The sequence below is a fragment of the Elioraea tepida genome, from assembly GCF_019203965.1.
In the GTDB taxonomy this organism is placed as follows: domain Bacteria; phylum Pseudomonadota; class Alphaproteobacteria; order Acetobacterales; family Acetobacteraceae; genus Elioraea_A; species Elioraea_A tepida.
The window spans coordinates 1,170,700-1,281,556 of record NZ_CP076448.1; the positions used below are offsets into that span (position 1 = coordinate 1,170,700).

General features: G+C 71.3%; 111 protein-coding genes, 1 tRNA gene and 1 pseudogene (2 of these 113 running past the window's edge). 55 read left to right on the forward strand and 58 right to left on the reverse strand.

Features of this window, described 5'->3' with window-relative positions:
* The 6 genes and pseudogenes from KO353_RS05590 to KO353_RS05615 form a co-directional block, all read left to right on the forward strand.
* Positions 1-277, forward strand: the 3' end of a protein-coding gene (locus KO353_RS05590; protein WP_218286736.1) for an ABC transporter permease. It extends 662 nt beyond the left edge of the window; only the last 277 of its 939 coding nucleotides appear in the window; its start codon lies beyond the left edge, outside the window; the stop codon is at positions 275-277.
* A complete protein-coding gene (locus KO353_RS05595) occupies positions 211-1,158 on the forward strand; it encodes an ABC transporter permease (protein WP_218286737.1) in 948 nt (315 codons plus the stop codon). The genes KO353_RS05590 and KO353_RS05595 overlap by 67 nt, the downstream gene beginning before the upstream one ends.
* A 6-nt stretch (positions 1,159-1,164) precedes the next feature.
* Positions 1,165-1,956: an SDR family NAD(P)-dependent oxidoreductase gene (locus tag KO353_RS05600; protein WP_218286738.1), complete on the forward strand. Its 792-nt coding sequence runs from the start codon at positions 1,165-1,167 to the stop codon at positions 1,954-1,956.
* 19 nt (positions 1,957-1,975) lie between these two features.
* The gene (locus KO353_RS05605; RefSeq protein ID WP_235692036.1) at positions 1,976-2,998 is read left to right on the forward strand and encodes a malate/lactate/ureidoglycolate dehydrogenase; all 1,023 of its coding nucleotides are present in this window, start codon (positions 1,976-1,978) and stop codon (positions 2,996-2,998) included.
* A gap of 238 nt (positions 2,999-3,236) precedes the next feature.
* Positions 3,237-4,147 (forward strand): annotated as a pseudogene (locus tag KO353_RS05610) (threonine dehydratase).
* Between the two features lie 138 nt (positions 4,148-4,285).
* A tRNA-Ser gene (locus KO353_RS05615) sits at positions 4,286-4,375 on the forward strand.
* Positions 4,376-4,691: 316 nt separating this feature from the next.
* Here KO353_RS05615 and KO353_RS05620 read toward each other — a convergent pair.
* The 10 genes from KO353_RS05620 to KO353_RS05665 form a co-directional block, all read right to left on the reverse strand.
* Positions 4,692-5,000, reverse strand: a complete 309-nt coding sequence (locus tag KO353_RS05620; protein ID WP_218286740.1) for a hypothetical protein — start codon at positions 4,998-5,000, stop codon at positions 4,692-4,694.
* 446 nt (positions 5,001-5,446) lie between these two features.
* A complete protein-coding gene (locus KO353_RS05625; protein WP_218286741.1) occupies positions 5,447-5,896 on the reverse strand; it encodes a hypothetical protein in 450 nt (149 codons plus the stop codon).
* Between the two features lie 641 nt (positions 5,897-6,537).
* Entirely contained in the window at positions 6,538-6,873 is a 336-nt protein-coding gene (locus tag KO353_RS05630; RefSeq protein WP_218286742.1) for a hypothetical protein, read from the reverse strand.
* A gap of 123 nt (positions 6,874-6,996) precedes the next feature.
* The gene (locus KO353_RS05635; RefSeq protein ID WP_218285390.1) at positions 6,997-7,467 is read right to left on the reverse strand and encodes a hypothetical protein; all 471 of its coding nucleotides are present in this window, start codon (positions 7,465-7,467) and stop codon (positions 6,997-6,999) included.
* Positions 7,468-7,776: 309 nt separating this feature from the next.
* Positions 7,777-8,208, reverse strand: a complete 432-nt coding sequence (locus KO353_RS05640; RefSeq protein WP_218285391.1) for a hypothetical protein — start codon at positions 8,206-8,208, stop codon at positions 7,777-7,779.
* A 370-nt stretch (positions 8,209-8,578) separates the two neighbouring features.
* Positions 8,579-9,550, reverse strand: coding sequence for an AAA family ATPase (locus KO353_RS05645; protein WP_218285392.1), 972 nt, complete (start codon positions 9,548-9,550; stop codon positions 8,579-8,581).
* On the reverse strand, positions 9,550-10,497 hold the full coding sequence (locus KO353_RS05650) for a toprim domain-containing protein (protein WP_218285393.1): 948 nt from the start codon (positions 10,495-10,497) through the stop codon (positions 9,550-9,552). Before KO353_RS05650 ends, KO353_RS05645 begins: the two co-directional genes overlap by 1 nt.
* 128 nt (positions 10,498-10,625) lie before the next feature.
* Positions 10,626-10,934, reverse strand: a complete 309-nt coding sequence (locus KO353_RS05655) for a helix-turn-helix transcriptional regulator (protein WP_218286743.1) — start codon at positions 10,932-10,934, stop codon at positions 10,626-10,628.
* A 120-nt stretch (positions 10,935-11,054) separates the two neighbouring features.
* Positions 11,055-11,954 carry a hypothetical protein gene (locus tag KO353_RS05660; protein WP_218286744.1) on the reverse strand — a complete coding sequence of 300 codons (900 nt, stop codon included), beginning with the start codon at positions 11,952-11,954 and terminating at the stop codon, positions 11,055-11,057.
* A complete protein-coding gene (locus KO353_RS05665; RefSeq protein ID WP_235692037.1) occupies positions 11,951-13,240 on the reverse strand; it encodes a tyrosine-type recombinase/integrase in 1,290 nt (429 codons plus the stop codon). The genes KO353_RS05660 and KO353_RS05665 overlap by 4 nt, the downstream gene beginning before the upstream one ends.
* A 1,325-nt stretch (positions 13,241-14,565) precedes the next feature.
* Here KO353_RS05665 and KO353_RS05670 point away from each other — a divergent pair.
* Entirely contained in the window at positions 14,566-15,792 is a 1,227-nt protein-coding gene (locus tag KO353_RS05670) for a hypothetical protein (RefSeq protein WP_218286745.1), read from the forward strand.
* Positions 15,793-16,184: 392 nt separating this feature from the next.
* Here the strand turns inward: KO353_RS05670 and KO353_RS05675 are convergent, their stop codons facing one another.
* Both KO353_RS05675 and KO353_RS05680 read right to left on the reverse strand, forming a co-directional pair.
* Entirely contained in the window at positions 16,185-17,024 is an 840-nt protein-coding gene (locus KO353_RS05675; protein WP_218286746.1) for a VOC family protein, read from the reverse strand.
* Between the two features lie 2 nt (positions 17,025-17,026).
* Positions 17,027-17,704, reverse strand: a complete 678-nt coding sequence (locus tag KO353_RS05680; RefSeq protein ID WP_218286747.1) for a glutathione S-transferase family protein — start codon at positions 17,702-17,704, stop codon at positions 17,027-17,029.
* A gap of 125 nt (positions 17,705-17,829) precedes the next feature.
* Between KO353_RS05680 and KO353_RS05685 the strand changes: the two genes are divergently transcribed.
* Genes KO353_RS05685 through KO353_RS05705 form a run of 5 tightly spaced genes read left to right on the forward strand, consistent with a single transcriptional unit; the run spans position 17,830 to position 24,312 of the window.
* Positions 17,830-19,152: an aspartate aminotransferase family protein gene (locus KO353_RS05685; RefSeq protein ID WP_218286748.1), complete on the forward strand. Its 1,323-nt coding sequence runs from the start codon at positions 17,830-17,832 to the stop codon at positions 19,150-19,152.
* A gap of 36 nt (positions 19,153-19,188) precedes the next feature.
* The gene (locus KO353_RS05690) at positions 19,189-21,378 is read left to right on the forward strand and encodes a response regulator (protein ID WP_218286749.1); all 2,190 of its coding nucleotides are present in this window, start codon (positions 19,189-19,191) and stop codon (positions 21,376-21,378) included.
* Between the two features lie 36 nt (positions 21,379-21,414).
* On the forward strand, positions 21,415-22,416 hold the full coding sequence (locus KO353_RS05695; protein WP_218286750.1) for a CobW family GTP-binding protein: 1,002 nt from the start codon (positions 21,415-21,417) through the stop codon (positions 22,414-22,416).
* Between the two features lie 47 nt (positions 22,417-22,463).
* Positions 22,464-23,537, forward strand: coding sequence for a WD40 repeat domain-containing protein (locus KO353_RS05700; protein WP_218286751.1), 1,074 nt, complete (start codon positions 22,464-22,466; stop codon positions 23,535-23,537).
* A 10-nt stretch (positions 23,538-23,547) separates the two neighbouring features.
* A complete protein-coding gene (locus KO353_RS05705; RefSeq protein ID WP_218286752.1) occupies positions 23,548-24,312 on the forward strand; it encodes an FkbM family methyltransferase in 765 nt (254 codons plus the stop codon).
* Here the strand turns inward: KO353_RS05705 and KO353_RS05710 are convergent.
* A complete protein-coding gene (locus KO353_RS05710) occupies positions 24,309-24,782 on the reverse strand; it encodes a methyltransferase family protein (RefSeq protein WP_218286753.1) in 474 nt (157 codons plus the stop codon). The genes KO353_RS05705 and KO353_RS05710 overlap by 4 nt on opposite strands.
* Positions 24,779-25,606, reverse strand: coding sequence for a CAF17-like 4Fe-4S cluster assembly/insertion protein YgfZ (gene ygfZ / locus KO353_RS05715; protein WP_218286754.1), 828 nt, complete (start codon positions 25,604-25,606; stop codon positions 24,779-24,781). Before ygfZ ends, KO353_RS05710 begins: the two co-directional genes overlap by 4 nt.
* Before the next feature lie 83 nt (positions 25,607-25,689).
* Between ygfZ and KO353_RS05720 the strand changes: the two genes are divergently transcribed.
* The 5 genes from KO353_RS05720 to KO353_RS05740 are packed head-to-tail and all read left to right on the forward strand — an operon-like array spanning position 25,690 to position 31,634.
* Positions 25,690-26,664 (forward strand): glycosyltransferase family 9 protein, encoded by a 975-nt coding sequence (locus KO353_RS05720; RefSeq protein ID WP_218286755.1) that lies wholly within the window; start codon positions 25,690-25,692, stop codon positions 26,662-26,664.
* An 8-nt stretch (positions 26,665-26,672) separates the two neighbouring features.
* Positions 26,673-27,473, forward strand: coding sequence for a glycosyltransferase family 2 protein (locus tag KO353_RS05725; protein WP_235692038.1), 801 nt, complete (start codon positions 26,673-26,675; stop codon positions 27,471-27,473).
* Between the two features lie 17 nt (positions 27,474-27,490).
* On the forward strand, positions 27,491-28,498 hold the full coding sequence (locus KO353_RS05730; protein WP_218287274.1) for a glycosyltransferase: 1,008 nt from the start codon (positions 27,491-27,493) through the stop codon (positions 28,496-28,498).
* Complete coding sequence (asnB, locus tag KO353_RS05735) at positions 28,498-30,264, forward strand: asparagine synthase (glutamine-hydrolyzing) (protein WP_218286757.1); 1,767 nt, start codon at positions 28,498-28,500, stop codon at positions 30,262-30,264. Before KO353_RS05730 ends, asnB begins: the two co-directional genes overlap by 1 nt.
* A 17-nt stretch (positions 30,265-30,281) precedes the next feature.
* A complete protein-coding gene (locus KO353_RS05740) occupies positions 30,282-31,634 on the forward strand; it encodes a dihydroorotase (RefSeq protein ID WP_218286758.1) in 1,353 nt (450 codons plus the stop codon).
* A 104-nt stretch (positions 31,635-31,738) separates the two neighbouring features.
* Here the strand turns inward: KO353_RS05740 and odhB are convergent, their stop codons facing one another.
* The 3 genes from odhB to KO353_RS05755 all read right to left on the reverse strand — a co-directional run bounded on the left by odhB (position 31,739) and on the right by KO353_RS05755 (position 37,049).
* Positions 31,739-32,998, reverse strand: a complete 1,260-nt coding sequence (gene odhB, locus KO353_RS05745) for a 2-oxoglutarate dehydrogenase complex dihydrolipoyllysine-residue succinyltransferase (protein ID WP_218286759.1) — start codon at positions 32,996-32,998, stop codon at positions 31,739-31,741.
* Between the two features lie 100 nt (positions 32,999-33,098).
* The gene (locus KO353_RS05750; RefSeq protein ID WP_268906216.1) at positions 33,099-34,106 is read right to left on the reverse strand and encodes a dienelactone hydrolase family protein; all 1,008 of its coding nucleotides are present in this window, start codon (positions 34,104-34,106) and stop codon (positions 33,099-33,101) included.
* A gap of 120 nt (positions 34,107-34,226) precedes the next feature.
* On the reverse strand, positions 34,227-37,049 hold the full coding sequence (locus tag KO353_RS05755) for a 2-oxoglutarate dehydrogenase E1 component (RefSeq protein WP_218286761.1): 2,823 nt from the start codon (positions 37,047-37,049) through the stop codon (positions 34,227-34,229).
* Between the two features lie 300 nt (positions 37,050-37,349).
* Here KO353_RS05755 and KO353_RS05760 point away from each other — a divergent pair, with 300 nt between their 5' ends.
* A complete protein-coding gene (locus KO353_RS05760; RefSeq protein WP_218286762.1) occupies positions 37,350-38,258 on the forward strand; it encodes a fumarylacetoacetate hydrolase family protein in 909 nt (302 codons plus the stop codon).
* 19 nt (positions 38,259-38,277) lie between these two features.
* On the opposite strand, the gene KO353_RS05765 is transcribed toward KO353_RS05760, so the two are convergent.
* The 4 genes from KO353_RS05765 to KO353_RS05780 are packed head-to-tail and all read right to left on the reverse strand — an operon-like array spanning position 38,278 to position 39,846.
* Entirely contained in the window at positions 38,278-38,655 is a 378-nt protein-coding gene (locus tag KO353_RS05765) for a DUF2155 domain-containing protein (RefSeq protein ID WP_218286763.1), read from the reverse strand.
* Positions 38,656-38,674: 19 nt separating this feature from the next.
* Positions 38,675-38,902, reverse strand: coding sequence for a hypothetical protein (locus KO353_RS05770; RefSeq protein ID WP_218286764.1), 228 nt, complete (start codon positions 38,900-38,902; stop codon positions 38,675-38,677).
* Between the two features lie 2 nt (positions 38,903-38,904).
* Entirely contained in the window at positions 38,905-39,441 is a 537-nt protein-coding gene (gene mlaD / locus KO353_RS05775; RefSeq protein ID WP_218286765.1) for an outer membrane lipid asymmetry maintenance protein MlaD, read from the reverse strand.
* A gap of 12 nt (positions 39,442-39,453) precedes the next feature.
* Entirely contained in the window at positions 39,454-39,846 is a 393-nt protein-coding gene (locus tag KO353_RS05780) for an NADH:ubiquinone oxidoreductase subunit NDUFA12 (RefSeq protein ID WP_218286766.1), read from the reverse strand.
* Between the two features lie 187 nt (positions 39,847-40,033).
* On the opposite strand from KO353_RS05780, the gene KO353_RS05785 reads away from it, so the two are divergent.
* The 7 genes from KO353_RS05785 to KO353_RS05810 all read left to right on the forward strand — a co-directional run bounded on the left by KO353_RS05785 (position 40,034) and on the right by KO353_RS05810 (position 47,143).
* The gene (locus tag KO353_RS05785) at positions 40,034-41,467 is read left to right on the forward strand and encodes a hypothetical protein (RefSeq protein WP_218286767.1); all 1,434 of its coding nucleotides are present in this window, start codon (positions 40,034-40,036) and stop codon (positions 41,465-41,467) included.
* A 162-nt stretch (positions 41,468-41,629) separates the two neighbouring features.
* Complete coding sequence (locus KO353_RS05790) at positions 41,630-42,097, forward strand: RidA family protein (RefSeq protein ID WP_218286768.1); 468 nt, start codon at positions 41,630-41,632, stop codon at positions 42,095-42,097.
* Positions 42,098-42,135: 38 nt separating this feature from the next.
* Positions 42,136-43,296: a GNAT family N-acetyltransferase gene (locus KO353_RS05795; RefSeq protein WP_218286769.1), complete on the forward strand. Its 1,161-nt coding sequence runs from the start codon at positions 42,136-42,138 to the stop codon at positions 43,294-43,296.
* A 7-nt stretch (positions 43,297-43,303) separates the two neighbouring features.
* Entirely contained in the window at positions 43,304-44,179 is an 876-nt protein-coding gene (locus tag KO353_RS05800; protein ID WP_218286770.1) for a DMT family transporter, read from the forward strand.
* Positions 44,176-44,478 carry a hypothetical protein gene (locus tag KO353_RS16325; RefSeq protein WP_235692040.1) on the forward strand — a complete coding sequence of 101 codons (303 nt, stop codon included), beginning with the start codon at positions 44,176-44,178 and terminating at the stop codon, positions 44,476-44,478. Before KO353_RS05800 ends, KO353_RS16325 begins: the two co-directional genes overlap by 4 nt.
* Before the next feature lie 134 nt (positions 44,479-44,612).
* Entirely contained in the window at positions 44,613-46,130 is a 1,518-nt protein-coding gene (locus KO353_RS05805; protein ID WP_235692041.1) for a DNA/RNA helicase domain-containing protein, read from the forward strand.
* 146 nt (positions 46,131-46,276) lie between these two features.
* Positions 46,277-47,143 carry an exonuclease/endonuclease/phosphatase family protein gene (locus tag KO353_RS05810; protein ID WP_218286771.1) on the forward strand — a complete coding sequence of 289 codons (867 nt, stop codon included), beginning with the start codon at positions 46,277-46,279 and terminating at the stop codon, positions 47,141-47,143.
* A 36-nt stretch (positions 47,144-47,179) separates the two neighbouring features.
* Here KO353_RS05810 and KO353_RS05815 read toward each other — a convergent pair whose 3' ends face one another.
* Positions 47,180-48,136 carry an MBL fold metallo-hydrolase gene (locus tag KO353_RS05815; protein WP_218286772.1) on the reverse strand — a complete coding sequence of 319 codons (957 nt, stop codon included), beginning with the start codon at positions 48,134-48,136 and terminating at the stop codon, positions 47,180-47,182.
* Between the two features lie 109 nt (positions 48,137-48,245).
* Here KO353_RS05815 and KO353_RS05820 point away from each other — a divergent pair, with 109 nt between their 5' ends.
* The 4 genes from KO353_RS05820 to KO353_RS05835 all read left to right on the forward strand — a co-directional run bounded on the left by KO353_RS05820 (position 48,246) and on the right by KO353_RS05835 (position 50,921).
* Complete coding sequence (locus KO353_RS05820) at positions 48,246-48,650, forward strand: DUF2237 family protein (protein WP_218286773.1); 405 nt, start codon at positions 48,246-48,248, stop codon at positions 48,648-48,650.
* A gap of 105 nt (positions 48,651-48,755) precedes the next feature.
* Positions 48,756-49,664 (forward strand): polyphosphate kinase 2 family protein, encoded by a 909-nt coding sequence (locus tag KO353_RS05825; protein WP_218286774.1) that lies wholly within the window; start codon positions 48,756-48,758, stop codon positions 49,662-49,664.
* Positions 49,665-49,716: 52 nt separating this feature from the next.
* A complete protein-coding gene (locus KO353_RS05830; protein WP_218286775.1) occupies positions 49,717-49,953 on the forward strand; it encodes a GlsB/YeaQ/YmgE family stress response membrane protein in 237 nt (78 codons plus the stop codon).
* Positions 49,950-50,921 (forward strand): NAD(P)/FAD-dependent oxidoreductase, encoded by a 972-nt coding sequence (locus tag KO353_RS05835; protein WP_218286776.1) that lies wholly within the window; start codon positions 49,950-49,952, stop codon positions 50,919-50,921. The genes KO353_RS05830 and KO353_RS05835 overlap by 4 nt, the downstream gene beginning before the upstream one ends.
* Positions 50,922-50,930: 9 nt before the next feature.
* Here the strand turns inward: KO353_RS05835 and KO353_RS05840 are convergent, their stop codons facing one another.
* Positions 50,931-51,599 carry a MarC family protein gene (locus KO353_RS05840; protein ID WP_218286777.1) on the reverse strand — a complete coding sequence of 223 codons (669 nt, stop codon included), beginning with the start codon at positions 51,597-51,599 and terminating at the stop codon, positions 50,931-50,933.
* Positions 51,600-51,825: 226 nt separating this feature from the next.
* On the opposite strand from KO353_RS05840, the gene KO353_RS05845 reads away from it, so the two are divergent.
* A complete protein-coding gene (locus KO353_RS05845; protein ID WP_218286778.1) occupies positions 51,826-52,527 on the forward strand; it encodes a response regulator transcription factor in 702 nt (233 codons plus the stop codon).
* A 208-nt stretch (positions 52,528-52,735) separates the two neighbouring features.
* Here the strand turns inward: KO353_RS05845 and KO353_RS05850 are convergent, their stop codons facing one another.
* On the reverse strand, positions 52,736-54,436 hold the full coding sequence (locus tag KO353_RS05850; protein ID WP_218286779.1) for a hypothetical protein: 1,701 nt from the start codon (positions 54,434-54,436) through the stop codon (positions 52,736-52,738).
* Positions 54,437-55,033: 597 nt separating this feature from the next.
* Positions 55,034-55,504, reverse strand: coding sequence for a 23S rRNA (pseudouridine(1915)-N(3))-methyltransferase RlmH (locus KO353_RS05855; protein WP_218286780.1), 471 nt, complete (start codon positions 55,502-55,504; stop codon positions 55,034-55,036).
* A gap of 47 nt (positions 55,505-55,551) precedes the next feature.
* Here KO353_RS05855 and KO353_RS05860 point away from each other — a divergent pair, with 47 nt between their 5' ends.
* The 11 genes from KO353_RS05860 (at position 55,552) to KO353_RS05910 (ending at position 65,768) form a co-directional block, all read left to right on the forward strand.
* Positions 55,552-55,908, forward strand: a complete 357-nt coding sequence (locus tag KO353_RS05860; protein ID WP_218286781.1) for a DUF952 domain-containing protein — start codon at positions 55,552-55,554, stop codon at positions 55,906-55,908.
* A gap of 323 nt (positions 55,909-56,231) precedes the next feature.
* Positions 56,232-57,947, forward strand: a complete 1,716-nt coding sequence (gene rpsA / locus KO353_RS05865; protein WP_218286782.1) for a 30S ribosomal protein S1 — start codon at positions 56,232-56,234, stop codon at positions 57,945-57,947.
* Positions 57,948-58,119: 172 nt separating this feature from the next.
* The gene (gene sppA / locus KO353_RS05870) at positions 58,120-59,058 is read left to right on the forward strand and encodes a signal peptide peptidase SppA (RefSeq protein ID WP_218286783.1); all 939 of its coding nucleotides are present in this window, start codon (positions 58,120-58,122) and stop codon (positions 59,056-59,058) included.
* Positions 59,055-59,378: an integration host factor subunit beta gene (ihfB, locus tag KO353_RS05875; RefSeq protein ID WP_218286784.1), complete on the forward strand. Its 324-nt coding sequence runs from the start codon at positions 59,055-59,057 to the stop codon at positions 59,376-59,378. Before sppA ends, ihfB begins: the two co-directional genes overlap by 4 nt.
* 11 nt (positions 59,379-59,389) lie before the next feature.
* The gene (locus KO353_RS05880; RefSeq protein WP_218286785.1) at positions 59,390-59,719 is read left to right on the forward strand and encodes a lipopolysaccharide assembly protein LapA domain-containing protein; all 330 of its coding nucleotides are present in this window, start codon (positions 59,390-59,392) and stop codon (positions 59,717-59,719) included.
* A gap of 267 nt (positions 59,720-59,986) precedes the next feature.
* On the forward strand, positions 59,987-60,700 hold the full coding sequence (pyrF, locus tag KO353_RS05885; protein WP_218286786.1) for an orotidine-5'-phosphate decarboxylase: 714 nt from the start codon (positions 59,987-59,989) through the stop codon (positions 60,698-60,700).
* Positions 60,697-61,368: a phosphoribosylanthranilate isomerase gene (locus KO353_RS05890; protein WP_218286787.1), complete on the forward strand. Its 672-nt coding sequence runs from the start codon at positions 60,697-60,699 to the stop codon at positions 61,366-61,368. Before pyrF ends, KO353_RS05890 begins: the two co-directional genes overlap by 4 nt.
* Positions 61,369-61,451: 83 nt before the next feature.
* On the forward strand, positions 61,452-62,681 hold the full coding sequence (gene trpB / locus KO353_RS05895) for a tryptophan synthase subunit beta (RefSeq protein WP_218286788.1): 1,230 nt from the start codon (positions 61,452-61,454) through the stop codon (positions 62,679-62,681).
* The gene (trpA, locus tag KO353_RS05900) at positions 62,678-63,541 is read left to right on the forward strand and encodes a tryptophan synthase subunit alpha (RefSeq protein ID WP_218286789.1); all 864 of its coding nucleotides are present in this window, start codon (positions 62,678-62,680) and stop codon (positions 63,539-63,541) included. Before trpB ends, trpA begins: the two co-directional genes overlap by 4 nt.
* A 20-nt stretch (positions 63,542-63,561) precedes the next feature.
* Positions 63,562-64,470, forward strand: coding sequence for an acetyl-CoA carboxylase, carboxyltransferase subunit beta (accD, locus tag KO353_RS05905; RefSeq protein ID WP_218286790.1), 909 nt, complete (start codon positions 63,562-63,564; stop codon positions 64,468-64,470).
* Positions 64,471-64,478: 8 nt separating this feature from the next.
* A complete protein-coding gene (locus tag KO353_RS05910) occupies positions 64,479-65,768 on the forward strand; it encodes a bifunctional folylpolyglutamate synthase/dihydrofolate synthase (RefSeq protein ID WP_218286791.1) in 1,290 nt (429 codons plus the stop codon).
* A 5-nt stretch (positions 65,769-65,773) separates the two neighbouring features.
* Here the strand turns inward: KO353_RS05910 and KO353_RS05915 are convergent, their stop codons facing one another.
* The 7 genes from KO353_RS05915 to tsaE form a co-directional block, all read right to left on the reverse strand.
* Positions 65,774-66,883: a PQQ-dependent sugar dehydrogenase gene (locus KO353_RS05915; protein WP_218286792.1), complete on the reverse strand. Its 1,110-nt coding sequence runs from the start codon at positions 66,881-66,883 to the stop codon at positions 65,774-65,776.
* 91 nt (positions 66,884-66,974) lie between these two features.
* Positions 66,975-67,301, reverse strand: a complete 327-nt coding sequence (gene trxA, locus KO353_RS05920) for a thioredoxin TrxA (RefSeq protein ID WP_218286793.1) — start codon at positions 67,299-67,301, stop codon at positions 66,975-66,977.
* 116 nt (positions 67,302-67,417) lie between these two features.
* Positions 67,418-70,891: a double-strand break repair helicase AddA gene (gene addA, locus KO353_RS05925; protein WP_218286794.1), complete on the reverse strand. Its 3,474-nt coding sequence runs from the start codon at positions 70,889-70,891 to the stop codon at positions 67,418-67,420.
* Complete coding sequence (gene addB / locus KO353_RS05930) at positions 70,884-73,883, reverse strand: double-strand break repair protein AddB (protein WP_218286795.1); 3,000 nt, start codon at positions 73,881-73,883, stop codon at positions 70,884-70,886. The genes addA and addB overlap by 8 nt, the downstream gene beginning before the upstream one ends.
* A gap of 5 nt (positions 73,884-73,888) precedes the next feature.
* Positions 73,889-74,626, reverse strand: coding sequence for a nucleotidyltransferase family protein (locus KO353_RS05935; RefSeq protein WP_218286796.1), 738 nt, complete (start codon positions 74,624-74,626; stop codon positions 73,889-73,891).
* Complete coding sequence (locus tag KO353_RS05940; protein WP_218286797.1) at positions 74,623-75,609, reverse strand: aminoglycoside phosphotransferase family protein; 987 nt, start codon at positions 75,607-75,609, stop codon at positions 74,623-74,625. The genes KO353_RS05935 and KO353_RS05940 overlap by 4 nt, the downstream gene beginning before the upstream one ends.
* Positions 75,606-76,091, reverse strand: coding sequence for a tRNA (adenosine(37)-N6)-threonylcarbamoyltransferase complex ATPase subunit type 1 TsaE (gene tsaE / locus KO353_RS05945; RefSeq protein WP_235692042.1), 486 nt, complete (start codon positions 76,089-76,091; stop codon positions 75,606-75,608). The genes KO353_RS05940 and tsaE overlap by 4 nt, the downstream gene beginning before the upstream one ends.
* Before the next feature lie 95 nt (positions 76,092-76,186).
* Here tsaE and KO353_RS05950 point away from each other — a divergent pair, with 95 nt between their 5' ends.
* Positions 76,187-77,206: an NAD(P)/FAD-dependent oxidoreductase gene (locus KO353_RS05950; RefSeq protein ID WP_218286798.1), complete on the forward strand. Its 1,020-nt coding sequence runs from the start codon at positions 76,187-76,189 to the stop codon at positions 77,204-77,206.
* A gap of 131 nt (positions 77,207-77,337) precedes the next feature.
* On the opposite strand, the gene KO353_RS05955 is transcribed toward KO353_RS05950, so the two are convergent.
* From KO353_RS05955 to KO353_RS05965, 3 genes are read right to left on the reverse strand one after another with little or no spacing between them, the layout of a single operon-like run.
* Positions 77,338-78,324: a transglycosylase SLT domain-containing protein gene (locus KO353_RS05955; RefSeq protein ID WP_218286799.1), complete on the reverse strand. Its 987-nt coding sequence runs from the start codon at positions 78,322-78,324 to the stop codon at positions 77,338-77,340.
* Entirely contained in the window at positions 78,321-79,025 is a 705-nt protein-coding gene (locus KO353_RS05960) for a hypothetical protein (RefSeq protein ID WP_218286800.1), read from the reverse strand. The genes KO353_RS05955 and KO353_RS05960 overlap by 4 nt, the downstream gene beginning before the upstream one ends.
* Complete coding sequence (locus tag KO353_RS05965; protein ID WP_218286801.1) at positions 79,022-80,512, reverse strand: hypothetical protein; 1,491 nt, start codon at positions 80,510-80,512, stop codon at positions 79,022-79,024. The genes KO353_RS05960 and KO353_RS05965 overlap by 4 nt, the downstream gene beginning before the upstream one ends.
* Positions 80,513-80,656: 144 nt before the next feature.
* Here KO353_RS05965 and KO353_RS05970 point away from each other — a divergent pair, with 144 nt between their 5' ends.
* Genes KO353_RS05970 through KO353_RS05985 form a run of 4 tightly spaced genes read left to right on the forward strand, consistent with a single transcriptional unit; the run spans position 80,657 to position 83,100 of the window.
* Positions 80,657-81,199, forward strand: a complete 543-nt coding sequence (locus tag KO353_RS05970; RefSeq protein ID WP_218286802.1) for a thiamine pyrophosphate-binding protein — start codon at positions 80,657-80,659, stop codon at positions 81,197-81,199.
* A complete protein-coding gene (locus KO353_RS05975) occupies positions 81,196-81,783 on the forward strand; it encodes a thiamine pyrophosphate-dependent enzyme (protein WP_218286803.1) in 588 nt (195 codons plus the stop codon). The genes KO353_RS05970 and KO353_RS05975 overlap by 4 nt, the downstream gene beginning before the upstream one ends.
* 40 nt (positions 81,784-81,823) lie before the next feature.
* The gene (locus tag KO353_RS05980; RefSeq protein ID WP_218286804.1) at positions 81,824-82,219 is read left to right on the forward strand and encodes a carboxymuconolactone decarboxylase family protein; all 396 of its coding nucleotides are present in this window, start codon (positions 81,824-81,826) and stop codon (positions 82,217-82,219) included.
* A gap of 5 nt (positions 82,220-82,224) precedes the next feature.
* Positions 82,225-83,100: an NAD(P)-dependent oxidoreductase gene (locus KO353_RS05985; RefSeq protein ID WP_218286805.1), complete on the forward strand. Its 876-nt coding sequence runs from the start codon at positions 82,225-82,227 to the stop codon at positions 83,098-83,100.
* 89 nt (positions 83,101-83,189) lie between these two features.
* On the opposite strand, the gene KO353_RS16330 is transcribed toward KO353_RS05985, so the two are convergent.
* The 11 genes from KO353_RS16330 to KO353_RS06035 all read right to left on the reverse strand — a co-directional run bounded on the left by KO353_RS16330 (position 83,190) and on the right by KO353_RS06035 (position 90,032).
* Positions 83,190-83,573, reverse strand: a complete 384-nt coding sequence (locus tag KO353_RS16330) for a TOBE domain-containing protein (RefSeq protein WP_235692043.1) — start codon at positions 83,571-83,573, stop codon at positions 83,190-83,192.
* A gap of 57 nt (positions 83,574-83,630) precedes the next feature.
* Positions 83,631-84,284 carry an ABC transporter ATP-binding protein gene (locus KO353_RS16335; protein ID WP_235692044.1) on the reverse strand — a complete coding sequence of 218 codons (654 nt, stop codon included), beginning with the start codon at positions 84,282-84,284 and terminating at the stop codon, positions 83,631-83,633.
* 5 nt (positions 84,285-84,289) lie between these two features.
* Entirely contained in the window at positions 84,290-85,177 is an 888-nt protein-coding gene (locus KO353_RS05995) for a carbohydrate ABC transporter permease (RefSeq protein ID WP_218286806.1), read from the reverse strand.
* The gene (locus KO353_RS06000) at positions 85,174-85,425 is read right to left on the reverse strand and encodes a hypothetical protein (RefSeq protein WP_218286807.1); all 252 of its coding nucleotides are present in this window, start codon (positions 85,423-85,425) and stop codon (positions 85,174-85,176) included. The genes KO353_RS05995 and KO353_RS06000 overlap by 4 nt, the downstream gene beginning before the upstream one ends.
* Positions 85,356-86,120: a carbohydrate ABC transporter permease gene (locus KO353_RS06005; protein ID WP_218286808.1), complete on the reverse strand. Its 765-nt coding sequence runs from the start codon at positions 86,118-86,120 to the stop codon at positions 85,356-85,358. The genes KO353_RS06000 and KO353_RS06005 overlap by 70 nt, the downstream gene beginning before the upstream one ends.
* Before the next feature lies 1 nt (position 86,121).
* A complete protein-coding gene (locus KO353_RS06010) occupies positions 86,122-86,457 on the reverse strand; it encodes a hypothetical protein (protein ID WP_218286809.1) in 336 nt (111 codons plus the stop codon).
* 21 nt (positions 86,458-86,478) lie between these two features.
* Positions 86,479-87,258 carry an ABC transporter substrate-binding protein gene (locus tag KO353_RS06015; protein ID WP_218286810.1) on the reverse strand — a complete coding sequence of 260 codons (780 nt, stop codon included), beginning with the start codon at positions 87,256-87,258 and terminating at the stop codon, positions 86,479-86,481.
* A 6-nt stretch (positions 87,259-87,264) separates the two neighbouring features.
* Positions 87,265-87,483 (reverse strand): hypothetical protein, encoded by a 219-nt coding sequence (locus KO353_RS06020; RefSeq protein WP_218286811.1) that lies wholly within the window; start codon positions 87,481-87,483, stop codon positions 87,265-87,267.
* An 86-nt stretch (positions 87,484-87,569) separates the two neighbouring features.
* On the reverse strand, positions 87,570-88,649 hold the full coding sequence (locus KO353_RS06025) for a glycosyltransferase family 4 protein (RefSeq protein ID WP_218286812.1): 1,080 nt from the start codon (positions 88,647-88,649) through the stop codon (positions 87,570-87,572).
* Positions 88,650-88,700: 51 nt separating this feature from the next.
* Positions 88,701-89,258 carry a 16S rRNA (guanine(966)-N(2))-methyltransferase RsmD gene (gene rsmD / locus KO353_RS06030; protein WP_218286813.1) on the reverse strand — a complete coding sequence of 186 codons (558 nt, stop codon included), beginning with the start codon at positions 89,256-89,258 and terminating at the stop codon, positions 88,701-88,703.
* 6 nt (positions 89,259-89,264) lie between these two features.
* Positions 89,265-90,032 carry a pseudouridine synthase gene (locus tag KO353_RS06035; RefSeq protein WP_218286814.1) on the reverse strand — a complete coding sequence of 256 codons (768 nt, stop codon included), beginning with the start codon at positions 90,030-90,032 and terminating at the stop codon, positions 89,265-89,267.
* Positions 90,033-90,097: 65 nt separating this feature from the next.
* Between KO353_RS06035 and KO353_RS06040 the strand changes: the two genes are divergently transcribed.
* Entirely contained in the window at positions 90,098-90,529 is a 432-nt protein-coding gene (locus KO353_RS06040; RefSeq protein WP_218287276.1) for a nucleoside deaminase, read from the forward strand.
* Positions 90,530-90,625: 96 nt separating this feature from the next.
* Here KO353_RS06040 and KO353_RS06045 read toward each other — a convergent pair whose 3' ends face one another.
* The 7 genes from KO353_RS06045 to KO353_RS06075 all read right to left on the reverse strand — a co-directional run bounded on the left by KO353_RS06045 (position 90,626) and on the right by KO353_RS06075 (position 97,345).
* Entirely contained in the window at positions 90,626-91,603 is a 978-nt protein-coding gene (locus KO353_RS06045) for a tripartite tricarboxylate transporter substrate binding protein (RefSeq protein ID WP_218286815.1), read from the reverse strand.
* Between the two features lie 81 nt (positions 91,604-91,684).
* Positions 91,685-92,329, reverse strand: a complete 645-nt coding sequence (locus KO353_RS06050; protein ID WP_218286816.1) for a cytochrome c oxidase assembly protein — start codon at positions 92,327-92,329, stop codon at positions 91,685-91,687.
* Positions 92,278-92,535, reverse strand: coding sequence for a hypothetical protein (locus KO353_RS06055; protein ID WP_218286817.1), 258 nt, complete (start codon positions 92,533-92,535; stop codon positions 92,278-92,280). Before KO353_RS06055 ends, KO353_RS06050 begins: the two co-directional genes overlap by 52 nt.
* A gap of 17 nt (positions 92,536-92,552) precedes the next feature.
* Positions 92,553-93,536: a heme o synthase gene (locus KO353_RS06060; RefSeq protein WP_218286818.1), complete on the reverse strand. Its 984-nt coding sequence runs from the start codon at positions 93,534-93,536 to the stop codon at positions 92,553-92,555.
* 31 nt (positions 93,537-93,567) lie between these two features.
* Positions 93,568-95,160 (reverse strand): cytochrome c oxidase subunit I, encoded by a 1,593-nt coding sequence (ctaD, locus tag KO353_RS06065; protein ID WP_218286819.1) that lies wholly within the window; start codon positions 95,158-95,160, stop codon positions 93,568-93,570.
* Positions 95,161-95,205: 45 nt separating this feature from the next.
* The gene (gene coxB, locus KO353_RS06070) at positions 95,206-96,093 is read right to left on the reverse strand and encodes a cytochrome c oxidase subunit II (RefSeq protein ID WP_328774506.1); all 888 of its coding nucleotides are present in this window, start codon (positions 96,091-96,093) and stop codon (positions 95,206-95,208) included.
* Between the two features lie 199 nt (positions 96,094-96,292).
* Positions 96,293-97,345, reverse strand: a complete 1,053-nt coding sequence (locus KO353_RS06075; protein ID WP_235692045.1) for a TerC family protein — start codon at positions 97,343-97,345, stop codon at positions 96,293-96,295.
* 319 nt (positions 97,346-97,664) lie between these two features.
* Between KO353_RS06075 and KO353_RS06080 the strand changes: the two genes are divergently transcribed.
* The 4 genes from KO353_RS06080 (at position 97,665) to KO353_RS06095 (ending at position 101,939) form a co-directional block, all read left to right on the forward strand.
* Positions 97,665-97,913 carry a twin-arginine translocase TatA/TatE family subunit gene (locus KO353_RS06080; protein WP_218286821.1) on the forward strand — a complete coding sequence of 83 codons (249 nt, stop codon included), beginning with the start codon at positions 97,665-97,667 and terminating at the stop codon, positions 97,911-97,913.
* A gap of 251 nt (positions 97,914-98,164) precedes the next feature.
* Entirely contained in the window at positions 98,165-100,192 is a 2,028-nt protein-coding gene (locus tag KO353_RS06085) for a TRAP transporter permease (protein ID WP_218286822.1), read from the forward strand.
* The gene (locus KO353_RS06090) at positions 100,179-100,829 is read left to right on the forward strand and encodes an exopolysaccharide biosynthesis protein (protein ID WP_218286823.1); all 651 of its coding nucleotides are present in this window, start codon (positions 100,179-100,181) and stop codon (positions 100,827-100,829) included. The genes KO353_RS06085 and KO353_RS06090 overlap by 14 nt, the downstream gene beginning before the upstream one ends.
* A gap of 102 nt (positions 100,830-100,931) precedes the next feature.
* Positions 100,932-101,939: a magnesium transporter CorA family protein gene (locus KO353_RS06095; protein WP_218286824.1), complete on the forward strand. Its 1,008-nt coding sequence runs from the start codon at positions 100,932-100,934 to the stop codon at positions 101,937-101,939.
* A gap of 27 nt (positions 101,940-101,966) precedes the next feature.
* Here KO353_RS06095 and KO353_RS06100 read toward each other — a convergent pair whose 3' ends face one another.
* Positions 101,967-103,067: a M20/M25/M40 family metallo-hydrolase gene (locus tag KO353_RS06100; RefSeq protein WP_218286825.1), complete on the reverse strand. Its 1,101-nt coding sequence runs from the start codon at positions 103,065-103,067 to the stop codon at positions 101,967-101,969.
* 66 nt (positions 103,068-103,133) lie between these two features.
* Between KO353_RS06100 and KO353_RS06105 the strand changes: the two genes are divergently transcribed.
* From KO353_RS06105 to KO353_RS06115, 3 genes are all read left to right on the forward strand, one after another.
* Positions 103,134-104,288 carry a pyridoxal-phosphate dependent enzyme gene (locus KO353_RS06105; protein WP_218286826.1) on the forward strand — a complete coding sequence of 385 codons (1,155 nt, stop codon included), beginning with the start codon at positions 103,134-103,136 and terminating at the stop codon, positions 104,286-104,288.
* Positions 104,289-104,292: 4 nt separating this feature from the next.
* Complete coding sequence (locus KO353_RS06110) at positions 104,293-105,861, forward strand: M81 family metallopeptidase (protein ID WP_218286827.1); 1,569 nt, start codon at positions 104,293-104,295, stop codon at positions 105,859-105,861.
* Between the two features lie 103 nt (positions 105,862-105,964).
* A complete protein-coding gene (locus tag KO353_RS06115) occupies positions 105,965-107,071 on the forward strand; it encodes an alanine racemase (RefSeq protein WP_218286828.1) in 1,107 nt (368 codons plus the stop codon).
* On the opposite strand, the gene KO353_RS06120 is transcribed toward KO353_RS06115, so the two are convergent.
* The 3 genes from KO353_RS06120 to KO353_RS06130 form a co-directional block, all read right to left on the reverse strand.
* Positions 107,072-108,286 (reverse strand): MFS transporter, encoded by a 1,215-nt coding sequence (locus KO353_RS06120; protein WP_218286829.1) that lies wholly within the window; start codon positions 108,284-108,286, stop codon positions 107,072-107,074.
* 151 nt (positions 108,287-108,437) lie between these two features.
* Complete coding sequence (locus KO353_RS06125; RefSeq protein WP_218286830.1) at positions 108,438-108,941, reverse strand: DUF2076 domain-containing protein; 504 nt, start codon at positions 108,939-108,941, stop codon at positions 108,438-108,440.
* A gap of 82 nt (positions 108,942-109,023) precedes the next feature.
* Positions 109,024-109,524, reverse strand: coding sequence for a CoA-binding protein (locus tag KO353_RS06130; protein WP_328774507.1), 501 nt, complete (start codon positions 109,522-109,524; stop codon positions 109,024-109,026).
* 10 nt (positions 109,525-109,534) lie between these two features.
* Between KO353_RS06130 and KO353_RS06135 the strand changes: the two genes are divergently transcribed.
* A complete protein-coding gene (locus tag KO353_RS06135) occupies positions 109,535-110,362 on the forward strand; it encodes a S49 family peptidase (protein WP_218286831.1) in 828 nt (275 codons plus the stop codon).
* On the opposite strand, the gene ppsA is transcribed toward KO353_RS06135, so the two are convergent.
* Positions 110,350-110,857 carry the end of a phosphoenolpyruvate synthase gene (gene ppsA, locus KO353_RS06140; RefSeq protein WP_218286832.1) on the reverse strand. It continues 1,925 nt past the right edge of the window, so 508 of the gene's 2,433 nt are visible here — the last part of the coding sequence; its start codon lies off the right edge, out of view; it ends in the stop codon at positions 110,350-110,352. The genes KO353_RS06135 and ppsA overlap by 13 nt on opposite strands.

The following is a 110,857-nucleotide window of genomic DNA, read 5'->3' on the forward strand; positions in this document are numbered from 1 at the left end:
CCTCGGTGTCGGCATCCCGCCACCCACGCCGAGCTGGGGCGAGATGTTGCGCACGGGCAAGGAATATCTCTACGACTCGCCCACCTATGCCGTTCTGCCCGGGCTTGTGCTCACGCTCACCATCCTCGCCTTCGACACGATCGGCCGCGCCCTCTCCGCCGTGCTCGAGGGGCGCGATGCGCCGGCGGGCAGGCCCGCGGGAGCGGCGCTATGGTCGGCTTCGTCGTCCGCCGCCTGCTGCAGCTGCTCCCCGTCCTCCTCGGCGCCTCGGCGCTGATCTTCGCAATGATCTATGCTGTACCGGGAGGGCCGGTCGCCGTGCTTGTCAGGGAGAACGCGACCGAGGAGCAGATCGCTCTCGTGACGCCGAAGTTCGGGCTCGACCGCCCCGTGGTCGTGCAGTACCGCGATTGGCTCCTGCGCGCACTCGGCGGCGATCTCGGCCAATCGCTGCACAGCCGCGAGCCCGTTCTCAAGCTGATCGCCGAGCGCCTGCCGGCAACCCTGCAGCTCGCCGTCGCTGCCACGGCGATCGGCATCGCGCTTGGCATTCCGGTCGCGGTCGCAAGCGCGCTCGCACAGGGAACGTGGCTTGATCGGCTCCTGAGCGGCTGGAGCGCGCTTGCCCTCGGGGTGCCGACCTTCTGGGTCGGCATCCTCCTGATCCTGCTGTTCGCGGTCGAGCTCGGGCTTCTGCCTGCCGCCTCCGCCTACGTGCCGTTCTGGGAAGACACGTGGCAGGCTCTCCGCCACACGATCCTGCCGGCGCTCACCCTCGGCCTCTACGTCTCCGGCATCTCCGCGCGCTTCCTGCGCGGGTCGCTCGTGAGCGAGCTCGCGTCCGACTATGTGCGCACGGCGCGGTCGAAGGGCCTCACCGAGCGCGTGATCGTGCAGCGGCACGTGCTCCGCAACGCGATGCTGCCCTTCATCACCGTGGTCGGGATCGCGCTCGCGGGCTGCATCGGCGGCGCCGTCGTCACCGAGTCGGTGTTCACCTATCCCGGCCTCGGCCGCCTCGTGGTGCAGGCGATCGGCACCCGCGACTATCCGCTCGTGCAGGGCGCCATCCTCGTCATCCTGATCATCTATGTGCTGATCAACCTCGTCGTCGACCTCCTCTACGTCTACATCGACCCGCGGATCGAGTATGGCTGAGGCGCGATGGCGAGCCCGCTCGATCTCGCGCCCGCACGGCTGTTCGATCTCTCCGGCCAGGTCGCGCTCGTGACCGGCTCGTCACGCGGCCTCGGCTGGGCGATGGCTCAGGCGCTCGCCGCGGCCGGCGCGCGCGTCGTTGTGAACGGGCGCGACGCGGATGCGCTCGAGGCAGCGCGCCGTCGCCTCGAGTGGGCCTCGCTCGCGGCGGAGGCCGTCGCCTGCGACGTGACCGACGGGGCGGCGGCGCGCGCGATGATCGCCGGCATCGCCGCGCGGCACGGGCGGCTCGACATTCTCGTCGCCAATGCCGCAACGACCGTCCGAAAGCCCGCGCTCGAGCTCGCGGACGAGGACTGGGCGCGGGTGGTTGAGGCGGATCTCTCCGTCCCCTTCCGGATGGCGCGCGAGGCAGGGCGGCTGATGGCCGAAGCGGGCCACGGGCGGATCGTCTTCACCGCCTCGATCAACGGCTTCGTGGTGCGTCCAGGAATGGCGGCCTATGCAGCGGCGAAGACCGGCCTGTTCGGGCTCGTGCGCGCGCTTGCCGTCGAGCTCGCCGCGAGCGGCGTGACGGTGAACGCGATCGCCCCCGGATACTTCCTGACCGACGGCAACGCCGCGCTGCGCGCGGCCGATCCAGGCTTCGAGGCACGCATTGCCGCGCGCACGCCGCTCGGCTGCTGGGGCAAGCCCGAGGAACTCGCCGCCGCGATTCTGTTCCTCGCCTCCCGTGCGGCGAGCTACACGACAGGGAGCATCGTCACGGTCGATGGCGGACTTGCAGTCGCGATTTGAGGAGACTGAGAGCGGGGTCGTGATCGATGCGGCCCGGCTCGACGGCGCGGTGGCGGCGATGTTCCGCGCCGTGGGGTCGGCGCCCGCCGAAGCCGCGCTGATCGCGCGCCATCTCGTCGGCGCCGATCTTTGCGGACATCACTCGCACGGCGTCGGCCTCGTTGCCGGCTACATCGCCGCGGTCGCGCGCGGCGATCTCGTCCTGAACCGCCAGATCGAAACCGTCCGCGACCACGGAACGCTGCTCGTCTTCGACGGCGGCCGTGGCGCGGGCGCGGCGATGGGCCGCGCGGCGATGGAACGCGGCATCGCGCGGGCGAAGGCAGAGGGGCACGCTCTCGTCGCGCTGCGCGACAGCCACCATCTCGGCCGCATCGGCGCCTGGGCCGAGCAGTGCGCCGCGGCGGGCCTCGTGTCGATCCACTTCGTCAACGTTCCGTCGCATGCGGCGGTCGCCGCCTTTGGCGGTATGGCGGCGCGGCTGGGCACCAACCCCTTCACTGCCGGGTTCCCGAGGGAAGGGGCGGCGCCGCTAATCGTCGATTTCGCCACAAGCCGCTGGGCGGTCGGCAAGGTTCAGGTCGCCCGCCGGAAGGGCGAGCGACTGCCGCCCGGAATCCTGCTCGACGCCGCCGGACGCGAGACCGACGACCCGACCGCTCTGTACGGCCCTCCGCCCGGGGCGCTTCTGCCGTTCGGCGAGCATAAGGGCTTCGGCCTCGCGCTCGCCGTCGAGCTGCTCGCCGGCGCGATGACCGGCGGGCTGACGCAGGACGGCACGCCCTCCTCCGCCATCACCAACTCGATGTTCTCCATCATCATCGCGCCGGAGGCGCTCGGCACGGGCTATCACCGCTGGGTCGAGGCGGCGTTGGCATGGGTGGCGTCGGAGCGCGGCGTTCGGCTTCCGGGGGAGCCGGAGGAGGAGGTGCGCGCGCGGCGGCTTCGCGAGGGCATCCCGCTTGATCGCATGACCTGGCAGGAGCTCGAGGCGGCGGCCTCCAGCCTCGGCCTCGCCGGTCCCTGGGCCGCTGTCGGCTGACCGGGAGCGGCGGCCGGGGAGGGCAAGCACCACGTCTTGGCGCTCCGCGCGTCCGCCAGGCGAGCAGGAGCAAGAGCGCGCGCCGCGCGGGGAGGGCGAGCAGGACGTCGCCCTCGGCAGCCTGCTCCAGCTGATAGCGCGCGTTCGGGCGTTCCCTCCGCTCCTCGCCCCTCTAGCCTTGCCGTGCATGTTGACGCTCGAGGCTCTCCAGGAGGCGGCGGGGATCGTCCACGCCGCCATGCCGCCCACGCCGCAATACGCCAGGCCCCTGCTCGCGCGGCGGCTCGACGCAGAGGTGTGGGTGAAGCACGAGAACCACACTCCGACGGGTGCCTACAAGGTGCGCGTCGGGCTTGTCTACATGGCACGGCTCGCGGCGTCGCGGCGCGGCATCCCGGGCGTGGTGACCGCCACGCGCGGCAACCACGGCCAGAGCCTCGCCTATGCCGGGCGGAGGCACGGCATTGCGGTCACCATCGTCGTGCCGCCTGGCACAGCCGCGAGAAGAATGCCGCGGTGCAGGGCTTCGGGGCACGCCTCGTCGAGCACAGAGCGGACTTCGACGAAGCGCGCGCGCACGCCGCCGCGCTTGCCGAGGAGGAGGGGTTCGTCTTCGCGCCCTCCTTCGCTCCCGATCTCGTCGCCGGGGTTGCCTCTTACGCGCTCGAATTGTTCCGCGGCGCGCCTCCGCTCGACGCCGTGTATGTCCCGATCGGCCTTGGGTCTGGCATCTGCGGGCTGATCGCCGCGCGCGATGCGCTCGGCCTCGGCACCGAGATCGTCGGCGTGCAAAACACGGGCGCGAATGCCTATGCCCTCTCCTTCGCCGCGGAGCAGGTGGTGACGACGCCGCGTGCCGACACCCGCGCCGATGGCATGGCCTCGCGCCTGCCCGACCCGAATGCGTTCGCCATCATCCGCCGCGGCGCGGCCAGGATCGTCGAGGTGACGGATGAGCAGGTGGCCGAGGCGATCCGCGCCTACTGGACCGATACGCACAGCCTTGCGGAAGGAGCGGGGGCGGCGCCGCTCGCGGCGGCAATGGCCGAGCGCGAGCGGATCGCGGGACGGCGGATCGGCCTAATCCTCTGCGGCGGCAACATCGACCTCACCCTGTTCCGTTCCTGGGTGCTCGGGGAGCGGGCATGATGCGGCCACAGCGGCGGTCCGGCTGCCTGCCCGGATCGGGGGCTGTAGGGCCGGCCGATGGCGGAGGGCGGGCAGGGCGGCTCCGGACCTGGCCCGGGGTTGCCCGGGACAGACGATGTTGCTTATGTGCCGGCGCGCGGAGGGATGGCCGAGTGGTCTAAGGCGCTCGCCTGGAGAGCGGGTACACCGGAAACGGTGTCGTGGGTTCGAATCCCACTCCCTCCGCCAGACCATGCCCACAAGCCGTTGATATCGCTAGGGGTTACGGCAGGGATGCAAACCCTACCCCTGTTTCTACCCCCGGCCGCCGCTGCGCTTGGATGCGACGCCTTGAGCCGGTGCGGCCCCCCGTGCACCACGTCAGCCCGGCGCAGGGCGGCGCAGGGCGGCTTGGAGCGGGCGGCAGGTGGCCCCACCTCCGCCCGGCCTGCCGCTTCTCGCGCTTCTCACCGCAGGAGCGTCGCCCTTCGCCGCCCTGCCGAGGAAAGGTTCGCTTCCTTTCGCGCCGTCTCGGGCGTCCAAGGCGCGCCGTGCCGACCGATCGCTACGCTGCCGGCGCAGTCTCGCCGAGCCGCGCCCGCACCCGCCCAAACGCTGCGGCAAGGTCAGTCGCGCCGTAGCTGTATCGCGTCATGTGCGGCTCGTCCTCGCCACACCATTCCGCGACGCAATCGAGGCCCCAGCCGGCGATTGCCTCCGCGGAAAGCTCGGCGTCGGTCGCCTCGTCGAAGTACCGCTGCGTCTCGGCCGGGGAGGCATGGCCCCGGGCCGTCACCCACGTTTCGGCGATCGCGTCGAGCATGTCGTTCCGCGTACGAAAGAGCGAGCCGACCCATTCGTAATCGGTATTCATCGTTGCCTCCTGTCGCTTGCCGCGGCGCCTTGCCGCGCCCCCGAGCGTAGCGCAGGCGCGGACGGTCAGGCGAACCAGCCCCGCCGCCGAACACGTCAGAAACTGACATGCCCCTACGCGGCCCTAGGAAGCCCGTAGAGCCGCCTTAGGCGCTCGCCGCTATGGTGGGTAGCGGGCGGCCCCGCAGGACGCACCCAGGTGCCGCCAGAGGGCGCGCGGCGAGCCAGTGCGGCAGATCGCCGAGCGCGAAGGGGTGTCAGTTAGCACTGTGGTGTATGTTCGAAAACGAAAGCCTTTCCATTTCGAACGCACCCCGTCCGCTCCCGCCGCCGACCGTGATGCCAAGCTTCGCGCAGTCGCAGCGCATCTCGACCGCCCAGCGCTCAAGACCTGGAGCGCAGCGCACGACGCTATCGTTGCGGCCAGAGGGCGCGCGGGCCGCTTGGTCAGTCCCTGCCGGTCGGCTCGGCCGTCTCCGCCTGCGACTCGCGTGCAATCTCTCCCACGACCAACGACTCGCCGGACGGGGAGAAGATCGCGTCCCAAGCGACCGTTGCGCGCCAGGCTTCCGGGGTCGGCAACGCAACCTCCGGCCCTCCGGCTCGCTCGATCGCAACCGCCGTCAGCAGCATGGCAAGATCGGCGAGCCGCTCGGCCGTCGCGCGGCATAGGCCAAGCTCGGCGGCGGCGACCACGATGCTCGGAGCGACTTCGGCAAGCGCGCTCTCCGCGCCCTGCCGGAGCAGGTCGCCGATTAGGCGGTCCTCCTGGGCTTCCGTCAGAATGGCGAGGGAAAGCGCGTCATCCGCCCATGCCTCGGCCTCTCGCTCACGGTGCTTCCGCCAGCGCGCTTCGGCCAGGCGGCGGCCTTCCTCAGAGGTTCGGATCGTCGGCATGGGACGGCTCCCTCTTACGCAACATTATTACCCTGCAAATCGCGTCTACGCATCTTCCTTGCGTGTGCGCATGATGCGTGCATGCATTGTCGCAGAAACGCACGGAAATGGCCGCATCTGGCGCATTCACGCATGATTTTCGCCCTGACGCTAGCGAAGTCGCGCGCGCCTGCCCCCCGCATATGCTGCGCGCCCAGAAAGGACCCAAGAGGCGACGGCGCTGCAAAGGCTAAAGTCTTTCCATTTTGCACAACCCCGGGCGGGCAGAGCGGCCCGGCAGCAGCATGGGGTGTGCCAAAAACGAAGGCTTCGTTTTTATCATCGCTCGCGGCCCGAGGCGGCGGAGGAGTGCCAAAACGAAAGACTTTCCTTTTGGCATCAGGGGCGTCGTGTTCAATTTCAGAACAATTCCGTTTCTGAACGGGCGTCGTGCTCATTTTCGAAAGCCTTTCTTTCCTGAACATTCGCAGGGCGGTTTCGCGCCTTGCCCGTGGCGGGCTTGTGGTGGGCGTAGAACGCGGTCGGCGGGTCGGCGGTAGGGGGGTGGGTAGCGGCCGGGGCGGCGGAGGCCATCCAGCGCCCCCACAGGCCGATTGCGGGGCATGTCACGCCGCATCGCCCCGGGCAGCGGCTCGTGCCGGTCATGGCGGCAGTCCCTCGGCCAACGGCAGCGCGGCTTGTCGCGGGTTCGGCCCGGCCCGGCAGCGGCGCGGCTTCGGCCTCGCGCTGGCCAGCAGGCGGCGATGGCGCGCCAGTTCGGCCCCAACATGGCGTAGCAGCGCCTCGAGGCGGCGGGCGCGCTCGCGCAGCGCGTGGGCCTCGCAACGGTCGCAGCGGTCGGCGGTGGCGGCTGCGCGGATGGCGGCGAGCGCCTCGGATCGGCGCGCGTAGAACGCCTCCGCGTCGCGCCAGTCGGGGCGCAGCGAGCGCACCAGCGCAGCGGCACGCGCGAGAGGCGCTTCCTCGGCGAGCGTCATAGTGCGTGCGCCCGCTTGAAGGCGGCGACAAGCGGCGCGAGGCGGGCGGTAGCGGGGCGCATCAGAACGTCCTCCGGGTCGCGTTGGTAACTTCGTTCGGCGCCGGCGGCCGGGCTTGGTGGGTTAGAGTCCCATCTGACCGCCCGGGTTCGCGTCCTCGATGGCCGCGCGTATCTCCCCATCGAGCGCGTCAATCTCATCCGCCGAGAGACGGCGGGAGACAGGCTTCGGCAGGAACAGGACCGAGACGGTCCAGCCTGGGAACCACCAGGACGGTTCCGGTGGCGTGGTGGCGACGAGCGGCACGCCACGCTGCGCGAAGGCTTCCGTCAGCCGCGCGGCGAGCCCCGCGTCAGCGTAGGGCTGCGTCAGGATGCCGGCGGGCCGGCCGCGCCCCCAGACGAAATGCGCCGTGTGATCGAGGCCGCAGACACGCAGTCTTGGATGGCGGCGCACGAACCACGGTGAGCGGTGGCCGGCGGCAAGCTCGGCGAGTGAGAAGGTCGTGCGGGCCAGCTTCCATCCTCGCTTCGCGGCGAAGCGGGCGCAGTGTGCGGGGTGTTCGAGATAGGCGGCGCGACGGTCAGCGGACATGATCGGTCTCCGTTGCAGGGGTGGGGTCGTCAGGAAGCGGGGCGGCCAGGCCATAGGCCAGCCGCGCGCGGTCGTCCTCGGCCGGGTTCGGCGGCTCGACACACTCAACACACCGCCAGCCTGTATCCGGCAGGCACCACCACAGCGAGGCCGTGCCGGCGCGGGCGGGCCGCAGACGGCGCAGAAGTCGCGGCCTTCGATCAGCGGCGTCGGGCGGGCGCCGTAGGGCGGCCGGGCTTCGGGGCGCAGGGCGCAGCGGCGGCGCAGAGGCCCGGTCGAGCGCCTGCCGGAACGGGTTTGGGTCGGCGATCATGGCGCCGTCACCACGCCGGAGGCGGAGAGATGAATGGGCGGTCGGCACGACGCGCATCGCCACCCGCGAGGCGCCTCACGCTCACGCCAGAACCGCCCGCCACGGCAGACAAGGCACCACGCGCCCTGCGGCGGGGGGTCGAGCGATGCCCAGGACGGTGGCCGCGCTAGGTGCTCAGTCGCGATGGCAACCCGCTCGGCGAGGTCGCCCCGCAGACCGTCGTCAAGCGTCGCGGCTCCCTCAGCCGTGATCGTAAGCGTGCGACCGCCTGGGAGCGTCAGCCGGTAGCCGCCGCCCAGCGCCTCGACCGCCGCGCCCTTGTCCAGCCAGCGCCGCACCTCGCCCCCAAGCGCGCGCGCTGGCCGCTCGGCCACCATCCGCGCCCCGGGCCAGGTCGCGAGGATCGCCTCGGCGAGAGACTGTCCCACGGCGGGCTTCGTTTCGCAGCCGAGCGGGACACCTGAAACTCGCGGTTTTCCGCCGCTTTCGGCCAAGTGTCCCGCTGTCCCAGCCCTAGGGGGTGGGACAGTGGGACAGTGCAGGGACGCAACGGAATGCTGCGCCCGCGAAGGCGAGGCGGTAGGCGCGGGTCCAGAGCCTTCGGCGGCTTCCGGGACTGTCCCAGGGGTGTCCCGCTGGGACACTTCGTGGGACACCCCGTGGGACACCCTAAGCCATTGATCTAGCTGCGAAATACGGCAAGTGTCCCGCTGTCCCACGCTATAGGGGTGGGACAGTGGGACACCCGGGGACGCGGTGTCCCGCTGGGACAGGACGGCGGCGGCCAGCGCGGCCCAGTCAGGCGCGGCCATGCGCGGCTCCCTGCGCTTGCTTAAGGCGATGGACGGCGGAGCGGGACAGTCCCGTTTCCTCGGCCACGTCGCGTATGCTCATGCCGGCGGCGAGCAGCTCGGCGGCACGGGCGCGTTGCTCGTCGGCAAGGTCGCGCCATGCCCATGTGAGCCCGCTGTCGGGGGTCTCGACCAGCTCGGCGGCGAAGGGCGCGGCATCCGCCCCCGTCACGCCGCGCGCCTTTTCGAGATGCACCTCGAAAGCGGCGCCGCGCGTCGGGACGTAATCTGCCGGACGGCGCAGCGCGATCACGGTATCAAGCGCATCTTCGCGGCGGGAGGTGCCGCGTTGTTGGCCCCCCTTAGCTGCGTGATGGATGAGGATCACGCCTTTACCGAGACGGCGCAGCCGCAGGAGCCAAGCTTGCAGGTCGCCCCAATCGTCTGCTTCGTTTTCCCGCAGGCCGGCGGCCAGCGTCGAGATATTATCAAGAATGACGACTTCGGCCCCCGTGGCGGTCATCTCGGCCTCAAGAGCTCGCTGCGTCTCGGGCCGCGCGATGCTCGGCAGCCCCTCCGGCGCGAGGTCGGCCGCGAGGAAGCGGAGAAAGTCGGCCCCGGGGGGGTGTGTGGATGCGCCGCGGATCAGCCGCGCCAGGCGCTCTTGCAACTGCGCCGCGGGCATCTCTCCGTCCACGTAAAGCACGCGCTTCGGCGCGGGCGCGCGCCATTTCAGCGCGGCACCGCCCGACGCGACAGCGAGCGCGATGCTCAGCGCGGTGAATGTTTTTCCAAGGCCGCGTTTGGCGTAGATCATTACCAGCCCGGGACAAGGTAGCACCGGTTCCAGCGCGTATTCGCGTGGTGGCAGGTTCATCATGAGCAGCTCGGCCGCCGTCACGGAACGTAGGCGTGGAGGCTCGGGCGCGTCCGCGGCCGGGACTTCAATGAAACCAGGAGGAAGCCCGGTGTCAGGCATCACGCGACCTCCAGCATGTCAGCGGCGTCGGCACGCTCGCGGAACGGCATGATGATGCGCACCTGAAGCCCCTGCTGGCGTAGTCGGCGGGCGACTTCCTGCGCGGCGCGGAGGCCGGCATCGTCGTGATCGGCGCAGATGATCGCCTCGCGCGCCCATGCCGGCGGCGTGATCTTCGGCAGGTTCGAAGCGCCGAGGCTCGCCCACGTCGGAATGCCGAGCAGCATCGCGGCGGCTAACGCGGTCTCGACACCTTCGGCGAGCGCCCATCTCCCGACCGGATCAGGATGCCAGGCGAAGCGCGCGGCGCGTCCGGCGATGGGGCCGAGTGCGAGTTTCAGTTTCGATCCATCCGGCCGGCGTCTCGGGCTGCCGTCAGGCGCGATAAGGATGCGCTGGCAAGCGCGGATCAGGCCGGTTTCGGCGTCATTCACGCCGACAATCAACGCGTCGGTCTCGGCGTGCCACCGCATGGTAGGCGGCCATCCGACAAGCCCGGCATGCGGCGGCAGGCGAGCTGGGTCGATGCCCCGGCCGCGCAGGTAAACTTCGGCCGGCGTGTTGCAGATGCTCGGGCGCGCCTCGTGCCATAGGCGCAACGCTGCGGCCTCGCGCTCGGAATCGTCCGGCGCAGGCGGCGGCTTGGCGGGGCGAGGCTCGCGGCTCGGCGGCAGCTCGCCGAAGAAGGCGCGCGCAAACTGCACCGCCTCCGCGAAGTCGCAGCGGCGCGAGCGCTGAATCAGGTCGAACAGGTCGCCGCCCTCGCCGCGCTCGTGGTCGTGCCAGAGGCCAGCGCGCTCGCCGGCAACGGCCAGCGAGAGCGAGCCGCGCCGGCCCCATCGCAGCTCGCTGCGACTGCGGAACGTCGGCGTGCCGAGCAGCGCTTCGGCAACCTCGGCGGCGCGGGCGCGGAGGGCGGCGCGGAGGGTTTCGGTATCGTCACGCATTGTGAGCATCCTTTGACTGGATGCCCGGCGCGGGACTTGCGGCGATATGGTCGGGAGGCTATATCCGGCACGCGACACCCAGCGCATGCCGTTACCCCGCCCGGCCGCAGTCCTGCGCCGGGCGGTTTCTATTCAGCGGCGCGCTCGGTCGCAGAGGCGCGGGCGGCGGGGATGCGCTCGGCCTCGGCGGTCGGCGCGGCGGCGGGCAACGCATCGCGCAGACGCCATCGCGGGCGCTTCGGTGCCAGGTAGATCGGCTTCGGCAGGCGGCCAGCGGCAACGTCGCGCCAGATCGTTGCAATAGAGCAACGGCGCAGCGCGGCGGCCTCACGTGCGGTGATGAGCGCGTCACTTCCAGCCCATGCCGGCAGAGGCTCGCGGCGGGGCCGAGCGGCGGCGCGGGCGGCTCGGCGGGGGGGTTCGATTTCCAGGATCATGTCGGCACCTCCGATTCGGTGCCGATCCAACTAGATCACAGGGCAACTGGTGCACCAGGCCTTGCACTAGTGCAGAGGGGTTTGCACCAGTTTGTAACAGAATGTAACAGAGCCTCAAGTCTACAGAAGCATAGGCGCGCGATACGCGCGCAAACGGGCCAGCATCTCGGCCGGCAGGCGCGGCAGGGACGGTCGGCGTGGCGCGGTGGCGACGGGAAGAAGCGCCCGCCCGGCAAACACGGCGCGCTGCGCGCCGGCGGGGACGAATTCCCGCCCCCAATCGGCGAGCCAAGCCGCAGCGCCCGCCACGCGCTCCCGGCCGGCGGCGGTCTCGATCAGCGCCGCGACGGCATCTTCCGCCAGCGACGATGGGCCAAGCGTCACGGCGCCCGCGCCCTCGAGGACAAGCGCAGCCCAGAGATGCGGGGCCTTGGCGCGCGACCAGGAGTCCTTCAAGGACCGCAGCGACTGGCCTGGGCCTTCCATTGCAAATAGGACGCGGTTGACGCTGACGCTTGGCAGCTCGGCGGCGTGATGCTCGGCGGCGCAGACGAGCAGCGCCAACGCGATTCCCGCAAGCGCCTCCGGTCCCGTGCCCGCGCGGCGAAGATCGGCCGTAATCGCTCCCAGGCCGCGTGCCAATGCGAGGGCGATCCACCCTCCGGCCGGATCGATCACGACGCGGCGGGCTTCGGCCTCGGCCTCCCCGCGCGCGGCCGCGAAGGCGCCCTCGCCCCGCTCTATCTCGGCGCGCAGGGCAGCGAAGCGCGGCAGCGCGGCAAGCTCGGCGACGGTCAGGCCAACGGCCTCGGCGAGCCGCGCCAGCACGGCATCAAAACCCGCCAATACCATGTCACGCTGGATCGTTTCGGCGAGCGCGCCGAGCATCGCGGCGCCCCATGTCACGACGGCTTCACGCTGCGCCCGCTCGTTGCCTGGCCAGCCGAGCAGCGCAGCGAAGCGCGCAGTCTCGGCGAAGTCGGACCAGAACGAGGCCTCCGAAGGCGCGAGGGTGCTCACGGCGCCTTCCTCCGCAGCGGCACGACGGCGCCCTCCTGCCCGGCACAGAACCGCCCCCAAGCCTCCATCATCGGTCGGCGCTGGTCGAGAAGATCATCCCGCGCGTAAGCCGCGCGCACCTTGTCGCGATCGACATGAGCGAGCGCCAGTTCTGACAAGGTGTCGGGCCAGCCCGCCGCGAGCGACCAGCCCTTGAACGCGCTCCGGAAGCCATGCACCACGACCGCGCGGCCCTCGGCATCGCGCCATCGCGGTGGCGCGCCCTCTGGCAGTCCGTCGCAGGCCATGCCGCGCACCAGCATGCTCAACGCCATGTCGGACAACGGCCGGCCAGCCCGTCCGCCCGGGAACACAAGCGACTCCGGGCCGCGCGCGTGCGGCCGCATCGCGGTCAGGATCGCCATGGCAGCGTCAGAGAGCGGCACGCGGTGCAACCGCCCCGCTTTCATGTTCGCAGGTGGAACAATCCAGACGCGCGCTTCCATGTCCACCTCGTTCCAGCGCATCAGCCGCACCGCGCCCGAGCGGCTCGCGGTCAGGATCGTGAACGCCACCGCCCGTGCGGCGATGCCCTCGCGCTCGGCGAGCGCGGCCATGAACGCGGGCACGTCCTGCCACGGCAGCGCGGGATGATGCCGCACCGGTCGCACGCGCTTCGGCTGCGGCAGGGTCGCGGCAAGATGGCCGCGCCAGCGCGCTGGATTCGCGACGCCAGCGGGACGCCAGCCGCGCACGGCGGCGTCGTCTAGAACGGCCTCGATACGCTGCCGCAAGCGGGATGCCGTCTCGGGAGTGCGGGTCCAGATGGGGCGCAGCACGCGCAGCACGTCATCCGTGTCGATATCGGCGACGGGCCTGTGGCCGATCAGCGGGAAGGCGTGCCGTTCCAGCGTCGCGAGCCATTGCTTGGCATGCTTGGCGTTGCGCCACCCTGCGGCCTTGGAGGCGACGAGCGCGCGCGCTGCGGCCTCGAATGTCGCGGGGGGCGGAGCGGCGGCGGCGCGGCGGGCGCGCTCGCGTTCCTCGATCGGATCACGTCCGGCCGCGACATGCCGGCGCGCCTCGGCGGCGAGGGCGCGGGCCTCGGCAAGGCTCACGTGCTCGGCCGAGCCAAGCCCCATCCATCGCTCGCGACCGGCGATGGTGAAGCGGAACAACCAGGACTTCGCGTCGCCCGGCGCGACTTGCAGATACAGCCCCCCGCCATCGCCGAGGCGGATGGGCTTCGCGCCCTTGGCGGGGTCGTGGCGGACGTTCCGGATCATGACGGCCGTAAGTTTCGGCATCCCTACCCCCAGGGGCTGATTCCTTCCGCCGAACCGTTCCTACCCCCGTTTCTACCCCCGTCGGAGGGTGCGATAGGATGCGTCAGGTTGCGACGTGTTTAGACGGTCACCCCGAGGAAGGTCAAGGAATCTGCGGGTTTGCTGCGATGACCTGAAACGGGCTGAAACGCTGGTTTGGCGGACACTCCCTCCGCCAGGCTCAGGGAGAGGCTGGCGTATTCGGGACGGCTGGTCCGCCGGTTCGGCGGCGGGGGCGCGAAGCTGGTGCGGCGTCGGAGGCGGGGCCAGCAGGCCGGCAGCGATCGCGACGCAGAGGAGGGGCGTGCGGCGAAGAGGCCCGATGACACGGTTCGGCGTGTGTGGCGTTTGCGTGCTCTTCCCCTAGGCGTCGGGCGCGACGTCGCGTGACAGGCTCGTGGCCTCTATGCCGCGGCGTTGTCGTCGCTGCCGCGCGAGCGTGGGGTGCCCGACCGGCATGCTGCGCACGCGCTTTGAACCAGCTCCGAGACCGCACGAGACCGTCTGCCGAGGGGCGCGATGACCATGGTGCGAGTGCGATGGGGAACAGCCGGCGCCGTGATCGGGCCGGGGACGACGCTAGGGTGACGGACCTCGACCTTGTTGCGCTCGTCGCCTCGTTCGATCCGGGCGTCGGCCGGTCGCGCGTCGTGGGGCCAATCGCCCCCTCGTGCTTTCGCGACTTGCGAGAAGGAGCAGGAGAAGACGAGCGAAGCGCCCACGGGGGCCATGCCTTTGGCGGCCCACGGGCAGCGACGAGGGCTTAGAGTAGTCGGTGCGCAGCGATCTGTCGGGCGCGGACTACCCCACGCGGATCGGCTCGCGCACGCCAAGCGGCGGCAGGCATCCTGTTACAGTTGGGGTCCCAAACATCTCAGGATTGGTGGTTGTGATCTCACGTGGGATCTCGGCGGCTTCGAACCGTGGCGGACTGGCGGAGGCGCTTGCACCCCTACGCGCCAAGCTCGGTCCGCCGATCCGCGAGCGGGAGGTGCTCCGCGTAGCGGCCGCCATCGAGGGGGAAGACCAAGATGCGGCTGGAGAGGCCGCGCGCCGAGCCATTCTTTCTTGGGCACAGGAGCACTGTGGCGGAAGATCTCCCCGAACGCGCGTGGCAGGGAGAAACCTGTGATTACATCGCTCCCGGACGGACCACGCTCGGCGTGCGACTTGCGACCAAGGCAGCGGAGCTGTGGGCTCTGCGCGGCGACGATCCGGACAAGAGGGTCCCCAGGAGGGTTTGGACGACCGAGGTGACAATCGGCCGGAAAGAGGGGTAGCGACCGCACCTGAGCCTTCGCCTCCTGGTGGCCTCGCCGGAGGAGAAGCCCGAGTTAGACCCCGCGGTGCCTGCTCTCCTGCGGCAGATCGCACGTAATCCTGGTCTTTCCGCTGACGGCGTTCCCCTTTGTGACGCGCCTTGGCAAATCGGTTCCGAGGACGAGCTTTCGCAGCTGATCGGTCTTCTCGAGGCCCCGGCGCGTCGCCTTCCAGTCTTCGTCGCCTCGGGAGACGAGAGGGCCGACGATCCTGACCGACCGTTGATCGACGTCGAGATGCTGGCGCGCACGACCATCGGCCTTGCACACGTCTTCGTCGTGCCGGCGCGTTTCACTTACGGCCTGTCGGACGCGTTTGGGAAGCTGCGCTCTTGCTATCACGGAGCTGTCCGCGCCTACCTGCCGGGTTTCGACTCGGCAGCCGATCCCTACGACCATCCTCTTCGGCTCGGGGATCTTGTGCAGCGCGACCCGGCCGCGATTGTGGCCGAGCTGCGTCGCTTCGCAGCGAAGGAAAGCCTCCGGCGTCTGCATCTTGGGCGACATGTCCTGGCGTTCGCTTCCCTGCGCAGCGCCTCCATCAAGCTCGAACAGGAGGCCAAGGCCTCCACCCGGACGAGCGAGGCCGAACAGCTTGAGAGCGCCCGTCGCCAGATCGAGGCGTTGCGAGCGGAAGTCGAGGAAAAGCAGGCGGAAGCCGAGCAGCATTTCAAGCTTGCCCAAGAGGAAGAGGAGCGGGCGAAGGTCGCCGAAACCCAGCTTCACCATGCACGGGAGAGAATTCGGCAACTTGAGGCGCAGCTCGCCAGGAGAGGCCAGAAACCGGACGAAGATGTGCAACCTCCTGCTGCCTGGAGCGAGCTCGCGGACTGGTGTGACCGCACCCTCATCGGCCGGCTGGTGCTCGCGCCGGCGGCGCGTCGCGGCATCAAGAAGGCCGAGTTCGAGGCCGTTTCTCTCGCGGCACGCTGCCTCCTTTGGCGTGCGAACGAATGCCGCAACCGCCGGCTCAATGGCGGCGGATCTCTCGCGAACGTTCCGATCGCGCGCGGCATCGAGAATGCGCCATGCGGCGAGGACACCTTCAAGTTCGAGTTCCAGGGCCGGCGCCTCGAGGCGGACCGGCACATAAAGAACCGCGGGAACACGAGGGATCCGCTGCGCTGCCTGCGGATCGACTACGCCTGGGACGAGCTGACGCATCAGATTGTGGTCGCAGACATGCCGGGCCATCGCCGGACGGGAGCAAGCTGAGCGCCCAAAGCTCGCAGCTTGTTGCCCTGATGCGGTTTGCCGAGTGCTTCCGCGAGCGCGACCGGAGCTTCAGCTGACCGATCGCATGTCCGGCAGGCGACGCGACGAGGTGGATCGCCGCCTGAGCTCCCCTTCTGCGCGCGTCACGCGCGCCGGCTCGTGCGCTCGCGCCAAGGGCCAACGGTTCGGAGCGCCGCGCGACCGATGCATTCTCGTCTGATCGAGCGCACGGTCATTAGGTCGCCAGCCCTCACCGTCAGTACACGACGTCCATGTAACAGCGATTCCTGAGTGACTGGTCAGAACGCAGGGCTCACTTCGCAGGCAGAAACGTCCGACCCCGCCCCCGCAAGCGCGCCCACGCCACGCCGCCGCGGCCGCGACGATCCGCATCACGTGAACAGAAGCGTCGCCCCGCCCGCCTCGGACGCAGGCACAAGAAAGCCAGACGCGACACGCCTTCCCCTCGCCCCGGCGATCGCGGCGATCGCCTGGGCGCCGTCGTCGGTGCCGATCACCACGCCCGCGATGAAGGGAAGGCACGGCAAGGCAAGGCCCTCCAAGCGTCGCCTCGCCCCCTCCACCCTGTGGATGGCAAGACGCCCCGACCCGACCGCGAGCACGAACCCGTCCTCCACCGGAACAGGGTCCTGGCCGACGAGACGCCCGAGCCGCCCGGCCGCCTCGGCAGGGTCGGAGACGGCAAGGATCACCTCGTCGAGCGAGACGGCCCGGTTCGGATGCTCGAGAAGATGCGGCTGCCACAGAAGCTCCGGCGTGAGGTGGCGGATCAGCTGCATCCGCCCCTCCGGCGCCTCCGGGCTCGGCAGGCGTGCGAAGCGCGCGGTGCGCACGCCCTCGCGCGTCTCCACCGGTCGCTCGAGCCAGGCGATGCCGCCGATCGCCGCCCCGCCCGCGCGGAGCCGGGCGAGCTCGGCCTCCGCGTCGTCGATGCCGAAGGCGACGATGTGGATCCCCTCGTAGCGGGCGAGGAAGCGATCGAGCGTGTTCGAGGGCAGGGCCGGGTCGATGACGGCGATCAGCTCGAGATAGCCGCGGCGAAGCATCGCGCACCGATTGCCGGTGCCGATCGGGCGGACCACGCCGTCAGGCCCCGGCGCCTGGTGCTGGGCACGCGGCGTGAGCCGGAAGCCGAGCGACTCGTAGGCAGAGGCGAGACGGCCGAGGTCACGCCCGGCGATCCCGACATGGTCGAGCGAGGTCGCGGCCATCGTCACGCCTCCCCGGGCAGGGTTTCGTACTTCGCCTCGCGCCAGGTCTCGGCCGCTGCCTCCGCGTACCACCGCGCCACCAAGGGGTGCGCGCGCACGGCCTCGACATAGGCGCGCGAGCCCTCCGACAGCGGCGGCGACCAGGTCAGGAACCGGGTCACCACAGGCGCGTACATTGCATCCGCAAGGGTAAAGGAGGCGCCGAACAGGAACGGCCCGCCCTCGCCGAACCGAGCGCGGGCGTCGGCCCAGAGCGCCTCGACCCGGGCGATGTCGGCGAGGCACTCGGGCGTGCGGTTCCGCCCGGCGGCACGGGCGGCGAAGTCCTCGCCGAGGTTCATCCACATCGCCTGGCGGAGCGCGCGGAACCCGGCATGCATCTCGGCGCTGATCGCCCGCGCATGCGCCCGCGCCCGCCGCTCCGCCGGCCAGAGCCAGGGGGCGAGTTCGGCGCAGTATTCGGCGATGGCAAGGCTCTCCCACACCACCGCCCCCTTGTGATGCAGACACGGCACAAGCCCGCTCGGCGAGACCGAGCGGATGCGCGCCGACGTCTCCGGCTGCCCGAGCCGGATCACCTCCTCGGTGACGTCGAGCCCGGCGAGCCGCACCGCGAGCCAGCCGCGCAGGCTCCAGGACGAGTAGCGCTTCGAGCCGATGTAGAGCGTGCCCTCCGCCATCCGCTTCCTCCTCGAACGAGCCGACGCGGGCAGCCTGCCATGTGCTGCCCGGAGTGCCCATCCCGCCGTTGCGCCCTCCGTCCTGCGGTGCCACGGTGGCGGCGCGTGCTGAAGGAGGCGACGCCATGAACATCACCCTCCGCCCAAACAACCTCGATGCGTTCTGGATGCCCTACACGGCGAACCGGAGCTTCAAGGCGTCGCCGCGCCTGCTCGCCCGGGCCGAGGGGGTGTTCTACTACACGCCCGAGGGCCGCGAGGTGCTCGACGGCACCGCCGGCCTCTGGTGCGTCAATGCCGGCCACGGGCGGCGCGAGATCGCCGAGGCCATCAAGGCCCAGGCCGACGTGATGGACTTCGCGCCGACCTTCCAAATGGGCCACCCGATCGCCTTCGAGGCTGCGGCGCGGCTCGCCGAGTTCACGCCCGACGGGCTCGACCGGATCTTCTTCACCAATTCCGGCTCCGAGAGCGCCGACACCGCTCTCAAGATCGCGCTCGCCTATCACCGCGCCCGCGGCGAGGGCCAGCGGGTTCGTCTCGTCGGCCGAGAGCGCGGCTATCACGGCTGCGGCTTCGGCGGCATGAGCGTGGGCGGGATCGTCGCCAATCGCCGGCAGTTCGGGGCGCAGCTCCCCTTCGTCGATCACCTGCCGCATACCCATCTGCCGGAGAAGAACCGGTTCGCGCGCGGCGAGCCGGAGCATGGCGCCCACCTCGCCGATGCGCTCGAGGACCTCGTGAAGCTGCACGGCGACACGATCGCCGCCGTGATCGTCGAGCCCGTCGCCGGCTCGACCGGCGTGCTCGTCCCGCCCAAGGGCTATCTCAGGCGCCTGCGCGAGCTCTGCACCCGCCACGGCATCCTCCTCATCTTCGACGAGGTGATCACCGGCTTCTCGCGCCTTGGGGCGGGCTTCGCGGCCGAGCATTTCGGCGTGCTGCCCGACATCATCACGATGGCGAAGGGCCTGACCAACGCCGCCGTGCCGATGGGCGCGGTGGCGGTGACGCGAGAGGTGTACGAGACGGTGCTCGAGGGCTCCCCGGGCGGAATCGAGTTCTTCCACGGCTACACCTATTCGGGCCATCCGCTCGCCGCCGCGGCGGCGATCGCCTCGATCCGGATTCACCAGGAGGAGGACCTCGCCGGGCGCGTGCGCGACCTCGCGCCCTACTGGCAGGAGGCGGCGCACAGCCTGCGTGGTGCCCCGTTCGTGACCGACATCCGCGACTGCGGCCTGATCGCCGGGGTGGAGCTCGAACCGGTGAAGGACCGGCCGACGGAGCGCGGCATGCGCGTGCTGCAGCGCTGCTTCGACGACGGGCTGCTCGTGCGGGTGACCGGCGACATCGTCGCTCTGTCGCCGCCGCTGACGATCGAGCGTCGCCACGTCGATCGGATCTTCGACACGCTCGACCGGGCGTTGCGAAAGGAAGCGGCCTGAGGAGCAACGGCCGCGCGAGCGTGGCGGGAGGGGACGATGCGGCCCTCGAGCAGGCTGATCCTCGCCGGCCTCGCGCTCGGCGTGGTCGCTGCGGGGGCCGGCACGGTGTGGTCGCATCTCGCATCGCAGCGTGCGCTCGCGATGCTGTCGCGCCAAGCCGCGGAGCCGGGCCGCTTCGATGCCGCTGGCCTCGCGCTCGACCAGGCGCGCCTCTACGCGGCGGCGCTCGAGACCCTCGCCGGCGGCCCGCCAATCCTGCTTCGCCAACGCTACGAATCCTTCGTCGCCGCCGTCGCCCGGATGCGCAGCGACGCCGCCCGGGCGTCGTTCGGCGCGCTGCCGCGGTTCGGGGAGACGCTCGCGCAGCTCGACGCCCTGGTCGCGCGGATCGATGACCTGCTCGAAGCCTCTGCCGACGCCCCGGGCGCGGCGCTGCCGCAGGCGGCGGTGATCGAGCTAACGCGACTGCTGCCGCCGCTTCGCGAGCCGCTCGCCGAACTTGCGCTGGCCTACGATGCCGCGGCCACCGTGCAGCTGCGCGACGCCGTGCGCCGGCTCGAGCGGATACGCCAGGCCGAGGCGGTGGCGACCGGCGCCTTCCTCGTCGCCATCCTCGGCCTTGCCACGGCGGGGCTCGTCGCGGTCCGCGGCCTGCCCAAGGGCGAGGACGACGTCTTCCCCGAAACGGTACCCGCGCCCCCCGTGGTCGCCGGCGCGCCGATGCTCGCCGCGACCGCGCGCGACCTTGCCGGGCCGCTGCACCGGATCGCCGGCACGTTCGGGATGGTGCTCGACGCGCCCGGGCTGACCGCGGAGGCAGCGCGCGCCGCACGCGCCGCTCTCGACGCCGCGGAGGATCTGCTCGACCTCTCCGACGCTCTCTCGGACGCGGCCGCTCTCGCAGCCGGCCGGGCGGATCCACACCGCACTGCCTTCGACCCGGTGGAGACGGCTGCCGACGTGCTGCGGGCGCTCGAAAGCCGGATCGTCGCCTTGGGCGGCCGCGCCGCCCTCGTCCGGACCGAGCGGCCGGGCGAGGCGGCGGCGGCCGCGCGCGGCGCCGAGGCGCAGATGTCTCCGCCCGGTCTCGTGCTCGGCGACGCGCCGCGCTTTGCGCGCCTCGTCAAGTCCCTGATCGTGCGCATGCTGCCGCTCGCCCCCGGGGCCACGCTCGGGGTCGCAGTCCGGGTCGAGGGCGGGACAGTCGGCCTCCTGGTCGGCGATGCCGGCTGCGCGAGCCTGCCGGAGACGGCATTCGAGCCGGTCGAGCTCAGGGAAGCCTGGCCGGGAGAGGACTTGGCGGACGGGCTCTCGCCCGCGATCGCGCTCACGGAGGCGCTCGGCGGCACGCTCGCGCGGGCACGCGCCGGCGGCGGCCGGTCGGAGACGGTGCGCGCGATCCTCCCCTTCCCCCCCGTGCCCCAGGGCGCGGCGCAGGGCGGAGGATCGGAGGCGCGCCGGCGCCTCTCCCTGCTCGCGGTCGATGACGTGCCGACGAACCGCCGCCTGCTCGCCGCCATGCTCGAGCGCCACGGCCACCTTTGCGACCTCGCCGCCGACGCTACGGAAGCGTTGCGCCTGTTGCGCGACCGGCCCTACGACGCGGTGCTGATGGATGTGCAGATGCCGGGGATCGACGGTCTCGCCGCGACGCGGCTGATCCGCGCCCTTCCGCCCCCCGTCGGCCAGATCCCGGTGATCGCCGTGACCGCGCACGACCTCCCGGGCCAGCGCGAGGCGATCCGCGCGGCGGGGATGAACGGGCTGATCGCCAAGCCCGTCTCGACCGTGGCGCTGCTCGACGCGCTCGATCGGCTCGTGCTGCCGCGGCAGGCGGGCGGCTTTGCGCGCACGACCGAGACGGCGGCTCTGCTTGACGAGGAGACGCTCACGCTGATCCGCTCCACGCTGACGCCGCCCGATTTCGCACGCTTCGTCGAACGGCAGACGGCCGAGGGAGCGGCCGCCCTCGCCGAAGCCGAGGCCGCCCTGCGCCGCGGCGACCCGGAGGGCTTCGCCGCGTCCGTTCGCTCTGTCGCCGCCGCCTACGAGGCGGTGGGGGCGCCGCGCGTCGCCGCCGCCGCTGCCGCCGCCGAAGCCGAGCGCACCGTCGAGGCGCTCGCGAGGCTCCGCGAGGTGGCCACACTGACTGAGGCGGCGCTCAGGAACCGCGCGAGCAGCGCGCGCGACCCCCGCTGGTCAGTGCAGCGGGCGGAAACCACATAACCGGCTTCCCACACACTCGGACGGACCACTCGAGCCATGCCAGACACGCAAACCCCGCCCGGCACCGCGCACGCGACCACCCCGGGCACCGTGCCCGTCACGGTGCTCACGGGCTATCTCGGTGCGGGCAAGACCACGCTTCTCAACCGCATCCTCTCGGAGCAGCACGGCAGGCGGATCGCCGTCGTGATCAACGAGTTCGGCGAGCTCGGCGTGGACAACGACCTCGTCATCGGTGCCGACGAGGAGGTGTTCGAGATGAACAACGGCTGCATCTGCTGCACCGTCCGCGGCGACCTGATCCGCATCCTCGGCGGGCTGATGAAGCGCCGGGACCGGTTCGACGCCATCCTCGTCGAGACGACCGGGCTTGCCGACCCTGCCCCGGTCGCGCAGACCTTCTTCGTCGACGAGGACGTTCGGGCGCGCACGCGGCTCGATGCGATCGTGACGGTGGTGGACGCCAAACACCTGCCGCAGCGCCTCTCCGACTCGCGCGAGGCGGCGCGGCAGATCGCCTTCGCCGACGTCGTCGTGGTGAACAAGACCGACCTCGTGACGGAGGCCGAGCTCGCCGAGGTCGAGGCGCGGATCCGGGCGATCAACCCGTTCGCCGAGCTGCACCGCGCGCAGCGGAGCAACGTGCCGATCAAGGCCGTCCTGGGCCGCGAGGCGTTCTCGCTCGAGCGCGTGCTCGCCCACACCCCGGCCTTCCTCGAGGACAGCGACCACGGCCACGACGAGGAGGTGCGCTCGGTGTCGTTCTCCATTCCCGGCGCGGTCGACCCGGCGAAGTTCAACGCCTGGATCTCCGGCCTGCTCGCCGAGAAGGGGCCGGACCTGCTCCGGACCAAGGGCGTGCTCGCCTATCCGGGCGAGGACCGGCGCTTCGCCTTCCAGGCCGTGCACATGATCGCGGATGGCGATTTTGTCGGGCCCTGGCCGGAGGGGGCGGAGCGCACGAGCCGGATCGTGTTCATCGGGCGCAACCTCAACCGGCCCCAGCTCCGCCGCGGCTTCGAGGCCTGCGCGGCATGACGAGAGCCCGATGAGGAGCGTTGCATGACCGAGCCGCGCAGCAAGCCGTGAGCGAGACGTCCTCCGCCGTCGATTTCGTTCTCGAGACGCGCGGGGCGAGCCACGCGCTTGAGGCGCACGTGGTCGCGGCCGCCATCGAGGCTGGCTCGCGCGCCGCCGCCTTCGCTCTCGGCGACGGCACAGTGGCGCTCGTCTCGCTCGGCGACCCGAAGCGACTCGCCGCACGGCCCGCGGTGCATGACGGCGCCGTGCTCGCGCTCGCGCCCGATTCGCAGCCCGGGGCGTTCCTGACGGGGGGAGACGATGGCCGCTTCGCCCGGCTCGACGCCGCGGGAGAGGCGGCCACGCTCGCCTCCTGGCCGGGGCGCTGGGTGGAGCACGTTCTCGCCCATCCCGGCAAGGGGTCGGGCGGGGCAGGCTCCTGGCGCGCCGCCTCGGCCGGCAAGACCGTTCACCTGTTCGCGGGAGGGAACGGTGCCGAGCCGCTCAAGGCGCTCTCCCACCCCTCGACGGTGACTGGTCTCGCGACGGAGGCAAAAGGCAAGTGGCTCGCCGCGAGCCACTACAACGGCGCGAGCCTCTGGTTCGTTACCGCGAAGGAGGACAGGCCCCGCGCTCTCGACTGGAAGGGAAGCCACACGGCGATCGCGATGAGCCCCGACGGCCGCTACATCGTCACCGCGATGCAGGAGAACTCACTCCACGGCTGGCGGCTCGCGGACGGGGCGCACATGCGGATGAGCGGCTACCAGGCCAAGACCAAGTCCCTCTCCTTCACCGCGCACTCCCGCTGGCTTGCGACCTCCGGGGCGGAGTCGGTCGTCTGCTGGCCCTTCTCCGGCGACGGGCCGACGGGGAGGGCGCCGCGCGAGCTCGCGGGCGGTGACGCCGTGCTCGTCACCCGCGTCGCCTGTCACCCCGAGCACGAGGTGGTCGCGGCCGGCTTCGCCGACGGCCTCGTCGTGCTCGTCGAGATCGAGAGCGGGCGCGTCCTGCCGGTGGCGGACCAGGGCCGCGGCCCCGTCTCGGCGCTCGCCTGGAGCCCTGACGGCCGCTGGCTCGCCTTCGGCACAGAGACCGGCTTCGCCGCGGTGGTGGACTTCGCAGGGCCTCGCGCGTGAGGGAGCGGAGATGAGGCGCGCGCTCGCGCATGCCGCGGGGCTCGTCCGGTCGGTCGCGATCTATCATCGCGGCGGCAGGGCGCGTCGCGCCGCGCTCGACGCCTGGTATCGGCGCTTCCTCGCACCGGGCGAGCTCGCCTTCGACATCGGCGCGCATGTGGGAGACCGCGTCGCTGCGTTCCGACGCCTCGGCGCCCGCGTGGTGGCGGTCGAGCCCCAGCCGGGGCCGATGCGCGTTCTGCGCCTGATGTTTGGGCGCGACCGCGGCGTCACGCTCGTCGCCGCCGCCGTCGCCGCCAGGCCGGGGACGGTGACGCTTCACCTCAACCCGGCGAACCCGACCGTCTCGACCGCCTCGACGGCGTTCGTGAAGGCGGCCAAGGGCGCCGTCGGCTGGGAGGGGCAGAGCTGGTCGGAGGCGGTCGAGGTTCCCGCCGTGACGCTCGATGCTCTCATCGCCGAGCATGGGCTTCCGGCCTTCGCCAAGATCGACGTCGAGGGTTTCGAGGCGGAGGCGCTCGCGGGGCTCGGCACCGCCCCGCGCTCGGTCTCGGTCGAGTTCACGACGATCCAGCGCGATGTCGCGACGGCCTGTCTCGACCGTCTCGCCGCGCTCGGCTATCGCGCCTTCAACGCCTCGCTCGGCGAGAGCCTCGCCTTTGCTCACCCAGGGCCGATCGAGGCCGCGGCAATGGCGGCGTGGCTCGAAGGCCTGCCGGCCGAGGCGAACAGCGGCGACATCTACGCAAGCCTCGAGCCCGCGCGGCTTCGCTAGAGCCAGCGACGCACGCGGCGGAGATAGGCCTCGTAGGCCGATCCGAACCGGGCGGCGAGATAGTGCTCCTCGCGGGCGATCACGAGCCGGTCCATCACCACGAGGACGGGAGCGAGCAGCAGAAGCGCCCAGATCGAGGCGAGCGCAAGCGCAAGCCCCGCGTACGCCGCGGTGATGCCGAGATACATCGGGTTTCGGCTGAACGCGTAGGGGCCGCTGTCGACGAACCGCGTCGCGGCCTGCCAGGTGGGGATCCCTGTGCCCGCGCGGTGGAACAGCCACGCGGCCCAGCCAGCAAGGCCCAGGCCGAGGACGATCAGGAGGCTCGCCGCCCCGTGCCGGAGCAGGTCAGGCACGGCGGCATCGATCGGCACCAGCCGGTCGAGACCGATGCCGAGGAGGAACGCACCGCCATAGAGAACAGGCGGGTGGACCGCGACCGGAGGCGGCGTCGCATCAGGAACGCTCACGTCGCTGAGGCCTCCGCCTCCGCCATCCAGTGTGGGCGCTCGGGCACGAGCACGGCTTCGCCGCAGCGGAGCCGCTCGCGGAGCGCCTCGGTGCGCAGCATCGCGAGTGCCCGCCCGTCGCGCCCGGAGCGGATGGTTCCGACCTCCGCCTCGCCGGCCATCACCGGCGTCCCCGGCGGCGGCAGGGGGCCCTCGACGCGCACCGGAAACAGCCGGCGACGGACGAGGCCGCGATAGCGCGTCCGGGCCGTCAGCTCCTGACCCATGTAGCACCCCTTGGTCCAGGAAATGCCCCCCAGCGCATCGAACCAGGCCTCGAGCAGGAGGGTGCGGTCAGGCTCGAGGTCGCGCGATCCGTCCGGCAGGCCCAGGGCGAGGCGGTGCGCGTCCCACGCCGTCCACTCGGCGTTCGGCTCTGGCGCAGCATCGGCGGGGAACACGCCGCGCCAGCCCGCCTCGGGCAGGCGCGGATCGGCCGCGGCGAGTCCCGCCGGAACGGCAGCGCCGTCCCAGCCTGCGGCGACGACGATCCCGGGCGAGATGTCCTCCACCGACACCTTGGCGCGAAGCCGGAAGCGGGCGAGGCGCTGGGCGAGGTCACTCGCCCGGTCGCGCTCGCACTCGAGCACCAGCCGGTCGCCGCCATCGAAGACGAAGAACTCGTGCAGCCACTTGCCCTGCGGGGTCAGGAGGGCCGACCAGAGCGCCCGGCCGGGGGCCGCTTCGCGCATGTCGGCCGAGACGAGGCCTTGGAGGAACACCAGCCTGTCCTCGCCCGTTACCGCCACGGCGCCGCGGTGCGGAAGCTGCGCGATCTTACCCATGGCCTGCGAGATGGGCCCGCGCGCGGAGGCGGACAAGCCGCCGCTCCTGACACGCGCCCACACCTCGGCTAAAAGGGCGCTCGATGCGGATCCTGTTCATGACCGCGACCCGGATCGGGGATGCGGTTCTCTCCACCGGCCTGCTCGACCACCTGCTCCGACGTCACCCGGGCGCCTCCGTCACCGTCGCTTGCGGCCCCGCGGCCGTGGGCCTGTTCGAAGCCATGCCGCGGCTTGAGCGGGTGATCGCGGTCGAGAAGCGTCGCCTCAGGCTGCATTGGCTCGCGCTCTGGCGCGAGGTTGCGGCGACGCGGTGGGATGTCGTCGTGGACCTGCGCGGCTCGTTTCTCTCTGCCTTCCTGCGCGCCCGCACCCGGCACATCCTGCGCGGCCGGCGCGGGGGCGACCATCGCGTCGCCGCGCTCGGCGCCCTTTTCGGCCTCGACCCTCCGCCTTTGCCGGTGGTGTGGACATCGGAGGCGCACCGCGCCAAGGCGGCGCACCTCATCCCCCCTGGCCCGCCCGTCATCGGGCTCGGCCCGACCGCGAACTGGCCGGGCAAGGTGTGGGAGCCCCGGCGTTTCGTTGCGCTGTTCGATCGTCTCGCCGCTGCCGACGGCCCGCTTCCCGGCGCCCGCGCCGCGGTTTTCGCAGGCCCCGGCCCGGCCGAGCGGGCGATGGCGGAACCCGTGCTCGCGGCGCTGCCGCGCGGCCGCACGATCGATCTCGCGGGAAAGCTCTCCCTGGCCGAGGCCGCGGCCGCGCTCTCCCGCTGCGCGCTCTTCGTCGGCAACGATTCAGGGCTGATGCACCTCGCTGCCGCTGCGGGTGCGCCGACGCTCGGCCTGTTCGGCCCCTCGCCTCCGGAGCAGTACGCCCCGCTCGGCCCGCGCTCGGCCTTCGTGTGCACGCCGGAAACGGTCGAGGAGCTTACCGGACGGCCGGGCTACGATCACCGCACCACGGGCAGCCTGATGGGAACGCTGAGCGTCGAGTCGGTCTACACGGCGGCGTCGGGGCTGCTCGCCCGCCTCCCCGCGCCGCTTGCGGCGCAATGAGCGCCGCGGTGGCGGACGCGGCAAAGGAGAGGCCGAGGCTTTCCGCCCTCGTCGTCGCGCGTAACGAGGAGGCGCGGCTTGCGGGCTGTCTGGCAACGCTCCGGTTTGCGGACGAGATCGTCGTGGTGCTCGACCGCACCACCGACGCCTCCGCCAGGATCGCCGCCGAAGCCGGCGCACGCGTGATCGAGGGCGCCTGGCCGGTCGAGGGGGACCGGCGCAACGCGGGGCTTGCCGCCTGTACCGGTGACTGGATCCTCGAGGTCGATGCCGACGAGCGCGTTCCGGAGGCGCTGGCGGCGGAAATCCGCTCGGTCATTGCAACGAGTCGCTTCGCCTGGCACGAGATCCCGATCGAGAACTACATCGGCGACCATCTGGTCCGCCACGGCTGGGGCGGCAGCTTCGGCACCTCCGCGGTGCCACGGCTCTCCCGCCGCGGCGCCAAGCGCTGGGGGCGGGAGCGCGTGCATCCCTCGCTTGCCTGGACCGGGGAGAAGGGGCCGCGACTTGCGAACGCCCTTCTGCACCACGTCGATCGTGACATTAGCGACATGATCCGCCGTCTCGACCGCTACTCGAGCGCACGCGCAGCCGACCTGATCGCGCGCGGCGAGATCGGCACGCTCGCGGGCAATCTGCGCCGCTTCGTCTCGCGCTTCTGGAAGTGTTTCGTCGCGCGGCGCGGATACCGCGAGGGGGCGTGGGGGTTCCTGATCGCGCTCTGCGCCGGCCTCTACCCACTTCTGGCGCACCTCAAGGCGCGGCTCGAGCCTGAGCGCCACCGCCGCGGTGGCGAGGCGCAGTGACGCGGGTCGCGATGGTGATGGCGGGCGGGCGCCATGGCGGGGCTGAGACGTTCTTCGTTCGCCTCTCGGCAGCGCTCGCCGCCGCAGGCGAGGAGCTGCTCGCCCTGATCCGCCATGATGAGGCGCGCGAGGCCGCGCTTGCCGCCGCCAATGTCGCCGTGCGCGGCTTCTCCTTCGGCGGGCCGCTCGACCTTCTCACCCGCCCGCGCCTCGGCGCCGCGCTGCGCCGCTTCGGCCCGCGCGTCGTCGTCGCCTGGATGAACCGCGCCGCGGCGAAGACCCCCTCCGGCCCCTGGGTCCAGGTCGGCCGCCTCGGGGGCTACTACGACCTTCGCTACTACCGGCGCTGCCACCATCTCGTCGGCAACACCGAAGGCATCGTCCGCTGGATCATCGCTGAGGGCTGGCCGGCCGAGCGGGTGCACCATCTGCCCAACTTCACGCCCGACCTTTCCGGCGCCGAACCGGTTTCGCGCGCCTCCCTCGGCGTGCCCGAAGGCGTTCCGCTGCTGCTCGCAATGGGCCGCCTGCACCGCAACAAGGGGTTCGACACGCTGATCGAGGCGCTGCCCGCGGTCGCGGAGGCGCATCTCGTCATCGCCGGCGAGGGGCCAGAACGCGCAGCACTGGCCGCCCACGCCGCCCGGTTGGGCATCGCCGCGCGCACGCACCTGGTCGGCTGGCGCGACGACCAGGCCGCGCTTCTCGCTGCCGCCGATCTGTTCGTCTGCCCCTCGCGGCACGAGCCGCTCGGCAATGTCGTGCTCGAGGCGTGGTCGGCGGCACGGCCGGTCGTCGCCGCCGCCGCGCAGGGGCCGTCGGAGCTGATCGAGCACGGCAGGACCGGGGTGCTCGTGCCGCCCGACGACCCGGCCGCGCTCGCCGCGGCGATCTCCGGCCTGCTGGCCGAGCCGGCGCGCGCCGCCGCCCTTGCCGCTTCCGGGCGTGTGACGTGGGCGGAACGATACGCAGCGGGGCCGGTCGTCGCGCGCTGGCGCGATTTCCTCGGCTCCGTCAACGCCTGATGTGCGGCATCGCCGGAATCGCGCTCAAGCCCGGCGCGACCCTGCCCGAGGCGACCGAGCGCGCCCTCGACGCGGCCCTCGCCCATCGCGGCCCTGACGGGTCAGGCCGGCATGCCGCCCCGGGCGCGGTGCTCCTTCAGCGACGCCTTGCGATCATCGACCTCGCGACCGGAGACCAGCCTCTGTTCGAGCCGGGCGGGGCGGCGCTCGTCGCCAATGGCGAGATCTACAACTACCTCGAGCTGAAGCGGGATGCGCTCGCCGGCGTGACGTTCGCGACCGCGAGCGACTGCGAGCCGCCGCTCCATCTCTACCGCTGCGAGGGCCTCGGTTTCGCGCGTCACCTGCGCGGCATGTACGCGATCGCGATCCACGACCGTACCGGGCGACGCGTGGTGCTCGCGCGCGACCCGTTCGGCATCAAGCCGCTCTATCTCGCCGACACCCCGCGAGGGATCGCCTTCGCCTCGGAGCCGGCCGCACTGCTCGATGCCGGGCTCGTGCCGCGCGGGCTTGATCCGCGCAAGCGCGACGAGCTTCTCGAGCTGCAGTTCACCACCGGCGCGGAGACTCCCTTTCCCGGCATCCGCCGCCTGATGCCGGGCGAGACGGTGGCGATCGAGGAGGGGCGGATCGTCGCGCGCGAACGCCTCGCAGCGCTGCCCGAAGGCGGGCCCGAGGAGATCGCGGAAGGGGAGGCGCTCGCTCGGCTCGACCGCGCGCTCGCCGACAGCGTCTCGGTGCACCAGCGCTCCGATGTGCCCTACGGCCTGTTCCTGTCGGGCGGGATCGACAGCGCGGCCGTGCTTGCGGCGATGCGTCGGCTCGATACGCGGCCGGTGCTCGCCTTCACCGCCAGCTTCGACGCGCCGGGTGCGGCCGACGAGCGCGCGGCGGCGCGCGCCGCCGCGGCCGCGGCCGGGGCGCACCATGTCGAGATCACGGTCACGGAGGCCGAGTTCTGGGCCCATCTGCCCGCGATCGCCGCGGCGATGGACGACCCGGCGGCCGATTACGCGATCGTCCCGACCTGGGTGCTCGCCCGCCGCGCGCGCGAGCACGTCAAGGTCGTCCTCTCCGGAGAGGGGGGGGACGAGATGTTCGGCGGCTACGGCCGCTACCGCTCGGCGATGCGGCCCTGGTGGCTGGGCGGGCGGGTGATGCGAGCGCGCGGCATCTGCGAACGACTGCGGATACGCCGCGACCTCGCGCCAGGCTGGCGCGACGGCATGGAGGCGGCGGCGGCAGCGGCGGCGGCGCCCGGCCGCACCCGGCTGATGGCGGCGCAGGCGACCGACATGGTCGACTGGCTCCCCAATGACCTGCTCGCGAAGCTCGACCGCTGCCTGATGGCGCACGGGGTGGAGGGACGAACCCCGCTGCTTGACCCGGTGGTGGCCGCGGCTGCGTTCCGCCTGCCCGACTCGCTGAAGGTGCGCAACGGCATGGGCAAGTGGCTGTTGCGCGCCTGGCTCGCCGAAGCGCTTCCCGAGGCGCGCCCCTTCGCGCGCAAGCAGGGCTTCACGGTGCCGATCGCCGCCTGGATCGGCGCGAAGTCGGAACGGCTCAGCGCCCTGCTCGCCGCCGACGAGGCGGTGGCGGAGGTGGTGCGGCCAGGCGCCGTCGCCGCGCTTCTCCGCCCGCCGCTCGGCAAGCACGCGGCGTTTGCCGCCTGGACGCTGCTGTTCTACGCGCTGTGGCACCGCCGCCACGTGCGCGGCCTGCGGGCGGAGGGCGACGTGTTCGAGACGCTCGCGCAACGCTGAACCACGGGGAAGAATCGATGGCCGAGCACTACGACCTGATCATCCGCGGCGGCAGGGCCGTCCTGCCCTGGGGCGAGGCGGAGGCCGACCTCGGCGCCCGCAACGGGCGGATCGTCTCTCTTTCCGTCCCCGCCGGGGCGACGGCCGAGACGGTGCTCGACGCGCGCGGGCTTGCCGTCCTCCCTGGGCTGATTGATGCGCATGTGCACTTCCGCGAGCCGGGGAACGATTCGGTGGAGACGATCGCCACCGGAACGAAGGCCGCCGCACTCGGCGGGCTCGCCGCCGTCTTCGACATGCCGAACACGAGCCCCCCGATCGTCGACAGCGACACGCTCGCCTGGAAGCGCCGGCATATCGAGGGGCGGGCCTTCGTCGACATCGGCCTCTACGTGGGCGCAACGAAGGCCAATATCGAGTCGCTCGCGTTGCTCGAAGTCGAGCCCGGCGTGTGCGCCATCAAGGTGTTCGCGGGCTCCTCGACCGGCGACCTCCTCGTCGAGGACGATGCGAGCCTCGAACGGGTGATGCGCTCAGGATTCCGGCGCGTCGCCTACCACAGCGAGGACGAGTACCGGCTTCGGGAGCGCGCACCGCTCTTCAAGCTGGGGGACCCGCATCTCCGCCACGCCGAATGGCGCGATGTCGAGACGGCCTTCCTCGGCACGCGCCGACTGATGGCGCTCGCCCGACGCACCGGCCGGCGCGCCCATATCCTGCATGTCTCGACGGCGGAGGAGCTCGCCTACCTGCGCGACCTCCGCGACATCGCGACCGTCGAGGTGCTGGTGAACCACCTGACCCAAGTGGCGCCGGAGGTCTACGAGACGCTCGGCGGCTTCGGGGTGATGAACCCGCCGATCCGCGACCGTCGCCACTACGAGGCCGCCTGGGCGGCGGTCGCCGACGGGACGGTGGACGTGGTCGCCTCCGACCATGCGCCGCATCCGAAGGAGGCGAAGCTCAAGCTCTGGCCGCAGTGCCCGGCGGGGCTGACGGGGGTGCAGACGATCGTTCCCGTGATGCTCGACCATGTGAATGCTGGCCGCCTGACGCTCCCGCGTCTGGCCGACCTGATGTGCGCCGGCCCCGCGCGCGTCTACGGCGTGGTCGGCAAGGGGCGGATCGCGGCGGGCTATGACGCCGACTTCACGCTCGTCGACATGAAGGCGGAACGGACCATCACGAATGACTGGATCGTCTCGCCCTGCGGCTGGACGCCGTTCGACGGGGTGCGGGTGCGCGGCTGGCCGGTCGCGACCGTGGTGCGGGGGAAGGTGGTGATGCGCGAGGGGGAGCTCATCGGCGAGCCCTCGGGAAGGCTCGTCAGGTTCGGCGACACGCTTCGGCGCGCGGCGGAGGCGGCCTGAGGCTCGGGCGCGTCCCGCCCCCACCCCTCTCCCCCTGCGGCGGCTCGACGGATCGTCTCGCCTGCCCTCGTTCCGCGCCCTGGCGCGCCGCTGCGCGCGCGGCGTCAGACCTCGAGCAGCAGGCGCTCCGGCGCCTCGATCGCCTCCTTGATGCGCACGAGCGTGCTCACCGCCTCGCGGCCGTCAATGATGCGGTGGTCGTAGGAGAGGGCGACATACATCATCGGCCGGATCTCGACCTTTCCGGCCACCGCCACCGGCCGGTCCTCGATCTTGTGCATGCCGAGGATGGCCGACTGCGGAGGGTTGAGGATCGGGGTGGAGAGGAGCGAGCCGAACACCCCGCCGTTGGTGATCGAGAACGTTCCGCCCGCCATGTCCTCGAGCGTGAGCGTGCCGTCGCGCGCCCTTCGGCCGAACTCGGCGATCGCCCGCTCGATCTCGGCGATCGAGAGCGTCTCGGCGTTGCGCAGCACCGGCACGACGAGGCCCGAAGGCGCGGAGACGGCGATGCCGATGTCGATGTAGTCGTGGAAGACGATCTCCTCGCCCTCGATCGCGGCGTTGACGGCCGGGAACTCGCGTAAGGCCGCCACGCAGGCCTTGACGAAGAAGCCCATCAGCCCGAGGCGCACGCCGTGCCGCTTCTCGAACGGCTCGCGGTAGCGCGCCCGAAGCGCTATCACCGCCGACATGTCGATCTCGTTGAAGGTGGTGAGGATGGCGGCGGTGTTTTGCGCCTCCTTCAGCCGCCGCGCGATGGTCTGCCGAAGCCGGGTCATCCTCTGCCGGCGCACCGTGCGCGCCCCGGGCGCGGCAGGAGCGGGGGCGGGAGCGGGGGTGGGGGTGGGGGCAGGCGCGAGAGCGGGCGCGGGTTTCGGCGCCGGCACGGGCGCGGCGACGGGAGAGGGGCGCGGCGTCGCCCCACCCTCGATCACCTTCAGCACGTCCGCCTTGGTGACCTGCCCCGCCTTGCCGGTTCCGGTGACGGAGCCCGAGGCGAGGCCAGCCTCCGCCATGAGCTTCGCCGCGGCAGGAAGCGGCGGGCGGGCCTCGGCAGCGGCCGGAGCGGGCGCGGCAGCAACCGCCGCGGAAGGCGACGCAGGCTTCGCCGCCACCGACGCCGCGCCGGCGGCGATTGTGCCCAGCACGGCGCCGACCTCGACCTCGGCTCCTTCGGCAGCGACCACGCTCTCGACCACCCCGGCGGCCGGGCTCGGCACCTCCACCGTCACCTTGTCCGTCTCGAGCTCGACCACGGGCTCGTCCGCCGCCACCGCCTCGCCCGGCTTCTTCATCCAGCGCGCGACGGTTGCGGAGGCGACACTCTCACCGAGAGCGGGAACCTTGATCTCGACCGACATCGCCTCTCCCCCTTTGGTTCGGACCGCCGCAATAGAGGCGTGGCGAGCTGCGGAAGGCAATCGTGCATCTCGCTGGTCCCGCGTGCCCGCCGGGCCGGGATCAGCGCAAGCCGGCTGGCGGAGAGGGCGTCAGGACGGTGGCGAAGAAGTCGCGCACCCGTCGCACCGAATCCCGTGCTGCCTCTTCGTTCCGCACGACCCGAACAGGCCCGCCACGGCCGCCCGCTGCCGCCGGATCGAAAAACGTCACCTCACCCTGCCGCAGCCGGTCCCAGGCGTGGGTGACCCCGTCATAGACGTGCAGGAGAACCAGTGCACCCGATTGCGGACTCGTGCGGCCGCCGAAGGCATCGCGACAGTCCTGTCCGTCGGGTCGCGTGTCGTAATCCTCGATCCCGGCGGCAAGAACGAGAATGGGCATGAGCGGCCAGCGTCCCGTGACGACGCGATGGGAGGCCGTACCAGGAACCGCGAAGGCCCAGCACACGGGATAGAGAGACGCGACCCCCTTGAACCAGACGTCCGGCTTCGGGAAAGCCGAACGCACCTCAGGCGAGGCCAGGAGCAGTCCCATCACGGCGCCCCAGGACTGACCCATCACGCCGATCCGATCGCGGTCGATCATCGGGTGCGCGGCGAGGAACTCCAAGGCGCCAACCGCGTCGGCGATGGTGTGGAAGGTGGAACGTGGTCTCGCCCTGGACAGGTCGACACCCGGAAGCACACCCCTTGGTCCCCACATGTCGATTTGCAGCGCTGCGATCCCGGCCTCACGCAGGGCCTGAACGTAAGGCGTCGCCCTGCCGTCTATGCCGGCGGTCGAATGCAGCACGACGACAGCCGGGAACGGGCCCGCGCCCGGCGGCAGTGTCAAGGCCCCGCCGATGACACGCGGCGCTTCGGGGATTCGTCCATCCGGTTGGACTGGCGATCTGAGGCTCTGGCGTGGGTTGATGGTCAGGATCTCGACAAGCGTGCTCTCGGCAGGCAGGCGCTCAGGGGATAGCCAGGGCGACCGAAGCGGCTCGACCTGCCCCGGGCCACCCTCCTGGCCAGGACCAGTGCACGCCGTGAAGGCGAGCAAAGCTGAGAGAACCCACCGCCTCATGTCCGTGGTTCAATGTTTTGACGACCGCGAAAACCGTGCGAGGTCTTGCACGATCCTCTCCGGCAACGAAAGACGTCAGTCGCGGTGAGCTGGGGCACCGGCGTAGGGTGACGCCACGCCTCAGGCGGCAAGCGCCTCGGCCACCAGCGCCTCCTGTTCGGCGACGTGCACCTTGTAGAAGCCCGTCGCCGGGCTCGCCGCCTCCCGACGCCCAACATAGCGCGGCCGTGCCCCGGCACGACCGGCATCCGCCAGCGAAGACTCGAGGCGACGGTCCATGAAGCACCACGCCCCCATGTTCGCGGGCTCCTCCTGGCACCACACCACCTCCGCCTTCGGATACTGCGCGAGCACACGCGCGATCGTCTTGCGCGGATAGGGATAGAGCTGCTCGACGCGGACGAGCGCGATGTCGTCGATCCCCCGCTCGCGGCGCGCCTCGAGCAAGTCGTAGTAGACCTTGCCCGAGCAGAGGACGACGCGGCGGACCGCCTCGCCCGCGCGCAGCTTGTCGATCTCCGGGATCACGTGCCGGAAGCCCGAGCCGGGGCCGAACTCGGCAAGCGTCGAGACCGCGAGCCGGTGGCGGAGGAGCGATTTCGGCGTCATCACGATCAGCGGCTTGCGCCAGTTGCGCTTGAGCTGCCGCCTCAGCGCGTGGAAGTAGTTCGCGGGCGTCGTCAGGTTGCACACCTGCATGTTGCGCTCAGCGCAGAGCTGGAGATAGCGCTCGAGCCGGGCGGAGGAGTGCTCCGGCCCCTGCCCCTCGAAGCCGTGCGGGAGCAGCATCACGAGACCCGACATGCGCAGCCACTTCGTCTCGCCTGAGGCGACGAACTGGTCGATGATCACCTGCGCACCGTTGGCGAAATCGCCGAACTGCGCCTCCCACAGCACGAGCGCCTTCGGGTCGGCGAGCGAGTAGCCGTATTCGAAGCCGAGCACGCCGGCCTCGGAGAGCAGCGAGTTGAACACTTCGATAGTCGCCTGCCCGCCCGGCTGATTGGCAGGCCGAATGTGGTTCAGCGGCGTGTACTCGGCCTGCGTCTCCTGGTCGATCAGCACAGCGTGGCGTTGGCTGAAGGTGCCGCGCTGGCAATCCTCCCCCGAGAGCCTGACGGAATGGCCTTCGAGCAGGAGCGTGCCGAAGGCGAGCGCCTCGCCGGTGGCCCAGTCGATCCCCTCGCCGGTCTCGATCATCGCCCGCTTGGCCTCGAGCTGGCGGGCGATCTTCGGGTGGACGGCGAAGCCCTCCGGCACACGGGAGATCGCCTGCCCGACCTCGCGCAGGGTCTCGAGCGGCACGGAGGTGTCGGCGTCGCGGGTCTCGTCGTCGTCCGAGCCGGGCACGAGGCCGGTCCAGCGGCCCTCGAGCCAGTCCGCCTTGTTCGGCTTGTAGGTCTTGCCGGCCTCGTAGGCCTCCTCGAGCGCGGCGGCGAACCGCTCCTGAAGCGCGGCCGCCTCGGCGGCGCTGACCGCCCCTTCCGCGGCGAGGCGTTCGGCATAGAGCGTGCGCGTGGTCTTGCGGGAGCGGATCGCCTTGTACATCAGCGGCTGGGTGAAGGCCGGCTCGTCGCTCTCATTGTGGCCGTGGCGCCGGTAGCAGACGAGGTCGAGCACGGCATCGACGCCGAACTGGAGGCGGAACTCCGTCAAAAGCTTGGCGCAGAACACCACCGCCTCCGGATCATCGCCGTTGACGTGTAGGATCGGCGCCTGGATCGACTTCGCGATGTCGGTGCAGTAGAGGCCCGAGTAGGCGTGCAGCGGAACGGTGGTGAACCCGATCTGGTTGTTGACCACGAGATGCAACGTTCCGCCCGTGCGGTAGCCGATCAGCTGGCTCATCGCGAGCGTCTCGGCCACCAGCCCCTGGCCAGCGAAGGCGGCATCGCCGTGCATCAGGATCGCCATCGCCGTCCGGCGGCCGCGGCGGTCACCGGCCATGTCCTGCTTGGCGCGGATCTTGCCCACCACCACAGGGTCGACCGCCTCGAGGTGCGAGGGGTTCGGCTGAAGCGAGAGGTGAACCATCCGGCCGCCGATCTCGACATCCGTCGAGGTGCCGAGGTGGTATTTCACGTCGCCTGAGCCTTGCACGTCGTCCGGGTTCGAGGGCGTGCCCTGGAACTCGCTGAACACCGCCGCGAAGGGCTTCCTCATGACGTTGACGAGGGTGTTCAGCCGGCCGCGATGCGGCATCCCGATCGCGATCTCCACCACCCCGCCGGCAGCCGCCGTCTCGATCGCCGTCCGAAGCGCTGGGATCAGGCTTTCCCCGCCCTCGAGCCCGAAGCGCTTGGTGCCGACGAACTTCCTCTGGCAGAACACCTCGAACCCTTCCGCCTCGGTGAGGTGGGAGAGGATCTGCCGCTTGGCGGCGGCGTCGAAGGCGGTCTTCCACGGCGCCCCCTCGATCCGACGCTGGATCCAGGATTTCTGGTCGGGGTCCTGGATGTGCATGAACTCGACGCCGATCGGCCCGCAATAGGTCTCGCGCAGGATCGCGACGATCTCGCGCAAGGTGGCGGTCTCGCGCCCCAGCACGTGGTCGATGAAGATCGGCCGGTCCATGTCGGCCGGGCCGAAACCGTAGGTCGCCGGATCAAGCTCCGGGTGCGCCTTGGGCACGCGCAGGCCCAAGGGGTCGAGCTGCGCCTCGAGATGGCCGCGTACCCGGTAGGCGCGGATCAGCATCAGCGCGCGGATGCTGTCGAGGGTCGCGGCGCGGGCCTCGGCGAGCGGCGGCGCGGCGGCGGGCCGGGAGAGGGCGGAGTTGGGGAGCGCGCCGGAGGAGAGGGCGGCGAAGAGCGACGCCCAGCCCGGTTCGACGCTCGCCGGGTCCTCCGCCCAGCGGTCGTAGAGGCCGGCGATGTAAACACCGTCCCCTGACTTCAGACCGTCGAGGAAGCTGTCGATGGTGAGGCCAGAGATCGCGTCCATCCCGTTCGACTTCCGGCCGTCGCAGGGCCGGCCCCTTGCCTGATGACGTTCCACCCCACGGGGCTCTCGCGCGCGCGGAGACTACACCGCTCCCACGCCGCCGTCTCGCGGAAGCCTCGCCGCCGCGGTGGCTAGATACCCTATCCGGCCAGGGCGTCGGCATGCGCGGCGCGGCGCGCGTGTCATGCGCCCTGCACATGGATGGGCCGACCGCCCTGCCGGGCGGACAACGCCGGGCGGGCGTGACAGGCATCGCCGGCGCGTCACACTGCGTGTGCTGCGCGACGGGAGGGGAGCGGGATGACGACACGACTCGCGACGATCGAGGCGAACGGGCCAAGCCTGGTGGCTCTGGTGCGCGACGACGGCTCAGCGCTCGACGGGCTGGCCGCCGCCCGCGCCGCGGGCCTCGACCCTGCGCCGCTTTCCGACATGGTCGAGACCATCCGCGCCTGGGCATCGGTGGGCCCGGGCTTGCGCGCCGCGGCGGCCGACCCGCCCCCCGGCGCGGTGCTGCCGCGCGGCAGCTTCCGCCTGCTCGCGCCGATCCCGCGCCCGCGCAAGAACGTCTTCTGCGTCGGGCGGAACGACATCGAGCACGTGGCGGAAGGAGACCGAGTCGCCGGCCGCGAGACCGAGGTGCCGAAGTACCCGCAGTTCTTCACCAAGCCCCCGACCGCCGTGATCGGGCCGGACGAGACCGTCCCCTCCTACGCCGCGATCACCCGGCTGCTCGACGACGAGGTCGAGCTTGCCCTCGTGATCGGCCTCAGCGCCCGCGACATTCCGCCCGAGCGGGCGTTCGCCCACGTGTTCGGCGACACCATCGTCAATGACATCGCCGCCCGCGACCTGCAGCGCCGGCACGGGCAGTGGTTCAAGGGCAAGGGGCTCGACCGTTCCTGCCCGATGGGACCGTGGATCGTTCCGGCGGACGAGATCCCCTCTCCGCCAGACCTTGCGATCTCGCTCACCGTCAACGGCGAGACGCGGCAGTCGAGCCGTACGAGCCAGCTGATCTTCGACATCCCGACCATCATCTCGCTCCTATCGCAGGGCCTGACCCTCGAGACAGGGGATGTGATCGCCACCGGAACGCCCTCCGGGGTGGGCTATGCGATGACGCCGCCGCGCGCGCTCGGCCCGGGCGACGTGGTGGAGGCAGCCGTGGAGGGAGCCGGCACGCTGCGCACCACCATCGTCGCCTGAGCGCGGAAAAACGGGGGCCTCAGCGGCAGGCGAGCACGCGCAGGTCGTAGACCGGGTGTTCGAGCATGTTGAGCCCGGGGGAGGCTGCGAACATCCAGCCCCGGAACGGCACCTCCGGCGCGCCGGGACGGGTGTCGCGCACCTCGAGCCAGGCGGCCGCGTCTGGAGGGTCGTCGGGCGGGCGCCGGTGGCAGGCGCCGACGCGGATCAGGAGCGTGCCGAAGCGCACCGGCTGATCGAGGGGCACCTCCAGCACGACGATCCGCGCCGTCACCTTGTCGAGCGCTTGGAGCTCCGCTGTCCGGCCGGGGATCCAGGCGGCGGCCGACTGCGCCAATGCAGGCCGGGCGGCGAGGCAGAGGCAGAGCAGGGCGGACAGCGCGACCCGTCGGATCATCGGCGCAGCGGCGCGGCGCTCAGCCCTCGCCAGGGCCCCTTAGGCCGGCGACGAGATCGGCCAGCATCCGCCGCAGCGCGGCTGGGTCCACCCCCATCAGCACCGCATCCTCGAAGGTGTCGCGCAGCACGGCCTCCGCCTCGGCCCAGTTCTCCTCGAGGACCTTGAGCTTCTCCCGGCAGGAGACGGGTGTCCCGTCCGGCTGCAGCCAGCGACGCACGCCGACCTTGGTGCCTTCACCTGCCATGCTCAGCCGCCGGGCCGGGCCTGACCCTGCCCTTCGCCCCCCTGGCCCGCTCCTCCCAGTGTGCCCTGGCCCTGCTTCTGCAGCGCGGAGACGAGGTCCGTCACCGAGAAGATGAACCGCCCAAGCAGCGCCTCGAGGCTGATCGCCGCCTGGGTGGCCTCGATCGTGCCGCCGTCGCGAATCATCCGCTCCGACCCGCCCGGAACGAGAGCGATGTAGCGTCCGCCGAGCAGGCCTTCGGAGGTGATCTCGGCCGAGGTGTCGACGGGCAGCCTGATCTTCGGATCGATCCGCATCGTCACCACCGCGAGATAGGTCTCGGGGTCGATCCGCTGATCGACCACCTGGCCGATCTTGACGCCGGAGAGACGCACATCCGCCCCGGCGGCAAGGCCGTCGATACGGTCGAACTTGGCAACGACCGTGTAACCCTGGGTGACGCTGCGGCCCGAATGGCTGACGGCGTAAAAGAGGAAAACGGCGGCCACGCCGAGCACGATTGCGCCCGCGATGATCTCGGCGATGCTCCTGCTTTTCATGGCCCGGTCCCTTCACCGCCGCGGCGACGCACCCTCCGCTTCCGGCCCAGCCTCGGCCTCGGGTGTCCAGGCCTCGTAGTCGCCGGTCGCACGCTGACGCCGTCCGCCTTCGAGGTCATGGCCCGGTGGCCGGTAGGCCAACGGCGTGCCGGTGAGGTTCGGCTGATGCTCCTTCTGCCAGGGATAGAGCTTGACCTCGGGCAGGGGGGCGTCGGTCGTATAGTGCAGCCAGGCATGCCATTCGGGCGGAACCTCTGAGGCATCGACGTTGCGCGCGTAGATCACCCAGCGGCGCCGGCGCATCCCGGGCCTCGGGCGACGCTCCTCGTAGTAGACATTGCCGAAGCGGTCGCGGCCAACCTCGCGGCCGCGCAGCCTCGTGAACAGGCGTGTGCCGATGGTCATCCCTCCGCCTTTGGGATTTGGCGCGGCGGACCATCGCACGCGCCCCGCCGCCCAGTCCAGCCACGCTCGGCCCCGCCCGCCTTGCCCCACCGCATCTGGTGGGAGCCTTAAGCGCAGCCCCCAAGATATGCTTTCCGTGACGCAGATGCCACGTTAGGATCATGGCCTCTCGGACGGAGGGGAAGCGATGGCGCGGCCCGGCGGGCCATCCGGACGGCAGAGCGGTCACCACGCCGAGCTCTGGGCGGGTTTCGCCTGGACACGGCATGAGGTCGCGGTCGAGGACGCGGCCGAGGACGGGGCGCAGCGCACCATGTTCCCGCGCATCGTGTCCCTTCCCGCAGCTTATGGGCATGCCGGAGCCGAGGCCTTCGTGTCGCTCGCTCCCGGCGCGGCCACGCTTGCTGACGCGGTCGAGCCGCTGTTGCGCTCCTGGCGCCGGGCGGGGCTCGCGCGCGGCGTCCTGCCGGGGCCGGAGGAGGCGGAAGGTCTCTTGGACGCGCTCAGGCTCCAGCTCGCGACTGCCCGCGGCGCCCCGGACGCGGCTCTCTGGCACGGCGTGCGGGGGGCCGAGCCGCGCTGGGTGATCGACCTCGCCGCCTTCGTCGAGCCCTCCCAGGATGTCGCCACCGCCGCGCTCGCCCGCGCTGTGGCTCAGGCGATGACGGCGCTCGAGCTCGCCGGACCGCACGGGCCGGCCCGGGCGGTCGCCGTGGTGCCCGTGAACCTCGCCGCTGCCCTGATGGCCGCCGGCCTCCCCTATGCCGAACCGGAAGGCCGTGCGACCGCCGCCGCCATCCTCGGCCTAGTCCTTGGAACCGCCGTCGAGGCCTCCGCTTCGCTCGCCCGGCGCCTCTCCCCCTGCCCCGCCTGGGTCGAGCGTCGCGGCTCGGTTCTCGCCGCGCTCGAGTCCCTGTTCGACCGGATCCCCCCGGGCGCCCCGGCACCCCTCGCAGCCGAAGCCGCGGCCGCGCTCGACCGCGGCCTCGCGGCCGCCCGGCGGCACGGCTTGAGACAGCTTGGCCTCGTCGCGCTCGGGGGGCCGGGGCCGGTCGAGCGCCTGCTCGGCGCCGACAGCGTCGGGGCCGAGCCCGTGCCGTCCCTCGTCCGCCACGAGGAAGGGGAGGCGCGGCGGCTGATCCGCAGCCTGATCCGCCCTGCCCAGCGGGCGATCGCCGCGCTCGGCCTGCCGCCCGGGGAGGAACGTGCGGCGGTGGCCGCCATCGCCGGCCACGGAACGCTCGCAGGTGCCCCGCAGCAGGCTCTCGAGGCCCTCGTCGCGGCGGGGATCGACCCGGTCGCGCTCGACCGCCATCTCGCCGGGTCCGTCTCGCTCGCCCACGCCGTCGCTCTCGCCGATCCCGATTCCCCCTTTCCCGAGGGACCGATCTTTGACGCGCTCGAGCGTCATGCGATCGGCACCGGCTTGGCGGAGGACGCACCGCACCTTCCCGACGCCGTCCGCAAGGCCCTCGCCACGGGCGCCTCGCCGGCGGCGCGGGCGGCGATGGCCCAGGCGGTCGCCCCCTTCCTCGGCCTCGGCCTCGCCGACAGCACACGCACCGCGCGCCGCCGCCCCGCCCGGGCCCCCGCTCCGCAGAAGCTCGCCGCCGCGAGCTAGCCGGGAGCTCGAGGTCGCGGCTGCCGGCATCGGCCCGCGCTCGCCCTGCGTTCGCCCCTCTCTGCCTCGCCCTGGCGGGCCGCCCGTCGCGGCGGCCGGATTCCCGCCTACGTCGATCTGCTTTAGCGTCTCGGCGGCACAGAACGCGGAGGAGATCGGGCGATGGCCGGACGGATCGAGGCGAGACTTGCGGAACTCGGGTTGACGCTTCCGCCGGCGGCAAAGCCGATCGCGACCTACGTTCCCTTCGCCGTCACGGGGAAGCTCGTCGTCGTCTCCGGGCAGCTGCCGCTCAAGGACGGGGTGCTCGCCGTCACCGGCAAGCTCGGCGAGACCGTCTCGGTCGATCAGGGGCAGGAGAGCACGCGGCTCTGCTTCCTCAACGTTCTTGCGCAGCTTCGCGAGGCGGCGGGCGGCGATCTCGACCGGGTGAAGCAGGTGCTTCGCCTCGGCGGGTTCATCGCCTCCGCCCCGGGCTTCACCCAGCAGGCGCTGGTGATGAACGGCGCCTCAGACCTCTCTGTCGCGGTGTTCGGCGAGGCGGGGCGGCATGCGCGCACGACGATCGGCGTGCCGGTGCTTCCCGCCGATGCGGCCACCGAGGTGGAGGCGCTCGTCGAGCTCTACTGACCGCTTGGCGGGCGGCAGCGCCGGGCCACATCGGCGGCATGGCAGGCACGCTCGCCCTCACCCTCCACCCCTCGATCGCCGAGCTCGGCGCCGCCGAGTGGGACGCCTGCGCGGGCTCAGCCAACCCCTTCGTCAGCCACGCCTTCCTCTCGGCGGTGGAGGAGAGCGGCTCGGCCGGGCCGCGCACCGGCTGGATGCCGCTCCATGCCGCCCTGCGCGACGGAACGGGACGGCTTCTCGCCTGCACGCCGATGTATGTGAAGGCGCACAGCTGGGGCGAATACGTGTTCGACCAGGGTTGGGCGGACGCTTACGAACGCGCGGGCGGGCGCTACTACCCGAAGCTCCAGGTGGCGGTTCCGTTCAGCCCCGTGCCGGGGCCGCGGCTTCTCGTGCGCCCGGATGTGCCAGACGCCGCCGCCCTGCGCTCGGCGCTCGCGGGGGCGATCGCTCGCGTGTGCGAAGAGCGCGGCTTTTCCTCCGCGCACGTGACGTTCTGCACGGAAGCCGAATGGCACGCGCTCAAGGCCGAGGGCTGGCTCGGGCGGATGAACCTGCAGTTCCACTGGCGCAACGAGGGCTACAGGACGTTCGATGATTTCCTCGCCGCCCTCTCCTCCCGGAAACGCAAGCAGATCCGCAAGGAACGCGCCCGTGCCGCCGAGGGCCTCTGCTTGCGCACGCTGCGCGGGGCCGAGATCACGCCCGCACACTGGGACGCGTTCTTCCGCTTTTATCGTGCGACGGTCGACCGGAAGTGGGGCCAGGCCTATCTGACGCGGCGTTTCTTCCCCCTTCTCGGCGAGCGGCTCGGCGAGAAGGTGGTGCTGATGTGGGCCGAACAGGAGGGCCGCCCGGTCGCCGGCGCGCTCAATCTTCTCGGGGCCGACACGCTCTATGGCCGAAACTGGGGTGCCCTGATCGACCAGCCCTTCCTGCATTTTGAGCTCTGCTACTACCGGGCGGTGGAGTTCGCGATCGCGCATGGGCTTGCTCGCGTCGAGGCGGGGGCGCAAGGAGCGCACAAGGTGAGCCGCGGCTATCTGCCTGTGCCCACCTTCAGCGCGCACTGGATCGTCCACCCAGGGCTGAGGCGCGCGGTCGCGGAGTTCCTCGGCCGCGAGGTTCCGGCGGTCGAACGCGAGATCGCAGCGATCGCGGCGGAAGCCTCGCCCTTCCGGGAAGACCGCGAGGGCTGAGGCACCGATGCTCGGGGCCTACGCGATGCTCGCGGCCTCGATGATGCTCGTCGGCGCCAATGTTCCGGTTGCGAAGCTTCTCGCCGAGGACCTGCCGATCCCGCTGATCGCCTCGCTCCGCTGCCTGATCGCCTGCCTCGTTCTGTGGCCGCTGATGCGCGCGATCGAGCCGCGCACCCGCCCCGCGCGCGAGGTGATGCGAAACCTCTTCTGGCAGGCCGCCTTCGGCACGGCGCTGTACAATGCCGGGCTGCTCGCGGGCTTGCGGCTCACCACCGCGCTGGAGGCAGGGCTCGTGCTCGCGACGCTGCCGGCGGTGGTGGCGATCGGCTCCGCCGTGTGGCTCGGCGAGCGTCTTTCCGCGCGCGCCTGGGCGGCGGCAGCACTCGCCGCGGCCGCGATGGCGGCGATCAACGCCGTGCGGGCCGAAGTGGGCGGCGAGGGGAGCCTCTTCGGCAACGCGCTCGTGTTCGCGGGCGTGATCGGGGAGGCGGCGTACGTGCTGCTCGCGAAACGGACGGCGGGGCGCGTCGGCGTCATCACCGCGGCGTTCTGGATGCAACTCTTCTCCGCCGCGCAGCTCGCGCCCTTCGCCGCCCTCTCCCTGCCCTGGCTCGCCCCCGGCGCGGCGAACGCGGCCAATGCCGCGCTGCTCCTGTTCCATGCGTTGACCGCCTCCGTCCTCTGCCTGGTGCTCTGGTATGGCGGCATGCGTCGCGCACCCGCGAACGTCGCCGGTGTGTACTCGGCCTTCCTGCCGGCGACCGCCGCGGTGCTCGGCGTTCTCGTGCTCGGCGAGCGGTTTACTGAGGTGCACGCCGTGGGGCTTCTCGTGATGGTCGCCTCCATCCTGCTCGCGACCTGGCCGGCTCGGCCGCGATGAGGGCGTCGCTTGCCTGCACCGGCGCCGAGCTGCTCGCGCGCACCGCGGGCGACATCGTCGGCCGCCTCGCCGCAGCGCAGGCCGAGCGGGGGCTCGCGGCGACCGCAGCGCAGATCGGCGCCTGGGAGGCGAGCCTCGCGCGGCTTCGCGAGGCGGTGGCGGCAAACGGCGGAGCGGGCTGGACGATCGCCTTCGAGTACGACCTGATCCGACTCGGCAAGCGGATCGACGCGGTTGTGCTGACCGACCGCGCCATCTCCTCGAGTTCAAGACACGCGACGCCTCTCCTGCCGCTCTAGCCGACGCCGAGGATTATGCGCTCGACCTCTTCGACGTCCACGCGGGCTCGCGCGAGCATGTGATTTTTCCGATCCTGGTCACGGAACATGCAACCGTCGGGTTTCCGCGTCAGCCGCCGCTTCTGTGGCATGGCGTGGTCTCGCCCATCGCCTGTGACGGTGCGGGGCTCGCGCGGCTCATCGGCTGGATCGGGAGCCAGGTTCCGCCGCCGCGCACGCCGCTCGATGGGGCTGCGTGGCTTGCCGCGCCCTATCGTCCGGTTCCGGGAATCGTCGAGGCGGCGACGATGCTGTATGCGCGCAATGGCGTGGCGGAGATCGCGGCCGCCCGGGCGGACGCGGCGAACCTCACACGCACGACGGCAGCCATCGCACGCACCATCGAGCGCGCGAAGGCGGCCGGATCACGCGTCGTCGTGGTCGTGACCGGCATTCCAGGCGCGGGGAAGACCCTGTGCGGCCTCAACGCCGTGTTCGGCCCTGCGCGACAGGAGGGCGCTGCGTTCCTGACCGGCAATGCCCCGCTCGTGACCGTGCTTCGCGCCGCTCTGGCCGAGGATGCCGTCGCACGTGGCGAATGCAGCCGCGTGGAGGCGAACCGGCGCGTGGCCCAGGCGATCCAGAACGTCCACCGCTTCCTCGAACACTATGTGCTCGCACCGCAGGAGGTCCCGCACGAGCGGCTGATCGTCTTCAACGAGGCCCAGAGGGCGTGGGACGAAGCGAAAGCGCGAGCAGGGACGCAGAACCGGCGCTCGCACCTCGCGATGAGCGAGCCCGCGCACACGCTCGAGATCATGGGCCGCCATGATGGCTGGGCCGTGATCGTCGCGCTGGTCGGCCAGGGCCGGGAGATCAACACCGTCGAGGCAGGTCTTGCCGAGTGGCACCGCGTCATCGAGGCCCCCGGCAGCTGGCGCGCTGCCGCGGCCGAAACGCTCGCGGAAGGACCGGATCCGCCCTGGCTCTCGCGCGATCCGCACCTGCACCTCGCCGTCTCGATGCGCAGCGTCCGCGACGTCGCCGCCGCCGACTGGATAGAGGCGGTGATCGCCGGCGACGCGGACCGCGCCCGCGCGATCGCCGAAGAGACGGGCGGCGTGCCGTTCCATCTGATGCGCAACCCCGAGGCGCTGCGCACCGCACTCAGGCGGCTTCCGCGCGGTCGGCGGCGGGCCGGGATCGTGCGCTCTTCCGGTGCAAAACGGCTTCGCGCCGAGGGCTTCGGGCCAGAGGTGCAGGGGGAGGACATCGCCCACTGGTTGCTCAGGCGTTGGCCGGACGTGCGGGCCTCGGACGCGCTCGAGGTCTGCGCCATCGAGTATGCTTGTCAGGGGCTCGAGCTCGACATCGTCGGTCTCGCCTGGGGCGGCGATTTCATCCGCCACCGGGCGGGGTGGGAGGCGCGGCGCTTCGTCGGCACGGCCTGGCAGCGCGAGCGGGCGGAGGCGCACTTCGTCGCCAACACCTACCGCGTGCTTCTGACGCGCGCCTGCTATGAGACGGTCATCTACGTCCCGCGCGGCGCCTTGGACGAACCGACGCGCGACCCTGCCGAGTTCGAGGCGTTGGCCGCGTTCCTCTCCCGGTGCGGGGCGACGGCGTGGGCGGAGCCTGTTCGCTCCTCTCTCCCGGAGGCCGGGCTGCTCTGAACCGCCCCACGCCTGCCCTGCCGCGCGAGCGGCACGGCGGCGAGGCCGCCCGCCTCGCGACGCGATCCCTCCGCAAGGAGGCTGTGCTCACCTGGCCGCTCCCCGCCGCTCTGGCCGCTCCGCCCAGGCCCCGCTAGCCTCGCCGGATGCGCCGGCGACTTACCCTCATCGTCCTCTTCGCTCTGCTCCTGCCGGGCGCGGCCGGAGGAAGCGATCTCGTCATCGCCACCTGGAACATCGCCTGGCTCACCACCAAGCCGCCCGGCCACCCCGCCCTGCCGCACCACCACCTCCCCCGCCGGGAGGAAGACTTCGCGGCCCTGCGCGGCTACGCCGAGGCGCTCGCGGCCGACGTGGTTGCCGTGCAGGAGATCGACGGCCCGCTCGCGCTCGCCCGCGTGTTCGACCAGAGGGCCTACGCCTTCCACCTCACGAGCGAGGCGGACATCCAGCGTCCCGGCTTCGCGATCCGACGCACGCTCCGCTTCCGCGCCAACCCCGATCTCGTCGCGCTCGATCTCGCCCCTGAGGCGCGCAACTCGCTCCGCCGCGGCGCCGACATCACGGTCGAGACCGCGGCAGGGCCGCTGAGGCTGCTCTCGGTCCACCTCAAGGCGGGGTGCGCACGCGACCGGCTCACCGAGCCACAGCGCTTCGACTGCGTTCAGCTCGCCCGCCAAGTGCCGGTGCTCGCAGGCTGGATCCGCGCCCGCGAGAGCGAGGGAATCGCCTACGCGATCCTCGGCGACTTCAACCGGGAGCTCGGGCCGCGTGACGACATGTGGCGGGCGCTCTCGGAAGCCGGAACGATCACCCACGCCAATCGCGGCCGCGCGAGCCCCTGCTGGGGCGGGACGGCGTTCGTCGACCATATCGTTCTCGGCGGCCCGGCGCGACGCTGGCTCGTTCCGAGCTCGCTTCGGGTCCTCGTCTATCGCGAGACCGATCGCGAGGCGAGAGAACGGCTCTCCGACCACTGCCCCGTCCGCGTGACGCTGAGGCCGGGCGGCTGACGCCGCCCGCCCCCCTTTTCTCCCGCGCTGCGCGCCTCAGATCGCCGAGGTCCAGGGCACCGGGATCAGGTCGTAGCCGGTGCCGGAGCGGCGGACATAGCCGAGCGCCGGGAACGGCCAGTGATAGCCGATGATCATCGTCCGGTCGGCGGCGGCGCGGTCGAAGAGCGCGCGTCGCGTCGCCTCCGCCGCCTGGGGGGCCATGTCGAAGACGATGTGCCAGCCCGGGTTCTTGACGTTGATCGTCGGGTGGTTGGTGACGTCGCCGAGCACAAGCAGGCTCGCCCCGCCATTGGCGATCACGTAGGACGTATGTCCGGGCGTGTGGCCATGCGTCGGTAGGCCCGTGATTCCGGTGACGATCTCGGCGTTGGAGGCGATGCGCCTGATCCGCTCGGCCGGATAGGCGCCGAAGCGGCTCTTTACCATGCCGGCCGGCTGCTGCGGCGCGCGCTCGCTCATCCAGAAGGTCCATTCCGCCTCGGGCACGATCAGCTCGGCGTTCGGAAACCGCGCCTGGCCCTCGCGGCTGACGAGGCCGGAGACATGGTCGCCGTGGAAATGGGTGAAGAGGATCTTGCTCACCCGTGCGGGGTCGATCCCGGCGGCGGCCATGTTGTCCCACATCGTGCCGGCGGTCGGCGCAAGCAGCCCGCCCGTGCCAGTGTCAAACAGGATCAGATCCGTCCCCGTGTTGACGACGGTGATGTTGAAGGTGATGTCGAGATGATCGGTCGGCAGCATGTCGGCCGCAAGCGCGGCGCGGACGGCGGCCGCGTCGGCGTTGCGCACGAAGCCCTCGGCCGGGTTGGGACGGCGATTGTAGCCGTCATTCACCACCGTCACCTCGAAGGCGCCGACCTTGAGGCGATAGAAGCCTGGCGCCTGGCGCAGGGCCGGAGCGGCCTGCCCTTGGGCGAGCGCCGGCGCGGCAGCGAGCAGGGCGGGAGCGGCGAGGGCAGTGCCAAGGGCGCGGCGGCGGGATATCGGCATGGCGTCCTCCGAGACGCTGATGATCCGGCGATCGTGAGGTAGTCACGCAGCACCCGAGACGCCATCTGGGAGGTCATGCACGGAACCGTGAACGGAGACGGAGGCGAGGATGCCGAGGGATGGTGACCTGCCGCGGCGCGGAGGGGGAGGGGCGCGAAACGTGCTCGGCGGCCCGCTCGCGCCCTGCTCGTTTCAACCGCTGACCGGTTGGTTCCGCGACGGATGCTGCAACACCGAACCGGGCGACGTCGGGCTGCACACCGTCTGCGCGGTGATGACCGAGCGGTTCCTCGCCTTCTCCAAGGCGCGCGGCAACGATCTCTCCACACCGCGGCCCGAGTTCGGCTTTCCCGGCCTAAAGCCGGGTGACCGCTGGTGCCTCTGCGCCGCGCGCTGGCAGGAGGCGCTCGAGGCGGGCGAGGCGCCGCGCGTGGTGCTCGCCGCGACCCACGCCGCGAGCCTCTCCGTCTGCTCGCTCGAGGACCTCAAGGCGTACGCGATCGACCTCGCCTGACGCCGCCCCTCGCCGCGGGCCGCCCGACGCAACGGAATGCCGCTCGCGCTTGCCGCGTCGTGGCCATCGGCCGATCCTTGCGCCACCGAGAGCGGGGAACGGGGCATGGGCGAGGACACGACGAAGGGGCTGCGGAAGAGGGCGCTTCGCCTTCTCGATCGCTACCGGGTGACGGAGGGCAAGGGGTTCCGGCTCAAGCGCATCGACCCTGCCGACACGGCGGGGCTTGATTTCGACAAGGCCGAGGCGCGCAGCCTGCTTGCCGAAGGAACGGAGCGACTCGCCGCGCTCCAGGAGCGTCTCTACGCCGATGACCGCTATGCCATCCTGCTGATCTTCCAGGCGATGGACGCCGCCGGAAAGGACAGCACCATCAAGCACGTGATGTCGGGTGTGAACCCGCAGGGCTGCCAGGTGACGAGCTTCAAGCATCCCTCGGCCGAGGCGCTCGACCACGACTTCCTGCACCGCCACCAGGCCGCCCTGCCCGAGCGCGGACGGATCGGCATCCACAACCGCTCCTGGTACGAGGAGGTTCTGGTGGTGCGCGTCCACCCCGAAATCCTCGCCGCGCAGAAGCTCCCCGCCCCGCTCGTGACGAAGCGGATCTGGACGGAGCGTCTTGCCGACATCGCCGCCTACGAGCGCTATCTCGCGCGCCAGGGCACGGTGATCCTGAAGTTCTTCCTGCACGTCTCGAAGGAGGAGCAGAAGCGCCGCTTCCTCGAGCGGATCGACCGCCCCGAGAAGAACTGGAAGTTCTCCATGGGCGACATCCGCGAGCGCGGCTTTTGGGACGACTATCAGGCGGCCTATGAGGAGGCGATCCGCGCCACCGCCGCCCCCCACGCGCCGTGGTTCGTCGTGCCGGCCGACAACAAGTGGTTCACGCGCCTCGTCGTCTGCGCCGCCGTGGTGACGGCGCTCGAGGATCTCGACCTGCGCTTCCCCGAGGTGACGGAGGCGATGAAGGCCGAGCTCGAAGCGGCGCGCACCGCGCTGCTTGCGGAGTGAGGGGCTCGGTGAGGCTTGACCTTATGACCCGGCTCAGCGAACGGACCGGCGCATGATCGGCTTTCTCCTCATCGGGCTCATCGCCGGCTGGCTCGCGGGGCGGATGATGCGTGGCCAGGGGTTCGGCCTCCTTGGCAACCTCGTGCTCGGCGTGGTCGGCGCCTTCGTCGGCGGCTTCGCGCTGCGCATGATCGGTTTCCACGCGGCTGGCCTGATCGCCGAGCTCATCACCGCGACGATCGGCGCGGTGATGCTGCTCGTGCTCGGGCGTGTGCTGAAGCAGGCGTGAGCGTGCCCCTCCGCACCGCCGCCGTGGTCGGCGCAGGACTTGCCGGGCTCGCCTGCGCCCGCGCTCTGGCCGAGGCCGGCGTTGCGGTGACGCTGTTCGACAAGGGCCGCGCGGCAGGCGGGCGGCTTGCGACGCGCCGCGTCGAGACGGGAGGCAGACGCCTCGGCTTCGACCACGGAGCGCAATACCTCACCGCGCGTGGCCCAAGCTTCGCCACGGTGCTCGAGACGCACGCGGTGCGCTGGCCGGCGGTCGCGGACCGTGAGGCGCATGTCGGCACGCCCGGGATGTCGGCCCTGCCCCGCGCCCTTGCCGCCGGGCTCGACCTCCGCCCCTCGCGCAGCGTCGTCGGGCTCGCCCGTCGCGAGAGGGGATGGATCCTCCGCCACCACGAGGGCGATCTCGCGCGCGGCCCCGCTCCCGACCGGCCGCCCGAGGAGGCCGGGCCGTTCGACGCAGTCGCCGTCGCTGTGCCGCACGCCCAGGCCGCGCCGCTTCTGCCCCCGGCGCTGGCGGCTTCTCTCGCGCCGGTGCGCGTCGCCCCGTGCTGGGCGCTTCTTGTCGCGTTTGACGCGCCGGTCCCGCTGCCTGACGCCGTTCGGCCTGACAGCGGCCCGCTCGCATGGGCAGCGCGGGATTCCGCCAAGCCCGGCAGAACAGCGGAGGCCGAGTGCTGGGTGGTCCATGCCGGGCCGGACTGGAGCCGCACCACTCTCGAGCGCCGCGCCGAGGAGGTGGCGCCCGAGCTGCTCGCGGCCTTCGCCGAGCTTGCCGGCGCGCTCCCGCCCGCGCTCCACCTCGCCGCGCACCGATGGCGCTATGCCCTTGTCGAGTCCCCGCTCGGAGCGCCCTGCCTCGTCGACCCCTCGCTCCGGATCGGCGCCGCAGGGGACTGGTGCCTCGGCCCGCGCGCCGAGCACGCCTGGGACAGCGGCACCGCCCTCGCCGCCGCCCTGCTCGGGAGCTGAGGGCCGCGCTCAGCCGCGGCGGGCGAGCAGCGGGCCGAGCACGTCGGTCACGCCGGCGATGGTGATCTGGACGCCGACCGCGAGCAGAAGGAAGGCCGAGAGCCTCGTCAGCGTGCGGCTGCCTGACCGGCCGAGGCGCACCGCGATCCGCCCCGCATCGAGATACCCGATCCAGATCGAGACGGACATCGCGACGATCGCCGCGGTCGCGCCGAGCACGTAGGCGGCAAGCGCCTCCGAAGCGGCGGGGCGGGAGGAGCCGAGCGCGATCGCAACCGCGATCGTCCCCGGCCCCGTCGTGAAGGGAAGCGTCAGCGGAAAGAAGGCGACGTCGTCTCCTTCGGCCGCCGGGGCGGCCTCGTCGCGCTTGCGCCCCTCGCGCGCCTCCGGGGCGGAGAGGATCGACCAGGCCCAGAGCGACACCACGAGCCCGCCCGCGATCCGCAGCGCGGCGATCGAGATGCCGAACAGGTTGAGCACAACCGACCCGCCCCACATTGCGACCAGCATCACGATCAGGCTGTTGATGGCCACCTTGCGGGCGAGCACGGCCTGGTCGGCCGCCGGCCGCACCTTGGTCACCTCGTGGAACAGGAAGGCGCCGGCGATCGGGTTGACGATCGAGAACAACGCCGGGAACACCAGAAGGAAGGTCGAGACGGCGGCCTCGGGCAGCATCGGGCGGGACCATGGCACAGCGACGGTCCGGGCGGCACCCATGCCGGCGCATGGCATCGCACACACTCGTCGCGACAGCGCAACCCTCCGTTAACGTTTCTCTGAAAGGCTTCTTAAGCGCCCACTGCGTGTGCATGGTCCTTGCGAAAACAATCGGCGGTAGTATCATGCCAGCAGATGCTACCTAAGGTAGCGGGCCCCGTGAGGCAGGTCGCTGGAGGGGATGATGCGTATCCTGTTGGTTGAAGACGAGCTGGTCGTTGCCCGTTCGGTCGCCGCTCTGCTCAGTGGCCACCGCATCACCACCGACATCGTCGGCTCCGGCGAGGAGGGGCTCGACCATCTTCGCATTTACACCTACGACGCCGTGGTGCTCGACCGGATCCTGCCGGACATGGACGGGCTCGAGTTCGTCCGCCGCGTACGGACCGCGCGCATCACCACACCGATCCTGATGCTGTCGGGCCACGGCGACACCGCCACGCGTGTGAAGGGCATCACGCTCGGGGCGGACGATTTCCTGACCAAGCCGTTCGAGCCGCAAGAGCTGGTCGCCCGCCTGCTCGCGATCGTCAGACGCGCCTCCGGCTTCGCCGACCAGACGCTCCGCGCCGGCCCGATCGAGATGGACCTCAAGTCGCAGGACTGCCGCGTGAATGGCCGCCCCGTGCACCTGACCGGCAAGGAGCAGGCGATCCTGCAACTGATGATGACGCGCAAGGGCATGGTGCTGTCGAAGGAGGCGATCCTGACCCACCTCTACGGCGGCATGGACGAGCCGGAGATCAAGATCGTCGACGTGTTCGTCTGCAAGTTGCGCAAGAAGCTCGCCAACGCCGGAAGCCCGAACCTGATCGGAACGGTCTGGGGTCGCGGCTACATCCTGCGCGAGCCGAGCCCAAGCGAGTCCAGCGTCGCCGCCGCCTGAGGCTCGAGCAGGCGCCAGCGCCCCTCGCCGCTCCGCCGGCAGCCGGCTCGTTCAGGGACGGGCCACCTGCCGGGGCTCGCCCACCGGGCGGGGTCGGGGACTGCCCATCCGGTCGCGGCAAGGCCGGGCGGCGAGGATCGCACCGCCCGGCCTGCCGTGGCCGTCGTGTCGTCCCGTCAGGCGCGGCGCCCACGCGCCACGCCGAGCATCAGGAGATCGACCGCGAACAGGGCGAGCGTGCCGGGCTCGGGCACCGACAGACGGGCGAGATACACGCCGGCCCAACCGGTCTCCTCGCTCGCCATCGAGACGCTGATGGCAAGCTAGCCCTTGCGGAAGCCGTCACGCTCGATCGCGATGGCCGAGATCGGCAGCGGGTTGCCGAGCTCGCCCACGGCAAGGGGGGTCGACGAGCGTTCCCGCCATGCCCTCGCCCAGCACCTCGAAGGGGTTGACGCCTTCGCCGAGATCGAGGAACAGGCCGAACGCTGCCGCCGCTGCTTCGTCTTCTGGTTTTCTGTTTGACGCCTTCGCCGAGATCGAGGAACAGGCCGAACAGCGAGGCCCCGTCATCCCCGTCCGGCGTCTTCAGCGCCTTGAACGCGACGCGACCGGCGTCCTGCGCGATGAAGGCGGAGGCGCGCCACCGCGGCGGCTCGCCCTCGTCCTCTTCTTCGCCCCCGTCCGTTCCCGGCGGCCGGCCGGAGAAGGTCCAGAACAGGAAGTCCTGGTACGCATCGCCGGTTTCGGCGACCAGCGTGAGCTCGCCCGTCACCACGTCCTTGACGAAGATCCCTTGGTGCAGCGGCACCTCGCGCGTCGTCGTGCCCGACCCGCCATCCGACTGGGCGATGCAGGCGGCGATGACAGCCGCGTTGCCCTCGCTTCCGCAGGTGAGGGTGACGGTGCGGGTCTCGGTTCCCCACGCCCCCCAGAAGGCGACGCGCCGGCCGTCGAACGACAAGGCCTCGCCGATCCGGTTCAGAGTCGTGCCGCTCGGTGTGGTCACGCCCGGCACGGTCTCGCCGATGCCGACGAGGGTGGTGATCCCGGGTTGGCCGACACGGGCGAGGTAGATGCCGCCTTCGGTCGGCGCCTCCTCGTTGTCGAGGCCGGTGAAGACGATCTGCCCGGCGGCGGCCGAGGGCGGAGCGGTCGAGCCGAACACGGCCCCCGGCGCATTCGGGATCGCCTGCCCCGACCAGGCCACCGCGACCGGGGCTCCCGTGCCAGTGACGTCCCGGTAGGACACGCCCGTCTGCCCGGCACCGTCCACCGTAGAGTTGCCCTTGAAGGCGATCAGGCCACCATCGAACGCGGCAGGCGACCTCGGAAACTGGTCAAACCGCACGCCCGCCGCGCCGCCGGCCGCCTCGGAAGGAACCAGGAACTGCGGAAAGCCGGCGATCACGGGCAGGTTCGACATGCCCGTCACAGCCGCGCCGCCGCCTGGCGTGGCATAGATCCCGGCGGTTCCGACCCGCGTCACGGTCTCCCCAGTGGTCGGGTCGATCACCTGCCACACCGGCTGGGATTGGCCGCGCGTGGCCGCGAGAAGCGACGAGCGGTCGATCCTCGCGAAGGCGGGGAACTCGTTGAAGGTCGCGCCCGTGTTGTTCGGCTGCGGCACGAGCTGGTTCCGCTCGACGATGACGCCGACCGGACCCAGCGTCGCCATGTCGCGCGAGAACACGAAGGTGATCGGCTCGCCCGCCTGCTGGCCGCCGCGCGTGCGGGCGCGGAAGACGACGACGGCGTCGTCGTTCACCGAGGGCGGGCTGTAGCTGTTGAACAGCCGCGTGCTCTCGGGACTGGCGAAGCCGTTGTTGACAACCGTTTCCCAGGTCAGCGGTGACGCCGCCGCCGGCAGCGCGCCGGCTGCGAGGCCGATCGCGAGAGCGCCTGCCACAGGGCGTCTCGCGGAACGGTGCCACACGTCTCGGGAATTCGCGGTGCGAACGATCATACCCCTCTCTTCCCTTCTTAGGGAAGTTTAACATCTGAAGGTTACGATGGGGTGGAGGCCTTCTCACGCTCCACCCCGACGTCCTCTTATCTCCGCCCCGCACCGCTGCGCGGCGCAAACCCGGGCCCTGGGCCAGCGCCAGGACCGGGGCCAGCGCCGGGAGCGGGACCGATGCTGGACCGCGGGCCCGGGCCAGTTCCGGGCCCCGGGCCGAGGCCGCGGCCAGCCCCCGCCCGCAGGACCGGGCCAACGTTGCGCCCCTTCACGCTGCGTGAGCGCCTCGCCGCGCTGCTGCGGCCCCGCCTGGCGTGGCGGCACACCCTGGGCGAAGGCAGAAGCGGGAAGGGCAGGGAACCTCAGGGCGAGCAGCGTGCGTCGTTTCGCGCCGTTCGTCCTCTGTCTTGCAAGCGTCTGCGGCGGGTTCGATCTCGCGCCGAGAAGCTTCGCTTGTTCCGACCGTCAAAGGCGATGACCCAGATCAGAACATAGCGGTCAAACGGACGGCCAGGCGCGATCAGGTGCCGCAACATCCAGCGCCGTTCAGGGCCGCCAGGGCCGGTGATAGGGGTGGCCGCGGGCGAGCGCGTCAGCGCGATACAGGGCCTCGGCGAGCATCGCGCGCACGAGCAGGTGCGGCCAGGTGTGCGGCCCCAGGCTCATCACATGCGCCGCGCGGTCGAGCACGGAGCGGTCGAGCCCCTCCGCCCCGCCGATCACGAAAGCGACCGTCCGCCCCGCCTCGCGCCAGCGCGCAAGCCGCCGCGCGAACGCCTCCGTTCCCTCCGCCACGCCGCTCTGATCGAGCGCGACCAGAACCGCCCTCTCCGGCACGGCGGCGAGGATGGCGGTGGCCTCGCGTCGGCGCACCTCGGCGGCATCGCCCTTTCCCTCGGCGATCTCGATCAGCTGAAGCGACGGTCGCAGCCGGGCGGCATAGCGCGCGAAGAGTGCCGCCTCGGGCGAGGCAGGGGAAGCGCGGCCGACGGCGATGACGGCAAGGCGTGCGGGCATCGACGCGAGTGTTGCCTTCTCGCCCCCGCCGGTCGAGAACCGACGCGATGGAACGGTTGATCTACACCCTTGTGCGCGCCGCCGAGTGGCAGGAAGCGGAACGGCTCGGCCGTTACGACGGCAGCGCGGATGACCGGCGCGACGGGTTCCTGCACTTCTCCACCGCCGCCCAGGTGCGCGCCTCGGCCGCCAAGCACCGCGCCGGCGTGGCGGACCTGTTGCTTGTCGCGGCGGATGCCTCGGCGCTCGGCGAGGCGCTCCGGTTCGAGCCCGCCGCGGGCGGCAAGCGGCCGGGCCTGTTTCCGCATCTCTACGGCCCGCTGCCGCTGTCTGCCGTCCGCTCCGTCACGCCGCTGCCGCTCGGCGAGGACGGTCTGCACGTGTTTCCCACCGAGATCCCGTGAGCGCGCCGCCGCGCCATCTGCGGCAAGACACCGTTCCGCTCGCTCCGGGTGACGCGACGCGCTTGACTTTCGCAGCCGCACGCCGTTTCTCCCCCCCAGGGTGCGCGCGCGGGCCGAAGCCCGTAGCGCGCCGAGGCGTTGGTATCGTCCGACGCCGCGGGCCGCGACCCGGCCCGATTGAGGCAACCGGCCCCGGGGCACACCCCGGGGCAAGCCGTGTCCGTCGCAGCCGCAGCCGAAGGGCGCGGCGCACGGGGGCGCAAGCCCCGCCAGAGGGCCCGACAACGGTCGGGCTGGCGGGTTCGAAGGAAGACCAACAGAACATGGCCCAAACTGCACCCGCTCCCTCGACGGAGGATTTCGCGTCCCTGCTCGAGGCGACGCTCGGCAAGGACAGCGGCTTCGACGGGAGCGTGATCACGGGACGGGTGGTCCGGATCGACGGCGACGTCGCTGTCGTCGATGTCGGCCTCAAGTCCGAGGGCCGCATCCCGCTGAAGGAGTTTGCTCCGCCCGGCCAGAAGCCAGAAGTGAAGCCCGGCGATCTCGTCGAGGTCTATGTCGATCGCTACGAGGACCGCGACGGCACGATCATCCTCTCGCGCGAGAAGGCACGACGCGAGGAGGCCTGGACCAATCTCGAGAAGGCCTATGCCGCCCAGGCGCGCGTCACCGGCGTCATCTTCGGGCGCGTCAAGGGCGGCTTCACCGTCGATCTCGGCGGCGCGGTCGCCTTCCTTCCCGGCAGCCAGGTCGACATCCGCCCGGTGCGCGATGTCGGGCCGCTGATGGGAACGCCGCAGCCCTTCCTGATCCTCAAGATGGACCGCGCCCGCGGCAACATCGTCGTCTCCCGCCGCGCCGTGCTTGAGGAGACGCGCGCCGAACAGCGCGCCGAGCTCGTCCAGGGGCTCAAGGAAGGGATGATCCTCGACGGCGTGGTGAAGAACATCACCGACTATGGCGCCTTCGTCGATCTCGGCGGCGTCGACGGCCTGTTGCATGTCACCGACATCGCCTGGCGGCGGATCAACCATCCCTCCGAGGCGCTCCAGGTTGGCCAGACGGTGAAGGTGCAGGTGATCCGCTTCAACCAGGACACGCAGCGGATCAGCCTCGGCATGAAGCAGCTCCAGGCCGATCCATGGGAGGGTGTCGCCGCGAAATATCCCGTGGGCGCCAAGTATGTCGGCCGCGTCACCAACATCACCGACTATGGCGCCTTCGTCGAGCTCGAGCCCGGGGTCGAGGGCCTCGTGCATGTGAGCGAGATGTCCTGGACCAAGAAGAACGTCCACCCGGGCAAGATCGTCTCGACCTCGCAAGAAGTCGAGGTGATGGTGCTCGACGTCGACCCGGTGAAGCGCCGGATCTCGCTCGGCCTCAAGCAGTGCCTGCGCAACCCGTGGGAGGCGTTCCTCGACGAGCACCCGATCGGCTCGACCGTGTCAGGCGAGGTGCGCAACATCACCGAGTTTGGGCTGTTCATCGGCCTGCCCGGCGACATCGATGGCATGGTCCACCTCTCCGACCTCTCATGGGACGAGCCGGGCGAGCAGGCGATCCAGAAGTACAAGAAGGGCGACGTTGTCGAGGCGAAAGTGCTCGACGTCGATGTCGAGAAGGAACGGATCTCGCTCGGCATCAAGCAGCTCACGGCTGACCCTGCCGCCGGCGTGATGGACCGGATGATCAAGGGCTCGATCGTCACCTGCGTGGTCACGGCGGTGCAGCCGAACGGCATCGAGGTGAAGGTGGACGACGCGGTCACCGGCTTCATCCGCAAGTCCGAGCTGTCGCGCGACCGGCAGGACCAGCGGCCCGACCGGTTCGGCGTCGGCGACCGGGTGGATGCCAAGATCATGTCGGTCGACCGCCAGACGCGGCGGCTGACGCTCTCGATCAAGGCGCGCGAGGTGGAGGAGGAGAAGACGGCGATGGCCGAGTTCGGCTCCTCCGACAGCGGCGCCTCGCTCGGCGACATCCTCGGCGCCGCGATCCGCCGGCGCAACCAAATGGCCGCCGAAGGCAAGGAGTGAGCGGCCCTCCCCGGCCGGGCGCGGAGCGGACGCAGGCACGGGCAGACGGGCGCGGACACAGGGGCGGCGCGGCGGATGCGGAGACGGGCGGCGGCCTGAAGCGGGCGCCGCCCGCCTTGCGCCGCCGAACCGCACGTGACGCCGCGCCTGCTCTCGTGCATATCGTGCGCCGATGGCGCTCGAAACCGACCTCCTGATCGACCGGCGACGGCTCAAACGCAGCCTCGCCGTCTGGCGCGTTGTCGCCCTCCTCGCAGTGCTCGCGGCCATCGGCCTTGTCGCGTCCGAGACGAGGGAGGCGCGGTCTCTGCTCGGCGGCTCGGTGGCGCGGCTGACCGTCACCGGCCTCATCGCCGAGGATCGGGAGCGTGACGAGGCGCTGCTCCGGGTGGCGGAGGACGGCTCGGTCCGGGCGCTGATCGTCGCGATCGACAGCCCGGGCGGAACGGTCTCGGGCGGCGAGGCGCTGCATCGCGCTCTCGCCAAGGTGGCGGAGCGCAAGCCGGTGGTCGCCGTCCTCAGGGGCACCGCTGCCTCGGCCGGCTACATGGTGGCTCTGCCGGCGGCCAGGATCTTCGCCCGCGAGGCCACCGTGACGGGCTCGATCGGCGTGATCCTGCAGACGGTCGAGTTCGCCGGCCTGCTCGAACGCCTCGGCATACGCGCCGAGGCGCTCACCTCCGGCGCGCTGAAGGATCAGCCCTCGCCCTTCCGCCCGCTCACGCCGGAAGGCCGCGCCGCGCTCGAGGCGGTGGTGCAGGACCTCTACGCCCAGTTCGTCGCCATGGTCGCCGCGGGGCGGCGGATGGAGCCTGAGCGGGTGCGCGCGCTCGCCGACGGGCGCGTGTTCACCGGCCGCCAGGCGCTCGCCGAGGGGCTCGTCGATGCGATCGGCGGCGAGGCGGAGGCGCGCGCGTGGCTTGCCGCCGAGAAGGGCGTTCCCGCGAGCCTGCCCATTCGCGAGATCGCCCCCGACGAGGCTGGCCGGCTGCTTCCGCGCCTCGTGCGGGAGACAAGAAAAGCCCTTGTTTCAGAACGGCTTAGCCTTGACGGCCTGATGGCCGTCTGGCACCCTTCCCTGATCGGGGCGGCACGGGGGGGCGGCGAATGACGCGATCGGAACTGATTGCCGAACTGGCGCGGCGCAACCCGCACCTGATGCAGCGCGACGTCGAAGCGATCATCACGACCGTGTTCGACGAGATCGTCGCCGCGCTCGCTGCCGGAAACCGCGTCGAGCTGCGCGGCTTCGGCGCCTTCTCGGTGAAGAAGCGCGATGCCCGGACGGGGCGCAACCCGCGCACGGGCGAGGCCGTCGCGGTCGCCGAGAAGCTCGTGCCGTTCTTCAAGGCGGGCAAGGAGCTCCGCGAGCGGCTGAACCGCGGCACGGGCGGGGGCGGGCGAAGCGCCCGCGCCCAGGCGACGGGCTGAGGGGGCGCGAGATGCGGGCGTCCTGGCTCGTCACCATCCCCCTCGCGGCGCTGCTCGTTCTGTTTGCCGTCTCCAACACCGAGGTGGTGCGGCTGAAGCTCTGGCCGTTCGACCACACGGCCGATCTACCGCTGTCGGTGGCCGTGCTCGGCGTCTCGGCGGTGGCCTTCCTGTTCGGCGCAACCGTCGCCTGGATGGCCGGATTGCCCGCGCGGATGCGCGCGCGGCGGCTCGAGAACACGGCGAACGCTCTCCGCGCCGAGGTCGAAGAGCTGAAGAAGGCGCTCGCGCGCGCGCCCACACCTGCGGAGAAACCGGCCGGGGCTCTCGCCCGGCGCTGACCGCCCCGTTGGGCGCCCCCACCTGCCGTCACGCGCAATCGCGTCGAAGGGACTGATGGAGGCGATCCTTCGCACCGCTCGGCCCGTCGACGAGCGGTTTGTCAGGGCGGGATCGCCGGTGGCCGCAGAACGGGCACTTGGCGCCGCCTGCCGCGGGTGCTAGAGCTGCCGCTGTACGGCTCACATCAGCCCCGCATGGGTGGAGCGGTTCGAAGCGACGGAAGCGACCGCCTTTCACCCCCGCGCAGCCCGCTTGAGCGACGGTGCATGCCCGCACGGCCAAGCTCCCCCGCCGCACGCCTGATCGTCGCCCTCGACACGGCCGATCTCGCCCGCGCCACGGCCTTGGCACGTGCTCTCGCCGGCGAGGTCGGCCTCGTGAAGGTGGGCCTCGAGCTCTTCGTCGCCGAGGGCCCGCGCGCGGTGGCGGAGATCGCCGCCCTCGGCGCTCCGGTCTTCCTCGACCTCAAGCTGCACGACATCCCCAACACCGTCGCCGGCGCCGTCCGGTCGGCCAATGCGCTCGGCGCGGCGATGCTCACCGTGCACGCCGCGGGCGGGGCGGAGATGATCAGCGCCGCACGCTCTGCCGCCGAAGCCGCCGGCGCCGCCCGGCCGATGATCCTCGCCGTGACAGTGCTCACGAGCCTCGGCGCCGCCGACCTCGCGGCAACCGGCGTCGCGGGCGGCCCGGTCCAGCAGGTGCTTCGCCTCGCCCGCCTCGCCGTCGAGTCAGGGGCGGACGGGATCGTCTGTTCACCCCGCGAGGTCGCTCCGTTGCGCGATGCCCTGGGCCCGGGCGTTCCGCTGATCGTTCCCGGAATCCGCCCTGCCGGAGCCGACGCCGGGGACCAGAAGCGGGTGATGACTCCCGCCGAAGCCCTGGCCGCCGGGGCCGACTGGCTCGTGATCGGCCGCCCCATCACCGGCGCAGCCGACCCGGCGGCGGCGGCACGCGCGATCGCCGCAAGCCTCGGATGAGCGTCACGGTCAAGATCTGCGGCCTCACCGACGCCCCCGGTTTCGACGCGGCCGTGGCGGCGGGGGCCGACATGGTGGGCTTCGTCTTCTACCCGCCGAGCCCGCGCGCCATCACGGCGGACGCGGCCGCCGCCCTCTCTGCCCGGCACGCGGGCGGGCCGCTCCGCGTCGGACTGTTCGTCGACGCGGACGACGACACGATCGCAGCGACGCTCGCGGCCGTGCCGCTCGATCTGCTCCAGCTACACGGCGCGGAGCCGCCCGACCGCGTCGCAGCGATCAGGCGTCGCTTCGGCGTGCCGGTGATGAAGGCGGTCGGCGTCGCCACGCGGGCGGAGGTGGCGCGCGCGATCGCGGACTACGGCGCGGTCGCCGACCGGATGCTGTTCGACGCCAAGCCCCCGCCCGCCGGCACGCCTGGCGCCCTTCCCGGCGGCAACGCCGCGGTCTTCGACTGGTCGGTGATGCACGGCATGTCCGTCCCCGTCCCGTGGCTGCTCGCAGGCGGGCTCACGCCGGACAACGTCGCCCGGGCGATCGCCACCGTCTCGGCACCCGGTGTCGATGTGTCGAGCGGCGTCGAGCGCGCGCGCGGGGTGAAGGACCCCGCCCTGATCCGGGCCTTCGTCGCGGCGGCGAAAGCGGCGTCAAGGGAGGGCAGCGCCTAAGCGCGCGCGGCCACAGCGCCCCGGGCTCTAGGCCGGGGGCGGGATTTGCGCTACCACCCCGGCTTCCGCACGGGAGGCGAGACGTGACCAAGCCCCTTTCCTCGGCGCTTCCGAACAGCCTGCGCACGGGCCCGGACGAGCGCGGGCATTTCGGACGTTTCGGCGGCCGCTACGTGGCCGAGACCCTGATGCCGCTGATCCTCGAGGTCGAGCGCGCCTATACGGCCGCGAAGGCTGACCCCTCCTTCCAGGCGGAGCTTGACCGCTATCTCGCCGACTATGTGGGCAGGCCGAGCCCGCTGTGGTTCGCCGAGCGGCTGACACAAGCGCTTGGCGGGGCGCAGGTCTGGTTTAAGCGCGACGAGCTCAACCACACCGGCGCACACAAGATCAATAACTGCATGGGCCAGATCCTGCTCGCGCGGCGTATGGGCAAGAGGCGCATCATCGCCGAGACGGGAGCGGGCCAGCACGGTGTCGCGACCGCAACGGTCTGCGCCCTGTTCGGCCTTCCCTGCACCATCTACATGGGCGCGACCGACGTCGCGCGCCAGTCTCCCAACGTGTTCCGCATGAAGCTGCTCGGCGCGGAGGTGAGGCCAGTCACCTCCGGCGCGGCGACGCTGAAGGACGCGATGAACGAGGCGCTGCGCGACTGGGTCGCCAATGTCGCCGATACCTATTACTTGATCGGAACGGTCGCCGGCCCCCACCCCTACCCGGCGATGGTGCGCGACTTCCAGTCGGTGATCGGGACGGAGGCGAAGGCCCAGCTCCTGAAGGCCACGGGGCGCCTGCCCGACGTCGCGGTCGCTGCGATCGGCGGCGGCTCGAACGCGATGGGCCTCTTCTTCCCCTTCCTCGATGACGCCTCGGTGCGGCTCATCGGCGTCGAGGCGGCCGGGCACGGGCTCGACAGCGGCCAGCACGCCGCCTCGCTCTCGCGCGGCCGCCCAGGCGTGCTGCACGGCAACCGCACCTATCTCCTCCAGGACGAGTTCGGCCAGATCCTCGAGGCGCACTCGATCTCGGCCGGCCTCGACTATCCGGGGGTGGGCCCCGAGCACTCGTGGCTGCATGAGATCGGCCGCGTCGAGTATGTCGCGGTGACGGACGAGGAGGCGCTCGAGGCGTTCAAGCTCTGCACGCGGACGGAAGGCATCATCCCCGCGCTTGAGCCTGCGCACGCGCTCGCGCACGTGGCGAAGATCGCGCCCAAGATGCCGAAGGACGCGATCATCCTGATGAACCTCTGCGGCCGCGGCGACAAGGACATCTTCACCGTCGCCGAGGCGCTCGGGGTGAAGCTGTGAGCTCGTACCGCACGCCCGCAGGCGCGCCGAACCGGATCACCGCGCGCTTCGCCGCGCTCCGCGCCGAGGGGCGCGGGGCTTTGATCACCTTCATTGAGGCCTTCGATCCGGACCGCGCCACCTCCGAGGCGCTGCTCCAAGGCCTGCCCGGAGCGGGGGCGGACCTCGTCGAGCTCGGCGTTCCCTTCACCGACCCGATGGCGGACGGGCCGACCATCCAGCGCGCCGGCCAGCGCGCGCTCAAGGCAGGCGCGACCCTTCCCGGCACGCTCGAGCTGGTGCGGGGTTTCCGTGCCAAGGACGGAACGACGCCGGTGGTGCTCATGGGCTACTACAACCCGATCCTCGCCCATGGTCCGGAACGTTTCTGCTCCGACGCGGCTGAGGCAGGCGTCGATGGCCTGATCGTGGTCGACCTGCCTCCCGAGGAGGCCGACGAGCTCACCGCCCACACCGTTCCGAACCGGCTTGAGCTGATACGCCTCGTCGCGCCGACCACGGACGAGACGCGTCTTCCCTTCGTGCTCGCGGGCTCGGGCGGCTTCATTTACTACGTCTCGATCACCGGGATCACCGGAACGCGCTCGACGACGGAAGCGCAGCTCGCCGAGGCGATCCCGCGCATCCGGCGCGCCACCGACCTGCCGATCGCCGTCGGCTTCGGCGTGCGCACGCCCGAGCAGGCGGCCATGGCGGTGCGGATCGCCGATGCCGCCGTCGTCGGCTCCGCCCTGCTCGACACGCTCGCGGCCGATCTCGACGAGTCGGGCCGGGCGCGGCCGGGAACGGTCGAGAAGGTTCTCGACCAGGTGCGCGCGCTCGCCGCCGGCGTGCGCGGCGCCCGCCGCGAGGCGGCCTGAGCGGAGCCGACGCGGCAGCGATGAACTGGCTCACGAACTACGTCCGGCCGAAGATACGCACCCTGCTCGGGCGCAAGGACGTGCCGGAAAACCTCTGGCACAAATGCCCCGCCTGCGAGCAGATGATCTTCCATCGCGAGCTCGAGAAGACCCTTCGCGTCTGCCCGAGCTGCGGCCACCACATGCGGCTTCCCGCCAAGGCGCGGATCGCGATGCTGATGGATGAGGGCTACGCCACCATCGAGCTTCCGGCGGTGCCGCAGGACCCCCTGCACTTCCGCGATCAGAAGCGCTACGTTGACCGTCTCAAGGCCGCCCGCGCCGAGACCGAGCTCGAGGACGCGATCATCGTCGCGCACGGAACGATCGGCGCCTACCGCGCCGTGGTCGCCGTCTTCGCCTTCGAGTTCATGGGCGGCTCGATGGGCACGGCGGTGGGCGAAGCCCTGGTCGCCGCCGCGCGGCTTGCGGTTCTGCAGCAGGCGGCGCTCGTCGTCGTCACCGCCTCGGGCGGGGCGCGCATGCAGGAGGGCGTGCTCAGCCTGATGCAAATGCCGCGCACCATCATCGCGGTTCAGCACGTGAAGGACGCGGGCCTTCCCTACCTCGTGGTGCTGACCGACCCGACGACGGGCGGGGTGACGGCCTCCTTCGCGATGCTCGGCGACGTCCACATCGCCGAACCGGGCGCTCTCATCGGCTTCGCCGGAGCGCGGGTGATCGAGCAGACGGTGCGCGAGAAGCTCCCCGAAGGCTTCCAGCGGGCGGAGTATCTGCACGCGCACGGCATGGTCGACCTCGTGGTGAAGCGCGCCGAGCTCAAGCAGACGCTGGCGCGGCTGATCGGGCTCCTGACCGAACCGGCGGCGCGGCGCGCCGCCCGCCCAGGTGCAGAGGTGATCGCGCTGCCTGCGCCGCAGGCGGATTGAGGAGCGCCATGGCGGGCATCGTCGCGGCGCCATCGGAGGCGGTGATCGCGCGGCTTGCGCGCCTGCATCCGAAACTGATCGACCTCTCGCTCGGGCGGATCGAGCGGCTGCTCGCCCGGCTCGGCCACCCGGAGCGGCGCCTGCCCCCCGTCCTCCACGTCGCCGGAACGAACGGCAAGGGCTCGACCTGCGCCTTCGCCCGCGCGATCGCCGAGGCCGCTGGGCTTCGCGTGCACGTCTACACGAGCCCGCATCTGGTGACGTTCCATGAGCGAATCCGGCTCGCCGGCACGCTCGTCACCGAGGAGGCGCTGTCCGCCGCGCTTGAGGAGGCCGAGGCCGCGAACGGCGAGGACCCGATCACCGTGTTCGAGATCACCACAGCGGCGGCGCTCGTTCTGTTCTCGCGCGTCCCGGCCGATCTCCTGGTGCTCGAGGTCGGGCTCGGCGGCAGGCTCGATGCGACGAATGTCGTCGAACGCCCGGCCGCGACCGCGATCACCCACATCGCGATGGACCACATGGAGTTCCTTGGCGACACGCTCGCGTCGATCGCCTTCGAGAAGGCCGGGATCCTCAAACCCTCCGTCCCCTGCGCCACCGGCCGCCAGGAGGAGGAGGCGATCGAGGTGATCCGCGCGCGCGCCCGTGACGTCGGCGCACCGTTGCGCGCACGCGACGAGGCCTGGACGATCGGTCCCCACGGCTCGGGCCTGCGCTACGCCGACGCCGAGGGCACGCTCGACCTGCCGATGCCTGCCCTGCCGGGCGTGCACCAGCACGACAATGCGGGGATCGCCATCGCCGCGCTCCGGGCGATGCGCGGGCTTGCCTTCCCGGCCGAGGCCTTCGCCGAGGGGCTCGCGCGCGCGCGCTGGCCCGCGCGGATGCAGCGGCTTGGGCGCGGTCCGCTGCTCGACCTTCTGCCCGAGGGCTGGGAGCTCTGGCTCGATGGCGGCCACAATGCCGATGCCGGGCGCGCTCTCGGCGCCCATCTCGCCGCCAACCCCTCGCCGCCGTGGCACGTCGTCGTCGGCATGAAGTCGGGCAAGCAGACGGCCGAGTTCCTTCGCCCCATCATCCCGCACGCCGCGAGCCTCTGGGCGGTGGCGGAGCCCGACCAGCACCTCGCCCAAGCACCGGAGGCGATCGTCGCCGCCTCGGGCGGCGTGGCGCGGATCGGGCCGCGCGTGGCCGATGCGGTGGCCGCGATCGCGCGTGAGGCGCGGGCGCCCGCGCGCATCCTCGTCTGCGGCAGCCTCTATCTCGCGGGCGTGATCCTCCGCGACCACACCTGAGCGCGTCAGGCAGGATCGAGACGCCAGATCGCGCCGTCGCGGCTGTCGGTGACGACGAGCACGCGCCCGTCAGGCAGAACGCGCACGTCGCGGATCCGCTCGCCGAACATCGGGATACGCTCCTCAGCGACGATCCGCTCCCCCTCGCGCGTGAGGCGGAACAGGGCACGGGCACGCAGCGCCCCCACGAGAAGATCGCCACGCCAGCCGGGGAAGGCCGCCCCGGTGACGACGGCGAAGCCCGAGGGCGCGATCGAGGTCGGCCCCCAGACCTTGAGGGGGTCCTCCATCCCCGGCAGGGACCGATGCTCGGTGATCACCGAGCCGTCGTAGTTCACGCCGTGCGTGGCGCGCGGCCAGCCGTAGTTCGCGCCGCGCCGGATCAGGTTCACCTCGTCCCCGCCCTGCGGCCCGTGCTCGTGCGACCAGAGCGCCCCGGTCTCGGGATCGACCAGGAGCCCCTGGATGTTGCGATGGCCGTATGACCAGATCTCCGGCCGCGCCCCCGCCCGGCCGACGAAGGGGTTGTCGCGCGGGATCGAGCCGTCGTCGGCGAGGCGTATGATCTTGCCGTTGAGGTCGGCGAGGTCCTGCGCACGCTCCATCTGGAACCGGTCGCCGAAGCCGGCATAGAGCATCCCATCGAGGCCGAAGGCCATGCGGCAGCCGAAATGAAACCCGTTGCGGACCCGCGGCGTGACAGAGAAGATCGCCTCCGGCGCGGTGAAGCGCTCGCCCTCGAGCCGAAGCCGGGTGATGGTCGAAGAGGTTCCGCCCTCGCCTTCGGTGACGTGGCAGAGATAGACGAGGCCGTTCTCGGCGAAGCGCGGGTGCAGGACGACGTCGAGCATGCCGCCCTGGCGGTTCGCGACCGTTGCCGGCGTGCCGGGAAGCGGCGGGGAGAGCCGGCCGTCGGCGCCGACGAGGCGCACGCGGCCGGGGCGTTCCGTCACGATCAGCCTCCCGTCCGGCAGCGGAGCGACGGCCCAGGGATGCTCGAGCCCCTGGGCGAGCACGGTGACGCGGAACGCGGCGCGCTCGGTGCGCACGACCTCGGCGCCAGCGGGATACGCCGCAAGCGACGCGGCAACGGCGAGCACTGCGCCTCGGATCATCTCCCCCTCCCAGCCGCCGTGTCGCCGCGACGATGGGGCGTTCGCCGCGGACCGGAATCCGCCGCCGGAGCGCCCGGCCGCGGCGCGCGGGTCACAGGTTCGCGTCCACCCAAGCCGTGAGGTTGCTCTTGCTGTCGGCGCCCATCTTTGTGGCGACGGGCTGGCCGCCCTTGAACAGGATCAGCGTCGGGATGCCGCGCACGGCGAAGCGGTTCGGCGTGACCGGGTTCTCGTCCACGTTCACCTTCGCCACGGTCAGCCTGCCGGCGTAGGCCGCGGCGATCTCCTCCAGCGCCGGGGCGATCGCGCGGCATGGCCCGCACCACTCGGCCCAGAAATCGACGAGGACGGGGTGGTCGGCCTTCAGCACATCGGTCTCGAAACTCGCATCCGACACGACCTTGGTGCGCGCGCTCATGCCTCTCTCCGTGGTGTCATGGCCCGTCGGGTATCGTGTTGCCGGGCCCGTGGTCCGGCCCAGGTTCTAGCACGGCCCCCGCCCGCGGCACCAAGCGACCCCGGGGCCGCCTCTGGCTAAATGGTGGCGGGAGCGTGAGCGTCCAACAGCGAGTCAGGAAGCTCCATCAGGCGTGCGGCATAGGTCCAGACGAGGGCGCAGCGCACCTCCCGGCCCGGAAAGGCGCCGCGCAGAACCGCGCGATAGGCGGCCATCTGCCTGAGATAGGCCGGCGGCACGTCCTCGAGACGGTCGGGCGGGGGGCGGTTCGTCTTGAAGTCGGCCACGAGAACCTCGGTGTCGGTGATGGCGAGACGATCGACCTGGCCTGAGACGACTCGCGAGCCGATCCGGCCCGTCACGGCCGCTTCGGCGAGCGCTCCGGGAGCGAAGAGCGGGGCGAAACGCGGGTCATCGAGGACAGCGAGCGTCTCGGCGACGAGCTCCGCCACGGTATCCGCGGCAAGGCCGAGCCCGGGCGCGGAGAGGAACGCCTCAGCCGCGCTCCGGCGCCGCTCGGGCGGCAGGTGCGGCAGGTGCTGGAGCAGGGCGTGCACAAGCCTGCCGCGCTGGAACCGCCTCGCTCCTGGCTCCGCCCCGGCGAGCGGCGAGGCGGCGGCTGGCTCGTCGTCCTCCTCCGCCGAGGGGGCGAGCGGGCGCGGCGGCGTCTCCTCGGCAGGTGGCGGTCGACGCGCCCAGGTTGGAACCGGGGGAAGGCGCACGGGCGCGGCGCTTTCCGGCTCGCGTCGCAGCGCCGCGTCGGGCGCCTGGGCGGTGGCGAGCCGCATGCCCCCCACCGGCCAGCCTGTTTCGCCGAGCAAGGCACCCGGGTCGAAGGCCGCCGCCTCGGCACCGGCAAGACGGCGGAACCCAGCCGCGACGAGATCATACCAGCAGCTCTTGTCCTTTCCCTCCCCTCTGCGGCTGAGGGCGCCGGTCACCAGAAGCCGATCCTCCGCGCGGGTGAGCGCGACATAGAGAAGGCGGCGATACTCCTCGAGATCCTCCTCCCGTCTCCGGGCACGCGCCTGCTCGACCGGCTCGGGGCAAAGCTCGGCGCGCGGTGCCCAGAGCGGCACCTGCGCATGCGTTGCCTTATCTTCCAGCCAGTAGAGGTCGTCGACGGGGTCGGTGACGGAGGTGGTGTCGGCGAGGATCACGACCGGGCTCTCGAGCCCCTTCGCGCCGTGGACGGTCATCACCCGCACCGCGTCCGCACCCGGCTCCTGCTCGCGCTTGATCTCGGCCCCGCCGCCGCGAAGCCAGGCGAGGAAGCCCTGGAGCGATGGCGGGTGCGACCGCTCATGCGCGAGCGCGGCGCTGAGCAGCTCATCGAGCGGGTCGGCGGCGTCCGGCCCGAGCCTCGCAAGCAGCCGCGCCCGCCCGCCGAGCGGCCCGAGCAGCCGGGCGATCAGGGCATGCGGCGTGTCGAAATCCGCCCGCGCGGCGAGCGCGGCGAGCGTGGCCTCGGCGTCCTGCCAGTCGGGCCGTTCGGCTGCGCGCCGGCGAAGTTCGGTGCGCAGGCTGCGCCGCCCGCGCGCGGTCGCGAGCTCCATCAGCGACGGGTCGGAAAGGCTGAACAGCGGCGAGCGAAGCGCCGCGGCAAGGGTCAGATCGTCCTCGGGCAATAAGAGCGACTCGAGGGTGGCGAGCACGTCCTTCACCGCGAGTTCTTCGACGAGCACCATGCGATCGACGCCGCTGACCGGAACGTTCCGCTGCTTGAGCGCGCGGATCAGCCAGCTGACGAAGGCGCGGCGACGACGCACTAGGACCAAGACGTCGCCGGGGCGGATGGCGCGGCCGCGGGCGGGCAGACGCTCGCCGTCCTCGATCCAGCGCTGGATCTGCGCCGCGATCGCGAGCGCGAGCTTCTCCTCCCCGTTGCGCGCACGCGCGCTCGGCTCGGGGTTCCACGCGTCGGCCTCGGGCAGCTCGTCCGGCGGGATGAGTGGCCACAGTTCGACCGAGCCCGCCTCGCCCGCGCGCACCGGCCGGTGCAGGATCGGCTCGCCGTCGAGCGCCACGCCCTTCGCCGCGTCCGGATCGGCGAACACGGCATCGACGAGCGCAAGCACCGGAGCGGTGGAGCGGAAGGAGACGGCAAGCCGCTCGGAGCGGAAGTGCGAAGCGCCGAAGCAGGCCGTCACGCGCTTTCGCGCCCGCTCGCGCGCGCGGCCGAACTCTTCCGGCGCCGCCCCCTGGAAGCGGTAGATGCTCTGCTTGACATCGCCCACCGCGAACAGCGTGCGCACGACGCCCGCCCGCGCTCCTTCGCCCGCGAAGAAGTCCTCCGTGAGAAGCTCGACCACGTGCCATTGCGCGGCCGCACTGTCCTGCGCCTCGTCGATGAGCACGTGGTCGAGCCCGCCATCGAGCTTGTACTGCACCCAGGCCGTGTCGGTCGCGGCGAGCAGGCGCCGGGTGCGCTCGATCAGGTCGTCGTAGTCGAGCCCGGCGCGGACGCGCTTGCGCCGTTCGTAGCCCTCGATCACAGGGGCGACGAGACGCACCACCGCCTCGGAGGCGAGGGCAGCGCGGATGCGGCGGCGACGGTCTTCGACCGTGAGGACGGCATCCGCCTCGCCCTCGAGCACGGCGAGGATGTCCGCCATCGCGGCGACAGCCCGCTGTGTGGCAAGGCGCGTTCGGATCGTTCCCTTCTCCGTGAGGTACAGGTCTCGCCAGTCCTCCCATCGTGCGGCCCTCTCCTCGGGCGTGAGCGCGAGCCACCGTTTCATCGCCTCGCCGCGCGCCATGTCCGTCGGCGAGCCGCGGCGGAGCGCGTCGGCCGCGGCCACAAGCCGCGTCAGATCGCGCCCGCAGGCCTCGGCAAGCAACGCGTCCTCAGTCTCCTCGACGTCGAGGCCAAGGATGCGCCGCTGCATCGCCGCCACGCCGTCAGGTGCGTTGGCTGCCGCGAAGGCCCGCTCGAGCCGTCCACGTGCGGCGAGCACGCCGCGCACGAGATCGGAGAAGCCGTCCTGCTCAGTGAGCGGCGCAAGCGTTGCGAGGGCCCGCTCCATCCCTGCTGTCGGCCGGGCGAGCGCCTCGTCACGCGCGGCCGCCAGGGCCTCGGCTGAGTCGCGTTCCTCGAGCAGGGTGAAATGCGGCGCGATCTCTGCCTCGAGCGGGAAGCGGCGGAGCAGGCTCTGGCAGAAGGCGTGGATGGTGGCGATCCTGAGCCCGCCCGGGTGGTCAAGCACGCGGGCGAACAGGCCGCGGGCGCGCGCCAACGCCTCCTCCGTCACCGCCACGCCGAGCCGCGACAGCTCCTCCCCGAGCGCGCTGTCCTCCATCGCCGCCCACGCGCCGAGACGCGAGGCGATCCGTGTCGCCATCTCCGCTGCTGCGGCGCGGGTGAAGGTGAGGCAGAGGATCCGGCCCGGATCGGTTCCGCCGAGGAGAAGCCGAAGCACACGCGCGGTCAGAAGCGTGGTCTTGCCAGAGCCTGCGGAGGCGCCCACCCAGGCCGAGACGGACGGGTCGGACGCGCGGCGCTGCGCGGCTTCGGCGTCCGCGCGCGCGTCGCCAAGGGCCCACTCAGTCATCACCGCCGCCCCACTCCTCGACGCGGGCAAGATGCAGATAGTCGGAGAACTGCGGCGCGCGGTGCGGATGCGGCCGCGGCCAATAGGCGGCGGAGGGGTCGTCGAAGCGCGCCCGCAATGCCTCGAACCGCTCCCAGGCGGCGGCGGCGAGCGCCGCGGCGTCGCCCTTGACGGGCGTCTTGGCCCCCGGCTTGAAGCCGCCGCCGAGCTTCCAGTAGGCGAGGTGCGACGCGATCCCTCGCCCGACCTCGGCGAAGGCGCCGCGCTCTGCCATCGCCGCCTCGAGGGGGAGCTGGATCGCATAGGCCTCCTCGATCTCCTTCTGGGGCGGGATCGTTCCCGTCTTGTAGTCGATCAGCCTGAGCGTGCCGTCCGCGAGGCGGTCGATCCGGTCGGCTCGGCCGTGCAGCACGAACCCGCCCGGAAGGGCAAGTTCCCCCTTCACCTCGGCGAAGCTCTCGACCGGGCCTTCCTCGGCGAGGCGCCTCTCTTCCGCCTCCGCTACCCATTTGGCGATTCGGGCAAGCCGCGGCCGCCAGAACGCCTCCCGCGCCGGCGCGGCCAGCGCCTCGAGGCTTCGGGCGCCCTGCTCCTCGATCCAGTGCCGGAACGTCGCCACCCCGGGCCACCCCTCCTTCCGCATCCGCCGCAGCGCCGAGGCGATCGCCGCGTGCACAACCGTTCCCCAGTCGGACCGATCGATCGGTTCATCAAGCTCGGGAAGCCTGCGGAGACCGAGGATATGCTTGGCGTAGATCTCGAACGGGTCGCGCAGGAGCCGCTCCACCTCAGTCACGGACAGACGCTTCGGCCGAAGAGCAAGCGGCGGGCGCGGCTCAGCCCTCGGCTCGGGCGTCACACAGTCCGGAGCGTCGAGGGCGCGGGCGATGCCGAGCCAGTCTGCCGGCGGCCTGAGATGGTCGCCGGGGCCGAGCTGGCTCTCGAGGAAGGCGTCGAGGCGGACGAGCCAGCGGCTCGGGACGGTCGGTGCGCCATCGACACGGCGCGCCCGCGTCAGCAGCATCTCGGGCGCGGAGGAGAGGGCGAGCGCGACGTCGTGCGCCGCCTCGCCGATCGCGGCTTCGGGCGAGGCGAGGCCGAAGCGCGTGCGCATCGGCCGCGACATCCACGGGCCTGGGTCGACGGCGGCGGGCCAGGTGCCCTCGTTCAGCCCGCCGAGGATCACGAGCTCGGCCGATTGCAGGCGGGCCTCGAGCACGCCCCAGATGAAGAGGCGCGGATGCGGCGCCCCCTCGCCCGCACTGCCGATGCGGCGAAGGCGCACCTCGACGCCCGCGAACAACGCCTCGAACAGCCCGGGCCAGGACTCGGGCGGGATTGGGCCCATGTGCTCGAGCGCCTCGAGCGCCTCGGCCATGCGCGCTGCCGCTGCCTCGCCAGCCTCCTGCGCCCAGAGCTGCCGCGCTCCGGGCGCCGTATCGGTCGCGGCAAGCGCCTCAGCCGCGGCAAGCGTCGCGGCGAGCAGGCGCGCGGGCGGCGCCTCGGACACCTCGAGAGCGGCAAGCAGTGGCCCGAGCGAGCGCTTGAGCGCCTCGATCACGCGGGCGGCGGCGGCAAGACCGCGCGGGCGATGCTCGCGCGCAAGGCGCGCGGCGTGGGCGTACGCCGCCTCGAGCCCGGCGATCCCTGGTGCCGGGCGCTGCCCGCGCAGAAGCGCGAGCTCGAACAGCCGAACCGCGGCGCGGAAGCGGCCCGGGCGCATGCCGCCCGAGGCGAGAGGATGTTTCAGAAGCGCAAGGAGTGGCACAGGCGCGAGGCGCTCGGCGCACGCCGTGACGAGCAGGCGCAGATAGACGCCGGGCGGTGTCGCCCCGAGCGGGCGGCCGGCGCTGTCGTCGGCGCGGATGCCGAAGCGCGCGAGAGCTGCGGACACGCGGGCGGCAAGGGCGCGATCGGGCGTGACGAGTGCGGCGCGCCGGCCGGGCGTCTCGAGCGCCGCGCGCATCGCAAGCGCGATGACGAGCGCCTCCTCGTTCTGGTCGGCCGCGTCGATCCGGCCGAGGCCGGCGATCCCGGCGCGCACCGCCTCGCGCTCCACCCTGCGCCAGTCGCCCATGCCCTCGGCGGGAAGCATCATTCGCGACACCACACGCGCCCGCGCCGCGAAGGCCCCCGACGCGCCCGCGCCCGGCCAGGGGCGGACCTCCTCGCGGGCCACGCCAAGCCGACCGAGAAGCCGCTTCAGCCCAGCCTGCGGGTGGCTCTCGCCGATCGCCTCCCAGGCGGCAGCGTCCATGTCGAGGTCGAGGCCGGGCAGAACGACCGCTCCGGCGGGAAGGCGCGCGACCGTTGCAAGCAGACGGCCGACCGCAGGGATGCCGCCCGTGGAGCCGGCGGCGATCACCGGCGACTCGGGCGGCGACCTCTCCCAGTGCCGGCGCCGCGACTCGAGCAGCGCCACAAGCCGGGCGGCAGGGTCGGCAAGCCCGTTGTCGGCAAGCCAGCGTGGCCAGTGACTGGTGACGATCTCGAGGAAGGCGATCGTCTTCAGCCAGTGCTCGGCATGCGCCGCCTCGGCCGCGTCGGCAAGGCGCGCCGGGTCGGCCTCCTCGCGCGCCATCTCGTCGAGCAGCGTGGCGAGCTCGCCCGCAAGCCGGAAGGCGTGGTCTGCCGAGGCGACGCCGGCGGCGCGCTCCTTGGCGAGAACGAGCCGCGCAAGCGCCGCCTGGCGACGCAGCGCCCCGACCGCCGGCGGCGGAGCCTCGAGACCAGCGAGGATCACGCCCTCGTCCGCCGCTTCGGCGAGAGCGATCGTGCGCGGCAAAAGAAGCGGCCGCCCCTCGGTCAGGCGAAGGAAGGCCTCGGCGAGGCCGCGCGCCGCGCGTCGCGTCGGCAGAACCACCGTCATGCGGGCGAGCGCTGCCTGATCCTCCTTCGCATCGCGCCACAGCCCGGCCGCGAGCGAGTCGAGGAAGGGGGCCTCGGGCGGGATGGTGAAGACGGCCGGGTCGCGTCGGCGATCGGCGCCCATCGCGTTCAGCGAGCCATGGCGAGGGTGGAGGTGCGGCCGCTCAAGAGGCGCTCCGCCTCGGCCAGATCTTCCGGCGTCGAGAGGTGCAGCCAAATCCCGTCATGCACCACCGCGGTGAGCCTTCCCGCTTCGATCGCACGGTCCCACAAGAGGTTGGTGCTGAACGGGCCTTCCGGCGCGCCAGCGAACAGGGATGGTGCCGCAAGCTGCACCCCGGCGAAGAGATAGGGAACGATCTCGCGCTCGCGCGGCCGGCGCACACGCCCGAGCGGGTCGACGGCGAAGTCACCCCTCCCCGTATAGGCCGGAACCTGCGCGGCGCGGTGGACGAGCAGCACGGCATCGCACGCCTCCGGGTCGAAGGCGGCGGCGAGGCGGGCGAGAGCGGGCGTCACGCCGTCGAGCCAGAACGCATCTCCGTTGACGACGTAGAACGGCTCGGGTCCGAGATGAGGCAGGGCGCGCACGACCGCCCCGCCGGTCTCGAGAAGCGTCTCCTCGTGGCTCTCGATGATGGCCGGGCGGATGCGGGCGGCAAGAGCGGCGCGCACGCGCTCGGCCTGCCAGTGGGTGTTGACGACGACCGTCTCGACGCCGGCGGCGTCGAGATGGTCGAGAGCGCGGTCGAGCAGGCTCCTTCCGGCGACCTCGAGCAGCGGCTTGGCGGTCGCATCCGTCAGCGGGCGCATCCGGGTTCCGAGCCCTGCGGCCAGGACCATGCCGCGCCTCGGCATCGCGATCATGCCGCCCTCGCCTCCGGTGCACGGCGGAGTGCCGGCGGGATGTACGCGTCGAACCAGGCGGCGAGCGGGGCGCAAGCCGGATGGGCGAGAGCGGCCGCGAGCAGCGCCCAGGTGCGCGGCGCGTGGGCGAGATAGCGGCTCTTGCCGTCGCGACGCTCGAGCCGGGTCCAGAGGGCGGCCACGCGGGTGTGGCGGACGGCAGCGTGGGCGGCGAAGGCGGCATCGAAACGATCGATGTCGCCGAGGCCGGTCGCGGCGGCGTAGCGGGCGCGCATCGACGCGCGCAGCGACGGCGCGAGGTCCCGCCGCGCATCCTCGAGCAGGCTCGCAAGATCGTAGGCCGGGTGGCCGGCGGCGGCGTCCTGGAAATCGAGGAGGCCGCACGCCGCCTCCCCGCGCCGCCCCTCGAGGCGGAGCAGATTGTCGACATGGAAGTCACGCAAGGCGAGAACGGGCGGGTCGGACGCGAAGGGCGCGAGCGTGGCAACGACGGCCTGCCGGAAAGAGTCGTGAACAGATCGATCCGGCACCGTTCCGAACATCGCGGGCCACCACCACGCGAGCAGCGTCGCGGACGCGGCCTCCGCCATCGCCGGCGCATCCCACGCAGGTGCCCAAGCGGGGGGCGGGACGCGATGCAGAACCGCGAGCGCATCGACCGCAAGCGCGTAAAGCGCCGCCTCGTCCTCTCCGGCGGCGAGCAGGCGGCTGAAGGTGTCCTCGCCGAGGTCCTCCACGAGCGCAAGGCCCGACACCGGATCGGCGGCGTAGACCTCGGGCGCGGACAGCCCGAGCGCGCGCAGGTGGCGGGACACCCGCACGAAGGGGGCGATCGAGTCCGCGTCCTGCGGGCAGACCATGAGCAGAGCCGGACGCGGCCCGCCCGAGAGCCGCTCGTAGCGCCGGGCGGAGGCATCGCCCGGCAGGGGGGTGCGTCGTGCGTCGGCGTAGCCATGCGCGGCGAGGAACGCCCCGATGCTCATTCGCACAGCCCCAAAAGCCGGTCACCCCAGCCCGAGAGCGTGACCTCGCGCGCCCCGGGGGCACCGCGGACGGGAGAGAGCCGGATCGCGAGTGCGTCCTCCGGCGTGCGCGTGCCGAGACGCTCGGGCCACTCCACAAGCACGATCCCTCCTCGCGCCTCGTCCCAGCCGAGCTCGGCAAGCTCCGCCTCTGCGCCGAGGCGCCAAAGGTCGTAGTGCCAGGCGGTGGCGCCGCCGGGGAGCGGATAGGTCTGCACGAGCGTGAACGAAGGGCTCGGGACGACAAGCGAGGGATCGCCGGTCGCGGCACGGAGGAAGGCGCGCGCGAGCGCCGTCTTGCCTGCGCCATAGGGGCCGGCGAGCAGGATCGCATCTCCCGGCCGCGCCCGCGCGGCGAGGAAGGCGCCAAGACGCTCCGTCTCCCTCTCGTCGGCGAGGGTGAGCGTCACCGTGCCGTGCTTCGCCATCAGGCTGGTCGTCATGCCGCTTCTCCGCGCGCCGCAGTGTGCCATGCGGCGTCGGCTTGCGCGACCGGGGGGGGTGCGTATCTATGCCGCGGCCGCTTCAGGAGACGGCGATGTCCGGGACGATCGAGACCGACGTGTGCATCATCGGCGCGGGCCCTGTGGGCCTGTTCGCCGTGTTCGAGTGCGGGATGCTGAAGATGCGCTCGGTCGTGGTCGACGCCCTCGATGCGATCGGCGGCCAGTGCATCGCCCTCTATCCCGAGAAGCCGATCTACGACATTCCCGCGCACCCCGCCATCTCGGCGGCGTCGCTGATCGAGCGGCTGATCGCCCAGGCCGCCCCGTTCCGGCCCGACTATCGCCTCGGCCGGCGCGTCGAGACGCTCGCGCGCGAGGCCGACGGCAGGCTTCGGCTCGGCACGAGCGCGGGCGACGTGATCCTCGCGCGCGCGGTGATCATCGCCGCCGGCGCCGGGGCCTTCGGGCCCAATCGCCCGCCGCTTGCGGGAATCGAGGCCTTCGAGGGACGAAGCGTGTTCTACGCCGTGCAGCGGCGCGAGGATTTCCGCGGCAAGCGCGTGGTGATCGCAGGGGGGGGCGACTCGGCGGTCGACTGGGCGGTGAGCCTTGCCGAGGTCGCGGCCTCAGTCGCCGTGGTGCACAGGCGGCCGAAATTCCGTGCCGCCCCCGAGACGGTCTCGCGGATGGAGGCGCTCGCCCAAGCCGGCAGGATCGAGATCGTCGTGCCCTATCAGCTCGCGGCGCTGCACGGAGAGGGCGGCGTGCTAGAGGCGGTTGAGGTCGCAACACTCAAGGGCGAGACGCGTCGTCTTCCGGCCGATGTGCTCCTGCCCTTCTTCGGCCTGTCGATGGAGCTCGGGCCGATCGCGACATGGGGCCTCGGCATCGACCGCAACCACATCGTGGTCGAGCCCTCGACCTGCGCGACCGGCGTGCCGGGCGTGTTCGCGATCGGCGACGTCGCGACCTACCCGGGCAAGCTCAAGCTGATCCTCCAGGGCTTCTCCGAAGCGGCAATGGCGGCGCACGCGATCTACCCGATCGTCCACCCCGACGTGGCGCTGCACTTTGAGTATTCGACGACGAAGGGGATCCCGGCAGCGGCCTGACGGGGCGCGGGGACGCGCGTCTGTCTCCCGGGCGTGCTCGGGCCGCGCGACCCGAGGTGGCGCGGGTACAACAGGGCGGCGCCCGGGCCGCTCGCGTCAGGCCTCTTCGCGTCCGCCGTCGCGGCGGCGCCTCAGAGCAGGGCGGCGAAACAGGGCGTTGTGGGGCGGGGCGCGTCCTCCTTCAGCACCGCCACCGCATCCCCGAACCAGGCGACGAAGCGATCCGCATGCCTGCCGGTGCCGATCGGGTACTGGCGGAGCTTCCACGGGTTCGCCTCCCCCGCCTGCGGGTAGAGGCCGCCTGCGTTGTAGGCGCAGGCGACGAGCGGCGGGTCGAAATTCGTCAGCCGCGCTTGGCGTCGAAGATAGACGGTTCCGGCGCGAAGCGAGGTCTCGGGGTCAAGCAGCGCGGCGCGATCGAGCCCGGGCTCGGCGAGGGTCTCGCGCGCGGTGCTGATCAGCGTCTGCATCAGCCCGGCGGAGACACGGTGCGGCGTGGCGGAGTCGGACACGAAGCCCGGTTCCTCGCGCACCGCGCGCGGGTCGCCGCCGCTTTCGGTGGCGATCGTGGCGAGGATCAGCTCGGCCGGAACGCCGTAGGCGGCGGCGCATTTCTCGATCGGGGCCCGGAACGTCCGCCAGATCCGGCGAATGGTCTCCGGCTCGCCGCGCGTGCGCCGCGGCGCCTGCTCGCCGCCGACGACGACTCCCCCCTGCGCGAGCCTCCAGCTCTGCCCTCCCGTCGCCTGCTGCGGGGCGCCATGCGGCACGGACAGCCGCGCGACATAGGGGCGGATCAGCGCCCGCCAGTCGCCGCCCTCGGCGCGCGCGGGCGGCGGCACGGCGAGGCCGGGTGCTGGCTCGGCCGAGGCGGCAGTGGGGAAGAGGGCGCTCCAGGTGTCACGCCCAACGATCCCGTCCACCGCGATCGCCGGATTGCGGGCGCGCAAACGCCTCTGGAACGCGACGACGGCATCATGCGTTGCGGGGCCGAAGATGCCATCCGCCGTTCCGGAGAGAGCCCCGTCGCGGATCAGCGCCCGCTGCACCGCGCGCACGTCCTCGCCGCGCATCAGCGGGAAGCGCCAGGCGAGCTCGCGCGAGAGCGCAGCGGTCACGGCGTGCAGCCCGGGATGGTGGCGCGCCGCGCCGCCGCATCGGCCGCAAGGCGGAGGAGAAGCGCGCGCTCCTCGACCTCGGGGTTGGCGGCAAGGCCGGCTGCGGCGAGCCGGGCGGCCTCGCGCGCGCGCTCGCACCGCACCGAATCCGCCCCCGCTCCGGGCCGAGCCAGGTAGAGCGCGGCGGAGCCGCCGATCGCGGCGCGGCGCGCGGGCGGCAGGCCGGCCGAGAGGGAGAGCGACTCGCGCGCAAGCGGCACTCCGGCCATGACCGTCTCAAGCTCGGCGCGGCAATAGGCGGCCTGGGCGCGGCCTTGTCGCAAAGCGAGCACCTGGGCCTCGGTGAACCGCCCGGCTGGCGAGCCCATGGCGGCGGCGAACGCGGCGTGCGCGCAGGCGAGCTCGGCGCGCGCCTCCGCCGTCGCGGCCGGGCAGGCGGCGCCGGGCGCGCGCCGTGCCATCGCGAGCGCGAGGCAGGACTCGGCGCGGATCGCCATGAGCCTCGCACAGGCCTCGGTCCCGGCGTGCTGGCACGTCTCAACGACCTCTTCATCGGCGATCGCGCGCAGATCCCCGCGCGCGCGCGCCTGTTGGAACCGCTCGAGCTGCGCAACGTCGGGGTCGAGCAGGCGGCCCACCTGCTGGCAGGCGGCAAGCAGAACCGCAAGAAGCGCGAGGAGGGTGAGAACGGGCCGGGTCATGCGAGCGTTCCTTTCGCCTGAACGTTTCCGAGATCGGCGACCAGCCGGGCGGGATCGACATGCTTCTCGCGCAGATGCCCGACCATCAGAACGAGCGCCTCGAGAGCCGCCCTCTCGTCCTCGGCCGCGCCCTCGCGCACGGCCTGGTCGAGCGCCGCGTTCACCTCGTCCTCGGTCGGGGGGGGCGCGCCGATCGTTCCGGCCACGGCGGCAATCGTCTCCGGCTTGATATCGTTTGCCGCCTGCTCGGCGAGGAGGGCACGGCGGAACTCGTCGAGACCCGCCTCGAGCTCCTCGCGGCTTGCGAACAGCGACGCCTCGCCGCCGTAGAGCGACCAGAGCCGCTCCGTCGCATCGTCGCGGGCCACCGCGTCGACGAGGGTCGCGAAGAAGCCTCCCTCGCGCTTGCGGGCGGCGAAGACGCGGGAGAAGATCGCGCAGCGTTCCATGCGGATTTCGGCCGAGGTCGGCGTGACGACGCCGAAATCGATGAGCTGCGGCTCGTAGGGAGCGGCGAGGATACGGGCACGCCAGCGCCGGTACTCGGCCGAGCCGAGCTGCCAGCCGAGGCCGAGCACGAGGGCGACGCTGGCAACCGGGCCGAGCCCGCCGATCGCGGGCAGGGCGCCGGCCGCCTTGCCGAGGAGCCCCCCGAGCGGGGAGCCGACGACCAGCGCCCGGCCGGCCTCGAGAACCGAGGCGACGGCGCGCTCGGTGACCTCGCCACGGGCAAGCGCCCGCGCCCCTTCCGCGGCGCTGCGGGCACGGCGGATCACCTCCTCAGAGCCGGGCGGAATCAGGCCCGGCGGCAGGGCCGGCCCGAGCACCTTGACGAGCACCTCGGCAGCGGCGAGGTGGCGATCGATCAGGCCGAGCCCCTCCGCCAGACGGCTCTCGCGTGTCGCCGCCTCGGCGGCGCCGCCGGCGCTCCGTTCCGCCTCGGCCGCACGCTCCTCCGCCGCTCGAAGCTCCTCGCGCGCGGAGGCGAGCGTTCCGGCCAGCTGGCGCGCCGCCTGGCCCTCCGCCCCGCCGGCGCGCGTGCCGAAATAGAAGGCGAAGACGCTCATCACGATGCCGTTGATGTAGCCGGCGATCGCCGCATCGAGCTTGAGCGCGTTGGCGAACAGGAGGATCGGCAGGCCGACCAGCCCCACGATGAGAGCGAGCAGGGCGCGGATCGTGCCCTCGGGAAGCGCCATCGGCAGCTCGCGCAGGCTCGCGATCCGCTCCGGCGGGATCCCTGGATCGCGCAGGAGCGCGAAGAACCGGTTGGCGAGCCACCACAGGAATACCCCGATCGCGGCACCGACGAGGAACACGAGCAGGGCGGCGAGATTGGCGCCCCCTTCGCCTCGGTCGAGCAGGGCGGCAAGGGCGGCAAGCCCAGGCAGATCGAGGAGCTGCGCCCCCTTGACCACGAGGATGACGGACGCGCCGACGAGGAGGATCTGGGCGGGGAGCCTGAGCGAGGCGGCGAGTGCGGTCACGCGAGGACCCGGACGGCATGTTGTCGTGGACGGGACCCCTCCCCTGCGCAGGACTATAGTCCTATAGACTGCCTGGCGCAAGGCAGACCCGGTTGGCAGGCGCGTGCGTCGGCGCCAAGGTGCGCGCCCGGGGAGGAGAAGGCGATGAGCGACGCGACCGCACCGGCCGATACGTCAACTGCTGCGTGGAAGGACGCTGTGTTCGCCGCCCTCAAGGGCACCGGCGTGACAATAGTGAATTACGTGCCCGATGCCGGGCACGCGCGGCTGATCAGCCTCGCCGAGGCCGACCCCGAGATCACCACGGTGGTGCTGACCACCGAGGAGGAGGGAGTGGCGGCCTCTGCCGGTGCGTGGCTCGGCGGGGCGCGCGCCGTGCTCCTGATGCAGTCCTCGGGCGTCGGCAACTGCATCAACATGCTCTCGCTGGTCGAGGCCTGCCGCTTCCCGATGCTGATGCTCGTGACGATGCGCGGCGAGTGGGCCGAGTTCAACCCGTGGCAGGTGCCGATGAGCCGCGCAACCGAGACGGTGCTCGCCGCGATGGGGGTTCGCGTGGTTCGCGTCGAGCGGGCGGAGGAGGCGGCGGAGGTCGTCTCGGCTGCGGCCGACCTCGCCTATGGCTCGGAGCAGGCGGTGGCGGTGCTCTTTGCGCAAAGGTTGATCGGACGGAAGGTGTGGAAATGAGCGCGACCGTGATGCAGCGCCGCCCGGCCGTGCGCGCCCTGCTCGCCGACCGGCCGGCGGATCTCCTCGTGATCGCCGGCCTCGGCACGCCTGCCTATGACCTGTTCGATGCCGGCGACCATGACGGCAATTTCTACCTCTGGGGGGCGATGGGCGGGGCGGCGATGGTCGGGCTCGGGCTCGCGCTCGCGCGCCCCGCGAACCCCGTGCTCGTTCTCACGGGCGACGGCGAGGCGCTGATGGGCCTTGGCGCTCTCGCCACGATCGGGGCGCGGAAGCCGTCGAACCTCTCCATCGCCGTGCTCGACAACGGCCATTTCGGGGAGACGGGCATGCAGAGGAGCCACACAAGCCTCGGCACCGACCTCACCGCGGTCGCCGCTGCCTGCGGCTTCGCCTGGACCGCGACGGCGGCGACAGTCGAGGAGGCCCGCGCGCTTGCGCCGCGGCTCGCCGACCGTTCCGGCCCCGCGCTGATACGCCTCGTCGTCGGCGCCGAGCCCCTGCCGAAGACGCTTCCCCCCCGCGACGGGGCCTATCTGAAGACGCGCTTCCGCGCCAACTTGGGCCTCGCGCCGGCCTGAAGCCGACACCCTCATCCACTCACCAACCGGGAGACCCCGCATGCCGCAGGATCCGTTCTTCAACCAGACGCTATTCGACAAGGGCCTCGAGGTCCGCAAGGAGGTGCTCGGCAAGGACTATGTCGAGAGCTCGCTCGCCAAGGCGGACGATTTCATGCAGGCGTTCCAGGAGTTCACCACCCAGTATTGCTGGGGGATCATCTGGAACCGCCCGGGGCTGGATCGGCGCACGCGCAGCTTCCTCAACCTCGCGATGCTGATCGCGCTCAACCGCCCGAACGAGCTTAAGCTGCACATCGGCGGCGCGCTGAACAACGGCATCACCAAGGAGGAGATCAAGGAGGTGTGCCTGCAGGCCTTCATCTATTGCGGCGTGCCGGCGAGCCTCGACGCATTCAAGGTGGCGCAACAGGTCTTCGCCGAGCGCGGCATCTGACGGCGATGGCGCCGCGGATCGCCCCGCCCGCCGCGGTGGCATTCGTCGGCCTCGGCACGATGGGGGCGCCGATGGCGGGCCACCTTGCCACGAAGGGATATGCCGTCCGCGGCTGGGACATTTCGGAGGCGGCACGCGCCGCCTCCCCCGTCCCCGTCGCGACGTCGGCGGGTGCGGCCCTCTCGGGTGCTGAAGCGATCATCACCATGCTGCCGCACGGGAACGCCGTGCGCGAAGCACTTCTCGAGGGCGATGCGCTGGCGGACGCCGCCCCCGGGGCGCTCGTCATCGACATGTCGTCCTCCGATCCGCTCGGAACCCGCGCGCTCGGTGAGGCGCTCGCGTCCCGCGGCCTCGCTGTCATCGATGCCCCCGTCTCGGGCGGCGTGCGGAAGGCGCGCGAGGCGAGCCTCGCGATCATGGCCGGCGGGGAACCGGGGGAGATCGACCGGGCGATGCCGCTCCTCGAGGCGATGGGGGCATCGGTGTTCCGCTGCGGCGCGCTCGGCGCGGGGCATGCCATGAAGGCGCTGAACAACTACGTCTCCGCAGCAGGCCTCGTCGCCGCCGTCGAGGCGCTCGCGATCGGCCGACGCTTCGGCCTCGACCCCGAAACGATGGTCGACGTGCTCAACGCCTCGACGGGCCGGAACAACTCGACCGAGAACAAGCTCAAGCAGCAGGTGATCCCGCGCAGCTTCGCGGCCGGCTTCGCGATCGGGCTGATGGCTAAGGACGTCGCCGCGGCCGCGCGCCTCGCCGACGGCCTCGGTGTCGAGGCGCCGCTCGCACAGGCGATGGCCGAGCGCTGGGCGGAGGCGGCGCACAGGCTCGGCCCCGGGGCCGACCACACAGCGATCGCGCGCCTCGTCGACCCCTAGAGCGGTTTCCAGATGAGTGGAAACCGCTCTGGCCTTGTCTTGCGAGCATCTTCACGCATACGGCTGTTTCCAGCCGTATGCGATCTGCTCTAGGCCGCCCGGGGCAGCGCGCGCCCCGTTGCGGGGTCGAACAGATGGAGCCGCGCCGGATCGAACGCCACCGCCGCCGGCGTGTCGATCGCGGCCCTGACCTCGGCCCTGACCTCCGCCGTGATGCGGAGCTTCGGCGCCACCTCCACCTCGACGAGGCGCTCGCTGCCGATCAGCTCCACCATCCACACTGTTCCCGGCACGGCGTCGGCGTCGTCGGGCGCGGCGAGACGGACATCCTGCGTGCGGATGCCGAGCACGAGCCGCCGCCCCTCGTCTGCCCGCGCGAGGCGGAAGGCCGGCGGCGCAGGGATCGCGCGGCCAGCGAGCATCAGCACGGGCGTGCCGTCCCGCCCGGCCAGCGTCACCTCGCAGAAGTTCATCGGCGGCGAGCCGATGAAGCCCGCGACGAACAGGTTCGCCGGGCGGTGGTAGACCTCCTACGGTCTGGCGAACTGCTGCACGACGCCCTCGTTCATGACCGCGACGAGGTCGGACATCGTCATCGCCTCGAGCTGGTCATGCGTGATGTAGATCGAGGTCGTCTCGAGATCGAGATGGAAGCGCTTGAGCTCGCCGCGCATCGTGGCGCGGAGCTTGGCGTCGAGGTTCGAGAGCGGCTCGTCCATCAGGAAGATGTCGGGCTTGCGCACCATCGCGCGGCCGAGCGCGACGCGCTGGCGCTGCCCTCCCGACAGGGCGCGCGGCTTCCGCGCGAGCAGATGGGCGATCTCGAGCACCTTCGCAGCAAGGCCGACCCTCTCCGCCCGCTCCCGCTTCGGAACGCCGCGAACCTTGAGGCCGTAGCCGATGTTCGCCGCCACATCCATCGTCGGATAGAGGGCGTAGGACTGGAACACCATCGCAATGTTGCGCTCGCCCGGGGGGAGATGGTCGACCCGCTCGCCGCCGAACAGGATCGCCCCGCCGCTCGCCCGCTCGAGCCCGGCGATCAGGCGCAGAAGCGTCGTCTTGCCGCAGCCCGAGGGGCCGAGCAGCGTCACGAACTTCCGCTCCGGGAAGGTGAGGTCGAGCGCCTTCAGCACCACGTTGGCGCAGAAGGACTTCGAGAGCCTCTCGAGCCTGACTTCCACCGACCTCAGCCCTTTACCGCGCCGGCGCCGAAGCCGGCGACGAGGTGACGCTGTAGGAGGGCGAACAGGATCGCCATCGGAACCGTCATCAGCACCGAGGAGGCCATCATCAGGCCCAAGTCGACATGCGTTCCGTCGAAGAAGTGCATCACCCCGACCGTCAGCGGAAGGTTCTCCATCGAGTTCATGAACCCCCGCCCGAACAGGTAGTCGTTCCACGATACGATCAGGGAGAAGATCGCCGCCGCGACGATTCCCGGCCAAGCCGTCGGCAGCACGATCTCGAAGAACACGCGCAGCCGCGAGGCGCCATCGACCAGCGCCGCCTCCTCGATCTCGACCGGAACCCCGCGGAAGAAGGCCCACATCAGCCACATGCAGAAGGGAAGGGTGATGCAGACATAGCCGAGCACGAGCGACAGGAGCGTGTCGGTTAGCCGGAGCTCCACCATCACAAGGAACATCGGGAAGACGAAGATGATCGAGGGCACCATGTAGCCGACGAGCGCGAGATAGGGCACCGCCCTCTGGCCGGGGAAGCGGAAGCGCGTGAGCGAGTAGGCGGCGAGGGTCGAGACCACCGTGCTAATCGCGGTGGTGCCGAGCGCGACCACCACCGAGTTGAGGAACCAGTCGAGGAAGAAGGCGGAGGGCGGCATAGCCGTCGCGGTCGCGCCGCCGGCCTGGAAATAGGCGTCCTTGCCGGCGAACAGGGCGCGGTCGTTCTCGAGGGTCCAGGCCTCGGGCAGGAGTGTGGGCGGCCAGGCGAAGATCTCGTCCTTCGGCTTCACCGAGGTGAAGAACGCCCACAAGAGCGGGAAGCAGACGACGAAGGTGACGGCGAGGAGCAGACCGTAGAGCAGGGCCCGGCCGAGGAGGGCGCGCGTCGTCACGCGGGCTTCTCCTCCGCCCCGAAGCCCGAGACGCGCACGTCGACGATGCTTCCCGCGAGCAGGAGCACGATCATCCCGACGCCGGTCGCTGCGGCCACGCCGAGGCGGAGGTTCGCCATGCCCTGCTCGAAGGCGTAGACGGCGAGGTTGACCGTGCTCGTCCCGGGCCCGCCGCGGGTCAGCAGGTAGATCTCCTCGAACGTGTTGAAGGTCCAGATCGTTCGGAACACGACGACGACGACGAGCACCTCTTGAGCAGCGGCAGTGTGATGTCGAGGAACCGCCGCAGCGCCCTCGCGCCATCCACCTTCGCCGCATCGTCGAGCTCGGTCGGGATCGTCTGCAGCCGCGCGAGCACGCAGATGATGACGAACGGCGTGTACGTCCACACGTTGAGGAGGATCGCCGAGGCCATCGCCATCGCCGGCGTCGAGAGCCAGGCGATGTTCTCCTCGATCACCCCGGCCTGCAGCAGCACGTGGTTGATGATCCCGATCTCGCGGTTGAAGATCCAACGCCAGTTCAGTGCGATCACCACCGTCGGCACGATGTAGGGGAACAGCAGGAGCCCGCGGAACACGGCGATCGCCGGGAGTTGCGTGTGCAAGAGAAGCGCGAGGCCGACGCCGAAGCCGGTCTGCAGGACGATCGACCAGCCGGTCCAGATCAGGGCCTGGGAGAAGCTCTCCCAGAACAGCGGGTCGGCGAAGATGGCCTCGAAGTTGCGCAGGCCAGCGAAGCGCACGTCGTCCGGCCGCAGCGGGTTATAGGCGAGGAAGGCCATCCGTATGGCCTCCACCACCGGCCAGATCATGAAGGCGCCGGCGGTGAGGATGAACGGCAGCATGAAGAGCAGGCCGACCTTCGTGTCGGAGAGGCGCAGGCCGGCGGCACGGCGGGCGCGGCGCGGGCTGCCGCGTGCGGTCGCGGCCCGCGCCGCCATCTCAGCCGACGAGCAGGCGCGCGTTGTCGGAGCGGATCGCCTCGAACTGGCGCTGCCCCCACTCCGCCGCCTGGCGCGGCGTCGCGTTGTTCAGAAGCATCCGCTGCACGGCCTGCGCCCAGACGCTTCTCCCGTGCGCGATGCCGGCGAGTGGGTTGACGCCCTTCTTGAGCTCGTAGCCCGTGTTGCACTGGTGCGGCACGCTGTCAACGAAGATCACGTCGAGGGACCGCTTCTTCGACTGGTAGAACGGATGCGCGAGCATCGCCGGCGCGGTCGCGACGTCCTTGAACACGGGGCCGACATTCGGCATCAGGCTCTGGCTGTAGCGGACCATCCACTCGGTGCTGTTGCAGACCTAGGCGACCGCCTCCTTCGTCTCGCGGATGTAGGGGTTGTCGCGGCGCGGGATGGTCCAGCCGTTGATGTCGGTCCAGCTCCGGCGCATCCCGGTGCGCGGATGCGCCGGGTTCAGGTAGTACTCCATCCTGTCGAAAATCGGCTTCGCTTCCTCCGCGGCGCGGCCCATCGTGCGCCCCCAGTAGGCGGACATGCCGGTGCGGCCGGTGACGTGCTGGTCGACCACCTGGAGGAAACTGAACTCGACCGCGCTGCGCGGCATGTAGGAGAACATCCGGCGAATGAAGTCGAACGCTTCGACGGTCGCGTCGGAGGCGAACACAGTGCGGAAATTGGCAGACGGGTCCCACGTCATGCCGCCGGCCTGCCAGATCAGCTGGGTGATGTGGTAGTCGGCGCAGAGATTGCGCCCGAGCGCCATCGTGTAGCCCGCCATCCCGGGTTTCCGCTCCGAGATCGCCCGCGCTGCGTTCGCGAGCCCGTCCCAGGTCCACTGCGCCGGGTTGCCGAGGGCGAGCTCGTCGATAATGTCCTGCTGCACCACGAGCAGGCAGGCCTGGTGGTGCAGAGGCACCGCGAACTGGGTTCCCTTTCCTGCCCCGAATGATGCGAGCGTGAAACCGTCAACCAGCCGCCCCTCGGCATTGATGGCGCGGCAGACGTCATCGACCGGCTCGAGCAGCCCCTCGGCGGCGAGCTGGTAGGCGATCGGGCTTTCGACCGAGATCAGGGCGGGTGGGCGGCGGGCGGCGAGGTTGGTCGTCAGCTTCACCGTCACGCCGTCCTACGGGATCTGCTCGATCTCGATACGGATATTGGCGTTGTTGCGCTGCGCCCACTCGTTCATGCCCTGGACGAACACGCCGCCATAGGGGCCCGGCTCGCCCCACACGCGCGCGACGCGCGGCGCGCCCTGGGCGATCGCGGGCGCGGCGAGCGCGGTTGCCGCGGCGCCGGCGAGCAGGGCGCGGCGGCGAACACCTCGGCGGTTCGCGTGCGTCATCGGACTGTTCTCCCTTGGCTGTTGAACCGGCCCTGTCGTTGCGGGCCGTTACGCAAGGAAGCCTAAGGAAGCGGGATCGTCGCGTGTCAACTCGCAGCCGGACGCGACCAGGCGCCGATGCCTGCGCGCCGCGCCCGCGCGGCGACCCAGAACGCATAGGCCACGAGCACCGCGAGCACGACGGCGTAGAGCGCGAGCTTGCGCGGCGGCGACAGCGCGACGAAGCGGAACGCAACGACTCCCATCGCCGCTGTGAAGCCCCAATGAAGCAGCGTCACGCCCGCGCGCGGGAAGCCCGTGCGGTCCAGCACCTGGTAGAGGTGGCCGCGATGCGCCTCCGTCAGACGCTCGCCGGCGATGGCACGGCGCACGAGCGTGAAGGCGACGTCGAACAGCGGCAGCGCGAGCAGAAGCGGAACGATGAAGAAGCTCACCTGTGTGGCCTCGAACCCCGCGGCGGCGATCGCGAGCACCGCGAGCATGTAGCCGATGAACTGGCTACCGACATCGCCGAGGAAGATCCGCGCCGCGGGAAAGTTGAACGGCAGGAAGCCGAGGCAGCCCGAGCAGAGGAACAGCGAGGCGGCATAGACGAAGGCGCCGCCCTCGATGAGAGCGATCGCGGCAAGGAAGCCGGAGGCGATCGCCGCCATCCCCGCACAGAGGCCGTCGAGACCGTCGATGAAGTTCATCGCGTTCGTCACGAACACGATCCAGAGGAGTGTCAGCGGCACCGCGAGGGGCCCGAGCGGGACCGGGCCGACGAAGGGCAGGAACAGACGCTCGAGCCGAAGCCCGAAGGCGATCGGAAGGGCAGCGGCCGCCACCTGGGCGGCGAGCTTCCAGCCGAAGGGGAAGTCGAGCGCGTCGTCGGCGAGAGACACGGAGGCGATCGCTGCCGCACCCGCGATCACGGCGAGGAAGTAGGGGTCGGCGATCCGGGCGACGCGCCCCTCGAGATAGAGCACGACGAGGCCCGCAAGCGTGGCCACGACGACGCCCAAACCGCCGCCACGCGGTGTCGGCACCGCGTGGGCGGAACGATCGTTCGGCACGTCCATCAGCTTGAGCGCGATCACGAGCCGGACGACGAGAGCTGAGAGAAGCGCGAGCCCGAGCGCGAAAGCGAGATGGCCGGCGAGCGCAGCGGGCGTGATCGGTGGCATGGCCTGGGCTCTCTGCCTCAGGCGAGGGGGTGGGGCAAGGCCGGGGCCCGCTCAGCCGGCGCGCAGGAACAGGACCTGCGCCGCGCCCCAGCGTCGCATGTCAAGCAGGGTCAAGCCGGCAAGATCGGGCAGGGCCTCCCCGCAGCCGAGTTCGGCGACCACGAGCGCTCTAGGAGCGATCCAGCCGGCATCGGCCAGAGCGGCAAGCGCCGGCGAGACAAGCTCCCGCCCATAGGGCGGGTCAAGGAACAGGAGTGTCGCCGGGCGGGCGGCGTGAGGCGGGCGGAGCGCGTCAGCCGCGAGCACCGTCGCGCGCCCTTCTGCGCGGCAGGCCGCGATGTTGGCGCGGAGAGCCGCGAGCGCCGCACGGTCGCGCTCGATGAAGTGTGCCTCCGCCGCACCGCGCGAGAGCGCCTCGAGCCCCATCGCGCCGGTGCCGGCAAAGGCGTCGAGAACGCGCGCCTGCTCCAGCGCTGCGCGTCCGGCGAAGGGGGCGTGGGCGATCACGTCGAAGATCGCCTGGCGGGCACGGTCGGCCGTCGGGCGCGTCGCATCGCCGGGCGGTGCGACAAGGCGTCGGCCGCGCCAGGCGCCGGCGATGATCCGCATCCCGGCTCAGGGCCGCCGCCGCGTCGGCGCCGCTGCGCCGAGCTGCTCGCGGAGCACCCTCGCCGGCACCTCCTCGACGGCACCGCGCGGCAGGAGGCCAAGCTGGAACGGGCCATAGGCGACGCGGATCAGCCGCAGCACCGGCAGCCCGAGATGCTCGAGCACGCGTCGTATCTCGCGGTTCTTGCCCTCGCGCAGCGACACGGTGAGCCAGGACACCTCGTTCTTCACCGCATCGAGCCCGGCCTCGATCGGCCCGTAGCGTATGCCGTCGATCGTGATCCCGTTCGCAAGCGAGGCGAGCACCCCCGGGTCTGGCCGGCCGTGAACACGCACACGGTAGCGACGCACCCAGCCGTTCTTCGGGTGCTCGAGCTGCCGCGCGAGCCCGCCATCGGTGGTGAGCAGGAGGAGCCCCTCCGAGCCCATGTCGAGCCGGCCGACCGAGACCACACGCGGCATCGAGGCCGGCAGCTTCTCGAACACGGTCGGCCGTCCTTGCGGGTCGCGCGCGGTGACGAGAAGGCCGCGCGGCTTGTGGTAGCGCCAAAGCCGGGCACGACCGGGAGGGTCGACCGGGACGCGATCGACCGTGACCGTGTCACCCGGCTCGACCAGCACCGCCGGGTCGGCGAGCCTGCGCCCGTTCACCGCGACGCGCCCCTCGGCGATCAGCCGCTCGGCCTCCCTCCGGCTCGCCACCCCGGCGCGGGAGAGCCACTTGGCAATCCTCTCGCCGCCCGCCCCCTCGCCGACCGTGCCTGCGCGCCGCATCGATTGCCTTTCCTCGCTTGCAATGTGATGTAGCGCGGATGGCGAAAGGCGGCGAGACGAGCCCGATGCGTCGTGCGCTGCTCGAGGCGCAGGCGGCGGCGGCGCGGGGCGAGGTTCCGGTCGGCGCGGTCGTGCTTGGCCCGGACGGGTCGGTGCTCGCCGCCGCCGGGAACCGTGTGCAGGAGCTTGCCGACCCGACGGCGCATGCGGAGATTCTCGCTTTGCGCGCCGCGGCGGCGGCGCGTGGCCAGCCGCGCCTGCCCGATTGCGACCTCGTGGTGACGCTCGAGCCCTGCCCGATGTGCGCCGCGGCGATCTCCCTGTTCCGGATCAGGCGGCTCGTGTTCGGCGCCTATGACCCGAAGGGAGGCGGGGTGGAGCATGGGCCAAGGATCTTCTCCCAGCCGAGCTGCATGCACAGGCCCGAGGTGATCGGCGGCGTTGCGGAGGCAGACGCCGCCGCCCTGCTGCGGTCCTTCTTCGCCGCACGCCGCTGAGAAGCCGCCGACTGAGGCGGCGTTCGGCGCCACGCCCCGCCCGAGAACGCAGCGGCGGCCGATCCTTTGCGGGGCGGTGCGGGCAGGACGCTGCCGCTACAGCCTCAGGCCCAAACGCTGCACCATCGTCTTCTCGTTCTCCGTCAGCTGCGCGGCGAAGGCGGCATACTCGGCGCTCGAGAGATACCAGGGCTGCATGTCGAACCGCTCGAGAATCGAGAGGTGCCCGGGGTCGTCGATCGCGCGGCGGAACGCCTCATCCAGCGTGCGCACCACCGGAGGGTCCATTCCCTTCGGGCCGCCGAAGCCGTACGGAGAGGCAGAGACGATGTCGTAGCCGAGCTCCTTCAGCGTCGGCACGTCGGGGAAGCTCTTCGCCCGCTCCGCCCCCCAGGTAACGAGAAGCCTGAGCTTGCCGTCGCGCACGAGCTGCGCCCAGCCGGAGCTGTCGGCAGAGGCCATCACCGTTCCCGCGAGCAGGGCCGTCTGGTTTTCGGCCACGCCGCGGAAGGGAACGTGCAGGAACTCCACCCCCGCCTTCAGCGCGATCTGCTCCATCGTGATGTGCAGCGTGGAGCCGACGCCGGGCGTGCCGTAGGTCAGCTTGCCGGGATTCGCCTTCGCCCAGGCGATCAGGTCGGGGAAGGTGCGGAAGGGGCTGTCGGCGCGGACGACGACGCCGAACAGATAGCCCGTGATGTGGCTGATGAAGGTGAAGTCGGTCAGCGGGTTCCACTGCGGGGTCGCCTGCATGAACGGGTAGCGGAACACCGTGATCGGCAGTTGCGCGAGCGTGTAGCCGTCAGGCCGCGCCTGGAGCAGGGCGACGGCGCCGAGTGTGCCGCCAGCCCCCGGGCGGTTCTCGACCACCATTGGCTGGCCGAGGATCTTCCCGGCCGCTTCGGCGATCGCGCGCATCTGCAGGTCGGTCGAGCCCCCCGCCGTCCAGGGGCAGATCAGGCGTATCGGCCGGTCGGGGAAGGTCGCGGCGCGGGCGATGGCAGGCGCGCTGAGCGCCGCCGCGGCGGCGAGAAGCGACCGGCGCGAGAGCTGCGCTGTCGGACGATCGGTCATCCCTGTTCCCTCCCAGAGAGCCGCACTTGGCGCGCGGCGTTTCGCGGGAGTGTGGCGACAGGCCGCGCGCGCGCGCAAGCCTCAGCGGAGGGCGCGGCCGCCTGGTCCCGGGGGGGCGGTGTTCGGCGTGAAGCCGCCGACATGCGGCCCGGCCGAGGCGAGCGCACCGGCCCGTTCGGCAGCGCCGAGCGAGCGGAAGAAGCTGTAGCTGATCGTGATCACGCGCAGGTCGCGCGTGGCAGGGTCGTCGAACAGCTTCGGGTCGACCCAGAAGGCGAGCGGCATCTCCACCTCCTGGCCTGGCGCGAGCGTCTGTTCCGTGAAGCAGAAGCAGGCGATCTTGTTGAAGTAGCGCGCGGCCTTCTCGGGCGTGACGTTGTAGGTGCTGATGCCGGTCACCGGCTCGGCGGCGTCGTTCCGCGCCCGATAGAAGGCGAGCCCCTCCTCCGCCCCGCGCAGCGTCACCGACCGCTGGGCGGGCCGGAACGTCCAGGGCATGCCCGCCTGGACATTGGCGACGAACTCGACGCGGATCGTCCGCGGGTCCTCGACGGCGGGGCGGTCGGCGTTCATCATGGGCGTGCCGCCGAAACCGGTGACACGGCAGAACAGGTCGTAGAGCGGCACCGCCGCGAAGCTGAGCCCGACCATGCCGGCGACGAGGCCGGCGAGGCTCAGCGCGAGGGTGCGGTTCGAACGGGAGCGAGCCCGCCCGGGCGTGACCATTCGCGCGGATCCCCGATCTGCGACATGCGGCTTAACGTGATGGCGAAGAAGAGCGCGACAAGCCCGAGCAGGACGACGAGCATCACCCGGTTCCGCGCCTTCTGACGCGCGCGGAGCTCGCGCGTCTGCTCCGGCGTGAGGTCGGGCCCGCGCGTCACCGCTTGCGGGTCATGTGGCGCAGGGCGGGACTGGACACGGTTGCCCATGCGTCCGTCCGCCACCGTCATGGCACGAGGAGCCCAGCGTTCGCGACCAGACGGTCGGCCGCCAGTGCGCCGAACAGAAGGAACAGGTAGGTGATCGAGAAGCGGAAGCAGGCCTTGGCGGCGGCATCCTTCACGAGACTCGCTCCGGCCTCATCCTGCGGTTCGCGCAGCACAGCAAGCGCGTGGCGCAGGAAGTTTGCGCCGAGCAGGGCCGCAGTGGCGCCATAGAGCCAGCCGGCGAAGCCCAGGACGACAGGCAGGAGCGTGAGCGGCACAAGCAGCGCGGTGTAGAGCAGGATCTGCCGGCGCGTCTCGCGCGCGCCCGCGACCACGGGAAGCATCGGCACGCCGGCGCGGGCGTAATCGGCGTGGGCGAACAAAGACAGCGCCCAGAAATGCGGCGGGGTCCAGAAGAAGATGATCGCGAAGAGGACAAGCGGCGCCAGCTCAACCGACCCGGTCACCGCCGCCCAGCCGATCACAGGCGGGAAGGCGCCCGCAGCGCCGCCGATGACAATGTTCTGTGGCGTGCGGCGCTTCAGCCAGATCGTGTAGACGACCACGTAAAAGCCGATCGAGAGCGCGAGGATCGCCGCCGCCGTCCAGTTCGCGGCGAGCCCCATCAGAAGCACGGCGAACACCGCGAGCGCGACCCCGTAGCCGAGCGCCGCCTCGGGCGCGATCCGCCCAGAGGGGATCGGGCGCGAGGCCGTGCGCCGCATCAGCGCATCGATGTCGCGGTCATACCACATGTTGATCGCGCCCGACGCCCCGGCGCCGATCGTGACGGCGAGGATCGCCGCAAGGCCGAGCACCGGGTGGATCGGCTCGGGCGCGACGATCAGCCCAACGAGGGCGGTGAAGACCACGAGCGTCATCACCCGCGGCTTCAAAAGAGCGATCCAGTCGGCGGGAACCGACCCGAGCAAAGCGTCGGGCGCCTCCCCGCTGTCGGGGAAGCGCCCCGGCGTGCCGGCCGTCGCCTCCGAGCTTCCGCGCATCAGCCCGTGAACCGCTCCGCGCCGCCCCGCCTCAGCGGATCCGCGGCAGCTCCTCGAAGGCGTGGAAGGGCGGCGGGGAGGAGAGGGTCCACTCGAGCGTCGTCGCCCCCTCGCCCCAGTAGTTCGGCGCCACCCGCTCCTGCGAGCGGAAGGTGAGCCAGAGCACGTAGAGGAACACGAGAGCCGAGGCGAAGCTGATGTAGCTCCCGATCGAGGCGAGCATGTTCCAGCCCCAGAATGCGTCCGGGTAGTCCGGGTAGCGCCGGGGCATGCCCTGCAGCCCGAGGAAATGCATCGGGAAGAAGGTGAGGTTCACCCCGACGAAGGTGGTCCAGAAGTGCACCTTGCCCCAGAACTCCGGGTACTGGCGGCCCGACATCTTGCCGATCCAGAAGTAGAACCCGGCGAAGATGGCGAACACGGCGCCGAGCGAAAGGACGTAGTGGAAGTGCGCCACCACGTAGTAGGTGTTGTGCAACACCGTATCGACACCGGCGTTGGCGAGCACCACGCCCGTCACGCCACCGATGGTGAACAGGAAGATGAAGCCGACGGCCCACATCATCGGCAGCTTCATCTCGATCGACCCGCCCCACATCGTGGCGATCCAGGAGAAGATCTTCACGCCCGTCGGCACGGCGATCACCATCGTCGCGGCCATGAAGTAGGCGCGGGTGTCGACATCCATTCCGGACGTGTACATGTGGTGCGCCCACACCACGAAGCCGACGACGCCGATCGCAACCATCGCATAGGCCATACCGAGATAGCCGAACACCGGCTTGCGGCTGAAGGTCGAGACGATGTGCGAGATGATGCCGAAGGCCGGCAGGATCATGATGTAGACTTCGGGGTGGCCGAAGAACCAGAACAGGTGCTGGTACAGCACCGGGTCACCGCCGCCGGCGGCATCGAAGAAGGCGGTGCCGAAATTGCGGTCGGTCAGCAGCATGGTGATCGCGCCGCCGAGCACCGGCACGGCGAGCAGCAAGAGGAACGCCGTGACCAGCATCGACCAGACGAACAGCGGCATCCGGTGCAGCGTCATGCCGGGAGCGCGCATGTTGAGGATGGTGGTGATGAAGTTGATCGCGCCAAGGATCGAGGAGGCGCCGGCGAGGTGGAGCGAGAAGATCGCCATGTCCACCGCAGGCCCGGACTGGAAGGTCGAGTGCGACAACGGCGGATAGACCGTCCAGCCCACTCCTGCGCCCTGGCCGACGAAGGCCGAGCCCAAGAGGAGAGCGAAGGAGGGAACGAGCAGCCAGAAGGAGATGTTGTTGAGGCGGGGGAACGCCATGTCGGGGGCACCGATCATGATCGGCACGAACCAGTTGCCGAAGCCCCCGATGAGCGCGGGCATGACGAAGAAGAACACCATGATCAGGCCGTGCGCCGTGACGATGACGTTCCACATCTGCCCGTCGGCGAAGACCTGCATCCCCGGGTTCTGAAGCTCGATCCGCATCAGGACGGACATGAAGGCGCCGATAAACGCGGCAACGCCTGCGAAGATCAGGTAGAGCGTGCCGATGTCCTTGTGGTTGGTGCTGAACAGCCACCGCGCCACGAAGCCTGGCTTGTGGTCGTGATGGTCGTGCGCGTGCGCGTGAGCCTCAGCCATGTCCGCTCCATCCGTCCGGCAGGGGAGGCCCCCGCCGTTCCATCCTCACTGAGAGGTGCTTCCGCGGCGTGCTTCCGCAAGCCGCAGCCCCACCTCGCCCGCTTCCCCGTCGCCGGCCGCGACAAGCGGCAGCGGGCGGGTGTTGTCGTTCGCGAACCGGCGCTTCGCCTCCTTAACCCACGCGGTGAACTCGGCTTCCGGCACCGCGCGGATCACGACCGGCATGAAGGCGTGGTTCACACCGCAGATCTGGTTGCACTGGCCATAGTAGACGCCCGGCCGGTCCGCCCGGAACCAGGTTTCGAGGGTCCGGCCCGGAATGCCGTATTTCTGCACCCCGAGTGCCGGCACGAACAGAGAGTGGATCACGTCGCGGGAGGTGACCAGGACGCGGATGTCCTTCCCCGCAGGCACGACGACCTCGTTGTCGACGTCGAGCAGGCGGAGCTGGCCGGGGCGGAGCTCCTCCGTCGGGATCATGTAGCTCTCGAACTTGATCCCGTCATGGTCGGGATACTCGTACTCCCAAGCCCACTGGAACGCCGTCACCTTCAGCGTCATGTCGGGCTCCTTCGCCCGGTCCATGAAGTAGAGCAGGCGGAAGGACGGCACACCGATCGCGACCAGGATGAGAACCGGCACCACTGTCCAGATCACCTCGAGGGTGGTGTTGTGGGCGGTGCGCGAGGGAACCGGGTTCCGCTGCGCCCGGAACCGCACGACCACGTAGGTCAGGAGCGCGAGCACGAAGATCGTGATCAGGGTGATGATCACGAGCAGGAAGTTATGCAGGCTGTGGATCCGGTCCTTCACCGGGCTCGCAGAGGCCTGCATGCCCATGCCCCAGGGCACGGGCGCGCCCACCTCCGTCGTGGACGCGTCCGCCGCCCCGACCGCCAACACCATCGCGGCGAGGCCGGCCAGCGCCGCCACCCCCAAAACACCCCGCACCGTCTGGCGGCAGCGCCCTTGAGCCCGCATCATTCGACCCGTCCCGACCGGTTTCACCCGCCGCGCGGCCCGTGCTGCACCGCGACGCGTGGACGGAGAGTTGGCGCGAACGCGCCCCCGGGTCAAGTATTCGATCTCGCGCAGGAACGGTCGCCGCCCGTCCGGCCTGCAAACCGGCCGCTCAGCCCTGCTCCTCGGGGCGTCGCTTCCGTCCCGAGAGCGGCACCCACCCCTGCCAGGCATGTCGGGCGCGGGCCATCGGGCCCTCCTCGGCTGTCTTGATCAGGCTCAGGAAGATCGAGCCGCCGATCAGCGTCGCGGTGATGGCGAGCGCCACCTCCACGGGGAGGAATTTCTCGCCCCAGCCATTCACCTTCCAGACGTAGTTGCCGATCATCTTGATGCCGACGACAATCAGCACGATCGACAACCCATATTTCAGGTAGTGGAACCGGTGGATGATGCCGGCGAGAGCGAAATACATCGCGCGCAAGCCCAGGATCGCGAACACGTTCGCCGTGTAGACGATGAACGGGTCGGAGGTGATGGCGAAGATCGCGGGAATGCTGTCGAGCGCGAAGACGAGGTCGGTGGTCTCGATCAGCACGAGGACGAGGGCCAGGGGGGTGAAATAGAGAACGCCATCCCGGCGGACATAGAAATGGTCCTTCACATAGGTCTCGGTCACTCTGTACCGCGACTTCATCCACAGCAAGATGCGGTTGTTGTCGAGGTCGGGCTCCTCGTCCACCGCCTTCAGCATCTTCCACCCGCTCCAGATCAGGAACAGGCCGAACCCGATCATGATCCACTGGAAGTGCTGGATCAGCGTCGTGCCGAGCAGGATCAGCGTGCCGCGCATCACGAGCGCGCCGATGATGCCCCAGAACAACACCCGGTGCTGCACCGCCGCGGGCACCTGGAAATGGCTGAAGATCAGGACGAAGACGAAGATGTTGTCGACCGAGAGCGACCACTCGATCAAATAGCCGGTGAGGAACTCGAAGCCTTTCTGGCTGCGTTCCTCGGGCGTCTCGCCGTAGAGGGCGAACAAACCGGCGCAGAAGATCATCGCGAGCGTGAAGAACGCGCCTGACCGGAGCAGCGCCTCCTTCACCGGGATCGGCCGGTCGCGCCGCGTCAGCACGCCGAGATCGAGCAGAAGCAGGAACAGGATGAACGCGTTGAACGCGACCCAGAACCACCACGGTGCCGACACGAGGCTCCACTCCACGCGCGCCGCGACGAATGACCAGTGAGGCGGGTGCCCGCCGGATGGTCCGACATCGCGGTTTCCGGGCGCGGCCTGGGCGCAGCGGCCGCGCCGAACCCTCCCGCCAGAGGGGCCCGGACCCAGCCTCGCGAAGTGGTGAAGCGCTTCCCACGTTGCAACCTCTGCCCGCAAACGCCAACCGGACGCGCGGCTGCACTCTCGCCCTTTGCCGGGGGGTTCCTTTCCGCTACTGTCCCCACCACATCAGCGGCCGGGTTCGGCAGGGGCCGGCCCGGGCGAACCACCAGAACGCAAACGGCGCAGGACGGACGCACGCAGGATGGGGACTTTCAGCATCTGGCACTGGCTTGTCGTGCTCCTGGTCATCCTGCTGCTGTTCGGCAGCGGCAAGATCAGCAGCCTGATGGGTGACCTCGCGAAGGGCATCAAGTCCTTCAAGCAGAACATCAAGGAAGACGAGAAGCCGGCCGATACGGCGGCTGACCAGAAGCCCGCCGGAAGCCTCGCCGGGCCGGAGGCTCAGGCCACCGCCCGCACGACCGAGACCTCCTCCGCCCCTCGCGGGTAAGGCAGCGGCTGGAGCGCCGCCCCCGCCCGGGCGGGGCAACGCACCTCCCCCCGCTGAAGGAGGATCTCATGGAGGCGCCGCCCGCGCGCGGGGAGAGCGACGGCCCGATCGACCTCCGAACGGCGTGCTGTTGCGCGTTGCGCAGCCCGCGCACCCCCATCTAGTGTGACCTCGTGGCAGAAGAGCCCGCGTCGCGCCGGCGCTGACCTTCGCGCCCAGGGGCAGCGGGCCGTCGCGTGAGGGGGGGGCGGATGAGGAGTGGGGCGTCCACGCGCGCGGGCGAAGCGCCGCCAGGGACCGGAGAGCGCGAGGCGGTCGCCGCCTCCGAGACGAGGCGCATCGAGGACATGGAGTCCGCCTCGAGCCGACGCGTGCTTCGCGGGCCGGTCGGCCTCGCGCTGCGGTGGGCGGGGATCGCCTTCGTCGCCTTCCATCTCTGGGTGCTGCTTGTCTCCCCGATCGACCCGCTGACGGCGCGCGCGCTGCACGTGTTCTGCGGCGCGGCGATCGGGCTTGCCACCTTCGCCGCCTCCCCGCGGTCACGGCTCGACCGGATCGCCTGGTACGACTGGCTTCTCATGGCCGCGTCGATCGGGGTGGTGTTCCACTTCATGCTGGACGCCGACGGGATCGAGCTGCGGTCCTTCATCGGGCCGAACCTGCGCGACACCGTCGTCGGCCTCGCCGCGCTCGCGATCCTGCTCGAGTTCACCCGGCGCACGGCGGGGCTTGCGATGCCGATCATCGCCGCCGTGTTCCTCGCCTACATCTTCGCGGGACCTCTGCTTCCCGGGGCGCTCTACCATCGAGGCGTGCCGTGGCGCGAGGCGGTGAACTTCATCGCCGGCACCGAGGGGATCTTCGGCATCACCACCTCGGTCTCGGCCACCTTCATCATCATGTTCGTCACCTTCGCCGCCTTCCTTCAGGCCTCGAAGGCGGGCGACTACTTCAACGATCTCGCGATGTCGCTGGTCGGCTGGGCGAGGGGTGGCCCTGCCAAGGTGGCGGTGATCTCATCCTTCATGTTCGGCACCGTCTCCGGCTCATCGGTCGCGAACGTGGTCGCCTCCGGCACCTTCACCATTCCGATGATGAAGCGCGCGGGCTACGACCCCGACACTGCCGGCGCCGTGGAGGCGACCGCCTCGACGGGCGGGCAGATCGCGCCCCCCGTGATGGGCGCGGGCGCCTTCATCATGGCCGAAGTGCTCGGCCGCCCCTATCAGGAGATTTTGGTCGCCGGGCTGATCCCGGCCGTCCTCTACTACATCGCCTGCTTCACCCACGCCGACCTGCACGCTCTGAAGGCGAAGCTGCGCGGCCTGCCGCGCGAGGAGCTGCCGCCGCTTTTGCCGCTCCTCAAGAAGCTCTACCTCTTCTCGCCGCTCGTGATCCTGATCGTCGTGCTCTTTTCGGGGTTCTCGCCCTTCCGCGCGGCCGGGCTCGGGATCGCCGCGACGATCGTGATCATGGCCGTGACCTTTCTCGCGCACCGGCTCGTGCTGCAGCGGCAGAGCCCGATCGCCGCCGTCGCGGGCGCAGGTGGCGAGCTCTTCCGCGCGATCGCCGAGGCGCTCGCCAGCGGGTCGCGAGAGGCGCTGCAGCTGATCGCCGTCTGTGCCACGGCGGGAATCGTCGCGGGCGTGATCGGGCTCACCGGCATCGGCGGCCGCTTCGCCTCGATCCTGCTCGCCCTCGGCGGCGACGTGCCAATCCTCGCGATCAGCTTCGCCGCCGTGGTGGCGCTGATCCTGGGCATGGGTGTGCCGACCACGGCGGCCTATGCGCTCGCCGCGGCGGTGGTGGCGCCTGGGCTGATCCGCATGGGCGTGCCGCCGCTCGTCACCCACATGTTCATCTTCTATTACGCGGTTCTGTCGGCCATCACCCCGCCGGTCGCACTCGCCTCCTTCGCCGCCGCCGGTCTCGCCCGCGGCAGCCTTTGGGGCACCAGCCTCAAGGCGGTCAAGTTCGGCATGGCGACCTTCCTCGTGCCCTACATGTTCTACATGAATCCCGTTCTGCTCGCGCAAGGAGCCGCCGCCGACGTGCTTCAGGCCTTCCTCACCGCGATGGCGGGGGTCGTGCTGCTCGCCTTCGCGACGGAAGGCTACATGCTGGGCCCCCTCGCCGCGCCGCTCAGGCTCGTCGTCGGTGCGGCGGCGCTGATGTGCATCGTCCCCGAGGCGAAGACCGACCTCGCCGGCATCGCCCTCGGTGGGGCCGTGTTGCTCTGGCAGTGGCGTGCCGGCCGGCGCGGTGATGCCCCCGCCTGAGGCGGGAGAGCATCCGGCCCAGGCCAAGGCGGAGCCGCGTCGGCGCGCCTCTGAGCTCCTGCTCGATCTCGCCCGCGCCTGGCCTGCGGAGCGGATCAGCGTCGGCGAGCTCCTCGCCGCTCTCGGCGACCGCGGCTACGGCCTCGTGATGCTCGCCCTTGCCCTGCCGAACCTGATTCCGGTGCCGATCCCTGGCCTCTCCGGCGTCCTCGGCACACCGATCATCCTCCTCGCGCTGATGATGCTCGCGGGCTATCCCGAGCCGGTGCTGCCGAGGTTCATACGCGACCGCTCCTTCCCGCGCGCCGGGTTCGAGGCGGTGATGCTGCGGGCAGAGCCGTGGCTTCAGTGGCTCGAGCGTTTCACGCGCCCCGGCACGCTGAGGCTGCCGAACCGCGCCGTCGAGATCCCGGCCGCGCTCCTGATCGCCGTCAACGCGGTGCTGCTCGCGCTGCCGATCCCGTTCGGCAACCCCGCCCCGGCTCTCGCCATCGTGCTCACCTCGGTCGCGCTCATCGAGGCCGACCGGCGCCTGTTCCTCGCCTCGATCCTCGTGATGCTCGCCGCGATCGCGATCGACCTCGCGATCGTCCTTGCGATCATCGGCCTCGGCAGGGCGGTGGCCGAGCTCTTGTGACCGCCGAAGCGCGGTCGGCGTCTGCGCTTGACCCGCCGCGTCCAGCCCGGCGAGAACCAAGCGCCCCCGGGCTGCCGGCCCGGGCGGCAGGGGACGAGCGTGATGATCACCACCTATAGGGTCGAGGCCGGGCAGATGCGCGTGGGCGACCTGCTGCCGGTCCCGCCGGGGCCGGGAGAGGCCGCCGCGACTCCGTCCGCCCTGCCGATCTGGATCGACCTGATGCAGCCCACGCTCCAGGAGGAGCGGCTCGTCGAGCAGCTGATCGGTGTCGAGCTGCCGACGCGCGAGGAGATGCAGGAGATCGAGGCCTCCTCCCGGCTTTACCGCGAGGGCGACGTTCTGTTCATGACGGCGAACTTCCTCCATGGCGCCGACACCGGCGAGGTCGGCTCCACGCCGATCACCTTCGTGCTGACCACCCACTGCCTTGTCACGATCCGCCACGCCACGCCCAAGGCCTTCGGCGTGTTCGCCGCGCGCGCGGCCAAGAACCCCTCCCTCGCGAGCACGGCGGACGGGGTGATGCTCGGCCTGTTCGAACAGGTGGTCGACCGGCTCGCCGACATCCTCGAGCGCATCGGCGCCGACATGGACCGCACGAGCCAGGCCGCGTTCCGCGCCGCCCGGAGCAAGGAGGTCGCGTCGAAGAAGGAACAGGCGCTGAAGGAGGCGCTGATCGCCCTAGGCACGGTGGGTGAGATCACCGCCCGCACCTCCGACACGCTGCTTGGCCTCTCCCGAATCCTCGCCTTCATCGCTGCCGAGAGCGACAGCTGCATACGCCGCGAGAACAAGGGCAGGATCAAGACGCTCGCGCGCGACGTGCGCAGCCTGATGGACCACGGCAAGTTCCTCAACGACAAGGCCACCTTCCTGCTCGATGCCGTGCTCGGCATCATCAATATCGAGCAGTCGGCGATCATCAAGACCTTCTCGGTCGTCGCGGTGGTGTTCCTGCCGCCGACGCTTGTCGCCTCGATCTACGGCATGAACTTCGAGGTCATGCCGGAGCTGCAATGGACGCTCGGCTACCCCCTGGCACTCGGGCTGATGGTGTTCTCCGCCGTCGCCCCGCTCTGGTACTTCCGCCGCAAGGGCTGGCTCTGAATCGCCGCGAAGAGGGGCGCGTTCCGCTCAGAGCGCAGCGACGCGCTCGGCAAGCGCCACAAGCGTGGCCGGAGCCGCCTCGAGTTCGGCGAGCGCGATGCCCTCGCCAGGGCGATGCGCCTCCGAAACGTCGCCCGGGCCGAGCACGATGCAGGGGGCGATCGCCTGAAGCTCCACAGCATCGGTGCCGTAAGGCGCGGTGGTGGCGGGATGGCCGGTCACCGCCACCGCGGCGGCGACGAGCGGATGGTCCTCCGCGAGTTCGGGTGGTGTGCCTTCCCAGGCCTCCTCGAGCGTGATGCCGTGGCGCGAGGCCGCCTCGCGCACCGCTGCGACGATCGGCATCGGATCCACACGCCGGGAGTAGCGGAACTTGATGTGGGCGGTGGCGCGCGCCACCGTGACGTTCGCCGCCGTGCCGTGGTTGTCGATGACGATGTTGAAGTCGCTGAAGGGCGGCGAATAGGCCGGGTCCTGCCAGGCAGGGTCGGTGCGCAGCCGGTCATGCACCGGCAGGATGGCGTGCAGGAAGCGGATCAGCGCGAGATTGGCGTTCACACCCTCGCCGGTGGAGGAGTGCGCCTGCACGCCCAAGGCGGTCGCGGTGAACTGCACGTGCACGCGGTGCCCGCGCACGCAGCGCATCCCCGACGGCTCGACCACGACAATCCCCTTCGGCGCGGCACGTCGCGCGAGCGCGCTCTGCTCGGCGATCAGCCGCGCGCCCGCCTTCGTCGTCTCCTCGTCGAAGGTGAAGAGAAGTGTCACCGGCAGCCCCTCCGGAGCGGCTTTGGCGGCGGCGATGCTCGCCGCGAGCGGCCCCTTCATGTCGCAGGCGCCAAGGCCCTCGAGCCGCCCGTCGCGGATCGAGGGGGACCACGGGTCGGTCGTCCAGCCGGTGGCGGGAACCGTGTCCATGTGGGCGCTGAACGCCACCCCGGGCCGCATCGGCCCGCGATGCGCGACGAGGGCGCGCTTCGCCACCCCTGCCGGGTCGGTGAAGTCGAGCCGCTCAATCTCGAAGCCCCCAAGCTCGGCCTCGATCCGGTCGGCGACAGCCCGGTTCGACTGGCTCGAGCGGCTGTCAAGCGCAACGAGATCGCGCGCGAGTGCGACGACGTCCGTCATGGTTCGATCCCCTCACCTCGCCCGAGCCTTGCAAGCGGCGGCCGCTTGGGCAAGCCTTCGCCGCCCATGCCCGCCCCGACCTCGATCTCCCCGCGCTACCTCGATCCAAGATCCGGGCGGACCTGGCCGGTCGACCCGCCGCGCTGGCGCGCCGATGACGGGGCGCCGCTGATGCTCACCCCGATGCCCGGGATCACGCGGCGCGAGATCGCAAGCGGCACGCGAAGCCTCTGGCGCTATCGCCGCGCCCTGCCGGTTGCGGACGATGTCGAACCGGTCAGCCTCGGCGAGGGCTGCACGCCGCTGATCGTGCGCGAGGTCGCCGGCGCGCGCGCGCATCTCAAGCTCGAGTGGTTCGCCCCCACCGGCAGCTTCAAGGACCGCGGCGCCTCGGTGATGCTCACGGCGCTGCGCGCGCAAGGGGTCACCGCCGTGCTCGAGGACAGCTCCGGCAATGGCGGTGCGGCGATCGCGGCGTACGCGGCGGCGGCTGGAATGGCGGCGACGATCCTCGTCCCCGCCTCGACGTCGCCCGCGAAGATCGTGCAGATGAAGGCCGCCGGCGCGACGATCGAGCTCGTCCCCGGCACGCGGCAGGACTGTGCCGAGGCCGCCCTCGCCCGCGCCGAAACGATCTTCTACGCGAGCCACAACTGGCACCCGTTCTTCCTGCAGGGAACGAAGACGCTCGCCTACGAGCTGTGGGAAGACCTCGGCTTCCGCGCGCCCGACAACGTGATCATCCCCTGCGGCGCAGGCTCGAACGTGCTCGGCTGCGACCTCGGCTTCGGCGAACTGCTGCGTGCAGGCGAGATCGACCGCCTGCCGCGCCTGTTCGCCGTGCAGCCGGCGAATGTCGCGCCGATCGCGGCCGCCTTCGCCGCCGGCTCGGATGCGCCGGTTCCCTGCACGATCGCATCCACCATCGCCGAGGGAACCGCGATCGCACATCCGATACGCCTCGCCGAGGTGCTCGGGGCGATCCGGCGCTCGGGCGGCGCGGCGGTCACGGTGACGGAAGCCGAGATCGAGGCCGCCCTGTTCGCTCTTGCCCGCAGCGGCCTCTATGTCGAGCCGACCTGCGCGACCACCGCCGCTGCCTTCGCCAACCTGCTCCTTGACGGAACGATCGGCCCTGAGGAGACCACGGTTCTCGTGCTCACCGGCACGGGGCTCAAGGCGACGCAGCGGATCGCGGCGCTGATGGGGATGGAGGTCTGAGAGCATGGCCAAGGGGCCGCCGCCGCGCATCGCCGTGCTCGGCTTCTCGATCGAGTGCAACGCCTTCGCCCCGCCGGCCACACGGGCGGATTTCGAGGCCTCTGTGTGGCTCGAACGCGACGCGATCACGGCGGATGCGCGCTCCGCCACACCGGTGGCACTGCCCGAGACGGCGGGTTTCTACGCCGCGATGGACGCGACCGGCCCCTGGCAGCCTGTGCCGATCCTGCTTGCGATGGCCGAGCCGAACGGGCCGGTCGAGGAGCCGCTGTTCGCTGAAATGATGGCGATCTGGCGCAAGGGGCTCGAGGCGGCGAGGCCGCTCGACGGCGTCTACCTCTGCCTGCATGGAGCGGGGCTGACCACCGCCCGCGAGGACCCGGACGGGGATCTCTGCGCGATGGTGCGCTCGGTCGTCGGCCCGGACGTGCCGATCGTCGCGACCCTCGACCTGCACGCCAACGTCTCCGAGGCGATGGTCGCGAACCCCGATGTCTTGGTCGGCTACCGCACCAATCCGCACATCGACATGCGCGAGCGCGGCGAGGAGGCAGCGGTTCACCTGCGCGCGCTCTTGCGCGGCACGCGCACCGTCCGGCGCTTCATCCGCCTGCCGATCGTTCCGCCGACGACGACGATGCTCACCGGCCCCGACGCGACCGACCGTCCTTTCGGCGAGATGATCGATCTCGGCCAGAGGCGTGCCGCCGAGAGCGATTGTGCCGGGCGGATCATGAACGTCTCTGTGATGGGCGGTTTCGCCTACTCCGACACGTCGAAGAACGGGCTTGCCGTCGTCGTCACCGCGCGCGAGGGAGACGCAGAGGAGGCAGAGGCGCTCGCCGTCGAGATCGCCGAGCTCGGCTGGACGAACCGCGAGCGCTTCCGCCCGCGGCTCACAAGCCTCGAGGACGCAACCGCGCTCGCCCTTGCGACCGGCGCCGATCCGGGGAAGCCCGCCCAGTGCTTCGCCGATGTCGCCGACAATCCGGGCGGGGGCGGACGCGGCAACACGATGTGGGTCATCGAGGCCTTCCTCAAGGCGGGCGTTCAGGACGCGCTCGTCGGCCTCATCAACGACGCCCCGCTCGCGGCCGAGGCGCACCGGCTCGGCCTCGGCGCGCGCTTCACCGCCCGGTTCAACACCGCGGAGACCAACACGTTCTCGAAGCCGCTCGAGGCGGAGGCCGAGGTGGTCGCGCTCGGAGACGGTCACGTGGTCGGACGGCGCGGCATCTTCGCCGGCCGCGAGATGCGGCTCGGGCCTTCGGCAGCGCTTCGTGTGGCGGGGCTCACCATCGTCGTCGTCTCCAACCGCACGCAGTGCGCCGACCCTGCCTTCTTCGAGATGCTCGGCCTCGACATCCGCGCGGCGCGGTCGGTGGTGGTGAAGTCGCGCGGGCATTTCCGCGCCGGCTTCGACGAGTTCTTCGGCAATGACCGGATCACCGAGGTGGACGCGCCGGGCCTCACCTCGCCGATCCTCTCCCGCTTCACCTGGAAGCGCCTGCCGCGGCCGGTGATCCCGCTCGACGAGAACGTCACCTGGTCGCCGGCCGACCTGCGCCTCTGAGCCGTGCCGCGCCACGCTCGAACGCGCCGGCAAACCAGAACCGGAACGATCTGACGATGCCCCACCTCGCGCTCCCCCCCACCCGCGAGCTCTGCCGGCCCTGATGCGGATCGCGGACCTCCCCACGCCGTCGCTTCTGCTCGATCTGCCGAAGCTCCGGCGCAACCTCGCGGCCATGGCCACGGCTGCGGCGCGGCACGGCGTGTCGCTCCGCCCCCATCTCAAGACGGCGAAGTCGGTCGAGGTCGCGCGCCTTGCGACCGAGGGCCAAGCGGGCGGCATCACCGTCAGCACGCTCGCCGAAGCCCGCGCCTTCGCCGAGGCCGGGTTCCGCGACCAGATCTACGCCGTCGGCATCACGCCGCAGAAGCTCGACGCGGTCGCCTCACTGAACGCCCGCGGGGCCGACGTGAAGGTGATCACCGATGACCTCGACGTCGCCGAGGCGATCGCCGCGCACCCGGGCCGCCTGGGCGCGCTGATCGAGGTGGATGCCGGCGAGCACCGCGGCGGGATTGCGCCGGATGACGCGCGCCTTGTCGCCATCGCGCAACGGCTTGGGACGCGCTTCGCCGGGCTCCTCGCCCACGCTGGCCATTCCTGTGCGGGGCGGAGCGTGGCCGAGCTCGCGGCGATCGCGGAGGCCGAGCGCGCGGGGCTGGTCGCGGCGGCCGCGCGCGTGCGCGCCGCGGGGCTTGAGGTGCCGATCGTCTCGATGGGCTCCTCGCCCACAGCGCTGCATGCGGAACGACTTGAGGGCATCACCGAGCTCCGCGCCGGCGTCTACATGTTCGGCGATCTGCTGCAGTGCCAGATCCACACCAGCGCGCTCGAGCACATCGCCGTCTCGGTACTCGCCTCGGTGATCGGGCGTCGCCCGGAACAGAACCGCCTCCTTCTCGATGCCGGCGCGCTCGCCCTCTCGAAGGACCGCAGCACCGAAGCCGCACCGGAAGACTACGGCTTCGGCCTCGTGGTCGATCTCGAGGGCCGGCCGAGCCTCGGCAGGGCGATCATCCGCCGCACCTGGCAGGAGCATGCCGTGGTCGAAAGCGACCGGCCGCTGCCCTTCGAGCGCCTGCCCGTCGGGGCGAAGCTGCGCGTCCTGCCGAACCATGCCTGCCTGACCGCTGCTGCCTATCCGGCCTATCATGTGCTCGATGGTGGCGACGAGGTGGTCGCCGTCTGGCAGCGGGTGAACTACTGGTAGTCAGCGTGCTGGTGCGGCGGCGTCGCGCGCGGCCTGCGCCGTTCCGGCCGCGAGCACGGCCCCGGCAAGGCAGAGGGCGGAGGCGACGAGGCTCAGCCCGGGCAGGCCGAGATCGATGAGCGCGCCGAGCGGGGCGGGGACGATCGCCTGGCCGAGCGGCAGCCCGGCCGAGACGAAGCCGAACACCTGGCCCGCAGTTCCCGGGGGGGCGGCCTTGCGCACCAGCATGTCGCGCGCGGGCATCAGCACGCCGAGCATCACGCCGGCGATCGCCGCAGTGGCAACCAGCCCGAGCGCCCCCATCGGCAGGAGGCCGAGCGAGGCGACGAGCGCCGCACAGCCGACGAGCATCACCCCGACCGTCGCGGCGTGGCGGCTCGTGCGGTCGGCGAGCCAGCCGCCCGCGAGCGTTCCTGCGGTGCTGCCCAGAAGCCAGGCGGTCAGCGCCGTCGCAGCGGCCGGCACGCTCACCCCGTGCACGAGCGGCAGGACCGTGACGAGGAAGGTCTGCACGCCGGAGCCGCCCATGGCGAGAAGCGTCATGAAGGCGAACAGGAGCAGGATCGGCCGTGCCGTGAGCACGGTGACGGGGCTGCTTGCCGCGCCCTCCCGGCGCGCCCTCTCGCTCCTGAGGGCCGGCGCGAACCATAGAAGCGCCGCCGCCACGGGCAGGCAAAGCAGCCCGACCACGATCAGCGCCCCACGCCAGCCGACCAGCGCCTCGAGGCCGATCGCAACCGCAGGCGCTGCCGCGAACCCGGCATAGCCCGAAGCCGTGTGCAGCGAGAAGGCCCGCCCCATGCGGTTCTGGCTCACGGAGCCCGAGAGGATCGCGTAGTCGGCCGGGTGGATGGTCGCATTGCCGAGCCCGGAGACGAGGGCGGCGGCGATGAAGATCCACCAGCCCGGCGCCAGGCCCATGGCGATGCTCGCAAGCCCCATCAGCGCGGTGCCGCCGGCGAGCCACGGCGCCGCGCCGGTTCGGTCGATCCAGACGCCGATCGGCGTCTGCCCGAGAGCGGTGACGGCGGAGAGCAGCGCGACCGCGCCGCCAAGCGTCGCATAGGAGACGCCGAGGTCCTCCCGGATCATCGGGAAGAGCGGCGGGATCGCGAGAATGGTGAAGTGGCTGATGAAGTGCGCCGCGCCGATCAGCGCGATCACCACGGCATCGGCCGAGGCTGGCTTCGGCGGCTCGTCGGTCGCGGCGCGCATCCCCCGAGCCTAAGGCAGATCGCCGCGGCCGGAAATCAGCCGACGGCGTGAGAACGATCACGCAGACCGGCCGGAGCAGGACCGAGGCGTGGAGCCCACCCCCCGGCCGGGGTGCGCGCGGAGGAAGCTTTCCCCCGCCGCCGCCCTCCCGTCAGAGAAGCTCGTCCTCGTCGAACACGGCACTGTCGAAGCCCGAGGGCTCCGGCAGTTCGGTGGGCGGCTCCGCCGCCTGGGCGGCCCCGCCGAGCCCGAGCATCGAGGCAAGAGCGCTGCCGAGCAGGATTCCACCCATCACGCCTATGGCGGTGCTCGCGGCCGTGCCGAGGAAGCCGGGGCGGCCCTGGTCGAACAGCCCAGGCCGGTAGCCCGGAGCATGCACAGGCGCCGGCGGCACGCTCTGGCCGGCGCCGAACAGGCCGCCGAACAGCCCCTTCGGCTGGTTCGCCTGGTGCTCGAGCTCGGCGATCCGGTTCCGCGCCTCGGCAAGCGCGTGCTCCTGGAAGAAGGCAAGCTGCGTGATCCGGTAACGCGCCTCCGGGTGCTTCTCGAACAGCTCCTTGAGCAGCGCATCGGCTTCGGGGTCGATGGTCTCGCCGCCGGCCTGCACCGTGCGGGTGACGAAGTTCGTGATCAGATCGCGTTCCTCGTTCGTCATGCCTGCTCTCCCTGCATGTGCGCCCGAGGTGGCCCGTGCCGTGGCACCGTTCAAGCGGCCTTGGGCGTTCGTCACACACGCGTCATCGGAGCGGGCCGAGGACGCCGAGGCGTGGCCCTTCGATCGCTGGGCAGCGGTCCATCACCACGTCGAGGCCGGCTGAGCGGGCGCGGGCGGCGGCGGCAGGATCGACCACGCCGAGCTGCATCCACACCGCGCGTGCGCCGCGCGCGATCGCCTCGTCCACAACCGCCCCTGCCTCCTCGCTGCGTCGGAAGATGTCGACGAGGTCGATCCGCCCCAGCACGTCGGCGAGCGAGGGGAAGACGGTGTGGCCTGCGATCGCCTCGCCCGCGAGAAGGGGATTGACGGGAACGACCTCCCAGCCGCGGGCAAGCAGCCAGAGCATGACCCGGTGCGAGGGGCGGTCGGGCTTCGCCGAGGCGCCGACGAGCGCGATCCGCCGCGCGGTCGAGAGGATGCGGCGGATGGTGGCGTCGTCGTTGCCGTCGTGCATGGTCGGCCTGTAGCCGATCGCGCCCTGGAGCGGAACTCGCCTTGTCGTCCGGCGCCGCGTCGGCATCTATGCCGCCATGGCAGGGCTCTCTCTTCCCGGGCTTCTCACCCGCTCGCCCGTCGTCGGCGTGATCCGGCTTGCCGGGCTGATCTCCCCGCCGGGGGGCTTACGCACCGGCGCGCTCTCGCTCGAAACCATGGCCGAGCCGATCGCGCGCGCCTTCGAGGTGCGGCGGCTCGCCGAGGTGGCGCTTGCGATCAACAGCCCTGGCGGCTCGCCCGTGCAGTCGAGCCTGATCGCCCAGCGGATCCGCGCGCTCGCCGAAGAGAAGAAGGTGCGTGTGACAAGCTTCGTGCAGGACGTCGGCGCCTCGGGGGGCTATTGGCTCGCCTGCGCGGGCGACGAGATCCTCTGCGACGAGAGCTCGATCCTCGGCTCGATCGGCGTCGTCTCGGCCGGGTTCGGCTTCGCCCGCGCGCTTGCCCGGATCGGCGTCGAGCGGCGCGTCTACACGGCCGGGGCGCGCAAGATGCTGCTCGACCCCTTCGGCCCGGAGCGGGAGGAGGAGGTCGCACGGCTGCGCGCGGTCCAGGCCGACATCCACGAGAGCTTCAAGGCCTGGGTGCGCTCCCGCCGGGGCGACCGTCTCAGGGCATCGGAGGAGGAGCTGTTCTCGGGCGAGTTCTGGACCGGCCGTCGCGCCGTCGCCCTCGGGCTTGCCGACGGCATCGGCGAGCTGCGGGCGACGATGCGGGAGCGTCACGGGGAGAAGGTGCGGTTCGCGGTGTTCGGCGCGCCGCGCCGTCCGTTCTGGACACGTTTGTTTCCAGGGTCGGACAGTCTTGCCCAGGCCGCCGCCGACATCATCGCCGAGCGCGCCGCCTTCGCCCGCTACGGGCTCTGAAGGGAAGCGGCCGCGCCAGCGCCTCCGCCCTGGCGCGCCTCGGCTTCCGCCACGGCTTGGGCGGCGGCGACGAAACCGTCTGGGTTGAGCGAGATCGAGTCGATCCCGCAGTCGACGAGGAAGGCGGCGAAGTCCGGGTGGTTCGAGGGCGCCTCGCCGCAGAGGCCGACCTTCACGCCGGCCTTGTGGGCGCGCCGGATCACATCCGCGATCATTGCCTTCACCGCCGGGTCGCGCTCGTCGAACAGCCCGCGCAGCTCCGCCGAGTCGCGATCCACGCCGAGCACGAGCTGGGTGAGGTCGTTCGAGCCGATCGAGAACCCGTCGAAGCGCTTGGCGAACTCCTCGGCGAGGATCACGTTCGAGGGGATCTCGCACATCATGTAGATCTGAAGCCCCCCCTCGCCGCGCCTCAGCCCCTCCTCTGCCATCAGCGCGAGCACGCGGTCCGCCTCGGCCGGGGTGCGGCAGAAGGGGACCATCAGGATGATGTTG

Coding starts and splice junctions, on each gene's coding strand:
- KO353_RS05595 (WP_218286737.1), top strand. CDS start 211: ATGGTCGGCTTCGTCGTCCGCCGCCTGCTGCAGCTGCTCCCCGTCCTC.
- KO353_RS05600 (WP_218286738.1), top strand. CDS start 1,165: ATGGCGAGCCCGCTCGATCTCGCGCCCGCACGGCTGTTCGATCTCTCC.
- KO353_RS05620 (WP_218286740.1), bottom strand. CDS start 5,000: ATGAATACCGATTACGAATGGGTCGGCTCGCTCTTTCGTACGCGGAAC.
- KO353_RS05625 (WP_218286741.1), bottom strand. CDS start 5,896: ATGCCGACGATCCGAACCTCTGAGGAAGGCCGCCGCCTGGCCGAAGCG.
- KO353_RS05630 (WP_218286742.1), bottom strand. CDS start 6,873: ATGACGCTCGCCGAGGAAGCGCCTCTCGCGCGTGCCGCTGCGCTGGTG.
- KO353_RS05635 (WP_218285390.1), bottom strand. CDS start 7,467: ATGTCCGCTGACCGTCGCGCCGCCTATCTCGAACACCCCGCACACTGC.
- KO353_RS05645 (WP_218285392.1), bottom strand. CDS start 9,550: ATGCCTGACACCGGGCTTCCTCCTGGTTTCATTGAAGTCCCGGCCGCG.
- KO353_RS05650 (WP_218285393.1), bottom strand. CDS start 10,497: ATGCGTGACGATACCGAAACCCTCCGCGCCGCCCTCCGCGCCCGCGCC.
- KO353_RS05655 (WP_218286743.1), bottom strand. CDS start 10,934: ATGATCCTGGAAATCGAACCCCCCCGCCGAGCCGCCCGCGCCGCCGCT.
- KO353_RS05665 (WP_235692037.1), bottom strand. CDS start 13,240: ATGCCGAAACTTACGGCCGTCATGATCCGGAACGTCCGCCACGACCCC.
- KO353_RS05675 (WP_218286746.1), bottom strand. CDS start 17,024: ATGGCCGCGACCTCGCTCGACCATGTCGGGATCGCCGGGCGTGACCTC.
- KO353_RS05680 (WP_218286747.1), bottom strand. CDS start 17,704: ATGGCGGAGGGCACGCTCTACATCGGCTCGAAGCGCTACTCGTCCTGG.
- KO353_RS05685 (WP_218286748.1), top strand. CDS start 17,830: ATGAACATCACCCTCCGCCCAAACAACCTCGATGCGTTCTGGATGCCC.
- KO353_RS05690 (WP_218286749.1), top strand. CDS start 19,189: ATGCGGCCCTCGAGCAGGCTGATCCTCGCCGGCCTCGCGCTCGGCGTG.
- KO353_RS05695 (WP_218286750.1), top strand. CDS start 21,415: ATGCCAGACACGCAAACCCCGCCCGGCACCGCGCACGCGACCACCCCG.
- KO353_RS05705 (WP_218286752.1), top strand. CDS start 23,548: ATGAGGCGCGCGCTCGCGCATGCCGCGGGGCTCGTCCGGTCGGTCGCG.
- ygfZ (WP_218286754.1), bottom strand. CDS start 25,606: ATGGGTAAGATCGCGCAGCTTCCGCACCGCGGCGCCGTGGCGGTAACG.
- KO353_RS05720 (WP_218286755.1), top strand. CDS start 25,690: ATGCGGATCCTGTTCATGACCGCGACCCGGATCGGGGATGCGGTTCTC.
- KO353_RS05730 (WP_218287274.1), top strand. CDS start 27,491: ATGGCGGGCGGGCGCCATGGCGGGGCTGAGACGTTCTTCGTTCGCCTC.
- asnB (WP_218286757.1), top strand. CDS start 28,498: ATGTGCGGCATCGCCGGAATCGCGCTCAAGCCCGGCGCGACCCTGCCC.
- KO353_RS05740 (WP_218286758.1), top strand. CDS start 30,282: ATGGCCGAGCACTACGACCTGATCATCCGCGGCGGCAGGGCCGTCCTG.
- odhB (WP_218286759.1), bottom strand. CDS start 32,998: ATGTCGGTCGAGATCAAGGTTCCCGCTCTCGGTGAGAGTGTCGCCTCC.
- KO353_RS05750 (WP_268906216.1), bottom strand. CDS start 34,106: ATGAGGCGGTGGGTTCTCTCAGCTTTGCTCGCCTTCACGGCGTGCACT.
- KO353_RS05755 (WP_218286761.1), bottom strand. CDS start 37,049: ATGGACGCGATCTCTGGCCTCACCATCGACAGCTTCCTCGACGGTCTG.
- KO353_RS05760 (WP_218286762.1), top strand. CDS start 37,350: ATGACGACACGACTCGCGACGATCGAGGCGAACGGGCCAAGCCTGGTG.
- KO353_RS05765 (WP_218286763.1), bottom strand. CDS start 38,655: ATGATCCGACGGGTCGCGCTGTCCGCCCTGCTCTGCCTCTGCCTCGCC.
- KO353_RS05770 (WP_218286764.1), bottom strand. CDS start 38,902: ATGGCAGGTGAAGGCACCAAGGTCGGCGTGCGTCGCTGGCTGCAGCCG.
- mlaD (WP_218286765.1), bottom strand. CDS start 39,441: ATGAAAAGCAGGAGCATCGCCGAGATCATCGCGGGCGCAATCGTGCTC.
- KO353_RS05780 (WP_218286766.1), bottom strand. CDS start 39,846: ATGACCATCGGCACACGCCTGTTCACGAGGCTGCGCGGCCGCGAGGTT.
- KO353_RS05785 (WP_218286767.1), top strand. CDS start 40,034: ATGGCGCGGCCCGGCGGGCCATCCGGACGGCAGAGCGGTCACCACGCC.
- KO353_RS05790 (WP_218286768.1), top strand. CDS start 41,630: ATGGCCGGACGGATCGAGGCGAGACTTGCGGAACTCGGGTTGACGCTT.
- KO353_RS05795 (WP_218286769.1), top strand. CDS start 42,136: ATGGCAGGCACGCTCGCCCTCACCCTCCACCCCTCGATCGCCGAGCTC.
- KO353_RS05800 (WP_218286770.1), top strand. CDS start 43,304: ATGCTCGGGGCCTACGCGATGCTCGCGGCCTCGATGATGCTCGTCGGC.
- KO353_RS16325 (WP_235692040.1), top strand. CDS start 44,176: ATGAGGGCGTCGCTTGCCTGCACCGGCGCCGAGCTGCTCGCGCGCACC.
- KO353_RS05810 (WP_218286771.1), top strand. CDS start 46,277: ATGCGCCGGCGACTTACCCTCATCGTCCTCTTCGCTCTGCTCCTGCCG.
- KO353_RS05815 (WP_218286772.1), bottom strand. CDS start 48,136: ATGCCGATATCCCGCCGCCGCGCCCTTGGCACTGCCCTCGCCGCTCCC.
- KO353_RS05820 (WP_218286773.1), top strand. CDS start 48,246: ATGCCGAGGGATGGTGACCTGCCGCGGCGCGGAGGGGGAGGGGCGCGA.
- KO353_RS05825 (WP_218286774.1), top strand. CDS start 48,756: ATGGGCGAGGACACGACGAAGGGGCTGCGGAAGAGGGCGCTTCGCCTT.
- KO353_RS05830 (WP_218286775.1), top strand. CDS start 49,717: ATGATCGGCTTTCTCCTCATCGGGCTCATCGCCGGCTGGCTCGCGGGG.
- KO353_RS05840 (WP_218286777.1), bottom strand. CDS start 51,599: ATGCTGCCCGAGGCCGCCGTCTCGACCTTCCTTCTGGTGTTCCCGGCG.
- KO353_RS05845 (WP_218286778.1), top strand. CDS start 51,826: ATGCGTATCCTGTTGGTTGAAGACGAGCTGGTCGTTGCCCGTTCGGTC.
- KO353_RS05855 (WP_218286780.1), bottom strand. CDS start 55,504: ATGCCCGCACGCCTTGCCGTCATCGCCGTCGGCCGCGCTTCCCCTGCC.
- KO353_RS05860 (WP_218286781.1), top strand. CDS start 55,552: ATGGAACGGTTGATCTACACCCTTGTGCGCGCCGCCGAGTGGCAGGAA.
- rpsA (WP_218286782.1), top strand. CDS start 56,232: ATGGCCCAAACTGCACCCGCTCCCTCGACGGAGGATTTCGCGTCCCTG.
- sppA (WP_218286783.1), top strand. CDS start 58,120: ATGGCGCTCGAAACCGACCTCCTGATCGACCGGCGACGGCTCAAACGC.
- ihfB (WP_218286784.1), top strand. CDS start 59,055: ATGACGCGATCGGAACTGATTGCCGAACTGGCGCGGCGCAACCCGCAC.
- KO353_RS05880 (WP_218286785.1), top strand. CDS start 59,390: ATGCGGGCGTCCTGGCTCGTCACCATCCCCCTCGCGGCGCTGCTCGTT.
- pyrF (WP_218286786.1), top strand. CDS start 59,987: ATGCCCGCACGGCCAAGCTCCCCCGCCGCACGCCTGATCGTCGCCCTC.
- KO353_RS05890 (WP_218286787.1), top strand. CDS start 60,697: ATGAGCGTCACGGTCAAGATCTGCGGCCTCACCGACGCCCCCGGTTTC.
- accD (WP_218286790.1), top strand. CDS start 63,562: ATGAACTGGCTCACGAACTACGTCCGGCCGAAGATACGCACCCTGCTC.
- KO353_RS05910 (WP_218286791.1), top strand. CDS start 64,479: ATGGCGGGCATCGTCGCGGCGCCATCGGAGGCGGTGATCGCGCGGCTT.
- KO353_RS05915 (WP_218286792.1), bottom strand. CDS start 66,883: ATGATCCGAGGCGCAGTGCTCGCCGTTGCCGCGTCGCTTGCGGCGTAT.
- trxA (WP_218286793.1), bottom strand. CDS start 67,301: ATGAGCGCGCGCACCAAGGTCGTGTCGGATGCGAGTTTCGAGACCGAT.
- addA (WP_218286794.1), bottom strand. CDS start 70,891: ATGACTGAGTGGGCCCTTGGCGACGCGCGCGCGGACGCCGAAGCCGCG.
- addB (WP_218286795.1), bottom strand. CDS start 73,883: ATGGGCGCCGATCGCCGACGCGACCCGGCCGTCTTCACCATCCCGCCC.
- KO353_RS05935 (WP_218286796.1), bottom strand. CDS start 74,626: ATGATCGCGATGCCGAGGCGCGGCATGGTCCTGGCCGCAGGGCTCGGA.
- KO353_RS05940 (WP_218286797.1), bottom strand. CDS start 75,609: ATGAGCATCGGGGCGTTCCTCGCCGCGCATGGCTACGCCGACGCACGA.
- tsaE (WP_235692042.1), bottom strand. CDS start 76,091: ATGACGACCAGCCTGATGGCGAAGCACGGCACGGTGACGCTCACCCTC.
- KO353_RS05950 (WP_218286798.1), top strand. CDS start 76,187: ATGTCCGGGACGATCGAGACCGACGTGTGCATCATCGGCGCGGGCCCT.
- KO353_RS05960 (WP_218286800.1), bottom strand. CDS start 79,025: ATGACCCGGCCCGTTCTCACCCTCCTCGCGCTTCTTGCGGTTCTGCTT.
- KO353_RS05970 (WP_218286802.1), top strand. CDS start 80,657: ATGAGCGACGCGACCGCACCGGCCGATACGTCAACTGCTGCGTGGAAG.
- KO353_RS05975 (WP_218286803.1), top strand. CDS start 81,196: ATGAGCGCGACCGTGATGCAGCGCCGCCCGGCCGTGCGCGCCCTGCTC.
- KO353_RS05980 (WP_218286804.1), top strand. CDS start 81,824: ATGCCGCAGGATCCGTTCTTCAACCAGACGCTATTCGACAAGGGCCTC.
- KO353_RS05985 (WP_218286805.1), top strand. CDS start 82,225: ATGGCGCCGCGGATCGCCCCGCCCGCCGCGGTGGCATTCGTCGGCCTC.
- KO353_RS16330 (WP_235692043.1), bottom strand. CDS start 83,573: ATGAACTTCTGCGAGGTGACGCTGGCCGGGCGGGACGGCACGCCCGTG.
- KO353_RS06005 (WP_218286808.1), bottom strand. CDS start 86,120: ATGGCGGCGCGGGCCGCGACCGCACGCGGCAGCCCGCGCCGCGCCCGC.
- KO353_RS06010 (WP_218286809.1), bottom strand. CDS start 86,457: ATGGTCCGCTACAGCCAGAGCCTGATGCCGAATGTCGGCCCCGTGTTC.
- KO353_RS06020 (WP_218286811.1), bottom strand. CDS start 87,483: ATGACGCACGCGAACCGCCGAGGTGTTCGCCGCCGCGCCCTGCTCGCC.
- KO353_RS06025 (WP_218286812.1), bottom strand. CDS start 88,649: ATGCCACCGATCACGCCCGCTGCGCTCGCCGGCCATCTCGCTTTCGCG.
- rsmD (WP_218286813.1), bottom strand. CDS start 89,258: ATGCGGATCATCGCCGGCGCCTGGCGCGGCCGACGCCTTGTCGCACCG.
- KO353_RS06035 (WP_218286814.1), bottom strand. CDS start 90,032: ATGCGGCGCGCAGGCACGGTCGGCGAGGGGGCGGGCGGCGAGAGGATT.
- KO353_RS06040 (WP_218287276.1), top strand. CDS start 90,098: ATGCGTCGTGCGCTGCTCGAGGCGCAGGCGGCGGCGGCGCGGGGCGAG.
- KO353_RS06045 (WP_218286815.1), bottom strand. CDS start 91,603: ATGACCGATCGTCCGACAGCGCAGCTCTCGCGCCGGTCGCTTCTCGCC.
- KO353_RS06050 (WP_218286816.1), bottom strand. CDS start 92,329: ATGGTCACGCCCGGGCGGGCTCGCTCCCGTTCGAACCGCACCCTCGCG.
- KO353_RS06055 (WP_218286817.1), bottom strand. CDS start 92,535: ATGGGCAACCGTGTCCAGTCCCGCCCTGCGCCACATGACCCGCAAGCG.
- KO353_RS06060 (WP_218286818.1), bottom strand. CDS start 93,536: ATGCGCGGAAGCTCGGAGGCGACGGCCGGCACGCCGGGGCGCTTCCCC.
- ctaD (WP_218286819.1), bottom strand. CDS start 95,160: ATGGCTGAGGCTCACGCGCACGCGCACGACCATCACGACCACAAGCCA.
- KO353_RS06080 (WP_218286821.1), top strand. CDS start 97,665: ATGGGGACTTTCAGCATCTGGCACTGGCTTGTCGTGCTCCTGGTCATC.
- KO353_RS06085 (WP_218286822.1), top strand. CDS start 98,165: ATGAGGAGTGGGGCGTCCACGCGCGCGGGCGAAGCGCCGCCAGGGACC.
- KO353_RS06090 (WP_218286823.1), top strand. CDS start 100,179: ATGCCCCCGCCTGAGGCGGGAGAGCATCCGGCCCAGGCCAAGGCGGAG.
- KO353_RS06095 (WP_218286824.1), top strand. CDS start 100,932: ATGATCACCACCTATAGGGTCGAGGCCGGGCAGATGCGCGTGGGCGAC.
- KO353_RS06100 (WP_218286825.1), bottom strand. CDS start 103,067: ATGACGGACGTCGTCGCACTCGCGCGCGATCTCGTTGCGCTTGACAGC.
- KO353_RS06105 (WP_218286826.1), top strand. CDS start 103,134: ATGCCCGCCCCGACCTCGATCTCCCCGCGCTACCTCGATCCAAGATCC.
- KO353_RS06110 (WP_218286827.1), top strand. CDS start 104,293: ATGGCCAAGGGGCCGCCGCCGCGCATCGCCGTGCTCGGCTTCTCGATC.
- KO353_RS06115 (WP_218286828.1), top strand. CDS start 105,965: ATGCGGATCGCGGACCTCCCCACGCCGTCGCTTCTGCTCGATCTGCCG.
- KO353_RS06120 (WP_218286829.1), bottom strand. CDS start 108,286: ATGCGCGCCGCGACCGACGAGCCGCCGAAGCCAGCCTCGGCCGATGCC.
- KO353_RS06125 (WP_218286830.1), bottom strand. CDS start 108,941: ATGACGAACGAGGAACGCGATCTGATCACGAACTTCGTCACCCGCACG.
- KO353_RS06130 (WP_328774507.1), bottom strand. CDS start 109,524: ATGCCGACGCGGCGCCGGACGACAAGGCGAGTTCCGCTCCAGGGCGCG.
- KO353_RS06135 (WP_218286831.1), top strand. CDS start 109,535: ATGGCAGGGCTCTCTCTTCCCGGGCTTCTCACCCGCTCGCCCGTCGTC.